Annotated in this window: 102 protein-coding genes (2 of these 102 only partly in view); 42 read left to right on the top strand and 60 right to left on the bottom strand. The window is 71.6% G+C overall.

The window, feature by feature from the left end; all coding sequences use genetic code 11:
- Positions 1-7, top strand: the final stretch of a protein-coding gene (locus ACZ4TR_RS24350) for an isocitrate lyase/PEP mutase family protein (RefSeq protein WP_465289155.1). Its footprint begins 785 nt before the window's first position; the window shows 7 of its 792 coding nt (coding positions 786-792); its start codon lies off the left edge, out of view; its stop codon occupies positions 5-7.
- A gap of 34 nt (positions 8-41) precedes the next feature.
- Here ACZ4TR_RS24350 and ACZ4TR_RS24345 read toward each other — a convergent pair whose 3' ends face one another.
- The 3 genes from ACZ4TR_RS24345 to ACZ4TR_RS24335 all read right to left on the bottom strand — a co-directional run bounded on the left by ACZ4TR_RS24345 (position 42) and on the right by ACZ4TR_RS24335 (position 4,318).
- Positions 42-2,858 carry a vitamin B12-dependent ribonucleotide reductase gene (locus ACZ4TR_RS24345; protein ID WP_465289154.1) on the bottom strand — a complete coding sequence of 939 codons (2,817 nt, stop codon included), beginning with the start codon at positions 2,856-2,858 and terminating at the stop codon, positions 42-44.
- Between the two features lie 31 nt (positions 2,859-2,889).
- A complete protein-coding gene (gene nrdR, locus ACZ4TR_RS24340) occupies positions 2,890-3,384 on the bottom strand; it encodes a transcriptional regulator NrdR (protein ID WP_465289153.1) in 495 nt (164 codons plus the stop codon).
- Between the two features lie 463 nt (positions 3,385-3,847).
- Positions 3,848-4,318 carry a LysM peptidoglycan-binding domain-containing protein gene (locus ACZ4TR_RS24335; protein WP_465289152.1) on the bottom strand — a complete coding sequence of 157 codons (471 nt, stop codon included), beginning with the start codon at positions 4,316-4,318 and terminating at the stop codon, positions 3,848-3,850.
- 352 nt (positions 4,319-4,670) lie between these two features.
- Here ACZ4TR_RS24335 and lexA point away from each other — a divergent pair, with 352 nt between their 5' ends.
- Entirely contained in the window at positions 4,671-5,330 is a 660-nt protein-coding gene (lexA, locus tag ACZ4TR_RS24330) for a transcriptional repressor LexA (protein ID WP_285483414.1), read from the top strand.
- 242 nt (positions 5,331-5,572) lie between these two features.
- On the opposite strand, the gene ACZ4TR_RS24325 is transcribed toward lexA, so the two are convergent.
- From ACZ4TR_RS24325 to ACZ4TR_RS24315, 3 genes are all read right to left on the bottom strand, one after another.
- Positions 5,573-6,592 carry a hypothetical protein gene (locus ACZ4TR_RS24325; protein ID WP_465289151.1) on the bottom strand — a complete coding sequence of 340 codons (1,020 nt, stop codon included), beginning with the start codon at positions 6,590-6,592 and terminating at the stop codon, positions 5,573-5,575.
- 64 nt (positions 6,593-6,656) lie between these two features.
- Positions 6,657-8,105: a GTPase HflX gene (gene hflX, locus ACZ4TR_RS24320; protein ID WP_364529197.1), complete on the bottom strand. Its 1,449-nt coding sequence runs from the start codon at positions 8,103-8,105 to the stop codon at positions 6,657-6,659.
- A 42-nt stretch (positions 8,106-8,147) separates the two neighbouring features.
- The gene (locus ACZ4TR_RS24315; protein WP_364529209.1) at positions 8,148-8,651 is read right to left on the bottom strand and encodes an ArsR/SmtB family transcription factor; all 504 of its coding nucleotides are present in this window, start codon (positions 8,649-8,651) and stop codon (positions 8,148-8,150) included.
- A gap of 62 nt (positions 8,652-8,713) precedes the next feature.
- On the opposite strand from ACZ4TR_RS24315, the gene ACZ4TR_RS24310 reads away from it, so the two are divergent.
- Positions 8,714-9,970 carry an MFS transporter gene (locus ACZ4TR_RS24310; protein WP_465289150.1) on the top strand — a complete coding sequence of 419 codons (1,257 nt, stop codon included), beginning with the start codon at positions 8,714-8,716 and terminating at the stop codon, positions 9,968-9,970.
- A gap of 9 nt (positions 9,971-9,979) precedes the next feature.
- Entirely contained in the window at positions 9,980-12,505 is a 2,526-nt protein-coding gene (gene valS / locus ACZ4TR_RS24305) for a valine--tRNA ligase (RefSeq protein ID WP_465289149.1), read from the top strand.
- Between the two features lie 97 nt (positions 12,506-12,602).
- On the opposite strand, the gene dapF is transcribed toward valS, so the two are convergent.
- Both dapF and miaA read right to left on the bottom strand, forming a co-directional pair.
- The gene (dapF, locus tag ACZ4TR_RS24300; protein WP_465289148.1) at positions 12,603-13,430 is read right to left on the bottom strand and encodes a diaminopimelate epimerase; all 828 of its coding nucleotides are present in this window, start codon (positions 13,428-13,430) and stop codon (positions 12,603-12,605) included.
- Between the two features lie 9 nt (positions 13,431-13,439).
- Entirely contained in the window at positions 13,440-14,357 is a 918-nt protein-coding gene (miaA, locus tag ACZ4TR_RS24295; RefSeq protein ID WP_465289147.1) for a tRNA (adenosine(37)-N6)-dimethylallyltransferase MiaA, read from the bottom strand.
- A 218-nt stretch (positions 14,358-14,575) separates the two neighbouring features.
- On the opposite strand from miaA, the gene ACZ4TR_RS24290 reads away from it, so the two are divergent.
- Positions 14,576-15,889 (top strand): DUF349 domain-containing protein, encoded by a 1,314-nt coding sequence (locus ACZ4TR_RS24290; RefSeq protein ID WP_364522618.1) that lies wholly within the window; start codon positions 14,576-14,578, stop codon positions 15,887-15,889.
- Between the two features lie 629 nt (positions 15,890-16,518).
- The gene (locus ACZ4TR_RS24285) at positions 16,519-16,947 is read left to right on the top strand and encodes a hypothetical protein (protein ID WP_465289146.1); all 429 of its coding nucleotides are present in this window, start codon (positions 16,519-16,521) and stop codon (positions 16,945-16,947) included.
- Here the strand turns inward: ACZ4TR_RS24285 and ACZ4TR_RS24280 are convergent.
- From ACZ4TR_RS24280 to ACZ4TR_RS24270, 3 genes are read right to left on the bottom strand one after another with little or no spacing between them, the layout of a single operon-like run.
- Positions 16,944-17,417: an Rv2732c family membrane protein gene (locus tag ACZ4TR_RS24280; RefSeq protein ID WP_364522622.1), complete on the bottom strand. Its 474-nt coding sequence runs from the start codon at positions 17,415-17,417 to the stop codon at positions 16,944-16,946. The genes ACZ4TR_RS24285 and ACZ4TR_RS24280 overlap by 4 nt on opposite strands.
- Positions 17,414-18,907 carry a tRNA (N6-isopentenyl adenosine(37)-C2)-methylthiotransferase MiaB gene (gene miaB, locus ACZ4TR_RS24275; RefSeq protein WP_465289145.1) on the bottom strand — a complete coding sequence of 498 codons (1,494 nt, stop codon included), beginning with the start codon at positions 18,905-18,907 and terminating at the stop codon, positions 17,414-17,416. The genes ACZ4TR_RS24280 and miaB overlap by 4 nt, the downstream gene beginning before the upstream one ends.
- A gap of 30 nt (positions 18,908-18,937) precedes the next feature.
- The gene (locus ACZ4TR_RS24270; protein WP_465289144.1) at positions 18,938-20,032 is read right to left on the bottom strand and encodes an FAD-dependent oxidoreductase; all 1,095 of its coding nucleotides are present in this window, start codon (positions 20,030-20,032) and stop codon (positions 18,938-18,940) included.
- Between the two features lie 82 nt (positions 20,033-20,114).
- Here ACZ4TR_RS24270 and ACZ4TR_RS24265 point away from each other — a divergent pair, with 82 nt between their 5' ends.
- Positions 20,115-20,771, top strand: a complete 657-nt coding sequence (locus ACZ4TR_RS24265) for a TetR/AcrR family transcriptional regulator (RefSeq protein WP_465289143.1) — start codon at positions 20,115-20,117, stop codon at positions 20,769-20,771.
- Between the two features lie 42 nt (positions 20,772-20,813).
- On the opposite strand, the gene ACZ4TR_RS24260 is transcribed toward ACZ4TR_RS24265, so the two are convergent.
- Together ACZ4TR_RS24260 and ACZ4TR_RS24255 are read right to left on the bottom strand one after the other, a co-directional pair.
- Positions 20,814-22,175, bottom strand: a complete 1,362-nt coding sequence (locus ACZ4TR_RS24260) for a beta-1,3-glucanase family protein (RefSeq protein ID WP_465289142.1) — start codon at positions 22,173-22,175, stop codon at positions 20,814-20,816.
- Positions 22,176-22,526: 351 nt separating this feature from the next.
- On the bottom strand, positions 22,527-23,732 hold the full coding sequence (locus tag ACZ4TR_RS24255; RefSeq protein WP_465289141.1) for an NAD(P)/FAD-dependent oxidoreductase: 1,206 nt from the start codon (positions 23,730-23,732) through the stop codon (positions 22,527-22,529).
- A 115-nt stretch (positions 23,733-23,847) separates the two neighbouring features.
- On the opposite strand from ACZ4TR_RS24255, the gene ACZ4TR_RS24250 reads away from it, so the two are divergent.
- Entirely contained in the window at positions 23,848-24,741 is an 894-nt protein-coding gene (locus ACZ4TR_RS24250; RefSeq protein WP_465289741.1) for a TAXI family TRAP transporter solute-binding subunit, read from the top strand.
- Here the strand turns inward: ACZ4TR_RS24250 and ACZ4TR_RS24245 are convergent.
- A complete protein-coding gene (locus ACZ4TR_RS24245) occupies positions 24,738-26,135 on the bottom strand; it encodes a sensor histidine kinase (RefSeq protein WP_364522636.1) in 1,398 nt (465 codons plus the stop codon). The genes ACZ4TR_RS24250 and ACZ4TR_RS24245 overlap by 4 nt on opposite strands.
- A gap of 4 nt (positions 26,136-26,139) precedes the next feature.
- Positions 26,140-26,814: a response regulator transcription factor gene (locus ACZ4TR_RS24240; RefSeq protein ID WP_465289739.1), complete on the bottom strand. Its 675-nt coding sequence runs from the start codon at positions 26,812-26,814 to the stop codon at positions 26,140-26,142.
- 286 nt (positions 26,815-27,100) lie between these two features.
- Between ACZ4TR_RS24240 and ACZ4TR_RS24235 the strand changes: the two genes are divergently transcribed.
- The 5 genes from ACZ4TR_RS24235 (at position 27,101) to ACZ4TR_RS24215 (ending at position 31,258) form a co-directional block, all read left to right on the top strand.
- On the top strand, positions 27,101-27,829 hold the full coding sequence (locus ACZ4TR_RS24235; protein ID WP_465289737.1) for an amino acid ABC transporter ATP-binding protein: 729 nt from the start codon (positions 27,101-27,103) through the stop codon (positions 27,827-27,829).
- Positions 27,830-27,884: 55 nt separating this feature from the next.
- Complete coding sequence (locus ACZ4TR_RS24230; RefSeq protein ID WP_465289140.1) at positions 27,885-28,742, top strand: glutamate ABC transporter substrate-binding protein; 858 nt, start codon at positions 27,885-27,887, stop codon at positions 28,740-28,742.
- Between the two features lie 76 nt (positions 28,743-28,818).
- Positions 28,819-29,505 carry an amino acid ABC transporter permease gene (locus ACZ4TR_RS24225; protein ID WP_465289139.1) on the top strand — a complete coding sequence of 229 codons (687 nt, stop codon included), beginning with the start codon at positions 28,819-28,821 and terminating at the stop codon, positions 29,503-29,505.
- Positions 29,502-30,407 carry an amino acid ABC transporter permease gene (locus tag ACZ4TR_RS24220; RefSeq protein WP_465289138.1) on the top strand — a complete coding sequence of 302 codons (906 nt, stop codon included), beginning with the start codon at positions 29,502-29,504 and terminating at the stop codon, positions 30,405-30,407. The genes ACZ4TR_RS24225 and ACZ4TR_RS24220 overlap by 4 nt, the downstream gene beginning before the upstream one ends.
- Positions 30,408-30,520: 113 nt before the next feature.
- A complete protein-coding gene (locus ACZ4TR_RS24215) occupies positions 30,521-31,258 on the top strand; it encodes an SDR family NAD(P)-dependent oxidoreductase (RefSeq protein WP_465289137.1) in 738 nt (245 codons plus the stop codon).
- On the opposite strand, the gene ACZ4TR_RS24210 is transcribed toward ACZ4TR_RS24215, so the two are convergent.
- Both ACZ4TR_RS24210 and ACZ4TR_RS24205 read right to left on the bottom strand, forming a co-directional pair.
- Positions 31,259-31,927 carry a YoaK family protein gene (locus ACZ4TR_RS24210; RefSeq protein WP_465289136.1) on the bottom strand — a complete coding sequence of 223 codons (669 nt, stop codon included), beginning with the start codon at positions 31,925-31,927 and terminating at the stop codon, positions 31,259-31,261.
- Positions 31,920-32,864, bottom strand: a complete 945-nt coding sequence (locus tag ACZ4TR_RS24205; protein ID WP_465289135.1) for a DUF4037 domain-containing protein — start codon at positions 32,862-32,864, stop codon at positions 31,920-31,922. The genes ACZ4TR_RS24210 and ACZ4TR_RS24205 overlap by 8 nt, the downstream gene beginning before the upstream one ends.
- Positions 32,865-33,036: 172 nt before the next feature.
- Between ACZ4TR_RS24205 and ACZ4TR_RS24200 the strand changes: the two genes are divergently transcribed.
- On the top strand, positions 33,037-33,888 hold the full coding sequence (locus tag ACZ4TR_RS24200) for a helix-turn-helix domain-containing protein (protein WP_364522654.1): 852 nt from the start codon (positions 33,037-33,039) through the stop codon (positions 33,886-33,888).
- On the opposite strand, the gene ACZ4TR_RS24195 is transcribed toward ACZ4TR_RS24200, so the two are convergent.
- The 6 genes from ACZ4TR_RS24195 to ACZ4TR_RS24170 form a co-directional block, all read right to left on the bottom strand.
- Positions 33,875-34,999: an amidohydrolase family protein gene (locus tag ACZ4TR_RS24195; RefSeq protein WP_465289134.1), complete on the bottom strand. Its 1,125-nt coding sequence runs from the start codon at positions 34,997-34,999 to the stop codon at positions 33,875-33,877. The two genes, ACZ4TR_RS24200 and ACZ4TR_RS24195, sit on opposite strands and share 14 nt — an antisense overlap.
- Positions 34,996-35,520 carry a GNAT family N-acetyltransferase gene (locus ACZ4TR_RS24190; protein WP_465289133.1) on the bottom strand — a complete coding sequence of 175 codons (525 nt, stop codon included), beginning with the start codon at positions 35,518-35,520 and terminating at the stop codon, positions 34,996-34,998. The genes ACZ4TR_RS24195 and ACZ4TR_RS24190 overlap by 4 nt, the downstream gene beginning before the upstream one ends.
- Positions 35,521-35,596: 76 nt before the next feature.
- Positions 35,597-36,349 carry a succinate dehydrogenase/fumarate reductase iron-sulfur subunit gene (locus tag ACZ4TR_RS24185; RefSeq protein WP_451973914.1) on the bottom strand — a complete coding sequence of 251 codons (753 nt, stop codon included), beginning with the start codon at positions 36,347-36,349 and terminating at the stop codon, positions 35,597-35,599.
- 73 nt (positions 36,350-36,422) lie between these two features.
- Entirely contained in the window at positions 36,423-38,339 is a 1,917-nt protein-coding gene (locus ACZ4TR_RS24180; RefSeq protein WP_465289132.1) for a fumarate reductase/succinate dehydrogenase flavoprotein subunit, read from the bottom strand.
- Positions 38,340-38,405: 66 nt separating this feature from the next.
- Complete coding sequence (locus tag ACZ4TR_RS24175) at positions 38,406-39,230, bottom strand: hypothetical protein (protein ID WP_364522664.1); 825 nt, start codon at positions 39,228-39,230, stop codon at positions 38,406-38,408.
- On the bottom strand, positions 39,227-39,514 hold the full coding sequence (locus ACZ4TR_RS24170) for a hypothetical protein (RefSeq protein WP_465289131.1): 288 nt from the start codon (positions 39,512-39,514) through the stop codon (positions 39,227-39,229). The genes ACZ4TR_RS24175 and ACZ4TR_RS24170 overlap by 4 nt, the downstream gene beginning before the upstream one ends.
- Positions 39,515-39,766: 252 nt before the next feature.
- On the opposite strand from ACZ4TR_RS24170, the gene edd reads away from it, so the two are divergent.
- The 4 genes from edd (at position 39,767) to ACZ4TR_RS24150 (ending at position 45,720) form a co-directional block, all read left to right on the top strand.
- Positions 39,767-41,653 carry a phosphogluconate dehydratase gene (gene edd, locus ACZ4TR_RS24165; protein WP_465289130.1) on the top strand — a complete coding sequence of 629 codons (1,887 nt, stop codon included), beginning with the start codon at positions 39,767-39,769 and terminating at the stop codon, positions 41,651-41,653.
- Positions 41,650-42,255, top strand: a complete 606-nt coding sequence (gene eda / locus ACZ4TR_RS24160) for a bifunctional 4-hydroxy-2-oxoglutarate aldolase/2-dehydro-3-deoxy-phosphogluconate aldolase (protein WP_465289129.1) — start codon at positions 41,650-41,652, stop codon at positions 42,253-42,255. The genes edd and eda overlap by 4 nt, the downstream gene beginning before the upstream one ends.
- Positions 42,256-42,470: 215 nt before the next feature.
- Positions 42,471-44,438: a PEP/pyruvate-binding domain-containing protein gene (locus ACZ4TR_RS24155; RefSeq protein ID WP_465289128.1), complete on the top strand. Its 1,968-nt coding sequence runs from the start codon at positions 42,471-42,473 to the stop codon at positions 44,436-44,438.
- A gap of 19 nt (positions 44,439-44,457) precedes the next feature.
- Positions 44,458-45,720, top strand: a complete 1,263-nt coding sequence (locus tag ACZ4TR_RS24150) for an MFS transporter (protein ID WP_465289127.1) — start codon at positions 44,458-44,460, stop codon at positions 45,718-45,720.
- 78 nt (positions 45,721-45,798) lie between these two features.
- Here ACZ4TR_RS24150 and ACZ4TR_RS24145 read toward each other — a convergent pair whose 3' ends face one another.
- The 5 genes from ACZ4TR_RS24145 to ACZ4TR_RS24125 form a co-directional block, all read right to left on the bottom strand.
- Positions 45,799-46,326, bottom strand: a complete 528-nt coding sequence (locus ACZ4TR_RS24145; protein ID WP_284741286.1) for a regulatory protein RecX — start codon at positions 46,324-46,326, stop codon at positions 45,799-45,801.
- Positions 46,327-46,532: 206 nt separating this feature from the next.
- Complete coding sequence (gene recA / locus ACZ4TR_RS24140) at positions 46,533-47,579, bottom strand: recombinase RecA (protein ID WP_465289126.1); 1,047 nt, start codon at positions 47,577-47,579, stop codon at positions 46,533-46,535.
- A 236-nt stretch (positions 47,580-47,815) separates the two neighbouring features.
- Positions 47,816-48,010: a DUF3046 domain-containing protein gene (locus ACZ4TR_RS24135; RefSeq protein ID WP_364522678.1), complete on the bottom strand. Its 195-nt coding sequence runs from the start codon at positions 48,008-48,010 to the stop codon at positions 47,816-47,818.
- Between the two features lie 201 nt (positions 48,011-48,211).
- Positions 48,212-50,044 (bottom strand): Hsp70 family protein, encoded by a 1,833-nt coding sequence (locus tag ACZ4TR_RS24130; RefSeq protein WP_465289736.1) that lies wholly within the window; start codon positions 50,042-50,044, stop codon positions 48,212-48,214.
- Positions 50,045-50,055: 11 nt separating this feature from the next.
- Positions 50,056-50,310 (bottom strand): hypothetical protein, encoded by a 255-nt coding sequence (locus tag ACZ4TR_RS24125; protein WP_465289125.1) that lies wholly within the window; start codon positions 50,308-50,310, stop codon positions 50,056-50,058.
- A 108-nt stretch (positions 50,311-50,418) separates the two neighbouring features.
- On the opposite strand from ACZ4TR_RS24125, the gene pdxA reads away from it, so the two are divergent.
- From pdxA to def, 5 genes are read left to right on the top strand one after another with little or no spacing between them, the layout of a single operon-like run.
- Entirely contained in the window at positions 50,419-51,444 is a 1,026-nt protein-coding gene (pdxA, locus tag ACZ4TR_RS24120) for a 4-hydroxythreonine-4-phosphate dehydrogenase PdxA (protein WP_465289124.1), read from the top strand.
- Positions 51,441-52,736, top strand: coding sequence for an MFS transporter (locus tag ACZ4TR_RS24115; RefSeq protein ID WP_465289123.1), 1,296 nt, complete (start codon positions 51,441-51,443; stop codon positions 52,734-52,736). The genes pdxA and ACZ4TR_RS24115 overlap by 4 nt, the downstream gene beginning before the upstream one ends.
- The gene (locus ACZ4TR_RS24110; protein WP_465289122.1) at positions 52,708-53,508 is read left to right on the top strand and encodes a DeoR/GlpR family DNA-binding transcription regulator; all 801 of its coding nucleotides are present in this window, start codon (positions 52,708-52,710) and stop codon (positions 53,506-53,508) included. The genes ACZ4TR_RS24115 and ACZ4TR_RS24110 overlap by 29 nt, the downstream gene beginning before the upstream one ends.
- Positions 53,489-58,150 carry a DEAD/DEAH box helicase gene (locus tag ACZ4TR_RS24105; RefSeq protein WP_465289121.1) on the top strand — a complete coding sequence of 1,554 codons (4,662 nt, stop codon included), beginning with the start codon at positions 53,489-53,491 and terminating at the stop codon, positions 58,148-58,150. The genes ACZ4TR_RS24110 and ACZ4TR_RS24105 overlap by 20 nt, the downstream gene beginning before the upstream one ends.
- Positions 58,151-58,186: 36 nt before the next feature.
- Positions 58,187-58,687, top strand: a complete 501-nt coding sequence (def, locus tag ACZ4TR_RS24100; RefSeq protein WP_364522688.1) for a peptide deformylase — start codon at positions 58,187-58,189, stop codon at positions 58,685-58,687.
- 12 nt (positions 58,688-58,699) lie between these two features.
- Here the strand turns inward: def and ACZ4TR_RS24095 are convergent, their stop codons facing one another.
- The 5 genes from ACZ4TR_RS24095 to ACZ4TR_RS24075 are packed head-to-tail and all read right to left on the bottom strand — an operon-like array spanning position 58,700 to position 63,059.
- Complete coding sequence (locus ACZ4TR_RS24095) at positions 58,700-59,779, bottom strand: GNAT family N-acetyltransferase (protein WP_465289120.1); 1,080 nt, start codon at positions 59,777-59,779, stop codon at positions 58,700-58,702.
- A gap of 57 nt (positions 59,780-59,836) precedes the next feature.
- Positions 59,837-60,673 (bottom strand): alpha/beta fold hydrolase, encoded by an 837-nt coding sequence (locus tag ACZ4TR_RS24090; RefSeq protein WP_465289119.1) that lies wholly within the window; start codon positions 60,671-60,673, stop codon positions 59,837-59,839.
- A gap of 14 nt (positions 60,674-60,687) precedes the next feature.
- A complete protein-coding gene (locus ACZ4TR_RS24085; protein ID WP_465289118.1) occupies positions 60,688-61,419 on the bottom strand; it encodes a VOC family protein in 732 nt (243 codons plus the stop codon).
- A 58-nt stretch (positions 61,420-61,477) separates the two neighbouring features.
- The gene (locus ACZ4TR_RS24080; RefSeq protein ID WP_364522696.1) at positions 61,478-62,248 is read right to left on the bottom strand and encodes a maleylpyruvate isomerase N-terminal domain-containing protein; all 771 of its coding nucleotides are present in this window, start codon (positions 62,246-62,248) and stop codon (positions 61,478-61,480) included.
- Positions 62,238-63,059, bottom strand: coding sequence for an SAV_6107 family HEPN domain-containing protein (locus ACZ4TR_RS24075; RefSeq protein ID WP_465289117.1), 822 nt, complete (start codon positions 63,057-63,059; stop codon positions 62,238-62,240). The genes ACZ4TR_RS24080 and ACZ4TR_RS24075 overlap by 11 nt, the downstream gene beginning before the upstream one ends.
- 222 nt (positions 63,060-63,281) lie before the next feature.
- On the opposite strand from ACZ4TR_RS24075, the gene ACZ4TR_RS24070 reads away from it, so the two are divergent.
- Together ACZ4TR_RS24070 and ACZ4TR_RS24065 are read left to right on the top strand one after the other, a co-directional pair.
- Complete coding sequence (locus tag ACZ4TR_RS24070) at positions 63,282-63,794, top strand: YbaK/EbsC family protein (protein WP_364522698.1); 513 nt, start codon at positions 63,282-63,284, stop codon at positions 63,792-63,794.
- Positions 63,791-64,363, top strand: a complete 573-nt coding sequence (locus ACZ4TR_RS24065) for a GNAT family N-acetyltransferase (protein WP_284741052.1) — start codon at positions 63,791-63,793, stop codon at positions 64,361-64,363. The genes ACZ4TR_RS24070 and ACZ4TR_RS24065 overlap by 4 nt, the downstream gene beginning before the upstream one ends.
- An 18-nt stretch (positions 64,364-64,381) precedes the next feature.
- Here ACZ4TR_RS24065 and ACZ4TR_RS24060 read toward each other — a convergent pair whose 3' ends face one another.
- The 3 genes from ACZ4TR_RS24060 to metF form a co-directional block, all read right to left on the bottom strand.
- Positions 64,382-65,254, bottom strand: a complete 873-nt coding sequence (locus ACZ4TR_RS24060) for a DMT family transporter (RefSeq protein ID WP_465289116.1) — start codon at positions 65,252-65,254, stop codon at positions 64,382-64,384.
- Between the two features lie 336 nt (positions 65,255-65,590).
- A complete protein-coding gene (locus ACZ4TR_RS24055; RefSeq protein ID WP_465289115.1) occupies positions 65,591-67,279 on the bottom strand; it encodes a DUF885 domain-containing protein in 1,689 nt (562 codons plus the stop codon).
- Between the two features lie 42 nt (positions 67,280-67,321).
- Complete coding sequence (gene metF, locus ACZ4TR_RS24050) at positions 67,322-68,206, bottom strand: methylenetetrahydrofolate reductase [NAD(P)H] (protein WP_465289114.1); 885 nt, start codon at positions 68,204-68,206, stop codon at positions 67,322-67,324.
- 49 nt (positions 68,207-68,255) lie between these two features.
- Between metF and merB the strand changes: the two genes are divergently transcribed.
- From merB to ACZ4TR_RS24025, 5 genes are read left to right on the top strand one after another with little or no spacing between them, the layout of a single operon-like run.
- A complete protein-coding gene (gene merB, locus ACZ4TR_RS24045; RefSeq protein ID WP_465289113.1) occupies positions 68,256-68,945 on the top strand; it encodes an organomercurial lyase in 690 nt (229 codons plus the stop codon).
- Between the two features lie 60 nt (positions 68,946-69,005).
- Entirely contained in the window at positions 69,006-70,097 is a 1,092-nt protein-coding gene (locus tag ACZ4TR_RS24040; protein WP_465289112.1) for a polyprenyl synthetase family protein, read from the top strand.
- Position 70,098: 1 nt separating this feature from the next.
- On the top strand, positions 70,099-71,580 hold the full coding sequence (crtI, locus tag ACZ4TR_RS24035; RefSeq protein ID WP_465289111.1) for a phytoene desaturase family protein: 1,482 nt from the start codon (positions 70,099-70,101) through the stop codon (positions 71,578-71,580).
- Positions 71,577-72,503, top strand: a complete 927-nt coding sequence (locus ACZ4TR_RS24030) for a phytoene/squalene synthase family protein (RefSeq protein ID WP_465289110.1) — start codon at positions 71,577-71,579, stop codon at positions 72,501-72,503. Before crtI ends, ACZ4TR_RS24030 begins: the two co-directional genes overlap by 4 nt.
- On the top strand, positions 72,500-73,279 hold the full coding sequence (locus ACZ4TR_RS24025) for an LLM class F420-dependent oxidoreductase (protein WP_465289109.1): 780 nt from the start codon (positions 72,500-72,502) through the stop codon (positions 73,277-73,279). The genes ACZ4TR_RS24030 and ACZ4TR_RS24025 overlap by 4 nt, the downstream gene beginning before the upstream one ends.
- A 52-nt stretch (positions 73,280-73,331) precedes the next feature.
- On the opposite strand, the gene ACZ4TR_RS24020 is transcribed toward ACZ4TR_RS24025, so the two are convergent.
- From ACZ4TR_RS24020 to ACZ4TR_RS24010, 3 genes are all read right to left on the bottom strand, one after another.
- Positions 73,332-73,853 carry a CGNR zinc finger domain-containing protein gene (locus ACZ4TR_RS24020; RefSeq protein WP_364529191.1) on the bottom strand — a complete coding sequence of 174 codons (522 nt, stop codon included), beginning with the start codon at positions 73,851-73,853 and terminating at the stop codon, positions 73,332-73,334.
- A 360-nt stretch (positions 73,854-74,213) separates the two neighbouring features.
- Positions 74,214-74,513 (bottom strand): hypothetical protein, encoded by a 300-nt coding sequence (locus tag ACZ4TR_RS24015; RefSeq protein ID WP_465289108.1) that lies wholly within the window; start codon positions 74,511-74,513, stop codon positions 74,214-74,216.
- Positions 74,514-74,973: 460 nt separating this feature from the next.
- Positions 74,974-75,342 (bottom strand): Rv2175c family DNA-binding protein, encoded by a 369-nt coding sequence (locus ACZ4TR_RS24010; protein WP_465289107.1) that lies wholly within the window; start codon positions 75,340-75,342, stop codon positions 74,974-74,976.
- A gap of 103 nt (positions 75,343-75,445) precedes the next feature.
- Between ACZ4TR_RS24010 and pknB the strand changes: the two genes are divergently transcribed.
- The 5 genes from pknB (at position 75,446) to ACZ4TR_RS23985 (ending at position 81,669) form a co-directional block, all read left to right on the top strand.
- A complete protein-coding gene (pknB, locus tag ACZ4TR_RS24005; RefSeq protein ID WP_465289106.1) occupies positions 75,446-77,485 on the top strand; it encodes a Stk1 family PASTA domain-containing Ser/Thr kinase in 2,040 nt (679 codons plus the stop codon).
- Positions 77,482-77,691 (top strand): hypothetical protein, encoded by a 210-nt coding sequence (locus ACZ4TR_RS24000; protein WP_284741042.1) that lies wholly within the window; start codon positions 77,482-77,484, stop codon positions 77,689-77,691. Before pknB ends, ACZ4TR_RS24000 begins: the two co-directional genes overlap by 4 nt.
- A 56-nt stretch (positions 77,692-77,747) precedes the next feature.
- A complete protein-coding gene (locus tag ACZ4TR_RS23995) occupies positions 77,748-79,253 on the top strand; it encodes an SPFH domain-containing protein (protein ID WP_465289105.1) in 1,506 nt (501 codons plus the stop codon).
- A gap of 157 nt (positions 79,254-79,410) precedes the next feature.
- Positions 79,411-80,112 (top strand): hypothetical protein, encoded by a 702-nt coding sequence (locus ACZ4TR_RS23990; RefSeq protein WP_465289104.1) that lies wholly within the window; start codon positions 79,411-79,413, stop codon positions 80,110-80,112.
- A 243-nt stretch (positions 80,113-80,355) separates the two neighbouring features.
- Positions 80,356-81,669 (top strand): wax ester/triacylglycerol synthase family O-acyltransferase, encoded by a 1,314-nt coding sequence (locus ACZ4TR_RS23985; protein ID WP_465289103.1) that lies wholly within the window; start codon positions 80,356-80,358, stop codon positions 81,667-81,669.
- 97 nt (positions 81,670-81,766) lie between these two features.
- Here the strand turns inward: ACZ4TR_RS23985 and ACZ4TR_RS23980 are convergent, their stop codons facing one another.
- From ACZ4TR_RS23980 to gltB, 5 genes are all read right to left on the bottom strand, one after another.
- Positions 81,767-83,158: a class II 3-deoxy-7-phosphoheptulonate synthase gene (locus tag ACZ4TR_RS23980; RefSeq protein ID WP_465289102.1), complete on the bottom strand. Its 1,392-nt coding sequence runs from the start codon at positions 83,156-83,158 to the stop codon at positions 81,767-81,769.
- 180 nt (positions 83,159-83,338) lie between these two features.
- Positions 83,339-84,730, bottom strand: coding sequence for an alpha/beta hydrolase (locus ACZ4TR_RS23975; RefSeq protein ID WP_465289101.1), 1,392 nt, complete (start codon positions 84,728-84,730; stop codon positions 83,339-83,341).
- A gap of 81 nt (positions 84,731-84,811) precedes the next feature.
- Positions 84,812-85,699, bottom strand: a complete 888-nt coding sequence (locus ACZ4TR_RS23970) for a trypsin-like serine peptidase (protein ID WP_465289100.1) — start codon at positions 85,697-85,699, stop codon at positions 84,812-84,814.
- Positions 85,700-86,049: 350 nt separating this feature from the next.
- The gene (locus tag ACZ4TR_RS23965) at positions 86,050-87,558 is read right to left on the bottom strand and encodes a glutamate synthase subunit beta (RefSeq protein ID WP_465289099.1); all 1,509 of its coding nucleotides are present in this window, start codon (positions 87,556-87,558) and stop codon (positions 86,050-86,052) included.
- Entirely contained in the window at positions 87,551-92,104 is a 4,554-nt protein-coding gene (gene gltB, locus ACZ4TR_RS23960; protein ID WP_465289098.1) for a glutamate synthase large subunit, read from the bottom strand. The genes ACZ4TR_RS23965 and gltB overlap by 8 nt, the downstream gene beginning before the upstream one ends.
- A gap of 312 nt (positions 92,105-92,416) precedes the next feature.
- Here gltB and ACZ4TR_RS23955 point away from each other — a divergent pair, with 312 nt between their 5' ends.
- Positions 92,417-93,205, top strand: a complete 789-nt coding sequence (locus ACZ4TR_RS23955; protein WP_465289097.1) for an SDR family oxidoreductase — start codon at positions 92,417-92,419, stop codon at positions 93,203-93,205.
- Positions 93,206-93,656: 451 nt separating this feature from the next.
- On the opposite strand, the gene lgt is transcribed toward ACZ4TR_RS23955, so the two are convergent.
- Genes lgt through ACZ4TR_RS23940 form a run of 3 tightly spaced genes read right to left on the bottom strand, consistent with a single transcriptional unit; the run spans position 93,657 to position 97,039 of the window.
- Positions 93,657-94,730 (bottom strand): prolipoprotein diacylglyceryl transferase, encoded by a 1,074-nt coding sequence (gene lgt / locus ACZ4TR_RS23950; protein ID WP_465289096.1) that lies wholly within the window; start codon positions 94,728-94,730, stop codon positions 93,657-93,659.
- Positions 94,731-94,748: 18 nt separating this feature from the next.
- Positions 94,749-95,918: a M20 metallopeptidase family protein gene (locus ACZ4TR_RS23945; protein WP_465289095.1), complete on the bottom strand. Its 1,170-nt coding sequence runs from the start codon at positions 95,916-95,918 to the stop codon at positions 94,749-94,751.
- Entirely contained in the window at positions 95,915-97,039 is a 1,125-nt protein-coding gene (locus ACZ4TR_RS23940; RefSeq protein ID WP_465289094.1) for an amidohydrolase family protein, read from the bottom strand. Before ACZ4TR_RS23940 ends, ACZ4TR_RS23945 begins: the two co-directional genes overlap by 4 nt.
- A 141-nt stretch (positions 97,040-97,180) precedes the next feature.
- On the opposite strand from ACZ4TR_RS23940, the gene ACZ4TR_RS23935 reads away from it, so the two are divergent.
- On the top strand, positions 97,181-98,539 hold the full coding sequence (locus ACZ4TR_RS23935; protein WP_465289093.1) for a type I glutamate--ammonia ligase: 1,359 nt from the start codon (positions 97,181-97,183) through the stop codon (positions 98,537-98,539).
- On the opposite strand, the gene ACZ4TR_RS23930 is transcribed toward ACZ4TR_RS23935, so the two are convergent.
- The 8 genes from ACZ4TR_RS23930 to ACZ4TR_RS23895 form a co-directional block, all read right to left on the bottom strand.
- Positions 98,531-99,181, bottom strand: a complete 651-nt coding sequence (locus tag ACZ4TR_RS23930) for a peptidoglycan recognition protein family protein (protein WP_465289092.1) — start codon at positions 99,179-99,181, stop codon at positions 98,531-98,533. The two genes, ACZ4TR_RS23935 and ACZ4TR_RS23930, sit on opposite strands and share 9 nt — an antisense overlap.
- A gap of 47 nt (positions 99,182-99,228) precedes the next feature.
- Positions 99,229-99,798, bottom strand: a complete 570-nt coding sequence (locus ACZ4TR_RS23925; protein WP_465289091.1) for a Uma2 family endonuclease — start codon at positions 99,796-99,798, stop codon at positions 99,229-99,231.
- Between the two features lie 155 nt (positions 99,799-99,953).
- The gene (locus ACZ4TR_RS23920; RefSeq protein ID WP_465289090.1) at positions 99,954-100,331 is read right to left on the bottom strand and encodes a MerR family transcriptional regulator; all 378 of its coding nucleotides are present in this window, start codon (positions 100,329-100,331) and stop codon (positions 99,954-99,956) included.
- A 33-nt stretch (positions 100,332-100,364) separates the two neighbouring features.
- Positions 100,365-101,156 (bottom strand): tryptophan synthase subunit alpha, encoded by a 792-nt coding sequence (trpA, locus tag ACZ4TR_RS23915; protein ID WP_364521087.1) that lies wholly within the window; start codon positions 101,154-101,156, stop codon positions 100,365-100,367.
- On the bottom strand, positions 101,153-102,364 hold the full coding sequence (trpB, locus tag ACZ4TR_RS23910; protein WP_465289089.1) for a tryptophan synthase subunit beta: 1,212 nt from the start codon (positions 102,362-102,364) through the stop codon (positions 101,153-101,155). The genes trpA and trpB overlap by 4 nt, the downstream gene beginning before the upstream one ends.
- Positions 102,361-103,170 carry an indole-3-glycerol phosphate synthase TrpC gene (gene trpC, locus ACZ4TR_RS23905; RefSeq protein WP_465289088.1) on the bottom strand — a complete coding sequence of 270 codons (810 nt, stop codon included), beginning with the start codon at positions 103,168-103,170 and terminating at the stop codon, positions 102,361-102,363. The genes trpB and trpC overlap by 4 nt, the downstream gene beginning before the upstream one ends.
- A 124-nt stretch (positions 103,171-103,294) precedes the next feature.
- Complete coding sequence (locus tag ACZ4TR_RS23900; RefSeq protein WP_465289734.1) at positions 103,295-103,822, bottom strand: Trp biosynthesis-associated membrane protein; 528 nt, start codon at positions 103,820-103,822, stop codon at positions 103,295-103,297.
- A 49-nt stretch (positions 103,823-103,871) separates the two neighbouring features.
- The gene (locus ACZ4TR_RS23895) at positions 103,872-105,431 is read right to left on the bottom strand and encodes an anthranilate synthase component I (protein ID WP_364521084.1); all 1,560 of its coding nucleotides are present in this window, start codon (positions 105,429-105,431) and stop codon (positions 103,872-103,874) included.
- A 95-nt stretch (positions 105,432-105,526) separates the two neighbouring features.
- Between ACZ4TR_RS23895 and ACZ4TR_RS23890 the strand changes: the two genes are divergently transcribed.
- Entirely contained in the window at positions 105,527-106,132 is a 606-nt protein-coding gene (locus tag ACZ4TR_RS23890; RefSeq protein WP_364521083.1) for a TetR/AcrR family transcriptional regulator, read from the top strand.
- Here ACZ4TR_RS23890 and ACZ4TR_RS23885 read toward each other — a convergent pair.
- The gene (locus tag ACZ4TR_RS23885) at positions 106,113-107,072 is read right to left on the bottom strand and encodes a hypothetical protein (RefSeq protein WP_465289087.1); all 960 of its coding nucleotides are present in this window, start codon (positions 107,070-107,072) and stop codon (positions 106,113-106,115) included. The genes ACZ4TR_RS23890 and ACZ4TR_RS23885 overlap by 20 nt on opposite strands.
- Positions 107,073-107,099: 27 nt before the next feature.
- Here ACZ4TR_RS23885 and ACZ4TR_RS23880 point away from each other — a divergent pair, with 27 nt between their 5' ends.
- Together ACZ4TR_RS23880 and ACZ4TR_RS23875 are read left to right on the top strand one after the other, a co-directional pair.
- Positions 107,100-108,068: a helix-turn-helix domain-containing protein gene (locus tag ACZ4TR_RS23880; protein WP_465289732.1), complete on the top strand. Its 969-nt coding sequence runs from the start codon at positions 107,100-107,102 to the stop codon at positions 108,066-108,068.
- Positions 108,069-108,079: 11 nt separating this feature from the next.
- Entirely contained in the window at positions 108,080-108,265 is a 186-nt protein-coding gene (locus ACZ4TR_RS23875) for a DUF397 domain-containing protein (protein ID WP_465289086.1), read from the top strand.
- A gap of 177 nt (positions 108,266-108,442) precedes the next feature.
- Here ACZ4TR_RS23875 and ACZ4TR_RS23870 read toward each other — a convergent pair whose 3' ends face one another.
- From ACZ4TR_RS23870 to hisF, 4 genes are read right to left on the bottom strand one after another with little or no spacing between them, the layout of a single operon-like run.
- Positions 108,443-108,796, bottom strand: coding sequence for a DUF1304 domain-containing protein (locus tag ACZ4TR_RS23870; protein ID WP_465289085.1), 354 nt, complete (start codon positions 108,794-108,796; stop codon positions 108,443-108,445).
- The gene (gene hisI, locus ACZ4TR_RS23865; protein WP_364521078.1) at positions 108,793-109,155 is read right to left on the bottom strand and encodes a phosphoribosyl-AMP cyclohydrolase; all 363 of its coding nucleotides are present in this window, start codon (positions 109,153-109,155) and stop codon (positions 108,793-108,795) included. The genes ACZ4TR_RS23870 and hisI overlap by 4 nt, the downstream gene beginning before the upstream one ends.
- Positions 109,152-109,529: a hypothetical protein gene (locus tag ACZ4TR_RS23860; RefSeq protein ID WP_465289084.1), complete on the bottom strand. Its 378-nt coding sequence runs from the start codon at positions 109,527-109,529 to the stop codon at positions 109,152-109,154. Before ACZ4TR_RS23860 ends, hisI begins: the two co-directional genes overlap by 4 nt.
- On the bottom strand, positions 109,526-110,299 hold the full coding sequence (hisF, locus tag ACZ4TR_RS23855; protein ID WP_465289083.1) for an imidazole glycerol phosphate synthase subunit HisF: 774 nt from the start codon (positions 110,297-110,299) through the stop codon (positions 109,526-109,528). Before hisF ends, ACZ4TR_RS23860 begins: the two co-directional genes overlap by 4 nt.
- Positions 110,300-110,337: 38 nt before the next feature.
- On the opposite strand from hisF, the gene ACZ4TR_RS23850 reads away from it, so the two are divergent.
- On the top strand, positions 110,338-110,934 hold the full coding sequence (locus tag ACZ4TR_RS23850; RefSeq protein ID WP_364521075.1) for a TetR/AcrR family transcriptional regulator: 597 nt from the start codon (positions 110,338-110,340) through the stop codon (positions 110,932-110,934).
- Positions 110,935-111,404: 470 nt separating this feature from the next.
- Positions 111,405-112,622: the 5' portion of a right-handed parallel beta-helix repeat-containing protein gene (locus tag ACZ4TR_RS23845; RefSeq protein WP_465289082.1), read on the top strand. It continues 276 nt past the right edge of the window; the window shows 1,218 of its 1,494 coding nt (coding positions 1-1,218); it begins with the start codon at positions 111,405-111,407; the stop codon falls past the right edge of the window.

The raw sequence follows: 112,622 nt of genomic DNA, 5'->3' as shown, positions 1-112,622 counted from the left end.
CGGCTGACCCGGGTGGCACGCACCCGGGTCAGCCTCGGCCGTCAGCTACACCCGGACGTCGCGCCGCAGCCCTCGCACGCGTAGCACGAGCCTGCCGGGCGCATCTTCGTTCCGCACGTCATGCACAGCGGGGCGTCCGCCGCCTTGCCGAGGCGCAGCTCCATCAGCTCCGTCGTCGTCTGGGCTTCGCGGTGCGGGTGCTCCGGTTCGTCCGCGTGCGGCTCGGGCGAGGAGTCCACCGTGGAGCTCAGCGCTTCGAGGTCGACGCCCGCGCCGCCGCCGTAGGTGGCCTCCACCTCCGCCGAGCGCTCGTCCGCGGACAGGATGCCCAGCTGCGAACGCTTCTCGTACGGCAGGTAGTCCAGCGCCAGGCGGCGGAACAGGTAGTCCATCACGCTCGTCGCGATCCGGATGTCCGGGTCGTCGGTCATGCCCGCCGGCTCGAAGCGCAGGTTCGAGAACTTCGAGACGTAGAACTCGAGCGGGATGCCGTGCTGCAGGCCGACCGAGATCGACATCGAGAACGCGTCCATCACGCCGGCCAGGGTCGAGCCCTGCTTGCCCAGCTTGACGAAGATCTCGCCGAGGCCGTCGTCCGGGTACGAACCCGCCGTCAGGTAGCCCTCCGCGCCGCCGACGGTGAACGACACCGTCTGGCTCGGGCGCTTCTTCGGCAGGCGCTTGCGCACCGGCCGGTACTCGACGACCTTCTCCGGCTCCGCCACGGCCTTGTCCTTCTTGGCCGTCGACAGCGGCTGGCCGACCTTGCAGTTGTCGCGGTAGATCGCGAGGGCCTTGAGCCCGAGCTTCCAGCCCTGGAAGTAGATCTCCTCGACCTCTTCGACCGTCGCCGACTCCGGCATGTTGACCGTCTTCGAGATGGCACCGGAGAGGAACGGCTGCACCGCGGCCATCATCCGGACGTGGCCCATCGGCGCGATCGAGCGTTCGCCGACCGCACAGTCGAACACCTCGTAGTGCTCGGGACGCAGCCCCGGCGCGTCGACGACGTGGCCGTTCTGCGCCACGTACTCGACGATCGCCTCGACCTGCTCATCCTGGTAGCCGAGCGCGGTCAGCGCGCGCGGCACCGTCTGGTTGACGATCTGCATCGAGCCGCCGCCGACGAGCTTCTTGAACTTCACCAGCGAGAAGTCCGGCTCGATCCCGGTGGTGTCGCAGTCCATCATGAAGCCGATGGTGCCGGTGGGCGCGAGCACCGACGCCTGCGCGTTGCGCCAGCCGTGCTTCGCGCCGATGTCGATGCCCTTCTTCCACTCCTCCGTCGCCAGCGCGCGGACCGCGGCGTCGTTGGCGTGGTAGGTGCGGACGAGCTCGTTCGCCGCCGCGTGCTTGCGCATCACGCGCTGGTGCGATTCGGCGTTGCGCGCGTAGCCCTCGTACGCGCCGACCGCCTGGGCCATCTCGGCCGAACGCCGGTACGACACACCGGTCATCAGCGACGTGATCGCCGCCGCGAGCGCGCGGCCACCGTCGGAGTCGTACGCGTGGCCCAGCGCCATCAGCAGCGCGCCCAGGTTCGCGTAGCCGATGCCGAGCTGGCGGAACTTCCGCGTCGTGTCGGCGATCGGCTCGGTCGGGAAGTCCGCGAAGCAGATCGAGACGTCCATCGCCGTGATCACGAACTCGACGGCGCGCGCGAACAGCGGCGCGTCGAACGTGCCCTCGGGCGTGACGAACTTGAGCAGGTTCAGCGAGGCGAGGTTGCAGCTCGAGTTGTCGAGGTGCATGTACTCGCTGCACGGGTTCGACGCGGTGATCCGGCCGGACTCCGGGCAGGTGTGCCAGTCGTTGATCGTGCCGTCGTACTGGATGCCGGGGTCGGCGCACTCCCACGCGGCCTGGGCGACGCTGCGGAACAGCTTCTTCGCGTCGGTCCGCTCGATCACCTCGCCGGTGAGCCGGGCGCGCAGGCCGAACTCGGTGCCGTTCTCGACCGCCTGCATGAACTCGTCGGACACGCGGACCGAGTTGTTCGCGTTCTGGTACTGCACCGAGGAGATGTCCGCGCCGGAGAGGTCCATGTCGAACCCGGCGTCGCGCAGGACCTTGATCTTCTCCTCTTCGCGCGCCTTCGTCTGGACGAACTCCTCGATGTCCGGGTGGTCGATGTCGAGCACGACCATCTTCGCCGCGCGCCGGGTGGCGCCACCGGACTTGATGGTGCCCGCGGACGCGTCGGCGCCGCGCATGAACGAGACCGGGCCGGACGCGGTGCCACCGGAGGTCAGCAGCTCCTTCGAGGAGCGGATGCGGGAGAGGTTCAGGCCGGCGCCGGAGCCGCCCTTGAAGATCAGGCCCTCTTCGCGGTACCAGTTGAGGATCGACTCCATCGTGTCGTCGACGGCGAGGATGAAGCACGCCGAGACTTGCTGTTTGGACGACGTTCCGACGTTGAACCAGACCGGGGAGTTGAAGCTGAAGACCTGGTGCAGCAGCATCCAGGTGAGCTCGTGCTCGAAGATCTCGAGGTCCTGCGGTGTGGCGAAGTAGCCGTGGTCGCCCGCGGCCTTGACGTAGGTCTTCACCACTCGGTCGATCAGCTGCTTGAGGCTGCGCTCGCGCTGCGGGCTGCCGACGGCGCCGCGGAAGTACTTGCTGGTGACGATGTTGGTGGCGTTGACCGACCAGGACGACGGGAACTCCACGCCGCGCTGTTCGAAGTTGACCGAGCCGTCGCGCCAGTTCGTCATCACGACGTCGCGCTGTTCCCAGGTCACCTGGTCGTAAGGGTGCTTCCCCTCGGTGGTGAAGACGCGCTTCACGCTCAGCCCGCCGGCCGCCTTGCTCTTCTTGCCGGCGGCCGTGCCGGCCCCGGTTCCCACGGTTTCGGTCATCGGTCGAACCCTCACTCCCGCAGCGGGACGGTCAATCGCCGTCTTCGCGCTGATCGCTGTCCTCCGGGGCAGCAGAACCCGCCATGGCCTCACGAAGATCGGCTATCTCCTTCTCGAAGTCTTCGACCGAGGAGAAGGAGCGGTAGACACTGGCGAACCGGAGGTAGGCGACCCCGTCGAGCTCACGCAGCGGGCCCAGGATGGCCAGGCCGACCTCGTGACTCGGGATCTCCGCCAAGCCGGCGGAGCGGATCGACTCCTCCACGCGCTGCGCGAGCTGCTGCAGCGCGTCGTCGTCGACCGGCCTGCCCTGGCAGGCGCGGCGGACGCCGCTCACGACCTTGTCCCGGCTGAACTGTTCGGTGACCCCGGACCGCTTGACGACGGCGAGCACCATCGTCTCCGACGTCGTGAACCGCCGTCCGCAGGACGCGCACGAGCGCCGCCTGCGGATCGCCTGGCCTTCATCCACCTCTCGGGAGTCGACGACCCGGGAGTCCGCATGCCGGCAGAACGGGCACCTCATCCGCCGATCACCTTCCCCTCATCGCCGGCCGCCCCGGTCGACGTCCCCGCGGCCACCATGCACCCCTGCACCTGGTGATCGTTTTGTGGACATCCGGTGGGTAAACGCCGACCAGCTGTGGACAACTGCTGCCCAGTCTACCCCAACCTGTGGACCAACTACAGCGGTGTAACTACTACATATAGCGGGCGAGCGTAGAACTCGAAGGGGGCGGGCGCAAGCGGCACGGCCGGTGCGGGACCCGCCCGGGTGAGGTCCGGGCGGCCGGCACGCGAAGGCCGGGCCGCGCTCCGCCCGGGGCCGGACCGCCGCGGCGCGGCAGCCGGGGCGGCGTCACCCTGGTGGAGCAGTGCCGAGCACCGCGGGGACCGGCGCGCGAGCGCGGCGGGACACCGCTTCCCGGGCGATCGGCGGTTTCACCGGAGCGGGTGATTTTCGCCGGGACGTCATCGGCGAGGCGGCGTCACGGCGCGGGAACGGCGTCGGCGACCGGGACCGTGAGCGGCAGTCCGGCCACCAGGACGGCCTCGTCCAGGCGGTTGAGCTCCTTGATCCGGGCGACGACCGCGCTCGCGTCGCTGTCCGGCGCGAACCGCGCGGCCAGCGAAGAAAGGGTGTCGCCCTGGCCGACCGACACCGTCGCGGTCCGCTCCGGGACCGGGGCGTTCGCGGCGGCGCCGCCGCCGAAGAGTCCCAGCCCGGTGACCACGAGGCAGCTCGCGACGGCGAGCGCGGCCAGCCACGGCCACCGCACCGGCACCCGGCGGGGCGCCGCGCACGGGGCACCGGCCGGACGGCGGCCCGCGACGACCCGCGCACGGGTCGGCGGGCGCTGGACCTCGCCGCGGCGCCCGCGCAGGACGCGGACGGGCCGGGGTGGCGCCGGGACCGGGGTCGCCGGGCGGGCGTGCCCGCGTTCGGCCAGAATGGACATCCGAACCTCCTCGAAACCCTGGTGTCCGCCCGTTTTCCGGGGCCGGTGCCGGCCCGTGGATCAAGGTCGAACAGGCGTTCTATCGAACGCCCGTGCGAAGGTCTACCACCTACCACCGACAAAATCGAGCGGACACGGCGTGTCGATCGAACAGATGTTTGAAATCGTCGTGCCCGGGGGCTAACGTCGGTGACCAGGGCATCTGCCGGGCAGATGCCGCCGGCGAGGCTGCCCGCACCCGCGGGCGGCGGCCGGCGTGCGATACGTGCAGGAACGTCTGGGAGGCGACGCAGTGGCGAAGGAGAACAAGGCGGGCAGGACCAGTGGGTCCCCCGGAGGCGGTGTGCACTCCATGCCGGAGGTGTACGACGTCGACGAGACCCTCACCGTCCGCCAGCAGCAGGTGCTCGACGTGATCCGCTCGTGGGTGAGCCGGTTCGGCTACCCGCCGAGCGTCCGCGAAATCGGCGAGGCGGTCGGGCTGACGTCGACGTCGTCGGTCTCGCACCAGCTGCGAGCCCTGCAGCGCAAGGGTTACCTGCGCCGGGACGCGAACCGTCCCCGCGCGGTCGGTGTGCTCTCGGCGACCGACGACAACCCCATGGGCATCGAGATGGACCAGCAGCCGGTCATGCCGAAGGCGGCGTACGTGCCGCTGGTCGGCCGGATCGCCGCGGGTGGCCCGGTGCTGGCCGAGCAGGCCATCGAGGACGTGTTCCCGCTACCGCGGGAGATCGTCGGCGAGGGCGAGCTGTTCCTGCTGAAGGTCACCGGTGACTCGATGATCGACGCGGCCATCACCGACGGCGACTGGGTCGTGGTCCGGCAGCAGCCGGACGCGGACAACGGCGAGATCGTCGCGGCGATGATCGACGGCGAAGCGACGGTCAAGACGTTCAAGCGCAAGGGCGGCCACATCTGGCTGATGCCGCACAACGAGGCGTACGACCCGATCCCCGGCGACGACGCGACGGTGCTCGGCAAGGTCGTGGCGGTCCTGCGACGTCTTTGAGGGGTGTCTCGCGGGCTATCGCACGGCCTGAGAGGTTCACCGGATCGGATGATCTTCGGCCGTGGGGAGCCGAGATCGGGAGCCAACCCGGCCGCGGTGCGGTGGGTGGACAGGAAGCCCGGCCCTGTCCGCCGCCGCGCCGGTCGAGGTTTCCTTCGCGCGGTGCGCAGGACTGCGCGGCCTGAGCGGCCGCGCCCCGCACCGCGCGAAGGACGGCCACCCCCGCCGGAACCGGTGACTCGTCAGCCTCGGCGGCGGCGCAGCCTGCTGAACCCGAACCAGCCGAGCCCCACCACGGCGACCGCGATGCCCGCCGCCGGCAGGACCGGCACTCCCCCGTCGTCGGACGATCCCCCGCCGCCGTTCGCGGTCGAAGCGGACTTTCCGTCCGTCGAAGCCGCGGCCGACTGGGCCGCCGACGCCGCCGCTCCGGGCACCGCGCGGATCGGCTCGCCGACCCCTTCACTGCCCGACAACAAAGTCCCGTCGGGGTCGAACGCGATCGCTTCGCCCTGCTTCTCCCCCGGCAACGGGATCCGCATCGGCGTCCGCTGCAACGCCGCCGGCACATCGCCGTCCGGGGCCGCGTACAAGTAAGCGTCGGTGTAGGTCCGCAGGGCCACCACGGTTCCGTCCGCCGACGTCGCGCCGCCCGTCACGAGCACCGAGCCGAACGAGCCCACCGGGCCGCCCTGGGTGTCGGTCTGCGGGATCTTCACCGTGCCGACCTTCTCCAGGTTGGTCGGCCCGGGGCTGGCCAGCGGTCCCTGGGGCCGGTACACGCGGGCCTCGCCGAGGATGTCCTTGGTGATCAGGTACGGCGTCCCCGCTTTGTCCACGATCAGCGCTTCGGTGTCGTGCTGGCCGTCCGGGTACGTGAGCCGGTGCAGCGTGAGCTTGCCCTGGGGACTCATCTCCAGCAGGGCGACCGTCAGCCGGCCCTTCTTGTTGTCCCCGGTGTCGGACAGCCACAGCCGGCCGTCCGGGGTCCGGGCCAGGTCCTCGACGTCGAAGGGGTCGGTCTTGTCGGTGAAGACCTTCTGGACCTTGCAGTCCCGCCCCAGCACGAACACCTGGACCTTGGTGCCGCCGTCGTTGATCGCGTAGAGCTTCGATCCGTCGGAGGCCAGGCCGGACAGCTCGCCGATCCGCGAGTCCTTCATCGCGCACAGCGGCTCCGGAGCGGCCGGAGCCGCGGAAGCCGGAACCGGCCCACCGAGCACGCCCAAAGACACTGCCGCAAACGCGACCACCCAGCGCACCCAGCCACCTCCGAGAACATTCCAGTGTGCGATCCGCTTGATCGCACACTGGAATGTAGACGTCTCAGGCCCGGCTGGCGTTGGTCTCGTACTCGCGCAAAGCCGCCGCGAAGTCCGGGCGGACCCGCACCAGCAGGCGCGTGCCGTCCTCGACGTGCTCCTCTTCGAGTACTTCGCCGTCCGCGTGCGCTCGCGCGACCAGCTCGCCGCGCGTGTAGGGCACGAGGACCTCGACGGTGACCTCCGGCCGCGGCAGGCGGTCGGCGATCACCTCGACGAGCTCCGCGATGCCCGCTCCGGTCCGCGCCGAGACCGGCACCGAGCCGGCCAGCGCGTGCCGCAGCCGGGCGAGGCTGACCTCGTCGGACGCGTCGATCTTGTTGATCACCAGCAGCTCCGGCGGGAGCGGCTCCTTGCGCTTGCGCGTGATCTCGCCGAGCACCTCGCGCACCGCGCTGACCTGCTCCTCCGGCGCCGGGTCGGACCCGTCGACCACGTGCACCAGCAGATCCGCGTCCGCGGCCTCTTCGAGCGTCGAGCGGAACGCGTCCACCAGCTGGTGCGGCAGGTGCCGCACGAACCCGACGGTGTCGGTCAGCGTGTAGCCGCGCCCGTCCGCGGTCTGCGCGCGCCGCGTGGTCGGGTCGAGGGTGGCGAACAGCGCGTCCTCCACCAGCACCCCGGCCCCGGTCAGCGCGTTGAGCAGGCTCGACTTGCCGGCGTTGGTGTAGCCGACGATCGCCACGCTGGGCACCTCGTTGGCCAGCCGCCGCCCGCGCTTGGTCTCGCGGATGGTGTCCATGGCGGCGATCTCGCGACGCAGCTTCGCCACGCGCTTGTTGATCCGCCGCCGGTCGGTCTCGAGCTTGGTCTCACCGGGACCGCGCAGGCCCACGCCGCCGTTCGCGCCACCCGCGCGGCCACCGGCCTGCCGGGACAGCGACGCACCCCACCCGCGCAGGCGCGGGATCAGGTACTGCAGCTGGGCCAGCTCGACCTGCGCCTTGCCCTCCTTGGACCGGGCGTGCTGGGCGAAGATGTCGAGGATCAGGGCGGTCCGGTCGATGACCTTGACCTTGACCTTCTCCTCGAGCTGCCGCAGCTGGCCCGGCGAGAGCTCGCCGTCGCAGATCACGGTGTCGGCGCCGGTGGACCCGACGATGTCCCGCAGCTCCTTGACCTTGCCCGAGCCGATATAGGTGGCCGGGTCCGGCTTGGGCCGCCGCTGGATGAGGCCTTCGAGGACTTCGGAGCCCGCCGTCTCGGCCAGGCGCGCCAGCTCGGCCAGCGACGCCTCGGACTGCAGGGCCGTGCCCTCGGTCCACACGCCGACCAGCACGACGCGTTCCAGCCGCAGTTGCCGGTACTCGACCTCGGTGACGTCCTCGAGCTCCGTGGACAGTCCCCTGACCCGGCGCAGTGACGCCCGGTCCTCGAGCTCCATCTCGCCTGTCGACGGGTCTCCGTCGTACAGGTCGTCGTCGTGGTCTTCGGTGTGTGTCAGTTCTGTCATCGTGCCTCCATGTTCCCACGATTCGCCGCGGGAACCGAACTTTTACGTGCTGGGATAGGTGGCGAGGTAGATCGCGGTGCGCTCCGCGCCGGGACGGCGGGGGCGGGCGCGGAACTCCTCGAGCAGCGATTCGAGCCGGTCTTGCAGCTCTTCGCGCTCCTCAGGGGCCACCTGGACGACGAGGCGCGTCTGCTGCACGTCCTCGAACCCGGTTTCGGCGATCTCGGCCAGATAGGCCTCGAGCACCGCCTGTTTCACACCCTGATCACCGCATGAGTCGAGTGTCCAGGAAAGCCCCGTCGAAAGATACGGAATTTCCTTCGCGCCCCGGGCTCCGCGGCGCGGCGGCTGCGCGGCCAGGAAACCGGTTTCGACGAGCTTGCGCACGTGGTGCAGGGTCGTCGCCGGGTCCCGCCCGAGCCGCTCGGCGAGCTCCTTGTTCGTCAGCGCCTCCGAGAAGGTCAACCGGATGATGCGCAGCCGTATTCCGGAGGCCAGCGCGGCGGCCTCGGCTTCGGTCGCGGCGCGTCGTTTCTCAGAAGGCACGCGCACAGCCTAGAGCGAACAGTGATTGACACTTTCCAATCACTCGCGCCAGACTCGATCCCATGCCCAGGGGGTCATCACTCTTCTTCCACGCCGACTTCAGGCGGCTGTGGGCCGGCGACACGGCCAGCCAGTTCGGCACGTTCGTCGGCAACACCGCCGTCCCGCTGCTCGCCGCCGTGACACTGGCCGCGACGCCGTTCGAGATGGGCCTGCTGACCGCGGCCGAAACACTCGCGTTCCTGCTGCTGGGGCTGCCGGCCGGGGTGTGGGTCGACCGGCTGCGCCGCCGCCGGGTCATGCTCACCGCCGACTTCACGCGCTTCACGCTGCTGCTGAGCGTGCCGATCGCCTGGTGGGCCGGTGTGCTGACGCTCGCGCAGCTGCTGGTCGTCGTGCTGCTCGTGGGCATCGCGACGCTGTTCTTCGACATCGCCTACCAGTCGTACCTGCCCTCGCTCGTCGGCCGGGAGCACCTGCTGGAGGGCAACGCCAAGCTGCAGGCCGTCCAGTCGGTCGCGCAGATCGCCGGGCCGAGCGCCGCCGGTGTGCTGGTCCAGCTGGTCAACGCCGCCAGCACCGTGCTGATCACCGGCCTCGGCTACCTGACGTCGGCGTTGTTCCTGCTGCGCATCCGCGCGAGAGAACCCGAGCCGGACCGCCGCGCCCACGCCCGGCTGCTCCCGCAGATCGGGGAAGGACTCAGGTTCGTCTTCTCCGACAAGCCACTGCGGGCGATCGTGGGCACGACGGGCACGGCGAACTTCTTCGGTGGCGCCTTCAACGCCGTGTACGTGCTGTTCCTGACGCGAACCGTCGGGCTGGCGCCGGCCGCGGTCGGCATCCTGCTGGCGGTCGGCGGCGCCGGCGGCATCCTCGGCGCGCTCTGCTCCGGTGCGCTCACCCGCCGGATCGGCCAGGCGCGGGCCATCTGGCTGGTTCCGCTGTGCGCGTTGCCCGGCCACCTGCTGCTCCCGCTCGCCGCGCCGGGCTGGCGGCTCGGGCTCGCCGGGTTCGGCGCGGCCGTCGGCTGGTTCGGGATCATCATCTACAACGTCGCGGCGGTCTCCTACCGCCAGGCGATCTGCCCGGACCGGCTGCTCGGCCGGATGAACGCCAGCGTGCGGTTCGTCGTCTGGGGCGTGATCCCGCTCGGCGGGCTGCTGGGCGGCGCGCTCGGCGAAGGGCTCGGGCTGCGCGGCGCGCTGTGGGTCGCGGTCACCGGCGAAGCCGCCGCGGTGCTCTGGGTGGTCTGCTCGCCGTTGCGGCGCATGCGCGATCTGCCGACCGAGGCGAAAGCCGGTTCTCCGGCCGCCTAGAGTTGCTTCATGAGTACCCCATACGAGCGCCCGAGAGTCCCGGACAAGGTCGGTGTCGACGGTCTGGAGGCCAAGTGGGTACCCGTATGGGAATCCACCGGCGCCTACCGCTTCGACCGCACGAAAACCCGCGACGAGGTCTACTCGATCGACACCCCGCCGCCGACGGTCAGCGGGTCGCTGCACATCGGGCACGTCTTCTCCTACACCCACACCGACGTCCTCGCGCGGTTCAAGCGGATGCGCGGGCTCGAGGTGTTCTACCCGATGGGCTGGGACGACAACGGCCTGCCGACCGAACGCCGGGTGCAGAACCACTTCGGCGTCCGCTGCGAGCCTTCGCTGCCCTACGACCCGGACTTCCGGCCGCCGGAGAAGCCGGGCAAGGACGTCGTGGCGATTTCGCGCCGGAACTTCGTCGAGCTGTGCGAGACCCTGACCGAGACCGACGAGAAGGTCTTCGAGGAGCTGTGGCGGCGGCTCGGGCTGTCGGTCGACTGGACGATGACCTACCAGACGATCGGGCACGACTCGCGGCTGATCTCACAGCGCGCGTTCCTGCGCAACCTCGCCCGCGGCGAGGCCTACCAGGCCGAAGCGCCGACGCTCTGGGACGTCACCTTCCGGACGGCGGTGGCGCAGGCCGAGCTGGAAGACCGCGAACGCCCGGGCGCGTTCCACGACCTCGCGTTCACCGGTCCCGACGGCGCCGACGTCGTGATCGCGACGACGCGGCCGGAGCTGCTGCCCGCGTGCGTCGCGCTGGTCGCGCACCCGGACGACGAGCGGTTCAAGCCACTCTTCGGGAAAACGGTGCGGACGCCGGTGTTCGGCGTCGAGGTGCCTGTGGTGGCGCACCACCTGGCGGATCCGGAGAAGTGCCGCGGCATCGCGATGGTGTGCACCTTCGGCGACACCACCGACGTCACATGGTGGCGGGAGCTGCGCTTGGCGACGCGGGTGGTACTGGGCCGCGACGGCCGGTTCCTGCCCGACGCGCCGCACGGCGTGTCGGCCGAGGCGTATGCGCCGCTGGTGGGCAAGACTGTCCACACGGGACGCGAGATCATGGTCCGCCTGCTGCGCGAAGGCGGTGCCCTGCACGGAGACCCGCGGCCGATCACGCACTCGGTGAAGTTCTACGAAAAGGGCGACAAGCCCTTGGAGATCGTCGCGAGCCGGCAGTGGTACCTGCGCAACGGCGGGAACGACGAGGCGTTCCGGGCGCGCATGCTGGCCCGGGGCGAGGAACTGAACTGGGTGCCGAAGCACATGAAGGTGCGCTATTCGTCGTGGGTCGAGAACCTGGCCGGCGACTGGCTGGTCAGCCGTCAGCGGTTCTTCGGCGTGCCGATCCCGTTGTGGTACCGGCTCGACGCGCACGGCGAGCCGGACTACGACGCGCGGCTGCTGCCGGACGACTTGCCGGTCGACCCGAGCAGCGACGTCCCGCCCGGCTTCAGCGAAGAACAGCGAGGTGTCCCGGGTGGGTTCGTCGCCGAAGCCGACGTGATGGACACGTGGGCGACGTCGTCGCTCACGCCGCAGATCGTCGGCCGGTGGAGCCTCGACGACGACCTGTTCGAGCGGGTTTTCCCGATGGACCTGCGGCCGCAGGCGCACGAGATCATCCGCACCTGGCTGTTCTCGACGGCGGTGCGCGCGGAGCTGGAGCACGGCGTGCTGCCGTGGCGGGAGGCGTCGATCGCGGGCTGGGTGCTCGACCCGGACCGCAAGAAGATGTCGAAGTCCAAGGGCAACGTGACGACGCCGGTGGACCTGCTGGAGCGCTTCGGCTCGGACGCGGTCCGCTACTGGGCGGCGAGCGCGCGCCCCGGCGTCGACACGGCGGTGGACGAAGGCCAGATGAAGGTCGGCCGCCGGCTGGCGACGAAGCTGCTCAACGCGAGCCGGTTCGTGCTGGGCCTCGGTGTGCCGTCTCCGTCTGCCGTGGCGATCGAGCCACTGGATCAGGCGCTGCTGGCGTCGCTGGCCGTCGTCGTCGAGCAGGCGACGGCGGCGTTGGAGGCGCTGGACTACGCGCGGGCGCTGCAGGTGACGGAGACGTTCTTCTGGACGTTCTGCGACGACTACGTCGAGCTGGTGAAGGGCCGCGCGTACGGCGACAGCGGTCCCGAAGGAGCTTCGTCGGCCCAGGCGGCGCTGGTGACGGCGTTGTCGGCGGTGCTGCGGCTGTTCGCGCCGTTCCTGCCGTTCGCGACCGAGGAGGTCTGGTCGTGGTGGCAGCGGGGATCGGTGCACCGGGCTTCCTGGCCCACGGTGGCGGCGTCCGACGGTGATCCGGAGCTGCTGACGCTGGCGGGCGAGGTGATCGCGGCGGTGCGCCGGGCGAAGACGGACGCGAAGGTGTCGATGCGCTCGGCGGTGGAGACGCTGACGGTGACCGGCCCGCCCGAGGTGCTGGCGCGGTTCACGGCGATCGAGCCGGACATCCGCGTCGCCGGGACGATCGCTTCGGTGGAGACACGGGAAGGCGACTTCGCGCTCCAAGCGAAGGTCGGCGCCCCGGCCTAGCGCCCCAATGTGGCCTTGGGTGCGTCAGACGCACCCAATGTGGCCTTCGGTGCGTCTGACGCACCGAAGGCCACATTGGGGCGCTTGAGCCGGGGTGTCAGGAACCGGCGGCGGCCCACCAGGCTTCGTCGAGCTCGCCGCGCGCCACGATCTCCGCGGGGCCCGACAGCGTCGAATCGCCGCGGGACACCGTCACCTCGACGCGGCCGCCGGGAACGTCCACCGTGGACGCTCCCGTGTCCGTGCCCGCCAGGTGCAGCGCCGCCGCCACCGCGGCCACCGTGCCCGTTCCGCACGCCCGGGTCTCCCCCACCCCGCGCTCGTGCACGCGCATCCGCAGCGCCCCCTCGCCGAGGCGGTTGACGAACTCGAGGTTCACCCCGTGCGGGAAGACGTCGTGGTCGAAGTCGGGCTGGTCGCGCAGGTCGAGCTCCGCGACGTCGTCGTCGAGCAGCGACACCAGGTGCGGGTTGCCGACGTTCACCGCCACGCCGGAAAACGGCCGGCCGGCCACCACCGTCACCGAGGTGCCGGTGATCGCGGCCGGTCCCATCCGGACCGTCACCGAGCGATCCGGGTGCACCACCACCGGGCGGTCGCCGGCGCGGGTGCCGATGACGAACTCGCCCTCGGTCTCCAGGCCCGATTCGACGAGGTAGCGGGCGAACACGCGGGTGCCGTTGCCGCACATCTCGGCGATCGACCCGTCGGCGTTGCGGTAGTCCATGAACCACTCGCCCGCGGACGGGATGTCCAGCGCCGCGGCGCGGACGACGCGCAGCACGCCGTCGGCCCCGAGGCCGCGGTGGCGGTCGCACAGCGCGGCGACCCTCGCCTCGGTCAGGTCGAGGCGGCCCGCCGCGTCGGGGAGCAGCACGAAGTCGTTCTGCGTGCCGTGCCCCTTGAGGAACTCGATTCCGCCCATAGGGGCAGATTACCGCCCCAGGGTATCCAGGACGCGGTCGGCCAGCCCGGCCTCCGCGCCGTCGTACCAGTGGATCCGCTGGTCGCGCCGGAACCATGACCGTTGCTTCCGGACGAAGCGCCGCGTGGCCTGCGCCGTCGCCGCGGCGGCCGCGTCGAAGTCGCCTTCGCCGTCCAGCTCGGCGAGCACCTGCTGGTAGCCCAGCGCCCGCGACGCCGTCTTCCCTTCGCGCAGGCCCTCCTTCACGAGTCCGCGGACTTCGTCGACCAGTCCGGCCTCGAACATCCGCCGGACGCGCTCGTTCACGCGCTCGTCGAGCTCCTCCGGCAGCCGGTCGATGCCGATCACGACCGTGCCGTAGCGGGCCGGGCCGGGCTTCGGCAGGTTCGCCGAGAAGGGCTCGCCGGTGATCTCGATGACCTCGAGCGCGCGCACGATCCGGCGGGTGTTCGTCGGGAGGATCGCGGCCGCGGCGACCGGATCGCGTTCACCCAAGCGGGCGTACAACGCGGGGGTGCCGAGCGAGACCGCCTCCGCGTCCAGCCGGGCGCGCACGGCGGGGTCGGTGCCCGGGAACCGCAGGTCGTCGAGCACGGCTTGGACGTAGAGACCGGACCCGCCGGTCAGCACCGGCACCTTGCCGGCGGCCAGGAGCCGCTCGATCTCGGCGCGCGCGTCGCGCTGGTAGGCCGCGACGGACGCCGTCTCGGTCACGTCCAGGACGTCGAGGAGGTGGTGCGGGACGCCGCGGCGCTCGGCGCCGGTGGCCTTGGCGGTGCCGATGTCCATTCCCCGGTAGAGCTGCAGCGCGTCGGCGTTGACGACCTCGCCGCCCAGCTCCAGGGCCAGCTCCACGGCCAGCGCGGTCTTGCCGGTGGCCGTCGGCCCGACCACCGCCACGGGACGGGGTCCGGACGTGCTGCTCACGGCGGCTGACGATACCTGCGGGCCGATCGAGAGCGTCCACCGGAAGTAGGATCACGAGCTTCGAGTGGCCCATCCGGTACCACGGTGCGCGCTGAGCTGCTTGAATGCCGCGTGGGGCCGTAGCATCCGAGCACGGCCCGTGACGACCGCACTACCCGGCCCCGCTTCCGCGGCGGGGCGCCCGCACCAGCGGGCGTACAGGCGATAAGGAGCCTGCGATGGCCCAGGAGAACACTTCCACCGGTACCCCGGCCCCGCACCCGGTGCCGCACGCGCTGCACGCCGGGCACGCCGCCCCGCCCGTGCCGCTCGCCGAGACCACCCCGTCCACCTGGGGCCGCATCGACGAAGAGGGCACCGTCTACGTCATCACCGCCGAGGGTGAACGCGCGGTCGGCGTCTGGCAGGCGGGCAGCCCCGACGAGGGCCTGGTGCACTACGCCCGCCGCTTCGACGACCTGCGCACCGAGGTCGAGCTGCTGGAGACCCGGCTGGCTTCCGGGGCCGGCGACCCGAAGCACGCGCTGTCGAGCGCCACCCAGATCCGGGACGGCCTGGCCGAAGCCGCGGTGGTCGGCGACCTGGCCGCGCTCGCCGCGCGGCTGGAGTACGTCATCGGGCACGCCGAGAAAGCGCTGGCCAGCGCGAAGCAGGAGCGAGAGGTGGCCCGCGCGGCCGCCGTCGCCCGGAAGCAGGAGCTGGCCGAAGAAGCCGAGAAGATCGCCGCCGACTCCACCCAGTGGAAGGCGGCGGGCGACCGGCTGCGCGCGATCCTCGACGAGTGGAAGACGGTCAAGGGCGTCGACCGCAAGACCGACGACGAGCTGTGGAAGCGGTTCTCGAAGGCCCGGGAAGGGTTCAACCGCCGTCGCGGGTCGCACTTCGCGGAGCTGGACAAGCAGCGCGCCTCGGCCAAGACGCGCAAGGAAGAGCTCATCGCCGAGGCCGAGGCCATCAGCGAGTCCGAGGACTGGGGCGAGACCGCGGGCCGCTACAAGGACCTGATGACCGAGTGGAAGGCCGCCGGCCGCGCGCCCAAGGACAGCGACGAAGCGCTGTGGCAGCGGTTCCGCGCGGCGCAGGACAAGTTCTTCGCCCGCCGGTCGGCGGTGTTCTCCGAGCGTGACGCGGAGTTCACGCAGAACGCGACCCGCAAGGAAGAGCTGCTGGTCGAGGCCGAGAAGATCGACGCGGCCGCGAACCTGGAAGCCGCGAAGAACGCGCTGCGCAAGATCCAGGAGCAGTGGGACGAGATCGGCAAGGTCCCGCGCGAGCGGATCCGCGAGCTCGACGGCCGGCTGAAGGCGGTCCAGGACGCGGTGAAGTCGGCCGAGGACTCCCGGTGGCGCCGCACGGACCCGGAGGCGCAGGCCCGCGCCGCGCAGTTCCGCGAGCGCGTGGCCCAGTTCGAGAGCCAGGCGGAGAAGGCGCGTGCCGCCGGGGACGAGCGGCGGGCCAAGAAGGCCGACGAGCAGGCGGCGCAGTGGCGCGAGTGGCTGCAGGCGGCGGAGGCGGCGATCGCGGATCGCTGAGTCCGGCCCGGCTTGTCCACAGCGGCACCGTGATGTGGACAAGCCGGCCGCCCGGCGCTGGTTTTCGGTGGTTCCGTCGGTGGGTGCCGATACGCTGGTAGCGGGGTCGCCCCCCAGGGAGGGCGGGGGCCGCGTCGGCGAGGGCGAGTAGCACGACTGGATCGCCTCGGCGGCCGCGGCCCGAACGTCTTGAATGACTCATTCATGTCCTCCGACGAGGGGAATGAGTCATTCACGACACCGCAACCACGCCTCCGAAGACGCACCGCCCACCCGAAACCCGAGCCGGCGCCGACCCGACGCACCGGGAGGACGGGGCCGACCAAGTCGCCCGACCTGCCTGCCCCGGCGTAGGTCGACGGGCGTAGTGCCTTGGGCAACGTCTTGAATGAGTCATTCAAGACCTCGCAAGACCTGAAGGACTCTTCAGGACATTCGAATTCGGCTGCGGCGGTCGAGGCGGCGCTCTGTCGAGACGGAGGCGGAGACGGCTTTGCCCGCACCCTGCCAGGGAGGGCGGGGGCCGCTCGGCAAGCGGACGGTTAACGCGTCACCCGAAGCGGTGTGACGCGCTCCCCGGCCGGGGGTTTCCGGGCGCTTTCCCGCCCCGCCGGTGCTCCACTTCGATCATGAGCAAGACATCGAACCTCGTGTCCGCACTGGTCATCGCCTGCACCGTCGCGCTCGCCGCCCCGACCGTCGCGCTGGCGGCCACCGGCCCTGCCCACGCCGCCGTCCAAGGCAAGAAGCACAAGGCCAAGGTCGAGGCCAAAGCCGACAAGAGCCGCGTCAAGGTCGGTGAAGAGACGAAGATCAAGGGCACGTTCGCCGACCTCGGCGGGCAGGAGAGCGTCGCCGGCGGCGAACCGGTGATCGTGCAGCAGCTGCAGGCCGGCGTCTGGGTCAACCTCAGCACCGGCACCTGCCGGCCGAACGGGAACTTCGTGTTCAGCCTCAGCTTCAGCCTGCGCGCCACCCTGAGCCTGCGCGTCTACCACCCGGAGACCGACCTCTACGTCAGCGCGGTCTCCAGCGTGTTCAGCGTCGTGGTGGTCTAGTTCCGCGAGAACGCCGTCCGCATCCACGACACCGCGAGGCAGATCATCGCGATCCAGGCGATGATCAGGCCGTACCCGGGTCCGCCGCCCGCGGCTCCGCTGGCGTGCGACGACTGCTGCGACCAGATCGCCAGCAGCCCGTCCACCGAAGCGAACCAGCCGCCGGCGGCGCACACCCAGGCCAGCCACCAGCGGCGCGTCACCAGCGCCAGTGCCGACGCGAGGATGCCGACGGCGGTCGACGTCGCCGCGAACAGCTGCGGGATGCCGCCGCCCTCGCCGGCCAGCACCTGCCAGCCCGCGTGGTCGCCGACCCACGGCAGGAGCAGGCAGATCAGCAGCACGAACGCGAACACGGCGATGGTGAACCCGCGCCGGCCCAGCTCCACCGTGCGCGACGCGCGGTCGCCCACCTCGTCGATCTCGGCGGCCAGCTCGGCCAGCTCGCCGTTGCCCTTGGACTCGGTCACAGCGCACACCCGCTCACCGGCTCCGGCTGGGCGGCCGGCGCACCGAAGCCCGGCAAGCCCAGCGTGACGCCGCTCGTCTTCGGCCGGAGCCCCGCCTCCGCGTTGTCGCCGGCCCGCGTCCGCCGGTGGGACAGCAGGTCGCCGTCGGCGACCAGGTGGTGCGGGGCACCGTAGGTCACGACCGTCTCGACGACGTCGCCGGGGCGGACGCCTCGGTCCACCGCCGCACCGGACGGCGTGAAGTGCACCAGGCGGCCGTCACGGGCGCGGCCGCTCATCCGGTGCGTCTCGGCGTCCTTGCGGCCCTCGCCCGCGGCGACGAGCAGCTCGACCCGGCGGCCGACGATCTTCTTGTTCTCTTCCCAGGAGATCGCGTTCTGCAGTTCGACCAGGCGCTCGTAGCGCTCCTGCACGACGGCCTTGGGCAGCTGGTCCGGCATCGTCGCGGCCGGCGTGCCGGGGCGGATCGAGTACTGGAAGGTGAACGCGCTGGAGAAGCGGGCCTGCGCCACGACGTCCAGGGTCGCCTGGAAGTCCTCCTCCGTCTCGCCGGGGAAGCCGACGATGATGTCGGTGGTGATGGCCGCGTCCGGCATCGCCGCGCGGACCTCGTCGAGGATCTTCAGGAAGCGCGCCGAGCGGTAGGACCGCTTCATCTCGCGCAGCACCCGGTCGGACCCGGACTGCAGCGGCATGTGCAGTTGGTGGCAGACGTTCGGCGTCTCGGCCATGGCCTCGATGACGTCGGAGGTGAACGCGGCCGGGTGCGGCGAAGTGAACCGCACGCGCTCCAGGCCGTCGATGGCGCCGGTCGCGCGCAGCAGCTTCCCGAAGGCCAGCCGGTCGCCGAATTCGACGCCGTAGGAGTTCACGTTCTGGCCGAGCAGCGTGACTTCGAGCACGCCCTCGGCGACGAGCGCCTCGACCTCGGCGAGGATCTCGCCGGGCCGCCGGTCGCGTTCCTTGCCGCGCAGGGCGGGCACGATGCAGAAGGTGCAGGTGTTGTTGCACCCGACCGAAACCGACACCCAGCTCGCGTAGGACGATTCGCGGCGCGCGGGCAGCGTGGAGGGGAAGGTCTCGAGCGATTCGAGGATCTCCACCTCGGCCTCGGCGTTGTGCCGGGCGCGCTCCAGCAGCGTCGGCAGCGAGCCGATGTTGTGCGTCCCGAAGACGACGTCGACCCAGGGCGCCCGCTTGACGATCTCCCCGCGGTCCTTCTGCGCGAGGCACCCGCCGACGGCGATCTGCATGTTCGGGTTGGCGATCTTGTCCGGCCGCAGGTGGCCCAGGGTGCCGTAGAGCTTGTTGTCCGCGTTCTCCCGGACGGCACAGGTGTTGAACACGATGAGGTCGGGCTTGGCCCCGTCTTCGACAGGGGCGTACCCGGCTTCCTCGAGCTGCCCGGCGAGCCGCTCCGAGTCGTGCACGTTCATCTGGCAGCCGAAGGTGCGGATCTGGTACGCCCTGGGTGCCTGTGTCTCGGTCATCACCGATCAGGGTAGACCTGCTCCCACCTGCTACTCGTCCCCGGTCAGCAGCGCGGCCATGCTGTGAGGCGCGTCATCGCCGAACATGACCGCGTAGATGTCCTCCTCGTCCGATTCCGCGGCCGCGCGCTCGAACATCGTCTTTTCGTACTCCGCGAGCGCCGCCTCGACGTCGTCCGGGTGCGCGGCGAGGGACCGGCCGAGGTCGGCGCCGTCCAGCATGGCCAGGTTGGCTCCTTCGCCGTTCGGGGGCATGAGGTGCGCCGCGTCACCGAGCAACGTCACCCCCGGCACGCGGTCCCAGCGATGCCCCGGCGGCAGCGTGAACAGGCGACGCACGACCGGCGGCACGTCGCTGTCGGTGATCAGCGCGGTCAGCTCGGGAGCCCAGCCGGAGAACTCCTCGATGACCCGCGCGGGATCGACGCCGTCGAGCCAGTCCGGCGGCTTCCGCAGTTGCGTGTACGCGTGCAGGGTCCCGCCGCTTTCCCGGTGCGCCAGGATGCCCTTGCCCGGCGCGAGCGCGAACAGCGATCCGGCGCCGACCGCTTCCGCGGCGGCGGGATGGCGGGTGTCGCCGTCGAACAGGAACGTCTCGACGACCGTGAACCCGACGTACGAAGGACTCGCGTCGGAAAGCACCGGACGCACCCGCGACCACGCGCCGTCCGCGCCGACGAGCAGGCTCGTCACGACCGTCGTCCCGTCGGCCAGGCTCACCTCGTGCTGTCCTGAGCCGAGCGCCCGCACGCCGGTGGCCTTGTGCCCCCACCGGACGACGCCGTCCGGCAGGGAGTCCAGCAGCAGCTGCCGCAGCTCGCCGCGCTGGACCTCGGGGCGCTCGCCCGTGCCGTCGTCGGGCCGGTCGGCCAGCACGGTCCCGTGCCGGTCGAGGACCCGGTACGACTCGCGGCCCGGCAGGACCAGCGCGCGGAACCCTTCGGTCAGCCCGGCCGCCTCGAGCGCCGGCCGGCCGTTCCACGGGTGGATGTCGAGCATCCCGCCCTGCCGGCGCGCGGCCGGCGAAGGTTCCGCCTCGTAAACCCTGACCGGAATGCCGTGCCGGTGCAGGACGCGGGCCAGCACCAGGCCGCCGAGGCCGGCGCCGATGATCGTGACCGTCATGGTTCTCCTCGAAATTGGATCGTCGATCCACCAACGCTAGCACGAGTTTGGATCGGCGATCCAACCATGCGATGATGTGGTCATGACGAAGAGGCGCGCCGACGGGCTGTCCCCGGAGCTGATCGTCGAGGCCGCGAAAGAGCTCCTCGACGCCGGCGGTGAGACCGCGCTGACCTTCCGGGCGCTCACCACCCACCTGAGCACCGGCTACGGCGCGATCTACCACCACGTCGCGAACAAGAGCGACCTGCTCGCGGCGGCCACCGACGACGTCATCTCGAGCGTCCTGACCGGCGACGTCGTCGACGCGGAGCCGCGGGAAGCGCTGCGCATGGTCGCGCTGGGCCTGTTCGACGCGATCGACGCGCACCCCTGGGTCGGCGCGCAGCTCTCCCGGGAGCCGTGGCGCCCCGCTCTGCTGGCGATCTACGAACGCATCGGCGGGCTGCTCGACGCGCTCGGCGTGCCCGGGCAAGCACTCTTCGACGCTGCGGGCGCGCTCGTCAACTACGTCCTCGGCGTCGCCGGGCAGAACGCCGCGAACGCCCGGCTCCTGAAGTCCGGCGAGGCGGACCGACCGGTGTTCCTGAGCAAGGTCGCCCAGCAGTGGGCGGAGCTCGATCCGGAGCGGTATCCGTTCGTGCACAAGGCGTCGGCGCAGCTGCGCGAGCACGACGACCGCGACCAGTTCCTCGCCGGCGTCGACATCTTCCTGGCCGGGATCGCCACCCTGCGCTGAGCCTCGGTGCGGCGGCCCGGGAGCCGCCACACCGAGGATCGGTCACCAGCCGACGGCCACCAGCAGCCACTGCGGGTCTCCGTGGGAGACGAACGAGGACTGGCCGGCCACGTCGTCGTACGGGAAGCCGTACGCCAGGTGGTTGATGCCGTGGTCGTGCCAGTACTTCGCGTAGTAGTTCGCCGGAGCGGCCTGGTAGTAGTTCGCCGGGTCCTGCTGCTGCGACGCCGGCAGCTGCGCCGTGTGCCGGTTCAGCGCCGCGCACATGGTGGGGTTCCCCGCCAGCGAGCCGGCGCAGCCGGTGATGTTCGACGTCGGCTCGTTGACGCCCACCGACTGCGCGTAGGCGGTGAAGTAGTTCGCGTACCGGCCGCCCGCGCGGAAGTCCGGGGCGCTGCCCGGCGCCGGGATCCGGTACGGCGCGTTCACCGTGGCCAGGCCCTTGAACTCCGTCGGCACCTCGGCCTGGAACCTGGCGAAGGTGGCCGCCCGGTCCTCCTGGAAGGTCCCGTAGTCGTCGCCCACCTGGACGTCGTAGCCGTCGTGCGCGTGCAACCGCATGGCCAGCTTCAGCGCGAACGCGTCCACCCGGGTGGTGTTGCCGTTGAACACGTCCGGGCCGACGGTGAACTCGATGAAGTCGGCGTACTGGCCGTTCGGGGTGCCGAGGTAGAAGTACATCCGGCCGGCGGAGTTGGCCGGCATGTCGATGTAGGGCTGCTCGGCGATCGAGTGGGTCTGGCCGCCGAAGTTCCAGTACACCTGGCTGTCGGGGTACTTGCCGTTGGTCCGGTTGAGCACCTTCACGGTGAGCACGTTGCGCGCGGCCGGGATGCTCGCGGTGTCACCCCAGAACGAGTCCGGCGGGGTGCCCGCGCCGGGTTGCGTGGTCCCGCCGCCGCTGCCGAACACCTGGAACTCCCACAGCGAGACGCCGTACGGGGTGGCCCGCGCGGTCGTGGCGAGGCGCACGTACCGCCCGGCTCCGGTCACGGTCAGCGTCTGCGTGCCGCCGGTCCCGGTCGTCGTCTGGTACACAGTGGACCAGGTGGAACCGTTGTCGGACAGCTGGATCTGGTAGGCGGTGGCGTAGGCGGCCTCCCAGTTCAGCACCACCCGGCTGACGGTCGCCGCACCGCCGAGGTCGACCTGGATCCACTGTGGATCGCCGAACTGCGACGACCAGCGGGTGCCGGTGCTGCCGTCCACGGCCGCGGAAGCGGGTGTCCCGGCGTTCTCCACCGAGGACGCCGTGGCGGCCTTTCCTTGCGAGATCAGGCTGTCCGCCGCGTTCGCCGACGGTGCGGCGAAGCCGAGCACGGCGACCGCCAGCGCCGCCGCGAGCGTCGCCAAGCGGGTTCCGGGGCCGCGGCGGAGGCGCCGCGGCAAGGTGGTCGAGGGCATGGGTTCCTCCCTGGCCGGGAAAGGGACGGACCCGCCGCCGGTCAGGGGACGGCGTCGTCCGGCTCGCCCCCTGAGCGCCGGGCGGATGCCCTCGAGGGCCGGCGGGGGACGACGGTGAAAAGGTTCATACCACCGCCCCCGACCTGTCAACCCTTGACAGTTTCGGGCCGCGGGGCGATCCTCGGAACCGGTTCCACCTCGAAATCCTCTGCGTGGCGCCGCCACCCGCCCGGAGGCCGGCTCACCGGGAGTCAGCCATGTCCAGCGGTGCCCTTCGAACGACCGTCGCGACCATTCTCGGCAACGACGGCGTCGCCCGGCACCCCTGCGCCCATTCAGTCCACTGTGGACTCAAGCCACGAGGTCGGCCAGCACCGCCGCGGCCGCTCGCTGCCCGGACACCAGCGCGCCCTGCACCGAGGGCGTGTCCCGGTGGTCGCCGCAGACGTACCGCCCGGGAGCGACCCGCACCGGACGCCGCAGCGGAGCGCCGGGGCCGAACACCGGCAGCGCCTTCGGGATCGCGTACGTCCGCAGCAGCTCCCACTCCCGCGTGTCGGTGTCGTAGATCCGCGCCAGCCGCCGGCGCACCCGCGGCTCCAGGCCGGGCTCGGCCCGGTCGGGCACCGAAGCGGCGATCAGCGCCGACCCGGGCGGGGCGTACCCCGGCGCCACCTCGCTGAGCACCGCCGTGTTCACCAGCAGCTCGTCGAGGCCGTCGACCAGCAGCGTCGGCGACCGCAGTGGCGCTGCCCCGGCGCGGTAGTAGAAGGTCGTCACCGCGTGCCAGCCCGGCGCCTCGACCCCGGGCAGCAGCCGCGCGGCCGTGTCCCCGTCGGTCGCCACGACCACGGCCCGCGCGGGGACGTCTTCGCCGTCGCGCGTGCGCACGCCGTCCTCGGTGATCGCCTCGACCTCGACGCCCGTGCGGACCGGCACCCCGGCCGCCAGCTGACGCGGCAGGGCCTGCATCCCCTCGGCCGGCAGCACGCCCCCGCCGCGCAGGAAGCTGCGCCAGATCAGGTGGAACAGCCGGCTCGACGTCGCGAGATCCCGGTCGAGGAACACCCCGGCGAGGAACGGCCGCAGCACCTCCTCGACCGTCGACCGCGTCAGCCCCCAGCGTCGCAGCTCCTCGGCGGTGCTGCGCCCGTTGTCGGCGCGGTCGGCCTTCAGCACGTCACGCGCCGCGAGCGCCGCCATCCGCGCGCCGTCGGCGGGCCGGCCCGCGACGAACTCCGCGGCGCCGCGCACCGCGGGCAGGCCGTGCCACGGGCCGGCGAGCCAGCGGCGCCCGGAAGCGGTCATCGCGATCGTGCCGCGCGTGAACGGGCGCGGCCGCAATGCGCCGACGTCGGCCAGCCGCCGCAGCGCCGGGTAGGCGGGCAGCAGCACCTGGAACCCGCGGTCGAGGCGGAAGCCGCCGACGACGTCGGTGCGCACCCGGCCGCCGACCTCGTCGCCCGCCTCCAGCACCGTGACCTCCGCCCCGGCGCCGCACAGCCGCCGCGCCGCGCTCAGCCCCGCCAGCCCGCCACCCACGACGACGACGTCCATGCCGCACTCCCTCCGTCCTCCGCAGAATGCCCGGATCGCCCACCGCCAACCACCGGGGCGCCGGATCTGGCACGATCGGGCCGTGGCCAGGACGCGGCGGGGGCGAGCGCTCGCGATGGCGGCCGCCCTGCTGCTGGTGCTGGCTTCCTGCAGTGCCGGCTTCGGCGACCTCAAGCTGCGGATCGCCGCGGGCAACCCCGGCGGGGTCTACGACAAGCTCGCCCAGACCCTGGCCACGGCGTGGGCCTCGGGCCTGGACATCGAGCGGCCCGCCGTGCTGCAGACCCAGGGTTCGCCCGACAACCTCGACAAGGTGCTCGCCGGGAAGGCCGACGTCGCGTTCGTCGCCGCGGACGTCGCCGCCGACCGGTACAAGCAGGACCCGCGGCTGGCCACCCTCGCCCGGATCCACGACGACTACCTGCACATCGTCGTGCGCACCGACTCCGACATCCGGACCGTCGAGCAGCTGCGGGGCCGGAAGATCGCGATCGGCTCGCCGTCTTCGGGTGTCGAGTACATCGCCACCCGGCTGCTGGAGGTCACCGGGCTCACCGGGTCGGTCACCACCAGCGCCCGCGGCCTCGACGACTCGATCAAGGCACTGCTCGGCGGCGACATCGACGCGTTCTTCTGGTCCGGCGGCCTGCCGACGCCGAGCCTGGTGAAGTACAACGAAAAGCAGTCCCTGCGCCTGCTCGACATCGCCGACGTGATGCCGAAGATGCAAGAGGTCAACCAGGTCTACGGCACCGCGTCCATCCCGGCCACCACCTACAACCAGCCGGGCCCGGTGACGACGCTGCTGGTGCCGAACTTCCTCGTCGTCCCGAACTCGATGAGTGACGACGTCGCCGAGGCGCTGGTCAGCGGCCTGTTCGACGCCCGCCAGCAGCTCGCGATGGCCAATCCGGCAGCGCTGTCGATCGACGTTCACCCGGGCATCGAGACCCAGCCGATCCCCCTGCACCCCGGCGCGATGCGCTACTACCGGGCGAAGAAGACCTAAGCCGCCGGGAACGTCATCGCGATCCGCAGGCCGCCGCCTTCGGGCAGGTCCAGCGTCAGCTCGCCGTCGGAGTGCGCGGTCAGCTCGCTGACGATCGCCAGGCCCAGCCCCGACCCCGGCACGTTCTGGTGCGCCGGGCTGCGCCAGAACCGGTCCAGCGCGCGGTCGAGCTCCTCCGGCGGCAGTCCCGGCCCGTGGTCGCGCACCGACAACCGGACCCGGTCGCCGTCGCGCTCGACGGCGATCCGGATCTCGGTGCCGGACGCGGTGAACTTGAGCGCGTTGTCGAGCAGCGCGTCCAGGATCGTCTCGGCGCCGCGCGGCGGCATGCGGACCCGGGCGCCGTCGCCGGCGGCGTCGACGACCAGCCGCACGTCCCGGGCTTCGCCGACCACCGACCAGTCGGCGACCCGCTCGGCGACGACCTCGTCCAGCACCACCGGGTCCAGCTCGCCGCCGGACGCCTCGGCGCGGGCCATCGAGAGCAGGCCGTCCAGGATCTGGTGCAGCCGCCCGGCGTCGACGCGCGCGGCCTCGAGGTCGGCGGCGGCCGGCTCGTCGTCGACGTGGCCGTCGAGGTTCCCGAGCCGGATCTTCAACGCGGTCAGCGGGTTGCGCAGCTGGTGCGAGGCGTCCGCGACGAACGCGCGCTGCGCGGCCAGCGCGCCCGACACGCTCTCGGCCATCCGGTCGAAGGAGCGGCCGAGCTGCCGCAGCTCCGGCGGGCCGCCGCCCTCCCCCACCGGCTCGGCCTCCCGCCCGCTGACCACCGAGGCCACCAGCGCGCCGGTCGCGTCGTCGAGCCGCTTCACCGGCTTCAGGATCCACCGGACCACCGGGATCGCCACGGCCAGCGCGAGCACGAAGGCGAGGATCCCGCCCGCGGCGAGCAGCAGCCACCACCACAGCACGGCGGCGCGCTCGGAGTCGGTGGCCGACACGGTGAGCACCGCCCCGCGCACCTCGCCGTCGGCGAGCACCGGTTCGGCCAGCACCAGCGGCGTCGAGTCCCACGGCATCAGCACGCCGGCCGGCTGCGAACGGCGGCCGGCCAGCGCTTCGTGGACGGGGTCGCTGATCCGCTCGTCCTGGAGGTCGATCCGCGCCGCGGCCGGGCCGAGCGAGGTGACGACCGGTTTGCCGTCCTGGTCGACGACCACCACCCGGACGCCGTACACCTCGGTGTAGCGGCGCACGTCGGGCTCGATCAGGTACGGCTTGTTGTCCAGCAGCGGGCGCTGTGCCAGCGACGCGAACCGGGCGGTGTCGGTCAGCCGGTCGAGGAAGAGGTCCTGCTGCGCGCCGGCGGCGATCGAGATGGCCAGCGGGATGCCCAGGCCGAACACCAGCAGCGCGACCAGGGTCAGCACGATGCCCTGCAGCCGGACGCGCACGCCGTCAGCTCCGGGCGGTCTGGCCGCCGAGCCGGTAGCCGACCCCGCGCACCGTCTCGATCAGCGCCGGGCGGCCCAGCTTCGTCCGCAGGGTCGCGACGTGGACGTCGAGCGACCGGCTCTCCGCCGGACCCCGGTGCCCCCACACCTCGGTGAGTACCTGCTCGCGCGAGCACACCGCGCCGCGCGCGCCCGCGACGAGGGCGAGCACCTGGAACTCCTTGCGGGACAACGCGATCGCGTTCCCGTCGACCAGCACCTCGTGCCGGGCCAGGTCGACGCTGACGTCCCCGACCTCGATGACGACGGGCTCGCTGACCGCGTGTTCCGGGCGCCGCCGGCGCACCGCCTCGACGCGGGCGAGCAGCTCCTCGACGTCGTAGGGCTTGACCAGGTAGTCGTCGGCGCCCGCGCGCAGGCCCCGGATCCGGTCGTCGACCTCGCCGCGGGCCGACACCACGATGATCGCGACGTCGCTGACCGCGCGGATCTGGGTGCACAGCGTCACGCCGTCGATGTCCGGCAGGCCGAGGTCGAGGAGGATGACGTCGACCTCGTGGACGCGCTCGAGGACGCCGGCGCCGGTGGCGAGCCGGGCGATCGCCAGGCCGCGGCGGGCCAGCGCCGGGATGAGCGCACCCGCGACCCGGTCGTCGTCCTCCACCAGCAGCACCCGCACCCGTCCGCCTCCCATGGTGACCTGCTCCACCGGCCGGTAGCGCCGAACTCTAGTGACCACGCGGCCCTGCGCGCACGAGCCACCCGAGCAGTCACGCTCGGTGATCAGGGGGCTACAGTACCCCTGATCACCGCAAAATGGACATCGATACGCAGTTGAAACCCTAAGTATTGCTCAACTCGGCTTGCCAGCCGGTGCAGCAACGGTAGGTTCTCGCCATCGCGGGTGACCCACGCCGCATTCGAACGACCCTGGAGGCCAGATGACCGCGGAGGTGGCGGCGCCGATGATCAAGGCGTCCGCCGTGAACAAGTACTTCGGCGACCTGCACGTGCTCAGGGAGATCACGCTCGAGGTACCTCGCGGCCAGGTCCTGGTGGTGCTGGGCCCGTCGGGGTCGGGCAAGTCGACCCTGTGCCGGGCGATCAACCGCCTCGAGCCGATCAACTCGGGCGAGATCGCCGTCGACGGTGTCCCGCTGCCCGCGGAGGGCAAGGCCCTGGCGGCGTTGCGCGCCGACGTCGGCATGGTGTTCCAGTCGTTCAACCTCTTCGCGCACAAGACGATCGTCGAGAACGTCATGCTGGCGCCGATGAAGGTCCGCAAGGCCTCGAAGGACGAAGCGCGCAAGACGGCGATGGAACTGCTGGAGCGCGTCGGCATCGCCAACCAGGCCGACAAGTACCCGGCGCAGCTTTCGGGCGGCCAGCAGCAGCGCGTCGCGATCGCGCGGGCGCTGGCGATGCGGCCCAAGGTCATGCTGTTCGACGAGCCGACCTCGGCGCTGGACCCGGAGATGGTCCAGGAGGTCCTCGACGTCATGACCGGCCTGGCCAAGGACGGCATGACGATGCTGGTCGTCACCCACGAGATGGGCTTCGCCCGCCGGGCAGCCGATCGGGTGATCTTCATGGCCGACGGCGAGATCGTCGAGGACACGACACCCGAAGAGTTCTTCACCGCGCCCAAGAGCGAGCGCGCGAAGGACTTCCTCGGCAAGATCCTGACTCACTGAACACTTTTCCCCGGCCCGCGTGGCCGGGCGAGATTCGGAAGGAACCTGAGAGACGATGCGGTTGAACCGAGTTCTGCAGGTCGGCGCGGTCGTGCTGGCCGCCGGGCTGACCCTGACGGCCTGCGGCGGCGGCTCCGGCAGCGGCAGCGGCGCGAGCGGCGACAAGAACCTGGTCCAGCGGGCCAAGGACAACAAGAAGCTGACCATCGGCATCAAGTTCGACCAGCCGGGCCTCGGCCTGAAGAAGCCGGACGGCACCTACGCCGGCTTCGACGTCGACGTCGCGAAGTACATCGCGAAGCAGCTCGGCGTCGAAGAGTCGGGGATCACCTGGAAGGAAGCGCAGTCGGCGCAGCGCGAGGACCTGATCAAGAAGGGTGAGGTCGACTTCATCGTCGCCACCTACTCGATCACCGACAAGCGCAAGAACGACGTCTCCTTCGGCGGCCCGTACTTCATCGCGCACCAGGACCTGCTCGTGCGGTCGGACAACACCGACATCACCGGTCCCGAGTCGCTGACCGGCAACAAGAAGCTCTGCTCGGTCAAGGGCTCCACCCCGGCGCAGAACGTCAAGACGAAGTACGCCAAGGAGGTGCAGCTGCAGGAGGTGGGCAAGTACACCGACTGCGTGACCGCGCTCCTCAACGGCACCGTCGACGCCATGACCACCGACGACGTCATCCTGGCCGGCTACGCGGCTCAGCAGCCCGGCAAGCTGAAGCTGGTCGGCAAGGGCTTCACCGACGAGAACTACGGCGTCGGCCTGAAGAAGGACGACGCGGACGGCAAGGCCGCCGTCAACAAGGCCATCCAGGCCATGGAGCAGGACGGTTCCTGGCAGAAGTCGCTGGAGAGCAACGTCGGCCCGTCGGGCTACAAGATCCCGGCCGCGCCGGCGATCGCTCCCTGATATCCGGTTCTGAAGTCGAACGGTGCGCCGTGCAAGCGGCGCACCGTTCCCGTTACCGAGGCCAGGTTGGACAACCGTGTTCGATTTCCTCAACAACCCTGACTACGACCTCGTCGGCGCGTTCTGGACGACGATCCAGCTGACGTTCTTCTCCGCGATCGGCGCGCTCGTCTGGGGCACCATCCTCGTCGCGATGCGGGTGAGCCCGGTGCCGATCATGCGCGGCTTCGCGACGGTCTACGTCAACATCTTCCGGAACACCCCACTGACCGTGATCATCATCTTCACGTCGCTGGGTCTCTCGTCGACACTGGGCATCAACCTGGCCGCGTCGGACTCGCCCACCTCGCTGGCCGACAACGCGTTCCGGCTGGCCGTGCTGGGCTTCGTCGTCTACACGGCGACGTTCGTGTGCGAGTCGCTGCGTTCGGGCATCAACACCGTCCCGGTCGGCCAGGCGGAGGCGGCGCGTGCGCTGGGCCTCAACTTCGTGCAGGTGCTCAGCCTGATCATCCTGCCGCAGGCGTTCCGCGCGGTGATCGCGCCGCTGGCGAACGTCCTGATCGCGCTGCTGAAGAACACCACGGTGGCTTCGGTGATCGGCGTCGCCGAGGCCTCGCTACTGATGTCGTCGATGATCGAGAACGAGTCCGACTCGTTGTTCCTGGTGTTCATCCTGTTCGCCGCGGTGTTCGTCGCCCTGGTCCTGCCGCTCGGCCTGCTGCTCGGCTGGGTCGCCAAGAAAGCCGAGGTCAAGCGATGAGCACGCAGTCCGTCCTCTACGACGCGCCCGGCCCGAAGGCGCGCGCACGCAACTGGATCTACAGCGTGCTGTTCGTCCTGGTGCTGCTTCTGGTGGCGTGGTTCGTCTACAACGGCTTCGGAGAGAAGGGCCAGTGGGCGGGCGCCCTCTGGAAGCCCTTCATCGACGGGTCGACCTGGACCCAGTTCCTGCTGCCGGGCCTGGTGAACACGCTCAAGGCGGCGGCGCTGTCGATCGTGATCGCGCTGCCGATCGGCGCCCTGCTGGGCATCGGCCGGCTGTCCGAGCACAAATGGGTCCGGATCCCGGTCGGCGCGGTGGTCGAGTTCTTCCGGGCCATCCCGGTGCTGCTGCTGATGGTGTTCGCGGCGTCCTTCTACGCGTACTACACCGGCATCGAAGCCGACACCCGTCCGCTGTTCGCCGCCGTCACGGGCCTGGTGCTCTACAACGGCTCGGTGATGGCGGAGGTGTTCCGCGCGGGCATCCTGTCCCTGCCGAAGGGGCAGAGCGAAGCCGCGTCGGCTCTCGGCCTGCGCAAGACCCAGACGATGACCAACGTCCTGCTCCCCCAGGCCGTCACGCTGATGCTGCCGGCCTTGGTGAGCCAGCTGGTGGTCATCCTGAAGGACACGGCTCTGGCCGGTCAGCTGACCATCGGCTACGACGAGCTGATCCGGGGTTCCGGGCCGATCACCGGCAACTTCAACAACACGATCCCGACGCTGATCGTCATCGCGATCATCTTCATCGTGCTGAACCTGCTCCTGACGCGGCTCGCGTCGTACCTGGAGCGGAAGCTGGCCCGCCGGAAGAAGGCTCCCCGCGGCGCGAAGCCGCTCGAGGAGGCACCGTCGTCGATCGTGGACGAGACCGACTTCAACACCGGGCGTGCGCTCTGACCTTCGGTACCCGGAGCGGGTGAGTGCGCAGCAGCGCGCTCACCCGCTTCTTTTTGCCCGATCGAGGCTCGCCGGGGTTGTCGTACCCGGGGGTCTCCCCTAGCGTCGGGGCCATGGGCGTCGCACTGGTGACCGGAAGTTCCCGAGGACTGGGCCGGACGATCGCCCGGCGGCTGGCCCGCGACGGGTTCGCGGTGGCGGTGAACGCGCTGCACGACGACCCCGACCTCGAGACCGCCGCGGAGGGCGTCCTCGCCGAGGGCGGCAAGGCCGCCGCCTTCGCCGCCGACGTCACCGACCGGCACCAGGTCGGCGAACTGGTCGACGCGGTGACGGCGTTGCTGGGCTCGATCACCGTGCTGGTGCTCAACGCGACGGGCCCGCAGCCGGACGTCCTGCTGTCCGATGTGGACTGGTCGGATCACCTGGGGCACCTGGACTTCTTCGTGCGTTCGCCGGTGCTGCTGGGGCACGCGGTGCTCCCGGGCATGCGCGCCCGCGGCTACGGCCGGATCATCCACATCGATTCGGAGGTCGCCGAGCGCCCGCCACCCGGCCGTTCGGCGTACGCGACGGCCAAGGCGGCCCAGGTCGGCCTGGCCCGGTCATGGGCCCGCGAACTGGCCCCGGACGGCATCACGGTCAACTCGGTGGCCCCGGGTTTCGTGCCGGTGGAGCGCCACGCGGACGTCCCGCAAGCCGAGCGCGAGGCCTATCTGGCGGGCGTGCCGGCGGGCCGGCTGGGGACCCCGGAGGACGTCGCCGCGGCGGTGAGCTTCTTCGCCTCGAAGGACACGGGCTTCATCACCGGCCAGCGCCTCCTGGTCGACGGCGGCCGCGCGCTCGGCTGATCATCCGGCGGCCGGCCGCCGGGCGACCTGCAGCACCACCAGCACCCCGAGCACGAGCACCAGGGCCAGCGTGAGCGCCGTCCACATCGCGACGTGCAGCTGCAGCAGGCCACCCGCGAAGGCGCCCACCAGCATCGCGGCCACGGCGACCACCTTCCGCAGCGGGTGCGACCCCGGCCCGCCGGCCGCCTTCGAGTCCGCCGCGAAGCCCGTCAGCGTCATCGTCAGGACCGTCGTCGTCAGGTCGGGCGCGCCGATCCGGCGGACCGCCGCGTTCTGCAGGCCCATCGCCACGCCCAGCGCGACGATCAGCAGCTCGCTCCCGAGCCGCGTGCCGCTGCCGAGGGTCGCGGACAGCACGACCGCCACCGCGATCAGCGCCGCCTGGACCGCGGTCGCCTGGCGAAGGGTGTCGTAGTCGTCTTCGCGCCGGGCCAGCCGCCCGCCGGCGAGCGCGCCCGCCAGGAACGCCAGCACCGCGGTCAGCGACGCGAGCACCGACAGCGTCGACTCCCCCGCCGCCGCGAACCCGAGGAAGACGACGTTCCCGGTCATGTTGGCCACGAACACCCGGCCCAGCCCGAGGAAGCTGACCGCGTCGACGACGCCGGTCACGACGGTCAGCGCCAGCAGCAGGGCGGCCAGGTCCCGCCGTTTCGGTTCAGCCATGTACGCAGTCAACCACCGCGCGGGTCAGCTCGCGGTGCCCGAGCGCGTCGGTGCTGTCCACGAACTGGTCGATCGCCCCGATCGGGTACATCACGGAGGTCCCGGCCAGCAGCGGCGTGACGAACCGTCCCGCGTCGATGACCTGGAACGGCCGGTCGAAGAACGGCCTGGCCCGCGGGTCCACCCGGTCGGTCAGGCCGAGCGCGTTGTGCAACCCGGCGACGTACTCCCAGGCCGCGACGAGGTGCCGTTCGCGCTCCGGCCACGTCGTCGCCGCGAGGGCGCCGGTGAGGTGCGGCGACAGCGTGGCGGCCGCGGGCAGCCGCGCGAAGGCGCTGCCGAGCCACTTGCCGTACGGCGGGTACCGGCGGGCCATCAGCAGGCACAGCCGCATGAGGTCCCGCACGAGCCGCGCCGCGACGACGGCCGACCCCAGTTCGTCGCCGACCTCCCCGCAGCGTCCGACGAAGGCCTCTTCCTGGCCGATCCGCTGCCACTGGCAGGCGAGGACGTAGCGCCAGACGTCGTCCGGGTACCAGGCGACGCGCTGCCTGAGCCGCTCGAACCCGAGGTCGTCGTGGAAGACGGCGCCTCCGGTGAACTCGGCGAAGACCTGGGCCGGGGTGGCGAGCCAGTCGCGCGGCGCCGGGTGCCGCGGGTCGAAGCCGAGGAAGCCGCGCGTCCAGCCGTCGAGCGTCCCGACGACCAGCTTCACCGGATGCCCGAGGAAAGTGGCCGGCATCGGAAGTTGGCGCGGTTCCGGGAGGAAGAGGAAGACGCGGGCGGTCCAGTCGTGGTCGGTGGAACGGCCGGTGTCGAAGCCGAGGACTTCCGAACCGGGCCCGACCAGCGCGGCGCTGTGCGGCCCGCCGACGACGGGCGCGACGGCTTCGGTGTAGAAGCGGCGGCTCAGTTCGATTCCGGGAATGAACGTCATGAACGCCATTGTGACTCGCGAAAGGTGCGAAGCGCGCTTCATTATCTGAAGGTGCTTCGCAGCGCTTCGCGCGCGGAATCCGTTGTCGCACAGGCAGAACAGCAACATCCGTTCCGGTGAACCCCTGCGCGGCACGGGCCGTTTTGTCGGTGGTTGCCTTTAGCGTGCGGGCATGACCGAAAAGAGCACGGTGCGCACCCGGGAGATGGGCGTCGAACTGAAGTCCCAGCGCGAGGCCAAGCAGATGTCGCTGCGCGAGGTGGCCCGGCGCGCCCACTGGTCGGCGTCGAAGGTGTCCGGCTGGGAGAACGGCCGCCGGATCTCGCCGATTGACGCGGCGATCTACCTCGCGCACTGCGGAACCGAGGCCGCCGAACGCGAGCGGCTGCTGCACCTGACCGGGCCACCGAGCGAGCTGTACTGGGTGCGGCCGTACTTCGACCGGCTCGTCGACCCGATGAAGTCCCTCATCATCCAGGAAAACCTCGCGACGGCGGTGATCTCGAACAGCCCGATGGCCCTGCCCGGCATGCTCCAGACCGAAGACTACGTGCGGACCGTCTACGAGCTGTCCGGGCGGTACACCACGGACCGGCTGAAGCTGCTCGTCCAGGCGAGGATCGATCGGCAACGGCTGCTGCAGCGCCGGAACCCACCGCAGTGCCTCTACTTCGTCTACGAGCACACCCTGAGATCGATCCTGCGCGACCCGGCCCTGATGCACGAACAGCTGCAGTACCTGGTGCTGGCCACCAACCTCCCACACTGCACCATCCGGGTCGTCCCCGCGTCCGCGCCGCCGTACCACCTGGTCGGCAGCCGGTTCACGATCCTCGAGTTCGCCGAACATCCACCGGTGGCCTACGAAGAGACCTTCACCGCCGGGTTGTTCATCGACGAACGCGTGGCGGTCGAAGCCTTCTACGTCCTGCGCACCCGGCTGGAGCAGGCTGCCCTGTCCGAACGAGAATCCCGGGAGTTCCTGGTCCGGCTGGCCGAGGAGTTCGATCTCATGGCGAATTGAGTGCACCGACCCGGTCGCCGTGGTGCCAGACGGCGCGGATCCTGCCGGGCAGGTCCATCACGTCCAGGTGCGTGCCGTCGAGCAGGACGAGGTCCGCGCGCAGGCCCGGCTCGAGGCGGCCACGGTCGTCGTCGAGCCGGAGCAGGCGGGCCGCTTCCGAGGTGGCTGCCTTGAGGGCCGCCGCGTCGCCGAGGACCTCGGCCAGCAGGCGCAGCTCGGTCGTCAAGTCGATATGGGGACGCGGGGCGAGGTCGGATCCGGCGGCGATCCGGACGCCAGCCTCCACCGCGAGGCGCAGCGAACGCCGGTGCGTGCCGGCGAACTCGGTGTCGCTCATCGGCGACAGGGTCGGTACGTACCAGGCGTTCGCCAGGGCCGCGACGGCGTCGTCGTCGAGGAAGGTGCCGTGCTCGATGCTGCGCACCCCGGCGCGGGCCGCCGACATCACCGCCGAAGCGGTGTGCGCGTGGGCCAGGACATCGCGGCCGCAGCGGCCGGCCTCGTCGACCACGGCGGCGAGCTCGTCGTCGGTCGGGCGGACGTCCACGCCGGCGCGAACCGCGCGCATCGACCCGCTCGCGCCGACCTTGATCCAGTCGGCGCCCGCGCGCACCATCCGGCGGACGGCGGCACGGCCGGCGTCCGGCCCGTCGAACAGCGGGTCCGGCAGCGACGGGTCGCCGTAGTTGTCGACGGCGCCCGTGGCCGGGTCCCAGACGTCGCCGAGCCCGCCGGTCGGCCCCAGCTGACGCAGGCTGACCAGCAGATCCGGTCCCGTGATCCAGCCTTCCCGCAGGGCGTGCTTGAAGCCGGCGTCGGCGCCCCAGGCGTCACGCACGGTGGTGATTCCGCGCGTCAGCAACCGGCGCAGCACCGGCACGGCTTCGAGGATGCGCGCGCTTCGCGGCAAGGACTCGGGCCGCCGGAACGCGACGTGCACGTGGCAGTCGATGAGCCCCGGGATCAGCAGCCCGCCGGAACAGTCGACGCGCTTGTCACCGTCGAGGCCCGGCCCGACCTCGGCGATCCGCGAGCCGTCCAGCCGGACGTCGGCGCGGGTCGTCTCGCCGGTCTCCGGGTCGAACACGCGCGCCCCGGCGAGCAGCGTCACGCGAGTTCCTTGCGGTAGCTGAGGAAATCGCACGGCGTGGCCAGCGACGGCACGAGGTGCGGGTAGTCCTCGGCGAGGTCGGCGCGGCGCGTCACGCGGTAGCCGAGCCGGTCGTACCACTCGGCGAGGAACTGCTTCGCCGGATGCGTCCACTCGCGCGGCACGAGCAGTTCCAGCTGCATTTCGCGGCAGCCCGCGTCCCGGCTCGCCCGCTCGGCGAAGGCGACCAGTTCGCGTCCGATGCCGAGCCCGCGCCGCGCGGGGTCGGCCGCGAGCATGCCGAACTCGCCGGTCGCAGCGTCGAGCCGCCGAAGCCGGACCGAGCCGGCGAGGTCACCGTCCACGAGAGCGACGGCGATTTCTCCCGCCCGGACAAACCCCGTGACCTCGTCGACCGACGTCCGATCGATGCTCCCCCGCCACAGCCCCTTGTCGGACTCGGCGTAGACCTGGTTGACCAGCGCGGTGATCCGCGCGATCACCGCGGCACCGGCGGACGGCGGCAGCAGCTCGATCTCCATGCCCCCACTCTGGCACGGGCGAAAAAGACGCTCGCGAACCGGCTTGGGCGCGGTTCGCGAGCGTCGGGGAAAAGTCCTACTTGTCCCGGCGGAAGAGCTTGTTGCCCAGCCACACGATCGGGTCGTACTTGCGGTCGGCGACGCGCTCCTTCATCGGGATGAGCGCGTTGTCGGTGATGTGGATGCCTTCCGGGCAGACCTCGCTACAGCACTTGGTGATGTTGCAGTAGCCGAGGCCGTGCTCCTCCTGCGCCGCGTCACGGCGGTCCGCGACGTCGAGCGGGTGCATCTCCAGCTCGGCGATGCGCATCAGGTACCGCGGCCCGGCGAAGGACTCCTTGTTCTCCTCGTGGTCGCGCACGACGTGGCAGGTGTTCTGGCACAGGAAGCACTCGATGCACTTCCGGAACTCCTGCGACCGCTCGACGTCCACCTGCTGCATCCGGTACTCACCGGGCTTCAGGTCCGCGGGCGGGGTGAACGACGGGATCTCCCGCGCCTTCGTGTAGTTGAACGACACGTCGGTGACGAGGTCGCGGATCACCGGGAACGTCCGCATCGGCGTCACCGTGATCACCTCTTCCTCGGTGAACGTCGACATCCGCGTCATGCACAGCAGCCGCGGCTTGCCGTTGATCTCCGCCGAGCACGAACCGCACTTGCCCGCCTTGCAGTTCCAGCGCACGGCGAGGTCCGACGCCTGGGTGGCCTGCAGCCGGTGGATGATGTCGAGGACGACCTCGCCCTCGTTGACCTCCACCGTGAAGTCCTGCAGCCCGCCGCCGGTGTCGTCGCCGCGCCAGACGCGGAAGCTCGCCTTGTAGCTCATGCGCACACCTCGCTGGCGCTCGGTGCCGCCTGAGCCGGAAGCGCTGTGGTGAATGATTCATTCGCAAGCTCGCTCATGCCTTGCTCCCGGGGTGCGCTTCGAGCTCGTCGTCGGTGTAGTACTTCCCGAGCTCGCCGAACTCGAACAGCTCCAGCAGGTCCTGCCGCAGCGGGACCTGCTCCTTCACCACGACGTCGATGTCCGGGACAACGGGGTTGTCACCCGGCGACGACGAGCACACCAGCAGCTTGTGCCGCCACTCGGCGTCCATGCCCGGGAAGTCGTCCCGCGTGTGCCCGCCGCGGCTCTCGGTCCGCGTCAACGCGGCCTTCGCGACGCACTCGCTGACCATCAGCATGTTGCGCAGGTCGATCGCGAGGTGCCAGCCGGGGTTGAACTGCCGGTGCCCTTCGACCGTGACGCGCAGGATCCGCTGCCGCAGCTCGCCCAGCTTCTCCAGCGCCTGCTCGATCTCCCCGGCCTTGCGGATGATGCCGACCAGGTCGTTCATCGACTGCTGCAGCTCGGTGTGCAGGGTGTACGGGTTCTCGGCTGTCGCGCCCTCGGGCGGGTCGAACGGCGCGAGCGCCATCTTCGCCGCCGCGTCCACATCGGACTGCGCGACCGCGGGCCGGCCGTCGAGGCCGAGCACGTACTCGGCGGCGCCGAGTCCCGCGCGGCGGCCGAACACCAGCAGGTCCGACAGCGAGTTGCCGCCGAGCCGGTTGGACCCGTGCATGCCACCCGAGCATTCGCCGGCCGCGAACAGGCCGGGCACGCTCGCCGCGGCCGTGTCCGGGTCGACCTCGATGCCGCCCATGACGTAGTGGCAGGTCGGGCCGACCTCCATCGGCTCCGCCGTGATGTCGACGTCCGCCAGCTCCTTGAACTGGTGGTACATCGACGGCAGCCGCTTCTTGATCTCCTCGGTCGGCAGCCGGCTGGCGATGTCGAGGAAGACGCCGCCGTGCGGGGAGCCGCGCCCCTCCTTGACCTCGGAGTTGATCGCGCGGGCGACCTCGTCGCGGGGCAGCAGGTCCGGCGTGCGCCGGTTGTTGTCCGCGTCGGCGTACCAGCGGTCGGCTTCCTCTTCGCTTTCGGCGTACTGGCCCTTGAAGACCTCGGGCACGTACTCGAACATGAACCGCTTGCCGTCGGAGTTCTTGAGCACGCCGCCGTCGCCGCGCACGCCCTCGGTGACGAGGATGCCCTTGACGCTCGGCGGCCAGACCATCCCGGTCGGGTGGAACTGGACGAACTCCATGTTGATCAGCTTCGCGCCCGCGCGCAGGGCCAGCGCGTGGCCGTCCCCGGTGTACTCCCACGAGTTCGACGTCACCTTGAACGACTTGCCGATGCCGCCGGTGGCGAGCACGACCGCCGGCGCCTCGAACAGGATGAACCGGCCGCTCTCGCGCCAGTAGCCGAACGCGCCGGCGATCTTCCCGTCCGTGGTGAGCAGCTCGGTGACCGTGCACTCGGCGAAGACCTTGATCTTCGCCTCGTAGTCCCCGGTTTCGGCGAAGTCCTCCTGCTGCAGCGAAACGATCTTCTGCTGCATCGTGCGGATCAGCTCGAGCCCGGTCCGGTCACCGACGTGCGCCAGCCGCGGGTAGGTGTGCCCGCCGAAGTTGCGCTGGCTGATCCGGCCGTCGGCGGTGCGGTCGAACAGCGCGCCGTAGGTCTCCAGCTCCCAGACGCGGTCGGGGGCCTCCTTGGCGTGCAGCTCGGCCATCCGCCAGTTGTTGAGGAACTTCCCGCCGCGCATGGTGTCGCGGAAGTGGACCTGCCAGTTGTCGTTCGAGTTCGCGTTGCCCATCGACGCCGCGCACCCGCCCTCGGCCATCACCGTGTGCGCCTTGCCGAACAGGGACTTGCACACGACGGCCACGCGGAAACCGCGCTCGCGGGCTTCGATCACGGCGCGCAGACCGGCGCCGCCGGCCCCGATCACCACCACGTCGTAGCTGTGGCGTTCGACCTCGGTCATAGAAGAATTCCACCTCGGAACTGGGGACGTCTTTGTCGGGAGAGCACTGTCGGGAGAGGGGACGCGCTAGTTGACGAATCTCAGGTCCGCGATGGCTCCACTGGCCACGAGCATGACGTAGAAGTCGGTCAGCACCAGCGTGCCGAGCGTCGTCCAGGCCAGCGCCATGTGGCGGGTGTTGAGCTTCGTGACCTGCGTCCAGATCCAGTACCGCACCGGGTGCTTGGAGAAGTGCTTCAGCCTGCCCCCGGTCACGTGCCGGCACGAGTGGCAGGAAAGCGTGTACGCCCACAGCAGGATCACGTTGCCGAGCAGGACGATGTTGCCCAGCCCGAAGCCGAAGCCGCCGGTCTTCCCGTGGAACGCCGTGATCGCGTCGTAGGTGTTGACCAGCGAGACGATCAGCGCGACGTAGAAGAAGTAGCGGTGGACGTTCTGGATGATGAGCGGCAGCCGGGTCTCGCCGGTGTACTTCGCGTGCGGTTCCGCGACCGCGCAGGCGGGCGGGGAGAACCAGACGGCCCGGTAGTAGGCCTTGCGGTAGTAGTAGCACGTCAGGCGGAACCCGAGCAGGAACGGCAGCACGACGAACCCGAGCGGGATGAACCCGGGCAGGTCGCCGAACCAGTGGCCGAAGTGGCTCGAGCCCTCGACGCAGGACGTCGACAGGCAGGGTGAGTAGAACGGCGTCAGGTAGTGGTAGTCGGGTACCCAGTACGCGGTGCGCACGAACGACCGGACCGTCGCGTAGATGATGAACGCCGACAGTCCGAGCACGGTCAGCAGCGGCTGGAGCCACCACCGGTCCGTGCGGAGGGTGCGCTCGGCGATCCGGGCCCGCTTGGGGGCCCGGACGCCGGTGCCGACGCCGTTGTCAGCGGGAGCGCTCACCGCTGGTCGCGCTGGTAGCCGCCGACGCCTTCGTCATCAGCGCCGTGCCAGAGCGCCGGGTCGTAGGGCGTGTCGGGAACTTGGACACGCTCCGCGGCCTTCGCCTGGGCCGGCACCGCGAGCGGCATGCCGTCGAGGTCCGCGGTGTCGATGTCGAGGCGCTCCACGTCGTTGGCGAGCCGGCGGACCGCCGAAGCGTCGCCGTAACGCGAGCGCAGTGCGCCGACGCACTGCCTGAGCTGGCCGATGGTTCGCCGCAGCTCGGCGATCTCGGAGGTGGACATCATTCCTCCCGGGTGTGGTGGGGCCGGCGGAAGCCGGAGGGACGATCACTCGCCCTACGGCTTTACCGTGCGTCGTGCAGTGTGACAACTAGCACACTAACGGTTCTGGGGGTGATCGGGGTCACGCGGGTCGATCTTCTGAATCGATTTTGATTCGGCGTTTTCACGAGGTACTGTGGCCAGTGTCACGACCCAGAGGCGCCAGCGCTGCCGTCCCGCGGACCACCACACACCAGTGATCCGGAGCCGGACATGAGCCCCACTCCCACCACGCTGCACCCAGTCGTCGCCGAAGTCACCGCCCGCATCGCCGCGCGCAGTGCCGCGACGCGCACTGCTCACCTCGACCGCACGGCCGCCGCGCACGCGGAAGGCCCGGTCCGCCGCGGTCTCGCCTGCAGCAACCTCGCCCACGGCTTCGCCGCCATGGACGGCGTCGACAAGGAGGCGCTGCGGGCCGCGCGCGCCCCCGGCGTCGCGATCGTGTCTTCCTACAACGACATGCTCTCGGCGCACCAGCCGATGCAGGAGTACCCGGCCTGGCTGAAGAAGTCGGTGCGCTCCGCCGGAGGTGTCGCCCAGTTCGCCGGCGGCGTGCCGGCCATGTGCGACGGCATCACCCAGGGCCGCGCGGGCATGGAGCTGTCCCTGTTCAGCCGCGAGGTCATCGCGATGTCGACGGCGATCGCGCTGTCCCACGACATGTTCGACGCATCGCTGCTGCTGGGCGTCTGCGACAAGATCGTGCCGGGTCTGCTGATCGGCGCGCTGTCCTTCGGCCACCTGCCGGCGATCCTCGTGCCCGCCGGGCCGATGAACTCCGGGCTGCCGAACAAGGAGAAGGCCCGCGTCCGCCAGCTGTACGCCGAGGGTCTCGCGACCCGCGAAGACCTCCTCGACGCCGAAGCGGCGTCGTACCACTCGGCCGGCACCTGCACCTTCTACGGCACGGCCAACTCCAACCAGATGGTCGTCGAGGTGATGGGCCTGCACCTGCCCGGCGCCAGCTTCGTCCAGCCGGGTTCGGCCCTGCGTCAGGCCCTGACCGAAGAGGCCGGCCGGCGCGTCGTCGCGATCTCGCGGGGCGAGGAGTACACGCCGGTCTCGCGGATCCTCGACGAGAAGGCGTTCGTCAACGGCGTGATCGCGCTGCTCGCCACGGGCGGCTCGACCAACCACACGATGCACCTGGTCGCGATCGCCGCGGCCGCGGGTATCCAGCTGACCTGGGACGACTTCTCCGACCTCTCGGCTGTCGTGCCGCTGCTGGCGCGGGTCTACCCGAACGGCAGCGCCGACATCAACCACTTCCACGCCGCCGGCGGCATCCAGTTCCTGGTCGGCACGCTGCTCGACGCCGGGCTGCTGCACGAGGACGTGCACACCGTGGCCGGGTTCGGCCTGCACCGCTACCGGGCCGAGCCGATCCTGTCCGACGGCGAGCTGGTCTGGCGCGACGTGCCCACCCGCAGCCTCGACGAAGAGGTGCTGCGCCCGGCGTGGCGGCCCTTCGCCGCGGACGGCGGGCTGCGGATGGTCGAGGGCAACCTGGGCCGCGCGGTGGTCAAGGTGTCCGCGGTGGCGCCCGAGCACCGGGTCGTGCAGGCGCCGGCGCGGGTCTTCACGACGCAGGAGGCGTTCACGGCCGCGTTCGAAGCGGGCGAGCTGGACCGCGACGTCGTCGTGGTGGTCCGGCAGCAGGGCCCGCGGGCGAACGGCATGCCGGAGCTGCACGGCCTCACCCCCGCGCTGGGTGTGCTGATGGACCGCGGGCACGCCGTGGCGTTGCTCACCGACGGCCGGATGTCGGGCGCGTCGGGCAAGATCCCGGCGGCCATCCAGGTGACGCCGGAAGCCGCGGCGGGCGGCCCGATCGCGCGCATCGCCGACGGCGACGTCATCCGGCTCGACGCCTCCTCGGGCTCGCTCGACGTGCTGGTCGGTGACGAAGAACTCGCCCTCCGTGAGCTTGTGGACTCCCCACCGTCCGAAGCATCCTGGACCGGCACCGGCCGAGAGCTGTTCGCCCCGTTGCGCCGTGCCGTCGGCCCCGCCGACCAGGGCGCTTCGGTGTTCGGAGGCTTGACGCCGGAGCACTTCGGAATGCCCGCTCTGGAAACCCAGGAGGTCGGTCAGTGACCACCGGTCAGGACCTGCTCGAACTGTCCCCCGTGATGCCCGTCGTGGTGATCGACGACGCCGCCGACGCCGTGCCCACGGCCCGGGCCCTGCTCGCCGGCGGGATCGGGGTCATCGAGCTGACCCTGCGCACCCCGGCGGCGCTGTCCGCGATCGAGCGCGTCGCGGCCGAGGTGCCGGACATCGTCGTCGGCGCCGGCACCGTCACCGCGCCCGAGCACGCGAAGCAGGCCGCCGACGCGGGCGCGAAGTTCCTCGTGACGCCGGGCTGCACCGACGCCGTCGTCGACGCGTGCTTCGAAACCGGGCTGCCGTTCCTGCCCGGCGCGAGCACGGTGTCGGAGGCGATGCGGCTGGGCGAACGCGGGCTGTCGGCGATGAAGTTCTTCCCGGCGGAGGCGTCCGGTGGCGTCGCGTTCCTGAAGGCGATCGCGGGCCCGTTGCCTTCGCTCAGGTTCTGCCCGACGGGCGGGATCACGGTGGCCTCGGCGCCTTCGTACCTGGCGCTGCCGAACGTCGGCTGCATCGGCGGCTCGTGGCTGACGGCCTCGCTCGACGTCGCGACGATCGAGAAGCTGGCCGCGGAAGCCGCGCGGCTGTAGCGGAGATCACCCCGCGTCATCGCCGCGCCCGAACGGCGGAATGCGCGTCCGCATACCGGGAGCACCGTTCCAGCTTTCTGGAACGGTGCTCCGAGCGGGTGTGGCGGCGGTCATGAATGGCCCGGCCGTGCCACTGAATGGAGCATTCGCGGCGCCAGTGGGTGATTTACCGGCCTGTTATCGTTCCCCCTCGCTGTTTCGAGCGAGGAGATCCGGTGTCCCTGACCGATGTGGTCGCCCCCAGTCCTGCCCCCGAGAACGTCGCCGCACTCGTCGGCGAACGCCTTTCGCTGTCCGCCCTCCACCAGCTGGGCGGCACCCTCGGCGGCTATTCCTTCGTCAAGGTCGTGGTGGACCGCGAAAACGCGGTGATCCACTTCCTGAACGACGCGCGCCATTCCTTTCACGCGATCTATATCGGGGAAGAGATCCTCGGCGTCCCCGGGGAACGGGTGCGCGCCGAGATCGACGTCTACAACCAGGACTTCTACCACGCGCCGGACCGCCGGTTCCTGCTCGGCATCCTGGCCCGGCACCCGCAGATGCTCTCGCTGGAGACGGTCGAGGTCGACACCATGCCGGCCGCGCTGATCCGCGAGTTCCACGCCTTCGTCGCGCGGTACGTCGACCCGGCGCTGCCGCTGGTGTTCAAGCCGGCCAACCAGCTGCAGGAGCGGATCGTCCGGGAGATCCCGCCGGGCGAGCTGCCCTGCGTGTTCGCGCACGAGCTGTTCTCGACGGCGCCGTTCGTCGCGCTGAACCCCGGCACGGCCACGGGCCGGCTGCGCGCGTTCCGCAGCGAGGCCGACTACCGGGCCGCCACGCTGGACTGGTCGGACATCATCGTGATGGACCGCGTGCCCGACGACATCCCGCGACTGTCGGGCATCGTCAACGCCCGGCACACGACGCCGTTGTCGCACACCAACGTCCTCGCCACCGGCTGGCAGATCCCGAACGCCGTCCAGCTCGGCGCGCTGGCCGACATCGACCGCCGTGGGCTGGACGGCAAGTGGGTCGAGTACACAGTGGACGCTCAGGGGCTCTCGCTGCGGGAGATCGCCGAGCCGGCCTCGACCGAGCCGCCGAAGTGGTACGCCCAGCGCGTCACGCTGGAGGAACCGGAGTCCGAACGCAGCCCGATCGTGAACCTGGCGCGGCTGCGCGCGGCCGACCGGTACCGCTACGGCACCAAGGCGGCCAACCTCGGCGAGCTGCACCACGTGCTGGCGCACGGGTCGCAGCGGTTGCTCGGCTTCTACCAGGTGCCGCGGCCGCCGCGGGAGAACCTGCTGCCGTACCTGGCCCGGCTGCTGGACGTCCCTCTTGACGCTGATCTGGGCGCCGCCGCCCGCCGGCTGCTCGACGACCACGTCCGCGTGCCCCGCGGCATCGCGCTGCCGTTCTCGCTGCAGCGGCGGTTCCTGGAGTCGTCGCCGCGGATCCAGCAGGCGATCGGCAAGCTGAAGATGGCGCTGGAACTGGACGCGCGGGAGATCGAGCCGCTGTGCGTCGAGCTGCAGAGCCTGATCCGGTCGGCGCGGCTGCCGGGCGCGCTGGCCGGGGAGATCGACTCCGCGCTGGTGTCACAGCTGGCCGGCGTGCGGACGTTCGTGGTGCGTAGTTCGTCGAACGCCGAAGATCTGGCCGGCTTCTCGGCGGCCGGGATCTACGAGTCGCTCAACCACGTCACCACAGCCGAACGGATCTTCGCCAGTGTCAAGGAAGTCTGGGCTTCGCTGGTGTCGGTGCGCAGCGTCCGGCTGCGCCGGCAGGCCGGCATCTCCCTCGACGAGTGCTACATGGGCGTGGTGATCCAGGAGCAGGTCGCGGCGGACTTCGGCGGCGTGCTGGTGACGACGAACCCGATGAACCGCGCGGACTTCCGCACGGTGTACGTCAACGTGTCGCCTCGCGTGACCGACGTCGTCGACGGTTCGGCGTTGCCCATGCAGTACCTGTATTCGACGGTCGAGGGCGGCGGCCGCACGGTGTCGCTCGGCGACGCCACGTCGGACCTCGACTCGCGGGCGCACGACCAGCTGCAGCGGCTCGCCATCGCCGGCCGCCTGCTGCAGGGACACTTCTCGCCCGACTACACGTTCGGCTCGCCGGTGGACGTCGAGTGGCTCGCCGACGGCGAGCACCTCCACCTCGTGCAGCTGCGTCCGTATTCTGTTTGATCTTCCGGGAGACACGACCATGCTGGGCCTTCGCCTGCCCGCGAACCCCGCCGTCCGCCGCACCGTGCGGCTGACCTACGGGTTCCAGTTCTTCTTCGGCCTGCTGCTGTGGGTGCCGATCTTCTACCAGTACCAGAAGCTCGCCGGCCTGTCCGACGGCGAGATCTTCGGCATCCAGAGCATCTACTACATCGTGTTCTGCCTGCTGGAGATCCCGACCGGGATGATCGCCGACCGGTTCGACTACCGCACTTCGCTGGCGGCCGGCGCCGGCGTGCTGATGGCGGCGAACCTGGTGCCGGTGTTCCTCGGCTCCTACACCGGGTTCCTGGTGCACTTCATCCTGATCGCGCTGGCGCGGTCGCTGGTGTCCGGCGCGCAGAGCGCGTACCTGTACGAGTACCTGCACGCCTCCGGCTCAGGGGAACACTATCTGCGGGTCGAAGGCGTCGGCCGCGCGTACAGCCTGGTCGGCAAGATCGTGTACTGGCCGGTGATCGGCCTGCTGATGGCGTGGAACCTGCCGTCACCGTACTGGCTGACGGCGATCAACGCGGCGGTGGCGCTGGCGTTCGCGGTGAAGCTCCCCGCGATCCCCGGCGGCCGCCAGGTGGCCGGTAAAACGGCCTCACTGGTCGCGGGCGTCGGCGGCGCGCTGTCTGCGCTGCGCTCGTCCCGGTGGCTGATGCTGCTGATGGTGCAGGGCATCGCGATGTTCACACTGGTCAGGATCTGTCAGGTGAACCTGTTCCAGCCGATCCTGGAGTCGAAGTCGCTGTCGGTGAACTGGTACGGCGCGGCGCTGGCCGCGATGACGGTCTTCGAGGCCCTGGGCGCGGCCCGCCCACACCGGCTCCGCCGGGCGATCGGCCCGGTGGGGACGGTGTTCACGCTGACGATCGTGATGGCGCTCTGCCTCGGCGTGATCGTGTTCGTGGGCTCCTTCCCGACGGTGCTGGTGTTGTGCGTCTTCGCGGTGGCCACGGGAATTTCGTTCCCGGTGCAGAAGCAGCTGCTGAACGACTCGATCCCGGACTCCCGCTACCGCGCGACGCTGCTGTCGATGGAGTCCATCGTGGACCGCGCGGTGTGCGCCCTGGTGGCGGTGGCCTTGGGCGCGTACCTGGCGGCCGGGCAGCTGAACGAGTTCCTGGTGCTGTCGGCGGTGGTCACGTGCGTGGTGATGGGGTTGCTCGCGGTGCTGTTACTGACGGTCCGCAAGCACCGCTCGGACCGCCGGCGGCCGGTGGCACGGGAGGCGGTGTCCGCGAACTCCGCCTGACGAACGCGGCCGGCACCGGCACACTCGGCATTTTCGCAGCCTTCGCCGCGGTGACCCGGGCCAGATTGTCGCTCGGGGTCAGTCGATGTAGGCGTCGTCGAGGAGGGTGGACTCCGCGCCGTACTCGCGGAGTTCCTCCTTGATCACCGTGTACGCCAGCCCCTGGGGGTAGCCCTTGCGGGCCAGGAAGCCGAGCAGCCGGCGCAGCGCCGTCTGCTCGTCGACGTTGCCCAGCGACCCGAGGCGCTTGCGGACCAGTTCCCTGGCCATCTGCTCCTCGGACTCGCGATCGACCTCACCGGCCGCCTGCGCCGCGACTTCGTCGTCGACGCCCTTGCGCCGCAGTTCGGCCAGGAGCGCGGTGCGGGACAGCCCCTGGGTCTCGTGCCGGGACTTCACCCACAGCTCGGCGAACTCCGCGTCGTTCACCAGCCCTGCCCGGTCGAGCTTGCCGAGCAGGGTTTCGCTGGTCTCCTCGTCGAACCCTTTGCGGTGCAAGGCCTGCCGGAGCTCCTCCTGAGTACGCGCACGCACGGCCAGGAGGTCGTAACAGATCTCCTTGGCCTTCTTGTACCGCTCCTCGGGAGGCAGCTCGGCCGGCGGAATCTTCGGCGCCCTCGCCACCCTCGATCACTCCTCGTTCACGCAGAGCCCTCAAAGCTCAAGCATCACAGCGCAACCCAGCCACGGCGGGGGTCCAGGGGGCTTGCCCCCTGGCGGGGTCCGGGGGTTCGACCCCCGGAGGACACGGCGAAGGGATCACGGCGAGCGCACTCCGCGAGCACACCTCACCCGATCCCGTCGTCTCCCCCTCAGAAGTCGACCGGCGCCGGTACGGCTTCGACGGCTTCGGCGTCGACCTGCGCGCCGATGCCGAGCTTCTCCTTGATCCGCTTCTCGATCTCGTTGGCGATGTCCGGGTTTTCGCGCAGGAACTTCCGCGCGTTCTCCTTGCCCTGGCCGAGCTGGTCGCCCTCGTAGGTGTACCAGGCACCGGACTTGCGCACGATCGCCTGGTCGACACCCATGTCGATGAGCGAACCCTCGCGGGAGATGCCCTGGCCGTACAGGATGTCGAACTCGGCCTGCTTGAAGGGCGGGGCCATCTTGTTCTTCACGACCTTGACGCGGGTGCGGTTGCCGACCGGCTCGCCGCCGTCCTTGAGCGTCTCGATGCGGCGCACGTCGAGCCGGATCGAGGCGTAGAACTTCAGCGCCTTGCCACCGGTCGTGGTCTCCGGGGAGCCGAACATGACGCCGATCTTCTCGCGCAGCTGGTTGATGAAGATCGCGGTGGTGCCGGAGTTGTTCATGGCACCGGTGATCTTGCGCAGCGCCTGGCTCATCAGGCGGGCCTGGAGGCCGACGTGCGAGTCGCCCATCTCGCCCTCGATCTCGGCGCGCGGCACGAGCGCGGCCACGGAGTCGATGACCAGGATGTCGAGCGCGCCGGAGCGGATCAGCATGTCCGCGATCTCCAGCGCCTGCTCACCGGTGTCCGGCTGGGACACGAGCAGCGCGTCGGTGTCCACGCCGAGCTTCTTGGCGTAGTCGGGGTCCAGCGCGTGCTCCGCGTCGATGAACGCCGCGATGCCGCCGTTGCGCTGCGCGTTCGCCACCGCGTGCAGGGCGACCGTGGTCTTACCGGAGGACTCCGGGCCGTAGACCTCGATGACCCGGCCGCGGGGCAGGCCACCGATGCCGAGCGCGACGTCGAGGGCGATCGCCCCGGTGGGGATCACGGCGATGGGCGCGCGGCCCTCTTCGCCGAGGCGCATGACCGAGCCCTTGCCGTACTGCTTGTCGATCTGCGCGAGCGCGAGCTCGAGCGCCTTGTCCTTGTCGGGTGCTGCAGGCATGGAAGTCCACCTCGCTGGTCCGAGCCCCGTCGAGGGCTCTCTGTGTCTGTTCTTCAGCTGTCCGGTCCGACGCTAGCGGCGGGGTCCGACAATTCCAGGCGCGGCGCCCAATCTGTGGATCGCTGGACCCGATGTGGACAACACCTTAGACGAACACCTGTTCGAGGTCGGCAGCGACACACCCTTGCGCTATGATTTTCGCCCGCCCGGGTCAGGATCGCGCACATCCGCCCAGGTCAGCGCCGTTCGGGCGGGACGTCGAAGGCGTCGCAGACCTCGCGCCAGACCTCTTTGGCCGGAATTCCCGCGGTCAGCGCCTGGTCGACCGTGCGGCCGCCGAGCGCGCTGAGCACGTGGTCCCTGGCCAGCACCTGGGCTCGCCCGGGGCCGAACTCCTCGGCCATCAGCCGCCGGAAAACCGTGATCCGCATCGAACCCACTCTATCCGGACGGCGCGAACGGTCCGTTCGCTACCCGCCAGGCCGCCCGAAGCGGGGCTCGTGCCGCCGGAGGCCGTGAACGACTCGTTCACCTCGTCCGAAGCCGAGGTCCCGGCAAGTCGAGGCTCCCCGGCGGATCTCTTCGGCGACGCAGGCCGGAACCCTCCCTGGCGGCGTCTTGCCGGCCACTGCCTACCCGCCCGGCTGGACGCTCGCCTCGAAGTAGTTGGCCAGGGTGTCCGGCGTCGTCGCCTCGGCCTGGTCGCTCGAGTTCAGCTGGTAGATGAACCCGGCGAGCGGCCGGTCCGACACCGTGAATACGAGAACCGCCGCCGTCTTGCCCGCGGCCGACGAGTAGTGGCCCTTGAGCCCGTTGCCGCCCCAGTCGGCCTCGGTGCGGTCGCCGCCCGCCGAGGTGAGCAGGCCGTCCGTGTACTGCTTGAGCGTGTCGGCGCTCGCGCCCTGGACGTAGGTGACCTGCGTGCCCGCCCGGCCCGGCGCGGAGCAGGTCGAGGCCACCCCGAGGTTCTCCGCCGGCGCCGCCGGGCCGTTGCCCATGCCCGGTTTGCAGTCGCCGGTGTCGGCGATCTTCCCGGCGAGCTGGCGCAGGCAGCCGGTGAGGCCCTTGTCGTCCGCCTGGCCCGGCGTCCTGCACTGGTCGGCGGTGTAGGTGGTCGTCGAGGAGGACGACGTCAGGAAGAAGGTCAGCCCGGCCGCGAGCACCACGACGACCGCGACCGCGATGCCGATGAGCAGCTTCTTCTTCCCGCGAGGCGCCGCCTTATCCGCGGCGGCGGGCGAGTACGCGGGGAAGTTGGACGGCACCGGCTGCGGGCCGCTGGGCGGGAAGTTCGCCGGCGCGTAGGCCGGGTACTGGGGCGGCGGCGCGTACTGCGGGCGGTGCGGCGCACCGGCGGCCACCGCCCCTTCGACGTTCTGCGTGCGCATCCCCAGGCCGTCGCGGGCGACGTGCTGCGCCCCGAGCGCGACCGCGGTCTCCGGCTGGTCGAGACTGCCCGGCACGACACCGAGCTTCTCCGCGATCATCGTGCCGACCAGCGGCAGCCGGCTCGACCCGCCGACGAGGTAGATGCCCGCGAGCCGGTCCGGAGTCAGCCCGGACGAGCGCAGCGTCCGCGAGAGCAGTTCGACGCTGCGCAGCATGGCCGGCCGGACCAGGCCTTCCAGCTCGCCGCGCGTGACGAGGACGTCCTTGAACGGCTCGGGCATCGGCACCTCGGTCTGCGGGTGCCGCGACAGCGCCTCCTTGGCCGCCTTGACGTCCTCCTGCAGCGCACGCCGGGTGCGCCGGTCGCCGGTGGACTCGGGACGCAGCAGCCGCTGCCAGCGCTGCGGGTCGGAGTGCGAGACCTCGCGCCCGACGTGCACCATCAGCGCCTGGTCGACGTCGAGGCCGCCGAGGTCGGGCAGGCCGTCCTCGGCGAGCACGGTGAACCCGTTCTGCGTGGCGCCGACGACGGCGACGTCGAAGGTGCCCGCCCCGAGGTCGTAGACCGCGAGCGCCTGGCCGGGAGCCAGCGACTTGCCGGGGAACGACGCGAAGTGCGCCGCCGCGGCGACGGGTTCGGGCACCAGCAGGATGTTCTGGCCCATCCCGGCGAGCCGGGCGGCGGACATCAGGACGTTGCGGCGGGTCTGGCCCCACTGCGCGGGGTGGGTCAGCCGGACCTCGTCGGGCTGCTCGCCGCCGAGCTGACGAGAGGTTTCTTCGAGCACGCGGCGCAGGATGGCGGCCAGCGCGTCGGTCACCGGGACGACGTCGGTGCCGAGCAGCAGGGTCTGTTCGTCGATGCGGCGCTTGGGGTTCGGCTCGAAGCGCGTCGGGTCGAGGCGGGCGCGGCGCTCGGCGTCACGGCCGACCATGATCGTGCCCTCTTCGGTCGCGAACACCGCCGACGGCATGTTGGCCGAGCCGTCCACCTCGACGACCCGGGGCGGCATGCCGTGCGCCGAAAGGACGGCGACGGTGTTGGACGTCCCGAGGTCCACCGACAGGATCCGCACTGCACTCCCCTTCACGAAAAGCCCGCCTTGACGGCGTTCGCCGTGATGCTGCCATGCGCGCGGTCACCGTGCGTGCGGACCCGCGAAAGTCGCCGCTCCTTGACTTCGACGGTGATCACAGTGCACGATAGTTGCGCAGTTCGGTCATCCGAGTTGCTCAGATCGCGCAAGGGAGCGTCGGATGCCAGAGCTACTCGTCCGGCGCGCCCTGCTTCCGCGCGGAAAGCGGGATCGACGCGCTGCTGATCAACCTGGGTACCCGCCACGCTTCGCCACCACACGCCGCACAGGCGGTGCGGGCAAGCCCCGGCCCGAGGCACAGTCGCCTGCCTGGAACACCTGAACCACGTGCCGGCCACCGGAAGGAAGAATCCGTGAGCGACCTCCCCATCCTCGCCGTCACCCTCGGCGACCCCGTGGGCATCGGACCCGAGATCACCCTCAAGACGCTCGCCGAGCCCGAGTCCCTGCAGCTGGCGCGCGGGGTCGCGGTCGGCGACGCGATCGTGCTGGAACGCCTGGTCCGGCACCTCGGCCTGAACCTGGAGATCAACCCGATCGCCACGGTCGCCGACGCGCGCTTCACCACGGGCGTGATCGACATCCTCAACCTCGGCGTCGTCCGCGAAGACCTGCCGTGGGGCGAGGTCAACGCGACCGCGGGCGCCGCCGCGGTGGGCGCGATCGAAGTGGCCACCCGGCTCGCGCTGGCCGGCGAGGTCGACGCGGTCGTCACCGCGCCGATCAACAAGGAGGCGATCTGGGCGGCGGGCTCGCGGCACCTCGGGCACACCGAGATGCTCGGCGAGCTGACCGGGTCGACCCGCTTCAACACGATGTTCTGGGTCTCGGGCCTGAAGATCTTCTTCGCCACCCGGCACCTCTCGCTGCGCCAAGCGATCGACCAGATCACCCGGGAGAACATCGAGCACGCGATCCGCGAGGCGTACACCGCGCTGGAGGTGTTCGGCACGGAGAAACCGAGACTCGCCGTGGCGGCGCTGAACCCGCACGGCGGCGAAAACGGCAAGTTCGGCGACGAGGAGATCATCGCGATCGCGCCCGCGGTGGCCGCCGCGCGGGTCGCCGGGCTGGACGTGGTCGGCCCGGTCCCCGCGGATTCGGTGTTCCACCAAGGGATCCAGGGCCGGTTCGACGGCGTGCTCTCGCTCTACCACGACCAAGGGCACATCGCGTCGAAGACGTACGACTTCGACGGCACGGTCTCGGTGACGGTCGGCTTGCCGATCCTGCGCACGTCGGTCGACCACGGCACGGCGTTCGACATCGCCGGCACCGGCCGGGCGTCGCACGGCACGATGGTCGCGGCGTTCAAGGCGGCGGCGACGCTGGCGCCGTACGCGCGGAAACTGCCCGCCATCTACCCACCGAGCCGATGACGGCGGTGCCGGCGGGGGTGCCCCGCAAGCGGTGGGCGTACGTCATCCCGGTCGCGGTGGTCATGTACATGCTGGCCTACCTCGACCGCACGAACGTCGCGGTGATCCTGCCCTACATCGGCGACGACTTCCCGTTGTCCGCCAGCGCGAAGGGGCTGGCGAGCGGCATCTTCTTCCTCGGCTACCTGATCCTGCAGATCCCGGCGGCCGTGCTGGCGGTGAAGTGGAGTGCCCGCAAGACGGTGCTGGTGCTGATGATCGCGTGGGCGGTCGCAGCCGTCCTGTGCGGACTTGTGCAGAACGAGACCCAGCTGCACCTCGCGCGGCTGCTGCTCGGCCTGTTCGAAGGCGGCGTCTGGCCGGCCGTGCTGATCCTGCTGGCGTCGTGGTTCCCGCAGGCGGAACGCGCCCGGGCGAACGCGCTGTGGATGACCTGCCTGCCGATCTCGGCGATCATCATGTCGCCGCTGTCCGGGCTGATGCTCGACCACATGTCCTGGCGCTGGGTGTTCGTGCTCCAGGGCCTGCCGCCGCTGCTGTGGGCGGTCGTCTGGTGGTTCGCGGTGGCGGACCGGCCGGCGCAGGCCCGCTGGATCTCCGCGGAAGAACGCGAGTACCTCGAAAGCACCCTGAAAGCCGAAGAAGACGCGAAGCCGGCGTTCGCGAAGCAGGGTTACCGGCAGGCGCTGGCGAACCGGCAGGTCCTGCTGCTGGTAGGCGTCTACTTCTTCTGGACGACAGGCTTCTACGGCTTCTCGTTGTGGCTGCCGTCGGTGGTGAAGACGATGACGGGCGGCTCGGCGACGTCCGTGGGCCTCCTCTCGGCCATCCCGTACGTCCTGGCGCTGGCGGGGATGGTCACGTGCGCGCACTGGTCGGACCGGACCGGCAACCGGCGGCTCGCGATCACCGTCCCCCTGGTCGCCGCGATCGCCGGGCTGCTGCTCGGCAACCTCGTGCGCTGGCCGGCGGCGGTGCAGCTGGTGCTGCTCTGCGTCGTCGCGACCGGCGTCTACATGCCGTACGGGCCGTTCTGGGCCATCCCCAGCCGGATCCTCGGCATCGAGGTCGTGGCCGTGGCGATGGGCCTGATCAACGCGCTGGGCAACCTCGGCGGGTTCGCCGGGCCCTACCTGGTCGGCTGGCTCACCGACGTCACCGGCAGCGCGACCACCGGCTTCGTCGTCCTGGCCGCGTTCCTCGCCGTGGCCGCCGGGCTGGCGTTCTCCGGGCTGAAACCGTCCGTCGTGGAAGACTCGGCGCATGTCCCAGCCGCGACCAGGCACCCGTGACCGGCGCGCGATGCTCCTGGAGGCCGTCCGCGACGGCTCGGGCGGCATCGCGGAACTGGCCGAGGAGTTCGGTGTTTCGGAGTCGACGATCCGCCGTGACCTCGCCTCGCTCGCCGGAGCCGGGCACGTGGTCCGCACCTACGGCGGCGCGCTCGACACCGAACGCGGCCCGCTCGAGAAGGACCGCGAGCACGCGGCGGCGAAGGACGCCATCGCCCGGGAAGCCGCCGCGCTGGTGCGCGACGGCGAGGTCGTGCTGCTCGACGCCGGCACGACCACGGGCAGGCTCGCCCGCCACCTCGCCCACCGCGACGGGCTGACCGTCGTCACGAACGGCGTCAACGCCATCCGTGAGCTGGCGGGCTTCGCCGGGATCGACTTGATCGTCCTCGGCGGCCGGCTGCGGCACCCCGACGAAGCGATCCTCGGCGAGAGCGTGCTGGCCCAGCTGCGACACATCTCACCCGACCGGGTGTTCCTGGGCGCGGACGGCCTGGTGGCCGACCGGGGCCTGTGCTGCCCCTCACTCGAGCAGTCGGTCGTCAAGCACGCGATGCTGCACGCCGGCGGCGAAGCGTACGTGCTGGCCGACCACTCCAAGCTGGGCCAGGCGCCCTTTTCGTATTGGGCACCGCTCGACCGCGAGTACCGGTTGATCACCGACGAACCGAAGGTCGACGTCACGTATCCGCAGTTCGCCCAGAGCGTGATCCTGGCGAGCGATCCCGAAACTGTCGGTGGTGCCGCGCATCATGGACGACGTGGCAACTGACGTGCTCGACCTCTTCTCCCCCGCGACCCGCGACTGGTTCGCGGGGGCCTTCGCCGCGCCGACCGCGGCGCAGGAAGGAGCCTGGCGGGCGGCGCACGCGGGCGAGCACGCCCTTGTCGTCGCGCCGACCGGCTCCGGCAAGACGCTGTCGGCGTTCCTCTGGGCGCTGGACCGGCTGTCGGTGGAGCCACCGCCCGCGGAGGCCACGAAACGCTGCCGGATCCTCTACGTCTCCCCGCTGAAGGCGCTCGCCGTCGACGTCCAGCGGAACCTGCGCGCCCCGCTCGCCGGCATCTCGCAGGCCTCGCGGCGGCTCGGGCTCCCGGTGCCGGAGATCGAAGTCGGCATGCGCACCGGCGACACCACCGCGGCCGAGCGCCGCTCGTTCGGCAAGACCCCGCCGGACGTCCTGGTGACCACGCCGGAATCGCTGTTCCTGATCCTCACGTCATCGGCGCGGGAGTCGCTGCGCGGCGTCGAGACCGTGATCGTCGACGAGGTGCACGCGGTCGCCGGCGGCAAGCGCGGCGCGCACCTCGCGTTGTCGCTGGAGCGCCTGGACTCGCTGCTGCCGAAGCCGGCGCAGCGGATCGGCCTGTCGGCGACGGTCCGCCCGGTGGACGAAGTGAGCGCGTTCCTGGCCGGCGGCCGTCCGGTGCGGGTGGTCCAGCCGAAGCTGGCGAAGACCATCGAGGTGCGGGTCGAGGTCCCGGTCGAGGACATGGGCAACCTCGACGCTCCGCGCGGCGGCCCCGCGCCGAGCCCGCTCGATGCACTGGAGTCATTGACCGAGGCGTTCCCGCCCGGAGACATCGCGCCGGGTGGCCTCGGCACGCTGGAGGAGATCGCCGGCAACCCGGTGCAGCGGCCGTCGATCTGGCCGGCGGTCGAGGAACGGGTGCTGGCCCTCATCCGCGACCACCGCTCGACCATCGTGTTCGCCAACTCGCGCCGGCTCACCGAGCGGATGACAGCCCGGCTGAACGAGCTGGCCGCCGAGCAGACCGAGCTCACCCCCGAAGACGCGTTCCCGGCCGAGGCCGTCGGGCAGTCCGGGGTGAGCACCGGCGCGCCGCCGGTGATCGCCCGGGCGCACCACGGGTCGATGTCGCGGGAGCAGCGCACGCACGTCGAGGAAGACCTCAAGTCCGGGCGGCTGCCGTGCGTGGTGGCGACGTCGTCACTGGAGCTGGGCATCGACATGGGTGCGGTCGACCTGGTGATCCAGATCGAAGCGCCGCCGACCGTGGCGTCCGGGCTGCAGCGCGTCGGCCGGGCCGGTCACCAGGTCGGCGCGGTCTCCTCTGGGGTGATGTTCCCCAAGTTCCGCGGTGACCTCGTCTCCTGCGCGGTGGTCGCCGAACGGATGGCGAGCGGCGCGATCGAGGCGGTCCGCTACCCGCGCAACCCCCTGGACGTCCTGGCGCAGCACGTCGTCGCGATGGTGGCGCTCGAGCCGTGGACGGTGCCGGACCTGGCGTCGCTGGTGCGGCGGGCCGCACCGTTCGCGTCGCTGCCGGACGACGCGCTGCACGCGGTGCTCGACATGCTCGCCGGCCGGTACCCGAGCGAGGAGTTCGGCGAGCTGCGGGCCCGGATCACCTGGGACCGCATCGCCGGCGAGCTGCGCGGGCGCCCCGGCTCGCAGCGGCTGGCCGTCACCTCCGGCGGCACCATCCCCGACCGCGGCCTGTTCACCGTGATGACCCCGGGCGGGGACGACAAGCCCGGTTCGCGCGTCGGCGAGTTCGACGAGGAGATGGTCTACGAGTCGCGCGTCGGGGACACCATCCTGCTCGGCACGTCGTCGTGGCGGATCACCGACATCACGCACGACCGGGTCATCGTGGTGCCGGCTCCCGGCGAACCGGCGCGGATGCCGTTCTGGAAGGGCGACGCGCCGGGCCGTCCACTGGAACTCGGCCGGGCGCTGGGGAAATTCGTCCGCGAACTGTCCACAGCGGACGATCAGAAGGCCCGGGAGCGGGCCGCGGCGGCGGGGCTCGACGAGCGGGCGTGCGACAACCTCCTCGCGTACCTGAGCGAACAGAAGGCGGCCACCCGGCACGTGCCGAACGACCGGACGATCCTGCTGGAGCGCTACCGCGACGAGCTGGGCGACTGGCGGATCATCGTGCATTCGCCGTTCGGCGCGCAGGTGAACGCGCCGTGGGCGCTGGCCATCGCGGCGCGGCTGCGGGAGAACCGCGGGGTCGACGCGCAGGTCGCGCACTCCGACGACGGCATCGTGCTGCGACTGCCGGACGCGCTCGACGCCGAGGGCGGCGACGTCACGATCGGCGCGGACGACATCCTGCTCGACCCCGAGGAGGTCGAGCAGCTGATCGTCGCGGAGGTCGGCGGTTCGGCCGTGTTCGCGGCGCGGTTCCGCGAGTGCGCGGCGCGCTCGCTGCTGCTGCCGCGCCGGGATCCGCGGCGGCGCACTCCCCTGTGGCAGCAACGGCAACGCGCGTCACAGCTGCTGTCGGTCGCGTCGAAGTACGAGCGGTTCCCGGTCGTCCTCGAAGCGATGCGGGAGGTCCTGCAGGACGTCTACGACGTGAGCGGGCTGCGCGAGCTGATGGCCGACGTCCGGGCCCGCAAGGTCCGGCTGGTGGAGGTCGAGACGCCGGCGGCGTCGCCGTTCGCGCGCAGCCTGCTGTTCGGCTACGTCGGGATGTTCCTGTACGAGACCGACGCGCCGCTGGCCGAGCGGCGCGCGGCGGCGCTGTCGCTCGATTCGGCGCTGCTGGCCGAGCTCCTGGGCACCGAGGCGATCCGCGAGCTGCTCGACCCGGAAGCCGTGCGCGAGGTGGAGCGGTCGCTGCAGCGGCTCGACCCCGACCGGCACGCGCGCTCGGCGGAGGACGCCGCCGACCTGTTGCGCTTCCTCGGCGACCTGACCGTCGAAGAGGCCGCCGAACGCGGGATCCAGGCGGAGTGGCTCACCGAACTGGAGGCGGCGCGGCGGGCGATCCGGGTGCGGATCGGCGGCACGGAACGGTTCCTGGCGATCGAGGACTCCGGCCGGGTCCGTGACGCGCTGGGCACCGCGCTGCCGGTGGGGGTGCCCGAGGCGTTCACCGAACCGGTCGCGGACCCGCTCGGCGACCTGCTCTCGCGCTACGCCCGCAGCCGCGGGCCGTTCGCCGCGGCGATGGTGGCGGCGCGGTTCGGACTGGGCATGGCGGTCGTCACCGGCGTCCTCGACCGGATGACCGGGGAAGGCCGCCTGGTGCGCGGCGAGCTGAGTCCCGTCGGGCATCCGGACACCCACGGTGTGGGGGTCGAGTACTGCGACTCCGCGGTGCTGCGCCGGCTGCGGCGGGCGTCGCTGGCGAAGCTGCGGGCCGAGGTGGAGCCGGTCGAGCCGGCGGCGCTGGGCCGGTTCCTGCCGGCGTGGCACGGGTTCGGCGGCCGCGTCCGGGCCGCGCCGACGGCGGACGACGTGCTGTCGGTGGTCGAGCAGCTCGCCGGGGCGCCGTTGCCGGCGAGCGCGGTGGAGTCGCTGATCCTGCCCGGCCGGCTGCCGGGCTACTCCCCCGCGTTGCTGGACGAACTGACGACCGCGGGCGAGGTCACGTGGGCGGGCTGCGGCGCGCTGTCCGGCGGGGACGGCTGGATCGCGCTCGCCCCCACCGACGTCGCCGACCTGCTGCTGCCGGAAGTCGTCGAGGACATCCCGACCGGCCCCCTGCACGACGCGCTCCTGTCCACTTTGGAGGGTGGCGCGCTGTTCTTCCGCCAGCTGGTGGACCGCGCGACCGTGCTGGTGGAGAAGGCGCCGGGGGACGCCGAAGTCGTGGCCGCGCTGTGGGACCTGGTGTGGGCCGGGCTGGTCACCGGCGACACGCTGGGACCGCTGCGGGCCCAGGTGGCCGGGCACGGCGCGCACAAGCCGCGGCGGCAGGCGCCCCGCGGCCGGTACGCGCGGTTGCGGGCGGGGCGGCCGCAGATGCCGTCGCGGTCGGGACCACCGACGGTCGCCGGCCGCTGGGCGCTGACGCCGTCCCGCGAAACCGACGCGACCCGGCGCGCCCACGCGCGGACGGAGGCGTTCCTGGAGCGCCACGGCGTCCTGACCCGCGGCGCGCTCGACACCGAACGCGTCACCGGCGGGTTCTCGGGGATCTACAAGGTGCTGCGCGGCATGGAGGACACCGGCCAGGTGATCCGCGGTTACGTCGTGGAGGGGCTGGGCGCGGCCCAGTTCGCGGCGAAGGGAGCGGTGGACCGGCTGCGCGCGCTGTCGGGTCCGGGCCGTCCGGCGCCCGGCCGCGCGGTGGTGCTGGCGGCGGCGGACCCGGCCCAGCCGTACGGCGCGGCCCTGCCCTGGCCGGCCGCGACGGGCGACACCAAGCACCGTCCGGCCCGCAAGGCCGGGGCCCTGGCGGTGCTGGTGGACGGAGTTCCGGCGCTGTACGTCGAGCGAGGAGGAAGGTCACTGCTGAGCTTCACCGAGGAACGGCAACCCCTGGCGGACGCCGCGCAGGCGCTGTCGGCCGCGGTCCGGGAGGGCTGGCTGGGCCAGCTGGCGGTCCAGCGCGCGGACGGCGAGCAGGCGCTGACGTCCGAGCTGGCGGAGGTCCTGCGGGAGGCCGGTTTCCGGGCCACGCCCTCGGGTCTGCGCCTCCGGGCCTAAGCTGCCAGTCCGACACGCACGAAGGATGTTCTGCTCATGGCCATGCGCGAGCTGCGCTATTTCGGGGACCCGATCCTCAAGTCCGTCTGCGACCCGGTCACCGTGTTCGACGAGAAGCTCGAGGCGCTCGTGCGGGACCTGGTCGACTCGGTGAAGCCGGCCGGGCGCGCCGGGCTGGCCGCGCCGCAGATCGGGGTCGGGCTGCGCATCTTCAGCTACGACGTCGCCGGGCTCGCCGGGTACGTCGTCAACCCGGAGATCGTGGAGCTGTCCGAGGAGACGCACGAGATCGACGAGGGCTGCCTGTCGGTGCCGGAGCTGTGGTTCCCGACGAAGCGGGCCAAGCACGCGAAGGTGCGAGGCGTCGACATCCACAACGAGCCGATCGAGGTCGAAGGCGAGGACGTGCTGGCCCAGTGCCTCCAGCACGAAACCGACCACCTCGACGGCGTGCTCTACCTCGACCGCCTCACGGCCGAGCGCAAGAAGACGGCCCTGCGCGAAGCACGCGACAAGGACTGGTTCTGGAAGCGCTGATCAGGCCCGGCCTCAAGCCGGCAGGAACATCCGCAGCTGGGTGCCCTCCTCGAGGGAGCGTTCCGTGCGCAGCCCCGCCCGGGCCGCCGTACGGGGCAACACGTCGTCGCCCGAAAGGCAGTCCGCCCTCAGCTCCGTGATGCCCTGAGTTCCCGCGAGCGCCGCCACCCTGGACAGCAGGGCCGTGCCGATGCCCTGGCGCTGCCAGTCGTCCTCCACCAGCAGGGAGATCTCGGCGCCGCCCGTCGCGGACGGGATCAGCTGGGCCAGGCCGATCACCTCGCGGCCGAAGACCGCGAGCACGCTCGTGCCGCGCGGTGGCACCAGCAGCCGGTGCAGCCAGCGGCGCGGAACCGTCCGGACTCCCGTGTGGTAGCGCCGGAAGAGCGTCGCCGTCGAGCAGCGGCGGTGCAGGTCGGCCACCGCTTCGGCGTCGGCGGGAACGCCCTTGCGCAGGACGATCGCCGCGCCGTCCGGGCGGTTCAGCACCACCGGGCCCGCGGCGTTCCGGGCCGCCGCGGTCAGCAACGTGACCAGCGCTTCGGCGCGGGTGAGCTCCAGCTGCACGAACGGCGCCCACTGGCGCCGCGCCACCAGCGCGTCTCCATCGCCCAGCGCGAACACCGCCCGGTGCCCGCTCTCGGTGCGGGCCGGGTTCGCCTCGGCCGTGGGGACGCGGGTGACCACGTCCGCGGCCAGCACGTCCTTCAGCACCTCGGCGAGGCGGGCCGGGTCGTCGACCGCGCGACGGGCCGCGAGCAGCGTCGACGACGCCGGGTCGACCAGTTCGTGGACGTCGGCGTCGATGATCGCCGTGCACTCGCAGCCCTCGGCGCGGATGGCGTCGGCCAGGTGCCGCCGGGGCAGGCCGGTCGCCGGGCGCAGGACGATCTCGTCGAGCACGCCGCCGGGCACGGGCAGCACGGCCAGGCCGAGGATGTTGCACTCGAGGTCGGCGAGCCGGATCGCGATGCGGGCGAGGGTGCCGGGGTGGTCGTGCATCCGGATCCGGACCCGCCACGCGGACGGCGTGTCCGCCACCTCGACGGCGGCCGCCGGGCCGGCCTGGGGCAACGCTCTGGAGGTCTCCATGTCCTCCACGGTCCCGCGCGGTTGTTGCCGGGCCAGGACGCCGGTGTTTCGCTCAGGTCAGCGTTGGCCGGGGCCCGGCAACCCGGCCGAAACACTCGTCAGCCAGGACCGCAGCTCGGTCGCCAGGGCGACCGGGGCGTCCAGCTGGATGAGGTGACCGGCGCCGGCGACCGGGGTGAACGTCGCGCCGCGGATGCCCGCGGCCAGCCGCTCGCCGATCGGGACCGGGATCCACGTGTCCTCGGCACCCCAGAGCACGCGCACCGGGAAATCCACCCGGTCCAGTTCTGCCTCGTTCTCGGCCAGGTAGCGCTCGTCGTACGCGGCGATCTGGCGGTAGAACGCCGGCTGGCCTTCCTCGCCGAGCCACGGCGCGGCGAGCTCCGCGAGGTCGGCCTCCCGCAGTTCGCGGAAGCTCGCGTTGCCGATGTAGGCCCGGACCAGCGCCTCGTGGATGTACGGCGGCACCCGGGCGAGCACGTCCGGGTGCTCCTTGACGAGCTGGAAGAACGGCGAGCCCGACGGCGGGATGACCACGGCGTCGGCCATCAGCAGCGACGCGTACGGCACGCCGTGGACCAGGTGGGCGCGCAGCGACACGGCACCGCCGTAGTCGTGGGCGACGATGTGCGGCCGTTCGAGACCCCAGTGCGCGAGCAGCGCCTGGAAGGCCTCGGCCTGGACGCCGAAGCCGACCGGGTGGTCCGCGTCCTTCGAGGACCGGCCGTAGCCCGGCATGTCCCAGAGGTACACGGTGAAGTCTTCGCTCAGCGCTTTGGCGAAGGGCCGCCACAACGCCGACGACCACGGTGTGCCGTGGCAGAACACCACCGCGGGGCCGGATCCGGCCCGGTCCCAGGCGATCCGGCGCCCCTGCCACTCGAAGGTCTCCATGCTTCCAAGCTAGGTCAGCGCGGGGTCAGTACGCAGAACTCGTTGCCCTCCGGGTCCATCAGCACGCGCCACGGCAGCGCCGGGCCGACGAGGTCGGCGGGCGCCGCACCCGCCGCCACGACATCCGACACGACCTCCGCGTGCTCGGTACCCGACCGTGGCGCGACATCGAGGTGCACCCGGTTCTTGACCCGCTTCACGTCGTCGTTGCGAAGGAACTCGAGCCACGGCCCGCGGCCCGAAGGCGCGCGCAGCCCCACCAGGACGTCGCCCTCGCGGGCGCTGACCGGCAGACCCGTGATCCGCGCCCAGAAGTCCGCCAGGCGCTCCGGATCGTGGGCGTCGACCACGATCGAGGCCACCGCGCCCGACCCCGCGTACCGGCCACGGGGTTCGAGGACGCAGAACTCGTTGCCCTCCGGGTCGGCCAGCACGACCCACGGCACCGCGCCCTGTCCGAGGTCGACCCGGCGGCCGCCGAGCGCCAAGGCGCGCGACACCAGCTCTGCCTGGTGCGGGAGCGACGTGCTCGCCAGGTCCAGGTGGATCCGGTTCTTCACCTCCTTGGGCTCGGGCACGGGTACGAAAACGAGGTCGAGCTCCCAGCCGTCGGTGTCCGGGGCGCGCACGTCGACCTCGTCCGGCTCGTCGACCGCGACGCGCCAGCCGAGCAGCGCGGCCCAGAAGTCCGCCAGGACCCTCGGCCGCGCCGCGTCGATCACCAGGTTCACCAGGCGCGTGTTCATGCGCCGCAGGCTAACCGCCACCTCCGACAGTTCCGGTTCGGCTTCCCCACCGGCCGGATCATCGGGTCGCGAGCCGCAGCAGCGCCCAGAGCTGGGCCGCCTGGTCGTGCACGCCCCGGACGGTCACCGAGGTCAGGGACGACCGGCCCCACAACCACAGGTAGAGCCGCCCGGGTTCGGCGGCCGTGACGACGTCGTCCGCGGCCTCGGCCTCCTCGGCCGAACAGCGCCAGGCCTCGGTGGCCTCGGGTCCGGCCCGCGCGATCCAGCTGTGCGCGCCGGCGCGCACGCCGACCGAGCCCGCCTTCGTGCCGGTCAGCCCCAGCATCGGCAGCTTCTGCCCGAACCAGAGGGTCAGCGCCTCGTCGATGCCGTCGATCGCCAGGTCCTCGGCGACGCCGCGCTGCTCCGCGCCCGCCGCCTGCTCGACGTCGACGCGGTGGACCAGCGTCTCGTGCAGCATCCGCCGCCGCCAGAACCCGTACGTCGGATCGGCCGGCCACCACGTGTCGGCGCGCTCTTCCGGGTCGTGCGCGGCCAGCTCGTCGAGCAGTTCGGCCAGGCCGGTCTCCAGATACGCCGCCAGGCTCTGGCCCGGCTCGGGGTCGCGCTGCCAGTCTTCGGGGTTGCGGCCGTCGGCCAGCCGGCGCCGGACCATCCGGTAGAGACTCCCGACGTGCCGGGCCACCTCGGCGGCCGACCAGCCCGGGCAGGCGGGCACCGGCGCTTCGGCGGGCGCCGCGTGGACGGCTTCGGCCAGCACGCGGCCTTCGATCCCCAGCGCCGTGAGCAGCCGCCCGCGGTCGACCGGGCCGTGCTCACGCGACATGGGCTTCCCCGGTGATCGGGAGGCCGTGCACCAGGCGGCGGACCAGTTCGAGGAACGGCGTGGCGGCGCGCACCAGTTCGGCGGCCGACTCCGCGGTGACCTTGCCGGTGATCCCGGCCTGCGCGGCGGCGCGCGTGGCCGAGTTGCCCGCGAAGAAAGCCGACCACTCCCGCAGTTCGGGGGCGACGGAGTCGAGCAGCACCCAGGTGCTGGCCGGCCGCGCGCGGCCCCGGTGCGGCCGTCCCCGGGCGGCGAGCACGGCGGCGGCGCCACGCAGCGCGGCGAGGTAGGCACCGATGAAGCGCTCGGCGGGAGCGGTCTCCCGCTCGGCCTCGGCGAGCCCGCGCCGGGCTTGGGCGAGCAGGCCGGCGGCAACGGGCGCCGCGGGCGGCCGCAGGGACATGGGCAGCTCGGACTGGCTGCGCTCAGGGTCGGCGGGCGGCTCGGTCTGCACACCGGCGGCGGGCGGAGTGGGCGGGCGCAGGGATTCGGGGAGCTGGGCTTGCGGGGAGTCCGCGATGGGTGGGCGCAGCGAGGCCGGCAGCTCAGGCTGCTCCGAGTCAGCCGGCACCGACGAAGCCTGCTCAAGCTCCCCATCAGCGGCCGGCGGGCGCAGGGACATCGGCAGCTCAGGCTGCCCCGGGTCGACCGCCGCGGGCGGGCGCGGGCGGCCCTCGCCGTCGGGTGCCGGGCGGGTTCGGCGGGGGCGGCCGTGGTGGGTGCCGGCCGCGGCCGGGGTGACCGGCGGGCGCAGCGGCATGGGCAGCTGCGGCTGCCCGGACTCCGTGGGGGACACGACCTTGACGGACATGACGACCCTCCTCCTGCGCGGGGTGAGCCCGATCGAGCACCCGGCGGCAGGACGCTTCCCCCGCCCCGCCGCCGGGCACCTGACCGGTGCGCGCTCACCGATGTCGAACGCTTGTTCGAACAATTTCCAGAGTAACCCCGACCCGGTGTCCGCTCAACCCCACGGGTGGAATCCCCGGACGTGGTGCGGGACACCAGGTCGGTGGCGTGATCTCATAGGTTCATGAGTTCGCTGGACCACCCCGCCGTCGCCAAGGTGGCGGCCGCGCTGGCCGAAGCCGGGCAGCACGCCGCCGCCGAGGGCATCCGCGTGCTGCCCGCCGAGGTCCGGACCGCCGCGCAGGCGGCCGAAGCGCTCGGCGTGCCCGTGGGGGCCATCGCCAACAGCCTCATCTTCCGCCTGGGGTCCGACAAAAAAGCGCTCCTCGCGCTCACCTCGGGCGCCCACCGCGCGGATCCGGCCACTCTCGAGCGGCTGGCCGGGGCCGGAATCGGCAAGGCCGACGCCGATTTCGTGCGGGCGCACACCGGGCAGCCGATCGGCGGCGTCGCCCCGGTCGGGCACCCCGAGCCGCTGCCGACGCTCGTCGACACCGCGCTGCGCGCCCACGACGTCGTGTGGGCCGCGGCCGGGCACCCGAAGACGGTGTTTCCCACGACCTTCGCCGAGCTGGTGGCGTTGACCGGGGGCACCCCGGGCGCGCTCGCCGGCGCGGAGGAGAATGGCCAGCCGTGACCGCGATGCCCGCCGGCTGCTCCCGCTACGTCCAGCTCTCCTCGGACGAGTTCCGCGCCCGCCTGCCCGAGGCGCTGGACATCTACGTCCGGGCGATGCGGTACCCGGCAGGCACCGCCGAGCAACGCGCGCCGATGTGGCTCACCCACGCGCTGCGTGAGGGCTGGCGCTGCATGGCCGCGCTCGACGCCGACGACGTCCTGCTCGGGCTCGCCTACGGCTACCGCGGCCGGGCCGGGCAGTGGTGGCACGAGCAGGTGCGCCACGGCCTGAGCCGCCGCTTCGGGCCCGAAGCGGCGGAGCGCTGGCTGTCGGACTACTTCGAGCTGACCGAGATCCACGTCAAGCCGGAGAACCAGGGTCACCAGATCGGCGAGGACCTGCTACGCGCGCTGCTGGACGGCGTGCCGAGCGCGAACGTCCTGCTGTCGACGCCCGAGGGCACCAGCCGGGCGTGGAAGCTCTACCGGCGCACCGGGTTCGTCGACGTCCTGCGCGACTACCACTTCGCCGGTGACCCGCGGCCGTTCGCGATCCTCGGGCGGGCGCTGCCCCTCGACTCGCGCTGAGCCGAGGAGCAGCACCGGTCAGCGCGGTTCGGGGCGCCAGTACCCGATCCCCAGCGCCGCGACCAGGACGGCGGCGCCGCACCAGGCCGTGACGCCGAGCCGTTCCCCGAAGAGCGCGGCGGACAGCACCGCGGCCGTCAACGGCTCGAGCACCGCGGACAGCGCCCCGAGGACGGGGTGCGCCGTCGCCAGGCCACGCAGGTAGGCGGCGTAGGCGAGGGCGGTCGGCACCGCGCCGAGGTAGCAGGCGGCCGCGAGGACGTCCGCGTGCAGCGGCAGCGCCATGCCCGTCCAGCTCGCCACGGGGGTGAGCAGGAGACCACCGGTCAGGCAGCCGAACGCCGTCGTGGCCAGCGGGTCGAGGCCTTCGACCGGCTTCGCGGTGAGCAGCGTCAGGGTCGCGAAGCCCGCCGCGGCGAGGAGCGCGAAGCCGAGGCCTCCGACGAGGTGGGCGGGTTCGTCCGGTGACCAGCGGAGCAGCACCAGGCCGGCGAGCGTGCCGGCGAGGGAGAGCACCGTCCAGCGGTGGGGCCTGCGCACCACCGCGAGCGTGACGACGACGGGTGCGGCGCCGATGGTGGTCATCGTGGCGATGCTGACCGAGCTGAGCGACACCGCGGCGAAGTAGCTCGCCTGGAAGAGGGCGAACAGCGCGCCGACGGTGAGAAGCCGCTTCGCCGCTTCGGCGGTGCGGGGGAAGGCGCCGCCTTTCAGCAGGACGAAGAGGGTCGCGACACCGCCGCCGACGAGCAGCCGGTACGCGGCGACGGCGAGCGGGTGCAGGCCGGCGAGCTGCCCGAGCAGCGAGCCGGCGAGGCCGCCGGTGCCCCAGAGGACACCGGCGAGAACGAGCGCGGCCGAGGACCGGGCGCGCGTGGACAGGGTTGCCAAAGGAACGCTCCTGCGTCGAAGGAAAAGGGAGTTCGACGACGCGGGGCGGTGCACAAGACGAATCAGCCGCGGGCCCTGGAGGCCACGCGGCTGGGGACCACCCCGCTCAGGCGCGGGGCGGTGGGGTGACGAAGAGAATTCGGCGCACGGGGCGAACTTAACGGCGAGGCTGTATGGGCGCGACGGGTTTTCCACAGGGTGGCGGCATTGTGGACAGCCGGGCCCGGGCCCGGCTCTCCGGCAGGTTTTGTCGGGAGGGGCCGATAAACTGGACGTGGGACGCCCCCCCCAGGGAGGGCGGGGCCCCGCCGCGGATCGGGCGGGGCCGCGCACACCTCAGTCCAGCTGGGCCAGCTGCTCCCGCAGGGTGTCCAGCCCCATCCCGCCCAGCCGCAGCGCCTCCATGTGGAACCGCTTGATGTCGAACGCTCCACCCGCGCGGGCCTGGGCCTCCGAACGGGCCGCCAGCCACAGCCGCTCGCCGATCTTGTACGCCGGGGCCTGGCCCGGCCAGCCCAGGTACCGGTCGATCTCGTCGCGGACGTGTGCTTCGTCGGTGATCGTGCGGGTCAGCATGAACTCCAGGCCCAGCTCCGGGGTCCACCGCGCGCCCTCGTGGAAGCCCGTTCCGGCCGGGATCGGGAGCTCCAGGTGCATGCCCAGGTCGACCACCACCCGCGCCGCGCGGAAGAGCTGCTCCGACAGCATTCCCAGCAGGTCGCCGTCGTCGGAGAGGTAGCCCAGCTCCTCCATCAGGCGCTCCGAGTACAGCGCCCAGCCCTCCGCGTGCCCCGACGTGAACGCCATCAGGCGCCGGTACTTGTTCAGCCCCTCGGACTGGTCCACCGCCGTCGCGATCTGGAGGTGGTGGCCCGGCGCTCCCTCGTGGTACACCGTGCTCGTCTCGCGCCACGTGACGAACTCGTCGCGGCCGGCCGGCAGGGACCACCACATCCGGCCCGGGCGGGTGAAGTCCTCGCTCGGGCCCGTGTAGTACGCGCCCACTCCACCACCCGGCGGCGCGATCTTGCACTCCAGCGCCATCACGCGATCCGAAATCTCGAAGTGCTTGCCGCGCAACGACTTCAGCGCCTCGTCGGAGAGGTGCTGCATCCACGCCTCGAACTCCGTGCGGCCGCGGACGCGGTAGCGGGGGTCCGCGTCCAGCACCGCCGCGGCCTCCGTCAGGGAAGCACCGGCCTTGACGCGGTTCGCGACCGCGCGCATCTCGGACTCGATCCGGGCGAACTCCGCCCAGCCCCACTCGTAGGCTTCGCGCAGGTCCAGCGCCGCGCCGACGAAGTACCGCGACCACAGGCGGTAGACGTCCTCGCCGACGGCGTCCTTGACCGGGGCCTTGGGCGCCAGCTCGGCCCGCAGGAACCCGGCGAACTCCGCGAACGCCTCCTCGGCGGCCCGCGCGCCGTGCGCAAGGTCTCCCCTGAGCGCTTCACCCTGTGAAGACGCGCCGCCGACGAGCCGGCTGAAGTACCCCGTCTCGTCCTTCAGCCCCGCCCACGTCTCGCACTGCTCCGCCACCTTGCCGACCTGCCGCAGCGCCGCGACGCGCCCCGCGTCGGCCGCCGTGAGCAGGCCGTTGCGGACGTTCGCGAGCGCCTGCGGGACCTCGCCGAGCCGGGCCGAGACGACCGACCAGTCCTCCTCGGTGTCGAGCGGCATCAGGTCGAACGCCATCCGCAGCTCCTGCACCGGGCTGGAGATGACGTTGAGGCTCGCCACGTCGAGGCCGGCCTCGTGGATCTCCAGCTCCAGGCCGACGCGCTCGGTGAACACGGCCTTCGCGGCGCGCTCGGCGGCGTCCCGGGGCTCGGCGGCCGTGACGGCGGCGTGCGCCCGCGAAGCCAGGCCGGCGCGCTCGGCGAACCCGTCCGCCGAGTAGTCGGTCAGGCGGTGGTCGTGACCCTTGATGCCGTAGGCGGTCGCCGCGACCGGGTCGGCGGCCGCGTATTCGTCGACGTAGCGGTCACAGATCCCGTGCACGCCATCGGAAGCAGTAGAAGCCATGCGCCGCACGCTACCGAACCAGTCATGGCCCGCGGTACGGACTTAAGCACGGGCCGGGACGAGCCCCAGCCGCGCGATGACCTCGCGGGTCGCCTTCGACCGGTTGAACGTGTAGAAGTGCAGGTTCGGCACGCCCTCGGCGATCAGCTTCTCGCACAGCTCGGTGGTGACGTCGATGCCCGCCGCGCGGAACGCCTTGGGGTCGTCGGCCAGCGGTTCGAGCCGGTCCAGGAGCTTGCGGGGCGCCGGGGCGCCGGACAGCTTGATCGTCGTCTGCAGGGTCCGCATCGTCGTCAGCGGCATGACACCGGGCAGCACCGGGACCTCGCAGCCGGTCGCGGCGACCCGGTCGCGCAGGCGCAGGAAGTCCTCGGGGTCGTGGAACAGCTGCGCGATCGCGAAGTCCGCGCCCGCCCGCAGCTTGCGGACCAGGTACTTCGTGTCCGACTCCAGGTCGGCCGAGCGCGGGTGGCCGTAGGTGTACGCCGAGACGCCGACGCAGAAGTCGCCCAGTTCACGGACCAGCTGCACCAGCTCTTCGGCGTAGGTGAGGCCCTCGGGGTGCGGGATCCAGTCGCCGTAGACGTCGCCCGGCGGGTCGCCGCGCAGCGCGAGGATGTTGCGGACGCCGACCGAGGCGTACCAGCCGATCACGTTCCGCAGCTCGGCGACGGTGTGGTTGACGGCGGTCAGGTGCGCCATCGGCACCAGCGTGGTCTCGGTGGCGACGCGCGCGATGCTGCGGACCGTGCCGTCCCGGCTGGAGCCGCCGGCGCCGTAGGTGATCGACATGTAGGCCGGGTCGTACGGCTCGAGCTCCCGGATCGCCTTCCAGAGGACGGCCTCGTCCGCCGCGTCCCGGGGCGGGAAGAACTCGATGGAGAACTTCGGCCCTTCTCCTCGCAACCGCTCGATCACCGACGTCATACCCGAATGTTAAAGGTCTCCGGGACTAAACTGGTCACGGGAGTGAGCCATGCGGGATGACGACGCGAGCTGGGACGAGGACGTGCGCCTCGCCGTCTACCGCGCCTTCGCCGCCCGTGGCCGCGCGCCGTCGGCGCCGGAGCTGGCCGACGCGGCGGGCGGCTCCCTGGCCGTCGCCAAGCAGGCGCTGCACCGCCTCGCCGCGGCCCACCACCTGGTGCTCGACGAGTGCGAGCACGTCGTGCTGGCCCACCCGTTCGCGGCGAAGTCGCTCGGGTTCTCGGTGATGGGCACGCACACGCTGTGGTGGGGCGGCTGCGCGTGGGACTCCTTCGCCATCCCGCACCTGGTGGCCGGGGAGCCGGACGTGCTCGTCGCGACCCGCTGCCCCGGCTGCGGTCAGCCGCACGCCCTGGTCGTGGCGCGCACCGCGCCGCCCGAGGGCGCGCAGGTGGCGCACTTCCTCGTGCCCGCCGCGCGGATGTGGGACGACGTGCTGCACACCTGCGGCCACCAGCGGCTGTTCTGCGACGAGTCCTGTGTGGACGCCTGGCTGGCGGCGACCGGGCGGGCCAAGGGGTACGTGATGGACCTGGTCACGCTCTGGCGGCTCGCCCGCGGCTGGTACGAGGGCCGGCTCGAACGCGGCTACCGGCGGCGGGAACCGGACAGCGCCGTCGCGTACTTCGCCGAAACGGGCCTGACCGGGCCGTTCTGGGCGGCCCCGGCCCGAGTCTGATTCGCCACATCCGGGTGCCCCGGCACCCCGCGCCCCCGCCGGTTCCGCGAGGATGACGGTATGAACGCGCCCGTTTCCGACGCCGCCCTGCCCGCCCACGTAGAGCGCGCGCTGGCCGGGTTCCTCGGCCGGGCGAGCGCGGAAATCGTGGCGACCGAGCCGACCGTGAAGGCCGGGATCGACGCGCTGAGCGGGTTCGTGCTGACCGGCGGCAAACGCTTGCGTCCCACGTTCGCCTGGTGGGGCTGGCGCGGCGCGGGCGGCGACCCGGCGGGGCCGGACGCCGAGGGCGTGCTGCAGGCCGTGTCCAGCCTCGAGCTGATCCAGGCGTGCGCGCTGATCCACGACGACCTGATCGACTCCTCCGACTCCCGCCGCGGTTTCCCGACCGTGCACATCGCGGGCGCGAAGCTGCACGCCGACCAGGGCTGGCTCGGCTCCCCCGCGGCGTTCGGCCTGGCCACCGCGGTGCTCGTCGGCGACCTGGCCCTGGCCTGGGCGGACGACATGTTCGCCGAAGCGCCGCTGCCCGCGGCGACCCTGGCCGCGGCCCGGCCCGCGTGGCGCGCGATGCGCACCGAGGTGCTCGCCGGGCAGTACCTCGACGTCCGCACGCAGGCCACCGGCGACGCCTCCGTCGAGGCCGCGCTGAAGATCGACCGGCTCAAGACGGCCGCCTACACCGTGCAGCGGCCGCTGCACCTCGGCGCCGCGCTCGGCGGGGCCTCCCCCGAGCTGATCACCACGCTGCTGGAGTTCGGCGGCGAGGTCGGCATCGCGTTCCAGCTGCGCGACGACCTGCTGGGCGTGTTCGGCGACCCGTCGGTCACCGGCAAGCCCGCCGGCGACGACCTGCGCGAAGGCAAGCGCACGCTGCTCGTCGCGCTCGGCCTGCAGCTCGCCGCCGAGAAGGGCGAGACGGCCGCGGCCACCGTGATCGCGGACGCGATCGGCGACGCGGACCTCTCCGACGAGGGCGTGGAAACCGTCCGGATGGCGTTGCAGCAGGTCGGCGCGGTCGACGCGGTCGAGCGGCGGATCGACGAGCTGACCACCGCGGCGATGGCCGCCCTCGAGCGCGCGCACCTGGCCGAGCCCGCGCCGGAGGCGCTGACCCGGCTGGTCGTCAAGGCCACCCAGCGGACGTACTGACGTGCGCACGAACAATAGATCCATCGGGGCGGCCGACCACGTCGTCGTGATCGGCGCCGGGCTGGCCGGGCTTTCGGCGACCCTGCACCTGCTCGGCGCCGGACGGCGCGTCACGCTGCTGGAACAGGCGGGCGCCCCGGGCGGGCGCGCCGGGCAGGAGACCTTCGACGGCAACGCCGTGGACACCGGCGCGAGCGTGCTGACCATGCCCGAGCTGCTCGAAGAGGCGTTCGCCGCGGTCGGCGAGCCCCTGGCCAAGAACCTGCGCCTGACCCGGCTCGACCCGGCGTACCGGGCACGGTTCGCCGACGGCCGCGAGCTGGCCCTGCACACCGACGGCGACGCCATGGAGGCCGAGATCCGCGCCTTCGCGGGCGGCCGCGAGGCGGCGGGTTACCGGGCGCTGCGACGCTGGCTGACCGAGCTGTACGCCGCGCAGAAGGACCGGTTCCTGGCGACGAACTTCGACTCGCCGTTCGACCTGGCCCGCCCCGAGCTGGCGAAGCTCGCGGCGCTGGGCGGGTTCGGCCGGCTCGGCCCGCGGGTCGGCCGCTACCTGCTCGACGAGCGGGTCCGGCGGCTGTTCACCTTCCAGGCGCTCTACGCCGGTCTCGACCCGGCGACCGCGATCGGCGCGTACGGCGTCATCGCGTACATGGACACCGTCGGCGGCGTCTACTACCCCGAAGGCGGGATGGGCGAGATCGGCCGGGCGATGACCGGCGCGGCGACCCGGGCGGGCGCGGACGTACGGTTCGGCACCGAAGCCGCGTGGCTCGAGCGGGTGAATTCGCGGGTGCGCGCAGTCCGCACGCGCTCGGGCGAGCGGATCGCCTGCGACGCCGTCGTGCTCGCCACCGAGCTGAGCGCGGCCTACCGGCTCATCGGCGCTCGGCCCCGCCGGCCGGTGCCGCTGCGGTACTCGCCGTCGGCCGTCGTCCTGCACGGCCGGGCGACGCGGGCGTGGGACCTCGGGCACCACACGATCTACTTCGGCGACGCCTGGGAGCGCACGTTCGCGGAGATCATCCGCGAGGGGAAGCTCATGAGCGACCCGTCGCTGCTGGTCACGCGCCCGACGGCGACCGACCCGGGGCTGGCCGGGCGCGGCGGCGAGATCGTCTCGGTGCTCGCGCCGGCCCCGAACCTGCGTCGCGGGCCGATCGATTGGGAGCGCGTACGCGAGCCGTACCGCGAAGAGCTCCTTCGCACGCTCGAAGCGCGGGGGCTGACCGGGTTCGGCGACGAGTTCACCGTCGACGAGACCATCACCCCGGCGGACTGGGCGGCGCGCGGGCTCGCCGCCGGGACGCCGTTCTCGCTGGCGCACACGTTCGCGCAGACCGGCCCGTTCCGGCCGGCGAACCTGGTGCGCGCGGCCGGCAACGTGGTGCTCGCCGGCTGCGGCACGACCCCCGGCGTCGGCATCCCGCCCGTGCTCATCTCCGGACGACTGGCTGCGGAAAGGATCACCGGCCGGTGAACGAACTCGACGCCGCGGGCATCACCGAGCCCGCGCTGCGCGCCGCCTACACCGAGTGCCGCCGCATCAACGCCCACCACGGGCGCACGTTCTTCCTGGCCACCCGGCTGCTGCCGGCGCGGGCCCGGCCTGCCGCGCACACGCTCTACGGGTTCGCGCGGATGGCCGACGAACTGGTCGACAACCCTTCCCCGGGCAGTGACCCGGCGACCGAGCTGGACCGGGTGGGCGCGCTGGTCGACGTCGTCTTCGACGGCGGAACCCCGGCCGACCCGGTGCTCGCGGCGCTGGCCGACACGGTGCGCCGGTACGGCATCGAACGCGGCCTGTTCGACGCGTTCCTGAAGTCCATGCGGATGGACCTTTCGCCGGTCGAGTACACGACGTTCGCCGAGCTGGGCGAGTACATGTACGGCTCGGCCGCGGTGATCGGGCTGCAGATGCTGCCGGTGTTCGGCACGGTCGGCGCCTTGGCGGACGCCGAGCCGGGTGCGATCGCGCTGGGCGAGGCGTTCCAGCTGACGAACTTCCTGCGCGACGTCGGCGAGGACCTCGACCGCGGCCGGCTGTACCTGCCTCGGGCGGAGCTGGCGGCCTTCGGCGTCTCGCGAGCGTTGCTGGAGGAGCGGCGGCCGGACCCGCGGATCCGCGCGGCCCTGGCGTACTTCGTCGCGCGGACGCGGGCGGTGTACCGGCGGGCCGAGGCCGGGGTTTCGCTGCTGCGCCCGGAATCGCGGCCGTGCGTGCGGACGGCGTTGACGCTGTACGAGGGGATCCTGGACGAGATCGTGGCCCTGGACTACGACATCCTCACCAGGCGGGCGGTGGTGCCGAAGTCCCGCAGGCTGGTGGTCGCGCTACCCCCCTTGGCCACGGTTTGGGCGCGCGAGACGTTCCGGGGCGGTCGTAGGCTGCGGTCATGACCGAACGACGCATCCGGATCGGCCTGCAGCTCCAGCCGCAGCACGCCGACTACGACACCATCCGGCGCACCGCCTCGGCCGCCGAGGACCTCGGCGCCGACATCGTCTTCAACTGGGACCACTTCTACCCGCTGTACGGCGATCCCGACGGCGCGCACTTCGAGTGCTGGACGATGCTCGGCGCGTGGGCGGAGTCGACGTCCCGCGTGGAGATCGGCGCGCTGGTGACCTGCAACAGCTACCGCAACCCCGAGCTGCTGGCCGACATGGCCCGCACGGTCGACCACATCTCCGGCGGGCGGCTCATCCTCGGCATCGGCTCGGGCTGGTTCGAGAAGGACTACGACGAGTACGGCTACGAGTTCGGCACCGCGGGCGGCCGCCTCGACGACCTGGCCGAGTCGCTGCCGCGCATCGAGTCGCGCCTCGGCAAGCTGAACCCGGCGCCGACCCGCAAGATCCCGGTCCTCATCGGCGGCGGCGGCGAGAAGAAGACCCTCAAGCTGGTCGCCAAGCACGGCGACATCTGGCACGGCTTCGGCGACCCGGAGGTCGTCGAGCGCAAGGTGAAGATCCTCGACCAGCACTGCGGGGACGTCGGCCGCGACCCGGCCGAGATCGAGCGGTCGTGCGGCGTCCAGGGCGAGCCGGACGAGCTGGGCCCGAAGCTGCTGAGCCTGGGCGTCACGACGTTCACGGTCGGCGTGGGCGGCCCGGACTACGACCTGGGCGCCCTCAAGTCGTGGATCGCCTGGCGCGACAAGACCGGCGCCTGACCTCGGTCCGTGAATGTCGCATTGAGGGACTCAGAGTCCCTCAATGCGACATTCACGGCTTTTGGGCCCGGTGGGCGGCGACCCGCTCCCGCGTAGCGCAGCGGGGCGAGCAGTAGCGGCGCGGACTGCCGCCGCCGGTGTGGGCGAACGGCTTCCCGCACGACGCCGAAGCGCACAGCCCTCCCGGCACGTCCTGGCGCTCGGCCAGCAGCGCCGCCAGCCCCAGCGCCGACGACGTCACCAGCCACGCTCCCCACGGGCCGTCGTCCGCCGCGTCCGCGTGCAGGTGCCAGCCGTAGCCCTCTTCGTGGTCCGTCAGGCGCGGGGGACTCGCGTAAGCGGCGAAGAGCCGATTGAGCACCGCCGCCGCCGAAGCCGCGTCGGGTGCCGCGAACACCGCCCGCAGCTCCACCGCCGCCGCGCGCAGCTCCGCCACGTCTTCTGAAGACAGCCGGACGTCCGGTTCTCCGTGGGACCGCAAGACGCGGGTGATCGCGGAAGGCTCCGCGTCGAAGAGCAGAACACCCAGCAGGTCGACCGCGCGCTGCACGGAATCCCGGTGCGGAAAGGCCATGCCCCACTGTAACGTCTTGTGAATGATAAGGCGTTACCTGGTCGGGGCGACGCTGGCGAGGACCGGCGACGAGCTGTCCGGCCCCGCCCTCCTGCTGCTCGGCCTCCGAGAAGGCCCGCACGCCGGTTCCGCGCTGCTCGCCGGCCTGACCGTGGCCGCCGCGGTGGGCGGGCCCGTCTTCGGGGCCTTCCTCGACCGCAGCCCGGCGCCGGGGCGGCTGCTCGCCACCGCCCTGCTGGGCTACGCGGGCGGGATCGCCCTCGTCAGCGCCGCCTTCGGGCACCTGCCGCTCGAAGCCGTGGTCGGGGTGGCGATGGTGACCGGCCTGCTCAACCCGGCCATCGCCGGCGGCTGGACCGCTCAACTGCCCGCCGTCGCCGGGCCGAGGCTCCAGAAGGCCAGCCGCCTCGACGCGCCGACGTTCACCGCCGCCGCCCTGGCCGGTCCCGGGCTCGCGGGACTCCTCGGCGGTCCGGCCGGGCTCGCCACCGCCGTCGTCCTGGTCGCCGCCGCCGTCCCGGTGGCGTGGGCCCTCCCCCGCAAACGCCGCACGACCAGGACCCGCCTCAAGGACGGCTTCACGGTTCTCGTGCGCAACGCCCCGCTGAGGCGGGCGACGTGCGCGTCGACGATCTCCTGCGCGGGCATCGGGATGGTCACCGTCTGTTATCCCCTGCTGGGCGCGGAGCACCTGCGCGGCCCGGCCGACGGCGCCCTGCTGCTGACGGTGCTGGCGACCGCGTCCCTGCTGGCCAACGCGGTCTTCGCGCGGCACCCGCTGCCGTGGTCCCCCGACCGGACGGTCTGGCTGAGCACGCTGGTCCTGGCCCTGAGCTGCACCGTGGCCGCGCTCGCGCCCGGCGTCCCCGGACTGGTCGCGGCGGCCGCGATCGCCGGGGTCGGCGAAGGACCGCAGCTCACGGCGTTGTTCGCGATCCGCCACCGCGAAGCGCCGGAGCACGTCCGGGCGCAGGTGTTCACAACGGCGGCGAGCGTGAAGATCACCGGTCTCGCGGCCGGGGCGGCCGCCGCCGGGCCCCTCGCGACCTGGTCGCTCCCGGCGTGCTTGATCGCCGCCGCGGCTGTCCAGCTCAGTGCCGCGGCGGTCTGTCTGCGCAGGTCAGAAGGCCATCGCCTGGGCGCGCCGCTTCACCTCGGTGCCGTGGCTCGTGCGCAGGGCGTTGATCGGGGTGCTGCCCGGCAGGCTCTCGTCGGTCTCGAAGAGCCACCGCAGCATCTCGGTCCGGGAGAACCCGGAGTCCGCGAGCACCGTGATCGTCCCGGCGAGACCCTTCACGATCCCGTCCTTGACGAAGAAGGCGCCGGGAACGCACAGGTCACCGCCGCGCTTGAAGGCGATCAGCTGCCCGTCACGCAGCATCTGGCGGACCTTGTTGGCGGAGGTCCCGAGGACGTTCGCGACCTCTCCCAACGGGAGGACCGCGATGGCGGTGTCGAGGACGTCGTCGGCGACAGGAATCCCACTCACACGTGACACTCTGCCACATTCCGCACTCACGCCCGTTAGTGCGCACGGGTGACCCGCCAGGTCTCCTCCACCAACCGTGTGCGGTTCCGTACGATCCATACTCGTGACTCGCACCCAACCCGGCCTGGTCGGCACGCTCCTCGAGCAGCGCTACCGGGTGGACCGGCTGCTCGCCCACGGGGGGATGTCTTCCGTCTACCGGGGGACCGACACCCGGCTGGACCGTCCGGTCGCGATCAAGATCATGGACCCGCGGTTCGCCGACGACCGGTCGTTCGTGGACCGGTTCGTCCGGGAGGCGCAGTCGGCGGCGCAGTTGCACCACCCGCACGTGGTGGCGGTGCACGACCAGGGCTTCGACCTGCCCCAGGGCGCCGAGTCCGGGCTCGCGTTCCTGGTCATGGAACTGGTCGACGGCGGGACGCTGCGCGACCTCCTGGAGGACAAGGGCCCGCTGGACGTCGCGCTGGCGCTGAGCGTCGCGGAGCCGGTGCTCTCGGCGCTGGCCTCCGCGCACCGGGCGGGCCTGGTGCACCGGGACGTCAAGCCGGAGAACGTGCTGATCGGCCGGTCCGGGCCGCACACCGGCGGCGTCGTGAAGGTCGCCGACTTCGGCCTGGTGCGGGCCGTGGCGAGCGCGGGCACGACGAGCTCGAGCGTCATCCTGGGCACGGTCGCCTACCTGTCGCCGGAGCAGGTCGCGACCGGCTCGGCGTCCGCACGGGGTGACGTCTACTCGGCCGGCATCCTGCTCTACGAAATGCTCACCGGGCAGGTGCCCTACACCGGCGACACCGCGATTTCGGTGGCGTACCGGCACGTGAACGACGACGTCCCGCGGCCGAGCGAGCTGCGCCCCGACCTGCCGCCCGCGCTGGACGAGCTGATCACCCGCGCGACCCGGCGGGACCCGGCGCTGCGCCCCGCCGACGCCGGGGACTTCCTCACCGAGCTGACGGCGGTGCGCGCGCAGCTGGGCCTGCTGCCGGTGACCGTGCCGGTCCCCGTGTCCCACGGCCAGGGCGACCTCGCCGACACCGAGCGCACGCTGCCGCGGATCCCGCAGGTGCTGCCGGACACCGAGAAGACGATGCCGGTGCACCGCCCGAACGCGACGCGGGCGCTGAGCCACCCGGGCACCCCGCCCCCGGGCATCACCCAGCAGATCCCGCCCGTGCGGCCGCCGGTGCCGCGGCGCCGGAGCGAGCCCGAGCCGGACAAGCCGGCGGACAACCGGAAGCGGATCGCCATCATCGCCGGCGCGGTGCTGCTGTTCGGCGGGCTGCTCACGGCGTTCATCTTCATGGTCACCGACACCGGCGGCGACAAGACCGCGTCCGTGCCGAAGCTGGTCGGGCTGAACCAGGCCGCGGCGGGTGACGCGCTGCGGGCGGTGAAGCTGACCCCGCAGTTCAGCCAGGAGTACGACAACTCGGTGCCGTCGAACACCGTGCTGCGGGCCGAGCCCGCGGAGGGCACGCCGCTGGCGCCGAACTCGACGGTGTCGGTCGTGCTGTCGAAGGGCCGCCCGGCGGTGCCGGACATCCGGCCGGGCACCGCGCTGCCCGACGCCGAGCAGGCGATCAAGACCGCGCAGCTGACGCCGGTCCGCGGCACCGACGACTACGACGCCGAGGTCCCGCAGGGCGCGGTCATCCGCACCACGCCGGGCGCCGGCAGCCAGCTGAACATCGGCGGCCAGGTCACGCTCATCGTGTCGAAGGGCCCGATCCCGCTGCCGCCGGTCCCGGACGTCAGCGGCCGGAACAAGGACGAGGCGTTCCAGCTGCTGCAGCAGGCCGGCTTCGAGCCGTTCCAGGCGGGCGAGGAGTTCAAGCAGGAGGTCCCGGGCGGGGCCGTCACCCGCACCGACCCCCCGGCCAACTCGCAGGCCAAGGAGAAGCGGATCGGCGTCTTCGTCAACAACGCGGTCCAGGTGCCGGACGTCCGGTTCCGCTCGTTCGACGACGCCCAGAAGATCCTCGAGCAGGCCGGGCTGAAGGCCGACCGCGACGGCGGCCGGGGCCGCGGCGGGCCCGGTGGTGGGGGCGGCGGGTTCGACTTCGTCTTCCAGCAGGACCCGCAGCCGGGCACGTTCGTGCAGAAGGGCAGCAAGGTCAAGCTGAAGGGCTTCGGGGGATGATCGGCAGCCGAGGCCGCGTGACCGGCACGATCGGCCCCGGCCTCATCGGCGAGGTGCTCCTCAACGTCCGGGGCGGCACGGAGGCGTTCTACGCCTACCCGGCCGACCCGGACGCGACCTTCTCCTCCGGCACCCAGGTGCTCGTGGTCGACTTCGAACCCCCGCGCACGGTTTATGTCGAGCGGTGGCAACCGCTGGGCCGCTGACGGCGTCGAAGAGGCACCAACACAACCTGACAACAGAAAACGAGGGGGTCGGTGCCATGAGTCTCGTCGAAGTCCTGCTGTACGCGGCGGGTGGGCTCATCGTCGTGCTGATCGTGGTCTTCGGGGTCCTGCGGCTGCTGTACAAGGTCGCCGAGCCGAACGAAGCGCTGATCATCTCCGGGCTGGGCGTGCGGGTCGACCGCGCGGACACCGCGGACAGCCTGGGATTCAAGATCATCACCGGCCGCGGGGTGAACGTGATCCCCGGGTTCCAGACCGCGCGGCGCCTGTCGCTGGACACGCGCGGGGTCAACCTGCAGGTTTCGTGCGTGACCAAGCAGGGCCTGCCCGTCACCGTGCGGGCCGTCGTCATCTACAAGGTCGGGGACGACTTCGCGTCGATCGCCAACGCCGCCCGCCGGTTCCTGGACCAGCAAAAGGGCATGAACGACACGATCCACGAGCTGTTCTCCGGGCACCTGCGCTCGATCGTGGGCGGGCTGACCATCGAGGAGATGATCCACAACCGGGACGCGCTCACCGGTGAGGTGCGCCAGTCCTCGGCCACGGAGATGATCAAGCTGGGGCTGATCGTCGACTCGCTGCAGATCCAGGAGATCGACGACGAGTCGGGCTACATCAACAACCTCGGCAAGCCGCACGCCGCCGCGATCGCCGCGTCGGCTCGTATCGCGGAGGCGCAGCGCGACCAGGAAGCCGCCGAGGTCGAGCAGATGTCCGCGGCGAAGAAGGCGGCCGCGGTCCGCGAAAGCCAGATCCAGCAGGCCGGCTACCAGGCCGAGGTCGACCAGGCGCGGGCGAAGATGTCCCAGTCGGGTCCGCTGGCCGAGGCGACCGCGCGCCAGGAGGTCGTCGTCCAGGAGACCCGGGCGGCCGAGCTGGAAGCGGCGCTGGCCGAGCAGCGGCTGCAGTCGCAGGTGCGCAAGCCGGCCGACGCGAAGGCGTACGACACGCGGACCGCGGCGGACGCCGCCCGTGACGCTTCGATCGCCAAGGCCCAGGCCGAGGCGAAGGAGACCGAGCTGCGGGCCGCGGCGGACGCGACCCGCGTGAAGACGGCCGCCGAGGCCGAGGCGCAGGCCACGAAGGCGCGTGCCGAGGCGATGGCGGGCGCGACCCGGGCGACCGGTGAAGCCGAGGCGGCCGCGGCCAAGGCCCGCGGTCTCGCGGAGGCGGAAGCCGCGAAGGCGAAGGGTCTCGCCGAAGCGGAGTCGGCCCGGGCGAAGGGCCTGGCCGAGGCGGACGCCATCAAGGCGCGCGCCGCGGCGCTGGCCGAGAACCAGGAAGCCGTCGTCGCGCAGCAGCTGGCCGAGCGCTGGCCGGAGATCGTCGAGGCGGGCGCGAGCGCGTTCGGCAACGTCGACCACATGGTCGTGCTCAACGGCGCCGAGGGCATGTCCGACATGTTCGCGAAGGCGCTGTCGCTCGGCGGGACCGGTCTCGGCCTGGCCCGGCAGCTGATGGACGCGATGGCCAAGCCGACCGAGAAGGAACTCGAGAAGAAGGCCGTCTCCAACGGCGAACTGAAGCTGACCGACTAGGAACTCGAATCGAGCGACCGGTGAGTGACGCTGCGTACGGCCCTTGTGTCCCGGATCACGGGAGGCAGGGGCCGTACGCCCGTTCGGGGGCGGCAATTCCCGGGCGGTTGTCCTACCGTGGGCGCATGGTGCCGGACAGCGGGTCGCGGGCCGCCCGATGAGCTTCTTCACCGGCGGTCCCCGCGAGCGTCCCCTGTTCCCCGTGCCTGAGCAGGAGCTCTACGCCTTCAACGGCCGGCACTGGACCGATCCCCCGCGCGAGCACATCGTCCCGGCGGTGCTGCCGCTGGCGCAGCCGCTGGGCCGGTCCGAACGCACGATCGTCGCGCTGCGGGCCGTCGAGGTCTGGCCGCAGTCGCTCACGCTGCGCATCACGGTGTACTCCCGGGACAGCCTGGTCGACGACCCCGCCGAGGGCCTGATCGACCACCGGCGCAAGCCCGACTACAACGGGCTGCTCATCGGCGTGCTCTACGCCGACGGCAGCCGGGCGAGCTCCGAGACGATCTCGGTGCCGTCGGCGTCCGAACCGGAAGAACCGGTGCTGCGGGCGCAGCCCGTCGGCGGCACGCGCTTCGCCGTCGAGCACGAAGTGTTCCTGTGGCCGCTCCCGCCGGCCGGCCCGCTGAAGCTGGTCGTGCAGTGGACGGACCGCGAGATCGCCGAGACGCGCACGACGCTCGACGGCGGCGCGATCCGGGCCGCCGCGAAGGACGCCGCGGAGATCTGGCCGGGGCTGGGCAAGCGGCAGGCGAACGGCCTGCCGGTGCGCCGCGTCGGCAAGCAGGTGGCGCTCACCCCCGAATGGGGGACGCCGGTGGTGCGGGCGGAAGAACCCGGGTCCACCCCCGCGGAGTAGCGCGTTCCGTGCTCTGTGACCCCGCGCACCGGCACCCGGGGTATCTCGAATGGATGAACGGGGTGGGTAGTTAGCGTCGTGGAAACACTTCGACCACCCGGCCGTCATGTCGGGCTGGTGCAGTGCTGTCACCGGGGCGCCGCCCCGGGCCGGGGGCTCCGCCACCCGGACCCCCGAAAGACGCCGGTTCTCCCCTTCCGACGCACGTGGCCGTGCACACTCGCGAACCCGGAAAGGTCGCCCATGGCAGGCTCTCCGCTCAGCGCGCTCGACGTCGCTTTCCTGTGCCTGGAAAGCGAGACCTCCCCGATGCACATGGGGGCGGTGGTCACTTTCGCCGGCCGCCGTCCGGTCGACCCCGCCGCGGTGACCGCCCTGCTGGCCGAACGTGCCGCCCGGATGCCGAAACTGCGCCAGCGGGCCCGCGCCGAGCTGTTCCCGCCGGGGTCGGCGAGCTGGGCCGACGACCCGGGATTCGTTGCGGCGGACCACATCCACCACGCGACCCTCAGTTCGCTGTACGAACCGGACCCCCTGACCGCGTACGCGTCGCGGTGGATCGCCGAGCCGCTCGACACGTCCCGGCCGCTGTGGCACCTCACCCTGGTCACCGGCCTGCCGGACGGGAAGTTCGCGCTGCTGCTGAAGCTACACCACGCGCTCACCGACGGTGCCGGCGCCTACGCGGTCGCGGCCGGCCTGCTCGACGGCGTCGAACTGCCGGAGCGGATCCCGGCGCCGCGGCCGATCCCGGCGCCGCGGTCCACTTTGGACACGGTGAAGGACGCGCTGGGCACCGTCTGGGGCCAGGCGAACGAGACGGCCGGGATCGCGTCCTCCCTGGTGCGTGCCGCGCGGCCACCGCTGTCGCCGGTGTCGGCGCCGACGTCGGCCGAACGACGGCTCGGGTTCGTCCGGCTCCCGCTCGCGGACCTGCGCCAGGTGCGCAAGGCCCACGGCGGCACGACCAACGACGTCGTGCTGGCGGTGCTTTCCGGCGCACTGCGCGAATGGCTGGTCAACCGCGGCCACCGCGCCGACGGCCGCACGCTGCGCGCGCTGATCCCGGTGAGCGTGCGCGGGCGGGCGGGCGGCCAGGTCGGCGGCAACAAGCTGTCGGGGTACCTGTGCGACCTCCCGGTCGGCGAGGACGACCCGGCCGAGCGGCTGCGGGTGGTCCGCCGGGCGATGACCCGCAACAAGGCGGCGGGCCCGAGCCGCGGCGCGGGCGCGCTCCCGCTGCTGGCCGACCGTGTCCCGCCGCTGCTGCACCGGCTGGGCACGCGCACGGCGGGGCTGGCCGCGCCGATGCTGTTCGACCTGGTGATCACGACGGTCCCGGTGCCCCCGGCCCGCCTGTCCCTCGGCGGCGCCCACCTGGCGGAGCTCTACCCGTTCGTCCCGCTGGCCCCGCGGCACGCGGTCGGCATCGCGGTGGCGACGTACCGCGATTCGGTCCACATCGGACTGCAGGTCAACGGCGAAGCGGTCCCGGACGTCGGCTCCCTGCGCGACGCGGTGCTGAAGGCCGCGGACCGCCTGCTCGACGCCTCCTGACCCCAGCGCCCCAATGTGGCCTTGGGTGCGTCCAACGCACCGAAGGCCACATTGGGTGCGTTCAACGCACCGAAGGCCACATTGGGGCGCTTGAGACTCAGCCGCGGAGCATCTCCGCGACCAGGAACGCCAGCTCCAGTGACTGCTGGGTGTTCAGGCGCGGGTCGCAGGCCGTCTCATAGCGGCCCGACAGGTCGATGTCCGAGATCTCCTGGGCGCCGCCCAGGCACTCCGTGACGTCCTCGCCCGTCAGCTCCACGTGGATGCCGCCCGGGTAGGTGCCCAGCTGGTTGTGGACCTCGAAGAAGCCCTGGACCTCGTCGACGATCCGGTCGAAGTGGCGGGTCTTGTAGCCGGTGGACGACTCGTGCGTGTTGCCGTGCATCGGGTCGCACTGCCAGATGACCTTGTGCCCGGACGCCTCGACCCGCTCGACGATGCCCGGCAGCACCTCGCGGACGTTGCCGTTGCCCATCCGCGCGATCAGCGTCAGCCGGCCCGGCTCGTTGCGCGGGTCGAGCCGCTCGACGTACTCCGCGGCCTGCTCCGGCGTGGTCGTCGGGCCGATCTTCAACCCGATCGGGTTGGCCAGCAGCTCGGCGAACGCGATGTGCGCGCCGTCCAGCTGCCGGGTCCGCTCGCCGATCCAGAGGAAGTGCGACGACAGGTTGTACAGCTTCGGGTTCGCCGCGTCGGCGTTGTCCAGGCGCAGCATCGAACGCTCGTAGTCGAGCAGCAGCGCTTCGTGGCTGGCGAAGATCTCGGTGGACTGCAGCGACGTGTCCGTCACCCCGCAGGCCGACATGAACCGCAGGCCGCGGTCGATCTCGTTGGCCAGCGCCTCGAAGCGCTGCGCCGCCGGCGACGCCGAGACGAAGTCCTTGTTCCAGTCGTGCACCTGGTGCAGGTCGGCCATGCCGGCGCCGGTGAGGGCGCGGACCAGGTTCATCGCCGCGCCCGCGTTCGCGTAGGCGCGGATCATCCGGCCGGGGTCCGGCACGCGCAGCTCGGGCTTCGCGACCAGCGAGTTGATGATGTCGCCGCGGTAGACCGGCAGGCCCAGGGCGTCCGTCGCGGCCGAGCGCGGCTTCGCGTACTGGCCGGCGATGCGCCCGACCTTGACCACCGGCAGGCTCGCACCGTAGGTCAGCACGACCGCCATCTGCAGCAGCGTGCGCAGGTTGGCGCGGATGTGCGGCTCGGTGTTGGACTCGAACGTCTCCGCGCAGTCACCGCCCTGCAGGAGGAAGGCCTCGCCGCGGGCGACCATCGCGAGCCGGCCCTTGAGGCGGTCGATCTCGGCCGGGACCGTGATCGGCGGCACGCTCTCCAGCACGCCGCGGACCCGCCGGGTCGCGTCCGGGTCGGGCCACTCCGGCTGTTGCGCCGCGGGCAGGGCCAGCGCCTTGTCGAGCCGCGCCCGCAGCTCGGGCGGCAGCGGCGGCAGTTCGGGCAGGGTGTCGACGGGGACGTCCACAGTCCAGTTCACGAACACCAGGATAGGGTTCGCGCCCCGCTCCTCTTCGCCCGGTTCGCCACGGGACTGGCGGATCCCTCGAAGTGTGGCCCGGGACGCACCCGGTTCTCGCCGCCGAGCTGGGAACTCGTGCCCAGCTCGGCGGCCGGGATCCGCACGGCGCGAGAACCCCGGAGAGGGAAACCGACTCCCTCACCGAGCAGATCGGCAGGAGCCGTCCGCCGCGGGGAAGACCCCGTCGCGTAGATAGCCCAGCACCACGGCGTTCCCGCACGCGTTCTCCCGCGTGAAGACGCCGTGGCCGCCCGCGTCGACGGTCACCATCCGCGCCCGGTTCCCGAACGCCGCCCGCGTTTCGCGCGCTCCCGAAAGCGGGGTCGCCGGGTCGCGCAGGTTCTGCACCAGCAGGACGTTCGCCGGCCCGGGGCCGCCGACGCGCACCGGCGGTTCGGTGCGCTCGACGGGCCAGAACGCGCACGGGTTCACGTTCGCCGCGGCCGGGCCGAACATCGGGTGCCACGCTCGCTCACGCTCGACCGCGCGCTGGTAGAAACCGATCCGCTCGGGCCAGTCGGAGTCGTTGCAGATCACCTGGAGCTGCAGCGACGCCCGCGTGTCGCCGTCGAGCGGTCCGGCCGCGACGCGCGCGGTGCCCGCCCACTCGGCGGCCAGCGCTGGGAAGGACGCGTCGTCGTAGAGCCCGTTCCACGTGTTCGACCGGAACTCCGGTCCGCGGACGGCGGCCAGCTCGAAGAACTTCGCCGTCACCGCCGCCGGGGTCCGCCCCAGGTGGTAGGTGTCGTCGCGGGCGGCGGCCCATGCGGCGAAGTCGGGGAACCGGTCGTCGAACCCTTCGGCGAAGCCCTGGTTGGCGCGTACGTCGAGGCCGCGCGGGCCGAGGACGCTGTCGAGCACGATCCGGTCGCCGCGGGCGGGGAACATCGACGCGTAGGCGGCGCCGAGGTAGCTGCCGTACGAGAGCCCGTAGTAGGAGATCTTCTTCTCCCCCAGCGCTTCCCGGACGCGGTCGAGGTCACGCGCGGTGTTCGCGGTCGTCATGTGCGGCAGCAGGTCCGCCGTCGCCGCCTCGCCGCACTGCTTCGCGACGACACGCGCTTTCGCCGCAGTGGTCACGACGTCACGCGGGCCGTCCGCGTAGGGGCCGAGCACGGCGCCACGCTGCTCGGCCGTCATGGCGCACGTCACCGGGGTGCTGTAGCCGGTGCCGCGCGGGTCGAAGCCGATGACGTCGTAGGCGTCCGGCAGGCCGGATCCGCCCATCCGCTGCAGCAGCTGGGCGGGCATGGCGAGCCCGGGGCTGCCCGGGCCGCCGGGGTTCATCAGCAGCACGCCGCGGCGCTTGCCCGGAGTGCCGGCGTGCCGGGACAGGGTCAGCTCGATGGTGCGCCCGGGATGGGCGTAGTCGAGGGGCACGCGCAGTCTCGCGCACTCGAGCCCGGCCGTGGGCGACGGCGACATGCCGTAGTCCGGGCAGGGCGTCGTCCACGCGAGACGCGGTGACGCGTTCGCCGGCGGCGCGGCGAGCAGGGGCAAGAAAGCCAGGAGTACCAGGAGTTTTCGCATACCCCGACCCTGGCCCGGCGGGAGCGCGCGGACGTCAGCCCGGAGGCCGGACCCTCGGGTCCTCCCCCGGGCTGACGGCGGTCACGCGGCTTGCGCGCGGTTGTACAGGTTCTGCGCGTCGGTGCCGAAGTACGGCCCGAACATGTACCCGGGCAGGAAGGTGTAGCCGAAGCTGTTCACCGAAGCCTGGACGCCGGATCCGGTGCCCTCGTCGAACGACAGGAACCACGGCCCGCCGCTGGAGCCGCCGGTCATGTCGCACCGCATGCCGTGGTCCTGGGTCAGCAGGAAGTCCGTGAACGTGCTGCCGCTGCAGTAGATCAGCTTCGTGCCGTCGTACGGCGCCGCGGCCGGGTAACCGAAGGTGTACATGCTCTGGTTCTTCGGCTGGTTGAAGGCGATGCCCTGCGCGCCGACGACGTCGGTGAGCCGCTGGCCGTTCAGCGGGTTCACCACGGCCATGCCGACGTCGTAGTTCATGTCCTCACTGGCTTCCCACTGCGGCGTGGTGAGCGTGGTCTTGGCCGCCCACTGGCCGTAGGGCGCGTTGCCGTTGTCGTAGCCGGGGACGAACGTCCACTGCGTGTGCCAGGTGCCCTGGTACTTGACGCAGTGCCCGGCGGTGACGACGACGCTGCCGTTGGTGCTCGTGACGGCGTCCCCGGAGCAGGAGGCGTTCTGGCCGTTGAAGACGAAGAACACGCGCCCGGCGGTGTGCGTGACCTGGCCGCCGCCGGTCCAGGCACCGCCGCCGTTCGGAATGCTCCGGATGATCGCGCTCTGCCCTCTGGCCACGTCTCTGGGCGTGAAGGCCGGCGCTTTGACGAGGTTGTCCATCGGGACGGCCGCCCGCATGGCGTCGGGCGTCCAGAAGGGTTTCGGCGCGGCCTGGGCGGGCGCGCCGACCAGGGCGAACGCGAGGGAGAGGACCGCGGTGACGACCGCTGTCCGGAGAGCCGTGTGCTTCAAGACGCCCACCTTCCGCCGAGGTGAATTGCCGCGAAACCGGCACAGTTACTCGAAAGTAGTTGCCCGTGTGCACAGGGCACAGCCACCGTTCGGCCCAAAAGCGAAACCGTCGAAGGCCGCCTCACCAGCGGCACGGCTTCCGACGCGCAGGGCTCCCGAGCCCCGGCTGACCCCGAAGCGCGGGAGCCGGCGGTGACCTCGCGAGGGGGACCTCCGGTGCAGTGAATGACTCATTCCTGGCGTCCAGCGCCAGGAATGAGTCATTCACTGCGTTCGACCGAGCCGCCGCCGCGGCGATGAACGGCGAAGGCCCCTCACCAGGGGGCGAGGGGCCTTCGGACGAACGAACGTCAGACGACCGCCAGCGGCAGTGCCGTCGGGTGGACCGGGGCCGGGAGGTCCGACGCGCCCGTCAGGAACGCGTCGACCGCGTTCGCCACCGAGCGGCCCTCCGCGATCGCCCACACCACCAGGGACGCGCCGCGGTGGGCGTCGCCGCAGACGAACACCCCCGGGGACTCCGTCTGCCAGTCCGCGCCGCACGACAGCGTGCCGCGGCGGGTCAGGGACAGGCCGAGACCGTCCAGCAGCGGCATCTCCTCGACGCCCTCGAAGCCGATGGCCAGCAGGACCAGGTCGGCCGGCAGGGTCTCGATCTCGTCGGTGACGGGGATGACCTCGCGGCGGCCCGTCGACGGGTCCTTCCGGACCTTCACCTGCTGCAGCTCTACCGCCGTCACGCGGCCCTCGGAGTCACCCACGAACCTCTTGACCGCGACCGCGAACTTCCGCTCGCCCGCCTCCTCGTGCGCCGGGTAGGTGCGGAGGATGTACGGCCAGGTCGGCCACGGCGAACGCTCGTCGTCCCGGGCGGACGGTGGCGTCGGGTACTGGTCCAGCTGCGTCACCGAAAGCGCGCCCTGGCGGGTCGCGGTGCCGTACGAGTCGGCGCCGGTGTCGCCGCCGCCGATGATCACCACGTGCTTGCCGCGCGCGTCGACCGACGGCGGGCCGTCGCCCTCGACGAACTTGTTGGCCGGCACCAGGTGTTCCATCGCCAGGTGGACGCCGGCCAGCTCGCGGCCCGGCGTCGTCGTGTCGTCGCGGCCGCGCAGCGCGCCGACCGCGAGCACCACCGCGTCGTACTGCGCGCGCAGGTCCTCCACCGAAAGGTCGACGCCGACCTCGCAGCCGGTGACGAACCGGGTGCCCTCCTTGCGCAGCTGCGCGAGGCGCCGGTCGAGGACCTTCTTCTCCATCTTGAATTCGGGGATGCCGTAGCGCAGCAGGCCGCCGAGGCGGTCGTCGCGCTCGAACACCGTGACTTCGTGGCCGGCGCGCGTCAGCTGCTGGGCGGCGGCGAGCCCGGCCGGGCCCGAGCCGACCACGGCGACCCGCTGCCCACTGGCCACTTCGGACACCTGCGGCTGGACGTAGCCCGCTTCCCAGGACTGGTCGGCGATCGTCTGCTCGACGCGCTTGATCGCCACCGGCCCGCCCGAGGCCGGCGAGATCGACAGGACGCAGCCCGCCTCGCACGGTGCCGGGCACAGCTTCCCGGTGAACTCGGGGAAGTTGTTGGTGGCGTGCAGGCGGTCGCTCGCCGCGGCCCAGTCGCCGCGGCGGACCAGGTCGTTCCACTCCGGGATCAGGTTGCCGAGCGGGCAGCCGGAGCCGCCGGAGTGGCAGAACGGGATGCCGCAGTCCATGCAGCGCGACGCCTGCTTGCGCACTTTTTCGTTGCGCTCGGCCGGGTCGACGTCCGCGTAGACCTCGCCCCACGAGTGCAGGCGCTCCTCTTTGGGCTTCTTCTTCGGCTCTTCGCGCTCATACTTGAGAAAACCGGTCGGGTCAGCCACGAGCGGCCTCCATGATCGCCTCGTCGACGTCGCGGCCGGCAGCTTTCGCCGCCTTCGCCGCGTCCAGGACCCGCTGGTAGTCACGCGGCATCACCTTGGTGAACGCCACGGAGCGGCGCGGCCAGTCGCCGAGCAGCGAGGCCGCCACCGCGGAGCGGGTGAGATCGTGGTGCTGCTGCACCGTTTTCTTGAGCCAGGCCAGGTCGTCCGCGGTCGGCTTGAGCAGGTCCACCATGTCCTGGTTGACCTTCTTGCGGTCGACGTCGAGCACGAACGCCATGCCACCGGACATGCCGGCCGCCAGGTTGCGCCCGGTCGGGCCGAGCACTACCGCGCGGCCGCCGGTCATGTACTCGAAGGCGTGGTCGCCGACGCCTTCGGCGACGACGGTGGCGCCGGAGTTGCGGACGCAGAAGCGTTCGCCGACCTGGCCGCGCAGGAAGATCTCGCCGGCCGTCGCGCCGTAGGCGATCGTGTTGCCCGCGATCGTCTGCGCCTCGGCGGCGAAGGACGCCTCCGGGTCCGGACGGACGATGATCCGCCCGCCGGACAAGCCCTTGCCGACGTAGTCGTTCGCGTCGCCGACCATGTCGAGGGTGATGCCGCGCGGCAGGAACGCGCCGAGCGACTGGCCCGCCGAGCCGGTGAGCAGCACGTGGATCGTGCCCTCGGGCAGGCCGTCACCGCCGTAGCGGCGGGTGATCTCCGACCCGAGCAGCGTGCCGACGGTCCGGTTCACGTTGCGCACCGGCAGTTCGAGCCGCACCGGGTGCGCGTCTTCCAGCGCCGCCTCGGCGAGCTGGATGAGCGTGCGGTCCAGGGCGTGCTCGAGGCCGTGGTCCTGGCCGCGGGTGCGCCGCTTCGCGCCGCCGTACGGCGTCTCGGTCGGCATCTCGAAGATCGGTGCGAGGTTCAGCCCGGACGCCTTCCAGTGGTCGACGGCCTCGTCGGTGTTCAGCAGCTCGGCGTGCCCGATCGCTTCGTCGAGCGTCCGGAAACCCAGGGAGGCCAGGGTTTCCCGGACCTCCTCGGCGACGAACTTGAAGAAGTTGACGACGTGCTCGACCTGGCCGGTGTAGCGCTTGCGCAGCTCCGGGCTCTGCGTGGCGACGCCGACCGGGCAGGTGTCGAGGTGGCAGACGCGCATCATGATGCAGCCCGCGACGACGAGGGGGGCCGTCGCGAAGCCGTACTCCTCGGCGCCGAGCAGCGCCGCGATGACGACGTCGCGCCCGGTCTTCATGGCGCCGTCCACCTGCACGGTGATCCGGTCGCGCAAGCCGTTGAGCAGCAACGTCTGCTGGGTCTCGGCGAGGCCGATCTCCCACGGCGTGCCCGCGTGCTTGAGCGAGTTCATCGGGGACGCGCCGGTGCCGCCGTCGTGGCCCGAGATGAGCACGACGTCCGCGTGCGCCTTGGACACGCCCGCCGCGACCGTGCCGACGCCCAGCGAGGACACCAGCTTCACGTGGATGCGGGCGTGCTCGTTGGCGTTCTTGAGGTCGTGGATCAGCTGGGCGAGGTCCTCGATGGAGTAGATGTCGTGGTGCGGCGGCGGGGAAATGAGACCGACGCCCGGCGTGGAGTGCCGGGTCCGCGCGATCCACGGGTACACCTTGTTCGGCGGCAGCTGGCCGCCCTCGCCGGGCTTCGCGCCCTGCGCCATCTTGATCTGGATGTCGTCGGCGTTGACGAGGTATTCGCTGGTGACGCCGAACCGTCCACTCGCGACCTGCTTGATCGCGCTGCGGCGTTCGGGGTCGTAGAGCCGTTCCGGGTCCTCGCCGCCCTCGCCGGTGTTGGACCGGCCGCCGAGCCGGTTCATCGCGATGGCCAGGGTTTCGTGGGCCTCGGCCGAAATCGAGCCGTAGGACATCGCGCCCGTGTTGAAGCGCTTGAAGATCGCCTCGGCGGGTTCGACCTCGTCGAGCGGGATCGGTTCGCGGACGCCGTCGCGGAAGGAGAACAGCCCGCGCAGCGTGCCGCCCTCGCGGTAGAGGCGGTGCACCTCGTCGGTGTACTTGCGGTACACCTCTTCGCGGCCGGTCTTGGACGCGTGCTGCAGCAGGAACACCGTCTCCGGCGTGAACAGGTGCAGCTCGCCCTCGCGGCGGTAGGCGTACTCGCCGCCGGTGTCGAGTCCACGGTGGACGCGCTCGGTCGGGTTGTCCGGGTACGCGCGGCGGTGCCGGACGGCGACCTCTTCGGCGAGCACCTCGAGGCCGACGCCGCCGAGCTTCGACGACGTCCCGGTGAAGTACTCGTCGAGCAGGTCCTGGGCCAGGCCGAGGGATTCGAAGACCTGGGCAGCGGTGTACGCGCCGACCGTCGAGATGCCCATCTTGGACATGATCTTCAGGACGCCCTTGACCAGCGCCTGCACGTAGTTGCGGATCGCCTTGCGGGGCTCGATGCCGGTGACGGCGCCCTGCCCGATCATGTCTTCGATGGTCTCGAAGGCCAGGTACGGGTTGACCGCTGCGGCGCCGTAGCCCAGCAGCAGCGCGATGTGGTGCACCTCGCGCGCGTCGCCGGATTCGACGACGAGCGCGACGCGCAGGCGTTCCTTGGTGCGGACGAGGTGGTGGTGCACCGCGGAAACCAGCAGCAGCGACGGGATCGGCGCCATCCGGTGGTCGGAGTCGCGGTCGGACAGCACGAGCGTGCGCGCGCCGGCCGCGATCGCCTCGGACGCCTCACGCCGGACGCGCTCGATCGCCGACGCCAGCGCCTCGGCACCGCCGTCCACTTCGTACAGTCCGGAAAGGACGCTGCAGGCGAACCCGGGGAGGTCGCCGTCGTCGTTGATGTGGATGAGCTTGGCGAGCTCGTCGTTGTCGATCACCGGGTACGGCAGCTTGAGGTGCCGGCAGGACGCCGGGCCGGGGGCCAGGAGGTTGCGCTCCGGGCCCATGATCCGCGCCATGCAGGTGACGAGCTCCTCGCGGATCGCGTCCAGCGGCGGGTTCGTGACCTGGGCGAAGTTCTGCTTGAAGTAGTCGTAGAGCAGCCGGGATCGCTTCGACAGCACCGCGGGCGGGGTGTCCGAGCCCATCGAGCCGATCGGCTCGGCGCCCTTCTCCGCCATCGGCGCGAGCAGGATCTTGAGCTCTTCTTCGGTGTAGCCGAAGGAAAGCTGGCGGCGCAGCACCGAGTCGTGGCTCTGCACGACGTGGTCGCGGTCGGGCAGCTCGGCGATCTTCAGCAGGCCGGCGTGCAGCCAGCCCTCGTACGGGAGCTTCCCGGCCAGCTCGGACTTGACCTCTTCGTCGTCCACGATCCGGCCGGCTTCGGTGTCCACGAGGAACATCCGGCCGGGCTTGAGCCGCCCCTTGGCCACGACGTCCTTCGGCGCAACGTCCAGGACGCCGGCCTCGCTGGCGAGCACGACGCGGTCGTCGGCCGTGCGCCACCAGCGCGCGGGGCGCAGGCCGTTGCGGTCCAGCACCGCGCCGACCAGGGTGCCGTCGGTGAAGGTGACGCACGCCGGGCCGTCCCACGGCTCCATGAGACTCGCGTGGAACTGGTAGAAAGCGCGGCGCTCGGGCTTCATGGTGGCGTGGTTTTCCCACGCCTCCGGGATCATCATCAGCACGGCGTGCGGCAGCGACCGGCCGCCGAGGTGCAGCAGCTCGAGGACCTCGTCGAAGGACGCGGAGTCGGACGCGTCCGGCGAGCAGATCGGGAACAGCCGCGACAGGTCGCCCTCGAGGACGTCGGACTCCAGCAGCGCCTCGCGGGCCCGCATGCGGTTGCGGTTGCCGCGGATGGTGTTGATCTCGCCGTTGTGGGCCACGAACCGAAAGGGGTGGGCGAGCGGCCACGACGGGAACGTGTTGGTGGAGAAGCGGGAGTGCACCAGCGCGATGGCGCTTTCCAGCCGCTCGTCACGCAGGTCGGCGAAGAACGCGGGCAGCTGCTCCGGCGTCACCATGCCCTTGTAGACGATCGTCCGCGAGGACAGCGACGGGAAGTAGGTGCCACAGCCGGAGTTCGCGCTTTCGTGCTCGACGCGCTTGCGCAGGCAGAAGGCCAGGCGGTCGAGCTCGAGGCCCGCTTTTCCGTCCGCGGCCACGAAAAGCATGGCGAAGTGCGGCATGACCGAGCGGGCGGTCGGGCCGATGTCCGCGCGGTCGGCGTCGACGGGTACCTCGCGCCAGCCGAGGACCTCCAGGCCTTCTTCGACGGCGATGCGGCCGGCCAGCTCGACGGCCTTGCGGCGCTGCTCGGCGTCTTGGGGCAGGAAGGCGATGCCGGCGGCGTAGGCGTGGTGACCGCGCTCGTCGGGTTCGGGAAGCGCGAAGCCGGCTTCGGCACGCAGCAGCTTGTCGGGCAGCTGCAGCAGGATGCCGGCGCCGTCGCCGCTGGTGGGTTCGGCGCCGGCGGCGCCGCGGTGGTCGAGGTTGGTCAGCGCGGCCAGGCCGTCGGTGACGATTCCGTGGGAGCGGCGCCCGCGGATGTCGGCCACCATGGCCACACCGCAGGAGTCCTGTTCGGTCTCCGGGTCGTAGAGACCCTGCTTGCCGGGAATGGCGGAGAAGATCATGAAGGGACCTCCTTCGTCGTCTTGTCGTGCGGGGCCGGGCTACCGGCCGGGGAGCGCACGGGACGACGATGGCCCGCTTGTTAGCGCGACTTTAACACCTGGGAAACATGCCAGCACCTGTTCAGAGCGCCCCGAGCGACGTCGGACGGTAACGATCTGGCTGCGCGGAACGACGTAGTTCCTGATGGGTTCCCGGTAGTTCGTTCTGCTAAGTATACGGCCCGGAAACTCCCGTCAAGCCTAACGTGACCGGCCCGACGCGGCGCAGCGAAAATGTGTCCCCGCTCACTAGAACGTGTTACATTTTGCCGCATGATCCTCGATCGGTTCAAGCTCACCGACCAGGTCGCGGTGATCACCGGCGCCGGCCGCGGCATCGGCGCGGCCACCGCCGTGGCCCTCGCCGAAGCGGGCGCCGACGTGGTCATCGCCTCGCGCACGGCTTCCCAGCTTTCCGAGGTCGCTTCGCGCGTTTCGGCTGTTGGCCGCCGCGCTCACGAGGTGCCGATGGACCTGTCTTCGCCCGACGCCGCGGCGGCACTGGCCGCGACGGCGGTGGCGGAGTTCGGCCGCCTCGACCTGGTGGTGAACAACGTCGGCGGCACGTACCCGCGGCCCCTGCTGGAGTCTTCGGTGGACTTCATGGAGGAAGCGTTCCGCTTCAACGTGGCGACGGCCCACGCGCTGACGGTGGCGGCGGCGCCGTCCCTGGTGGAGTCGGGCGGCTCGATCGTCAACATCTCCTCGGTGATGGGCCGGCTGTCCGGCCGCGGCTTCGCGGCGTACGGAACGGCGAAGGCGGCCCTGGCTCACTACACGCGGCTGGCGGCGGCGGACCTGGCGCCGAGGGTGCGGGTGAACGCGATCTCGGTGGGTTCGGTGGCGACGTCGGCGCTGGAGATCGTGGTGGGCAACCCGGAGCTGAAGGAGAAGATGGAGTCGGCGACGCCCTTGGGCCGCATCGGCGAGGCAGAGGACATCGCGGCGACAGTGGTCTTCTTGGCGTCGCGGGCGGGCGGGTACATCACCGGGAAGATCCTCGAGGTCGACGGCGGGTTGCAGGCACCGAGCCTGGAGCTGGGCCTGCCCGACCTTTCGTGACGCCGGATTTCTCGCGGCCGGCCTTTCGCCGGCCCGGGACTGTCGGTCCCTCCCGGTAGCGTGGAAAACGGGGCTGCTCGGCGCGGCTCCGATGTTGTTGGCCGGTCGCCAGCGCCCCAATGTGGCGTTCGGTGCGTCCCACGCACCCAATGTGGCGTTCGGTGCGTCCCACGCACCCAATGCCACATTGGGGCGCTCTCTACCGGACTTCGAAACCTAGCCGGCGCCCCGAAAGCTCGCGACGCTCGTTGGCAACCTGCCAGCGCCCCAAGGTGGCCTTCGGTGCGTCCCACGCACCGAAGGCCACCTTGGGTGCGTCAGACGCAACCAAGGCCACATTGGGGCGCTCGGGACCGAGCCAGACGCGAGCCGGGAACCCGGGCCCGGATGCTCTGAAGGCCACCATCAGGGCATCCAGTGCCCTGATGGTGGCCTTCAGAGGCTTACGCCGTCAGCTCTCGTCGGACTTCTTCGGCTCTTCGGCAGCCGGGCTGTCCACCGCGGGCTGCTCCGCCGAAGCCGAAGCCGAAGCCGGCGCCTCGGCGGCGACCTTCGCGTGCTCAGGCTCCGCCACCGAAGCCGAATCCGCAGCCGAGTCCGCAGCCGGGTCCGAGTCCGGGGAATCCACCGGCGCCTCATCGGGACCCGGCGCGTCCTTGCTCCGCAGAGTCTCCGGAGCCTCCCGCGGCCCCCGCTTCCCGGCCAGCACGAAGTACACCACCGCCGCGATGAACAGCAGGATCGACGTCCACACGTTGACCCGCAGGCCGAGGATGTGGTTCGCCGTGTCGGTCCGCATCATCTCGATCCAGCCGCGACCGACCGTGTAGCCCGCGACGTACAGCGCGAACACGCGCCCGTGGCCGAGCTTGAAGCGGCGGTCCGCCCACACCACCAGCAGCGCGACCAGCAGGTTCCAGATCAGCTCGTACAGGAACGTCGGGTGGACCGGGCTCTCCGGCAGCGGGATGTGCCCCGTCGCGACGCCGTTCAGGAGGTTGTCCGGGTCCTCCGGGTTGAAGCGCTGGTATACCTCGAGACCCCACGGCAGGTCCGTGTGCGCGCCGTAGAGCTCCTGGTTGAAGTAGTTGCCGATGCGGCCGATGGCCTGCGCGACGACGATGCCCGGGGCGATCGCGTCCGCCATCGCCGGCAGCGGGACACCCTTGCGGCGGCACGCGATGAGCGCGCCCACCGCGCCGAGGGCGATGGCGCCCCAGATGCCGAGGCCGCCGTCCCAGATCGCGAACGCGTTCCAGGGGTTCTTGCCCTCGGTGAAGTACAGCTCGGGGTCGGTGATCACGTGGTACAGCCGGCCGCCGACCAGGCCGAACGGCACGGCGAACACGGCCATGTCGACCACCGTGCCCTTGGTGCCGCCGCGGGCGGCCCAGCGCCGCTCCCCCCACCAGATCGCCACGATGATGCCGGCGATGATGCACAGGGCGTACGCACGGACCGGGATCGGCCCCAGGTGCCAGACCCCCTGGTCCGGGCTCGGGATCGTCGCGAGGTAGGCGCTCATCACGCGGCCACCGTAGCGCTACCGCGCTGAAGTCTCCACGGCGGCCAGGTACCCCGCCACCAGCGCGTGCGCCACCTGGCTGATGGCTCCATCGCGCGGGAGGAACCGTTCGTCGTGGAGGCTGGGGACGCCCGCGGTGTCGCCGAGGCCGACGAACAGCATCAGGCCCCGCGTCGCCCCGCCGCAGTAGTGGGCGAAGTCGTCGGCGCCGAACGAGCGGAACTGGTCGTCGACGTCGAAGCCCGCGTGGCTCAGCCAGCGCCGCGCGCCCGCCGCCAGCGCCGGGTCGTTGGCCAGCACCGGCTCGCACGGGCTGATCTCCAGCTCGGCGGTGCAGCCGTGCGCCTTCGCCGTGCCGTGCACGATGTCCGCGAGCGCCTCCAGCGCGCGCTCGCGATCCTTCTCCCGCATCACGCGCAGCGAGCCGAACGCGCTCGCGCTGGCCGGGACGACGTTGGCCGCCGCGCCGCCCTGGATCCGGCCGATCGAGCAGACCGCGCCGAACACCGGGTCGATCCGCCGCGACGCGAGCTGCTGCAGGCTCACGACCAGCTGCGAGATCGCCAGGATCGGGTCGCGCAGCAGCTGCGGGTAGCCGGCGTGGCCGCCCTGCCCGTGCATGGTCACCTCGAACTCGTCGGTGGAGGCGTTCACCGGGCCCGGCACCGCCGCGACGACGCCGTGGGGGATCCGCGGCTGGACGTGCGCGCCGATCACCGCGTCGACCCCGGCCTCGGCCAGCACCCCGGACTCGACGACGTCGAACGCGCCGGGCGGCGACGTCTCCTCGCGCGGCTGCAGCAGCGCGAGGATCGGCCGCGGGACGCCGACGCGCACCGCCGCACGGCCGACCGCGACCAGCGCGGCGAGGTGGACGTCGTGGCCGCACGCGTGCATCAGGCCGTTCTCCGACGCCCACGGCACGCGGGTGCCCTCCAGCACCGGGAGGGCGTCGAGCTCCGCGCGCAGCGCAACGACCGGGCCGTCTCCGCCGGGCAGCGTGATCGCGCGGCCGGTCTTGGCGACGCGGGTGCCCTCGCCCGCGCCGAGCGCGCCGGCCACCAGCCGGGCGGTGTCCTCCTCGTCGCCGGAGCCGCGCGGGTCGGCGTGCACCGCGTGCCGCAGCTCGATCGCGGCGGGCAGCTCGTCCTCGATCGCCCGTGTCCACCGGTCCCAAAGGTCGTTCACCCGTGCTCCAAGCGGTAGATCCTCTTCGCGTTCTCGTGTCCCACCAAAGCACACAGCCGGACGGCGTCCACTTCGGACAGCGCACCGGCGTCGAGCCCGGCGCGCAGGAAGTCCGAAAGCCCCTGGCGGAACAGCGCCGTGCCCAGGTGGTACAGCTCGGCCAGGCCGAAGGCGTCGGTGGAGAAGAGGACCTTCCCGAAGGGCGCGATCTCCAGCAGCTCGGCCAGGATCGCCGGCGCGCGGAACCCCGCGTTGTGGGTGGCGAGCCCGACGTCCACGAACACGTGCTCGAAGACCTGCGCCAGGTAGGCGGCGTTGCGGTGGAACGGGTAGTTGTGCAGCAGCAGGATCGGCACGCCGAGATCGCGCGTGGCCCGCAGCAGCCCGGTGAGCCGCAGCGGGTCGCAGCGGTGCAGGTCGACGTCGGAGTCGCCGTAGCCGACGTGGAACTGCACCGGCAGGCCGAGGTCGAGGCCGGTGAACACGAGGAACCGGTGCAGGACCTCGTCGGCCAGCCGGGTGCCGCCCGCGGCGAGCCAGCGTCCCGCGGCGGCTTCGACCTCGGCCGGGGAGGGCCGCTCCCCCGCCAGTTCGAGGCCGACGCGGTAGGCCGCGATCGACTTGAACCCGGCCGCGGTCTCGGCGCGTTTCCCCAGCTCGGCGGCGAAGTCCGCGGCGAACCCGGCGGCCGTCGATCCGCGGATCACGGCTTCGGCGACCTGCTCCAGCCGGACGACGTCGTGTGCGCGGCCGGCAGCGAGGGCCGCGAACTCCCCGGTCGTGGTCAGCGCGTCCGGCCGGAACCCGCCGTCCAGCAGGAAGTCGGTGGTGCCGGTGGCGCGCAGGAACCGCCGCGCCACCTCGGCCGGGCCAAGCTCGGCGCGGCGTTCGAGGTAGACGTCGGCCGGGGCGTGCCGGGGCAGGTCGAGCACGGGCGCGCAGCGTTCGCGCACGGCCAGCCCGATGAGCGAGTCGAACAGGCTCGTGCCGAGCGGCGACGTCGTGTCCGCCTCGGTCAGCATCGCCTCGAAGTCCGCGCGGGCCACGTCCCCGGTGCCGAGGCCGTGGCAGTGGTGGTCCACCAGCGGCAGGTCCGCGACGAACGGCAGCAGGTCGGTCATGCGCCTCCGTCCGGGTCGGTCAGCCTCTTCCCCACCCTACGAGCGACGGGGAGGAACGGCGCCCTGGACGGGTTTCGGCGGTCTCTGACACGATCTCCCCCTCTTTTCCGGACGTATCCAGTGCACATCGACGGGAGCAGGATGAGCCAGCTCGATCGGGCCGAACTCGCACAGCAGGGCGCACTCCGGGCCGACGGCCTGCGCGCGGCCGGCGTCGAGCTCGTCGCGCTGACCTTCGTGGACAACAGCGGCATCGCGCGGGTCAAGGCCGTCCCCGTCGACCGGCTGTGGTCGGCGGCGGCGTGGGGCGTCGGCGCGTCGAACTCGTTCGACTTCTTCCTGGCCACCGACGACATCACCGACGGCAAGTACTCCCGCGGCCCGGTCGGTGACCTGCGGCTGCACCCCGACCTCGACGCGCTCGTGCCGCTGGCCGCGCAGCCGGGCTGGGCGTGGGCGCCGGTCCGGAAGTACGACCAGGAAGGCGAGCCGCACCCGCAGGACGCGCGGGCGCTGGCGGCGACCGCGACGGCCCGGCTCGCGGAGCTGGGCTACAACGTGCGGACGGCCTTCGAGATCGAGTGGGTGATCACGGCGGAGGACGCCCCGGACGACCCGCGTTCGGCCACGGCGGGCCCCGCCTACGGCTTCGCGCGGCTTTCCGCGCAGGCGGGCTACCTGCGCACGCTGGTGTCCGCTTTGTCCGCCCAGGGCGTGGTGGTGGAGCAGATCCACCCGGAGTACGCGGCCGGGCAGTTCGAGCTGTCGGTGGCACCGGAAGACCCGGTGCGCGCGGCGGACATCGCGGTGCTGACGCGCGAGACGATCCGGATGGTGAGTGCTCAGCACGGGTTGCGCGCGTCGTTCACCCCGAAGTTCTCGCCGGACGGCGTGGGCAACGGCGGCCACGTCCACCTGAGCCTCTGGGACGGCGACCACAACCTGTGCTCCGGCGGCGACGGCCACTTCGGCCTGACCTCGACGGCGGAGGCGTTCGGCGCCGGGATCTTCTCGAGGCTGCCGGCGTTGCTGGCGATCGGCGCGCCGTCGGTGGTCAGCTACCTGCGCCTCGAGCCGCACCACTGGGCCGGGGTGTTTTCGGTGTGGGGCCTGGAGAACCGCGAGGCGCCGCTGCGGCTGGTGCAGGGCCCGGCGGGGCAGCGCGACCGGGCGGCCAACTTCGAGGTCAAGTGCTTCGACCTGACCGCGAACCCGTACCTGGTGGTGGCGGCGCTGCTGTTCGCGGGCCTGGCCGGCCTTTCCGGGGAGGAGTCGCTGCCCGAGCCGGTGGACGTCGACCCGGGGACACTGCCGGCGGCTACGCGCCTGCCGACGTCGCTCGCGGACGCGGTGACGGCGTTCGAAGCGGACTCGGCGTTGACCTCGGCGTTCGGCACGGAGTTCGCGACGACGCTGATGGACGTGCGACGCGGGGAGATCGCGCGGCTCGGTTCCCTGCCGCCTGCCGAGCTCTGCTCGCTCATGCGGTACCTACATTGAGGCTGCCACTTCGTCGCGCAGCTGTGGGAGTTTGACGTAGAGGGCGTCGCCCGGGCATTCGGTGTTGTAAAAGTCGCGATGGCCCACGATCTCCTCGACGGGAATGCCGTACTGGCGGCAGATGTAGGCGCAGAAGATCACGAGCGACGCCCACTGGGCTTCGGGCGGCTCGACGCTGGTGTAGGTGCCTTCGTTCTCGATGCCGATGGCGTTGGTGTTCTGGCCGGGGCAGTGCGCGCCCTGGACCATGGTGGTGCGGCCGCGCAGGGCGTCGAGGCTCCCGTGCCGCCCTTCGAGCCGGTACCCGCCGCGGCTGACGGTGAAGTGCTGCCCGGTGTCGGACCAGCCGTTGTTGTCCATGTGGTCGTGCTGGTCGTCGCGCGCGACCTGGAAGGCGTGCGCGAGGGAGTAGTCGGTGCTGTTGGGGCAGGCGATGTGGTGGATGAGAACGCGGTTCGCGGGGTGGTCGAGGGTGGTGAGCGCATCGGCGGGCGGCCGGGCACCCCACTCGGCGCAGCTGTAGATCCGCGGTTCGGTTGCCGCTCGGGCGGCTTCGGGGAGCAGGAGCCCGGTAGCGCCCGCGACGGCCAGGCCGGCGGCGCCGCGGAGGAAGGTGCGCCGCGGGAGGGGTGCGAGGTCCATAGCCTGGACTCTCCCGCGGCGCTGTACAGCTTTCGTACAAACGTTCCTCAGAGGCGCAGGGTGGCCTCGAAGGGACGGGTCAGGTGAAGCTTGCCGTTCTCACTCCTCGCGACGGGCTCGTACTCGCCACCTTGGAGTTCGAACAGGGTCGCGGTGTTCTGTTCGCCGGGCTCCACCAGGAGGTAGAAGGGGATCAGCGCCTCGGCGTAGATGGCTCGCTTGAGAATCCGGTCCTGCGCCTTGGTCGACGGTGAGACGATCTCGGCCAAGAGCACCACCTGTTTCTCGGTCAGGCTCACGCCCTCCAGCCCAGGCTCATCGGTCACTACCAGATCGGGTATCACCAGGCGGTCACCGCGGTTGCCCAGCACCAGATTCGCGCCGGGGAACACCTCGAACGCAGGCTCCGCTCCCTCGCTGAGCTGCCCGGTGAGCACACGGACCAGTCGCTGGTGTTCCAGTCTCGGCCACGGACTCACGAGGAGAGCTCCGTCCACGAGTTCGATCCGCTGCAGTGAGGTCTGAGCCTCGGGCAGAGCGAGAACTTCATCGACGGTCCAGCCGTCCGGCCGTGGCGGGATGTGGAACTCGGCCCCGGGTTCAACCGGTGCTGCCATTGCGCTTCACCTCCGCTCCAGCCGATCGCCGCAGGTCTGTTCCAGTGTGGCATGTCCGGTCGGCCCCCTCGTTGTGGATCATCACACGAGGAGTATGCGGCCCGCCACCGACAGTTCTGGATCAGGTGAGGGCGTCACACGGCTGCGACACACCTTCAGCCCGCGGACGCCAGCTGGCCCGCGCCGCTGTACAGCCGGATCTTGAACTGGATGTGTTCCTGGTGCTCCCGCAGCCGCTCGATCTGCGACGCCACCCTGGCCTCGTGCTCGCGCAGGACGTCCACCCGCTCTTCGCGCGTCGCCTCGCCGGAGCGCAGCAGCTCCACGAACCGCAGCATCTCCGCCACCGGCATGCCCGTGTAGCGCAGGCAGCGCAGCAGCTGCAGGAACTCCACGTCCTGGTCGGTGAACGTGCGCCGGCCGCCGGCTGTGCGGTTGACGTGGTGCAGCAGGCCGATGCGCTCGTAGTACCGCAGGGTGTCGATCGTGAAACCGGTCTTTTCGGTCACCTGGGCCGGGGTGTAGGAGGTCACGAACCCAGAGTGACACCTGGAGTGCACTCCAGGTCAAGCGGTGGCGACCGCCCGGCGCACGCCCTCGGCCAGCTCGGCGGACAGCGCGCGAACGCCGGTAGGGCCCTCGGCCGCCGCCGTGACCAGGGCTGACCCCACGATCACCGCGTCCGCGAACGACGCCACCTGGGCCGCCTGCTCGCCCGAGCGCACGCCCAGGCCCACGCCGATCGGGAGGTCCGTGTGCGCCCGGGTGCGGCGGACCAGCGTCTCCGCGCCCGCGCCCACCTGGTCGCGCGCGCCCGTCACGCCCATCACCGCCGTCGCGTAGATGAACCCCGAAGACGCCGCCGCCGTGAGGGCGAGCCGCTCCTCCGACGACGAAGGCGCCACCAGGAACGTCCGGTCCAAGCCGTGTTCCTTCGAGGCGGAAAGCCAAGCACCGGCTTCGTCGGGGATCAGGTCCGGCGTGATCAGGCCGAGGCCGCCGGCCGAAGCGAGGTCGCGCGCGAAGCGGTCCACGCCGTAGCGGTTCACCGGGTTCCAGTACGTCATGACGACCGCGCGGCCGCCGCGTGCCGACACCGACTCGACCACCTCGAACAGGTTCTTGAGGCGGAAGCCGTTGTCCAGCGCGGTCACCGACGCGGCCTGGATGGTCGGGCCGTCCATCACCGGGTCCGAATACGGGACGCCGACCTCGATCAGGTCGGCGCCGCCGTCGACGCACGCCGCGATGAGGTCCTTGGACCCCGCGACCGTGGGAAATCCCGCCGGGAGGTAGCCGATCAGCGCGCCGCGGCCCTCCGCGCGCGTCGTCGCGAAGAGGTCGTCCAGCCCGCTCATCCGTTCACCAGCCCGAACCACTTCGCCGCCGTGTCCATGTCCTTGTCGCCGCGACCCGACAGGTTCACGACGATCAGGCCGTCGGGCCCCAGCTCGCGGCCGATCACCAGCGCACCGGCCAGCGCGTGCGCCGACTCGATCGCCGGGATGATGCCTTCGGTGCGCGAGAGCAGCTGGAACGCGTCCATCGCCTCCGCGTCGGTGACCGGGCGGTACTCGGCGCGGCCGGTGTCCTTCAGCCACGCGTGCTCCGGGCCGACGCCCGGGTAGTCGAGCCCGGCCGAGATCGAGTGCGACTCGACCGTCTGGCCGTCTTCGTCCTGCAGCAGGTACGTCATCGCGCCGTGCAGGTTGCCCGGCGTGCCCTTCGTGAGCGTCGCGCCGTGGCGGTTGCCCTCGATGCCCTCGCCGCCCGGCTCCAGGCCGACCAGCCGCACGGACGGGTCGTCGTAGAAGCCCGAGAAGATGCCGATCGCGTTCGACCCGCCGCCGACGCAGGCCGCGACGACGTCGGGCAGGCGGCCGGCCTGCTCGAGGATCTGCTCGCGGGCCTCGGTGCCGATGACGTGGTGGAAGTTGCGGACCATCGTCGGGAACGGCGCCGGACCGGCCGCCGTGCCGAACAGGTAGTGCGTGGTGTCGGCGTTGGTGACCCAGTCGCGCAGCGCCTCGTTGATCGCGTCCTTCAGCGTCCGCGAGCCGGTCTTGACCGGGATGACCTCGGCGCCGAGCAGCCGCATGCGGGCCACGTTCAGCGCCTGGCGCTCGGTGTCGACCTCGCCCATGTAGACGACGCAGTCGAGGTCGAGCAGCGCGCACGCGGTGGCCGTCGCGACGCCGTGCTGGCCCGCGCCGGTCTCGGCGATCACGCGCTTCTTGCCCATCCGCTTGGTGAGCAGCGCCTGGCCCAGCACGTTGTTGATCTTGTGCGAGCCGGTGTGGTTCAGGTCTTCGCGCTTGAGGAACACCCGCGCGCCGCCGGCGTGCTCGCCGAAGCGCTTGGCCTCGGTGAGCAGCGACGGGCGACCCGCGTAATCGCGGAGCAGGCGGTTGAACTCGTTCAGGAACTCCGGGTCGTGCCGGGCCTTCTCGTACTCGGTGGCGACCTCGTCGACGACGCCGATCAGCGCCTCCGGCATGAACCGGCCGCCGTACGGGCCGTAGTAGCCCCGCTCGTCCGGGTCGTGCTCGTCGTGCTTTTCCGTCACCGCGACGGCCTCGGGCAGGCGGGGTGCGATCCGGCGGTGACCAGCTTGACCAGGGCGCCCTTCGGGTCACCGGAGGCGACGAGCCCCTCGCCGACCAGCACCGCGTCGGCGCCGTGGCCGGCGTACGACATCAGGTCGCCCGGCCCGCGGACGCCCGACTCGGCGACCTTGTAGACGTCCATCGGCAGGCCGGGGGCCAGCCGCGAGAAGACGTCGCGGTCCACCTCGAGGGTGTGCAGGTTCCGCGCGTTGACGCCGATGACCTTGGCGCCCGCCTCGAGGGCCTTGTCGGCCTCCTCGGCGTTGTGGATCTCCACCAGCGCGGTCATCCCGAGCGACTCGACGCGGTCGAGCAGCGCGGCGAGCGCGTTCTGCTCCAGCGCGGCGACGATCAGCAGCACCATGTCGGCGCCGTGCAGGCGGGCCTCGTGCACCTGGTAGGGGCTGACGATGAAGTCCTTGCGCAGGATCGGGATGTCGACCGCCGCGCGCACCGCGTCCAGGTCGGCCAGCGAACCGCCGAAGCGGCGCTGCTCGGTGAGCACGCTGATCACGCGCGCGCCGCCGTCTTCGTAGTCCTTCGCCAGCGCCGCGGGGTCGGGAATGTCGGCCAGGTCGCCCTTGGAGGGGCTGCGCCGCTTCACCTCGGCGATCACGCCGATGCCGGACTCGCGCAGCGCGGACATCACGTCGCGGGGCGCCGGGGCGGCCGCCGCGCGGATCTTCAGCTCGTCGAACGGCAGCACGGACTCGCGTGCCGCGAGGTCCTCGCGCACGCCGGCGACGATGTCTTCGAGCACGGTCACCGGGCGCCCCCGCCCGGGTACGCGCTCACGGATTCATTCGCAAGGTCGCTCACAAAAACCTTCCCCTTCCCGCCGAAACGATGCTAACCCCCGCATCTGGAGCGCCCGGTTCCGGGTGCGCGCGTTACTCCGAATGCCTCGCCCGGACGTCGGTCGGATCCTCTCCCTCCGACAGCGCTTCCCACAGCTCCGCGTCCGGATCACGCGCCTTCTTGCGCGTGGCCGGAGCCGCGTACCGGGCCCCGAGCCGGGCGGCCCGCCCGGCGCCCTTGACGGCTGCCAACCCACCGGCCGCGACGAGAATTCCCCCCAGCACGGCCAGGCCGCGGCCGAGCAGCATCTCGGTGACGGGCAGCCCGTCCGCGTAGCCGGAGAACCGGACGCCGGCCACGCCGGACCACACCGCGGCGACGCCGGCCAGCGCGAGCACGACACCCAGCACGCGCCGCGCCCAGCCGCCGGTCGCGATCAGCCCGGCCACGCCGGCCAGGGCGAGCAGGGCCAGCGGCACGAGCGCCGTCGCGCGCTGCTCGCCGGTCTCGCGGTGGAGCACGGTGCCGCGCACGCCGCCGTCGCGGAACTCGGCGAACCACGTCAGCCGTGACGCACCCCACAGCGCGAGCGCGCCGAGCAGGAGCGCGACCACGATCATCCACAGTGGACGCCGGGACGGCTTGGCGGCCGCAGCGGTCTCGGCGGCCTCAGACATGAGCGGAGTCCGCGGCCGGGTCGAGGACGCCCGCCGCCACCATCGTCTGCGCGGCGGCCACCGCCGACAGCACCGTGCGGGCCTTGTTCAGCGACTCGGTGTCCTCGTAGTCCGGCACCGAGTCGGCGACGACGCCGCCGCCGGCCTGGACGTGCGCGATCCCGTCCTTGACCAGCGCCGTGCGGATCGCGATCGCCGTGTCCGCGTCGCCCGCGAAGTCGAGGTAGCCGACGACGCCGCCGTACAGCGCGCGGCGGACCGGCTCGAGCTCTTCGATCAGCTGCATCGCGCGGACCTTGGGCGCGCCCGAGAGCGTCCCGGCCGGGAAGCACGCCGTGACCGCGTCGAACGCCGTCTTGCCCTCGGCCAGCTCGCCGGTGACGGTCGACACGATGTGCATGACGTGGCTGTAGCGCTCGATCTGGAAGAAGTCGACGACGCGCACGGTGCCCGGCTTGCAGACCTTGCCGAGGTCGTTGCGGCCGAGGTCGACGAGCATCAGGTGCTCGGCGCGCTCCTTTTCGTCGGCGAGGAGGTCCTTGGCCAGCTGCGCGTCCTCTTCCGGGTCGGCGCCGCGCCAGCGCGTGCCCGCGATCGGGTGGGTGGTCGCCTTGCCGTCCCGCACGGTGACGAGCGATTCGGGGCTGGAGCCGACGATGTCGAAGCCTTCGAGCCGCAGCAGGTACATGTACGGGCTCGGGTTGGACGTCCGCAGCACGCGGTAGATGTCGAGCGCGTCGGCGGCGGTCGGGATCTCGAACCGTTGCGACGGCACGATCTGGAACGCTTCGCCGGCCTTGATCGCCTCGACGGCCTTCTCGACTGCCGCGTGGAAGTCCGCCTTGGACCGCTTGCGCGTGAACTCCGGCTCGGGCCGCTCGAACGCGGCGACCGTCGCCGGCGCGGGGACCTGCAGCTGCTCGGTCATCGCGCTCAGCCGGGCGACGGCGTCGTCGTAGGCTGCGTCGACGCGCTCGGGCGAGTCGTCCCAGTTGACGGCGTTCGCGATGAGCGTGACCGTGCCCTCGTGGTGGTCGAACGCCGCGAGGTCGGTGGCCAGGAGCATCGTCAGCTCGGGGATGTCGAGGTCGCGCTCGGCCAGCTCCGGCAACCGTTCCAGCCAGCGCACGGAGTCGTAGCCGATGTAGCCGACCATGCCGCCGGTCAGCGGCGGCAATCCGGGCAACGGCTCGGTGTGCAACGCTTCGATCGTTTCGCGTAGCACGGTGAGCGGGTTGCCTTCGGACGGCAGGCCGACCGGCGGGGTCCCGGTCCAGACCGCCTTCCCGTCGCGGACGGTGAGCGCGGCCGGGCTGCGGACGCCGATGAACGACCAGCGCGTCCAGGAGGCACCGTTCTCCGCGGACTCGAACAGGAACGTGCCCGGCCGGTCGGCGGCGAGCTTGCGGTAGACCCCGATCGGCGTCTCGCCGTCGGCGAGGACCCGGCGCACGACCGGGATGACGCGGCGGCTCTCGGCGAGGGCGCGGAAGTCCGCACGGGACGGGCTGACCGAGCCGGGGCCGGACTTGCTGCTCGAGGTGCTGACCATGACCCTCATTGTGCTGCACCCCCGGGAAGGGGTTTTCCCAGACCCTTAATTCAATGAATGTTGAATTCGAGGGGGCCGTGCGTCATGATGGGGACGTGAGCACCACCGAGCCTACTTCGCGACGCCGCGGACGGCGCCCCGCCGGCCAGGACACCCGCACGGCACTGATCGAAGCCGCGCGGGCCGTGTTCGCCGAAAACGGCTACGACGGGGCCACCGTGCGCGCGATCGCCACCCGCGCGGGCGTCGACGCGGCCATGGTCAACCACTGGTTCGGCGGCAAGGAGGGCCTGTTCGCCCAGGCGGTGCTCAAGCTGCCGTTCGACCCGCTCGAGCTCCTGCAGGTCCTCCGCGACGGCCCCGACGACGAACTCGGCGAGCGGATCGTCCGCACCTTCATCACCCGCTGGGACGGCGCGGGCGGCGGGGTGTTCGTGGCGCTCATCCGCAGCATCACCGGCCACGAGCAGGCCGGGCACGTGCTGCGCGACTTCTTCCAGAAGTTCTTCACCGCGCTGATCTCCTCGATCGGCTCGGACGACATCCCGCTGCGCATGACGCTCTGCGCGTCCCAGATGGTCGGCATGGGCATGATCCGGTACGTGGCGAAGTTCGAGCCGTTCGCCACCGAGGAGGTCGAGGTGCTGGTGCGGGCGGTGGCGCCGAACCTGCAGCGCTACCTCACCGGGGAGATCGGCTGACCCGCTCCCGGATCGCGTGGACGGCCAGGACGTACGGGCTGTCCACGGTTCCCACGACCATCGCCTTGCCCCAGCCGCCGACCCAGGCCTGCTTGTTCTTCCAGCCGGCCGACGGCGACAGCCGGAGGAGCGCCCAGGAGCGGCGGAGGGCGACCGCCGTCCCGTCGCGGAACTCCGCGTCCAGGTACCGCCCTTGGCTCCCTCCCGGCTGGTCGTCGGTCACGCCGGCCCGCCGCCACCCGGTGCGCTCGACGGCCCGGATCCGGCGCCGCCAGCCGGCCGCCAGCCCGATCGAGAACGGCAGGCCGAACAGGGCGGCCAGCACGGGGACCACGCCGGAGCCGAGCAGGACCTGGTTCTCGTTCTGTTCGTCGGCGGTGCGCACGCGCGCCGGGTCGGCCGGGTCGTAGATGACGACCACCTGCTCGCCGATGTGGTAGTCGTGGTCCGATTCCCAGATGATCCCGTCGGTCCGGTCCCCGTGGCGCACCCAGATGTACGACGTGCCCCTGGCGCGGGCGACCACGTCGACGACCACACCGGGCTCGTGGAAGCCGGTGGCGAGCAGGTCGTCGGCGGCCGCACCGGCCAGGGCGACGCAGGTGAACCCGGCCGCGAACACCACCGCCCAGCCCACGACGAAGCCCGTCGCGCGGCGGGAAGCCCGGCGCAGGCGGGCGTTCAGGTGCGGGCGGTCACCGTCGGCGGGATCCGCCGCGGGCAGCCACCGGCCGAAGTCCACGGCGGCGGCCAGCGCGCTGCGGTCCAGAAGCCGCAGCGCGTACCAGCCGAGGGCGGCGAAAGCGAGGGAACCGGTCAGGAGGATCGCGTTGCCCGGCAGGTCGTCGTCGCCGGAGAAGAGCGAGTACACCGTGGCCCCGGCGAAGAGCGTGGAGAGGAGCGAAAAGACGACGAAGACGCCCACCCAGAATGCCCGCATGGAGTGATCGTAGGGCTGTTGACCTGCGTGGATGCTGCGAGAAACGGCACAGGACGCCGAGGCAACCCGGCGGCCTTCCCGTGCGTGCAAGTGAGCAGGCGTCACATTTCGCTGACACCGTTCGCGCATTCGGGGAATCGACGGGATTCGTATGCTTCGTCCGTGAAGCCAACGTCTTCAAGCCCGGCGGCGAGAACGCTCGCCGCTTCGCTGCGCGAAGAACGCGAAGCGCGCAATGTCGGCCTTCGCCGGCTCGCGGAGAAATTGGGAGTCCTGCCGCAGGTGCTGTCGTTGTGGGAAAAGGGGCAGCGGTTGCCGAGCGTCGAGGACGTGTCGGCGATCCTCGCGCTGCTCGGCGTGACCGGGGAAAAGCGCGACCGGATCCGGACGTTGGCCCGGCACGCGCGCGAGCCGAACTGGCTCGCGTCGAGCAACTCGGACCTTCCTTTCGCGCTCACCACGCGACTGAATCTCGAAAGCACCGCGACCGCCATCACCACGTGGTCGCCCCTGCTCGTGCCCGGATTGCTGCAGACCCCGGACTACATCCGCTCGATCATGGAGAATTCCCCGGTGACCGTCGAGCAGGCCGACAAACGGCTGCGAGTGAGGCTGGACCGGCAGCGAATCCTCACGCGCCGGGATCCGGTCCGGTTCAGTGCCCTGATCGGCGAACGAGCACTCCACGAGAACTTCGGCGGTGACGGAATCATGTCCGACCAGGTCGATCACCTGGTCGAAATGTCACAGCGCCAGAACATCACCTTGCGCGTCGTGCCCGCCGGGATCGGTTACCACCCCGGTCTGATCGGCCCGTTCGACATCTACGACTTCGCCGACGCACCACCGATCACCTCGGTCGAGCACGTCCACTCGACCGCCTTCCTCCACGAGCACGAGCAGACCGCGGGCCACCGGCAAGTTGCTAAGCTGCTCAAGGAATTGGCTCTGAGCGAAGAAGCTTCACGGAGCCTGCTCTGGGAGGCGGCCCGGTAACGGAGGCGATGGTGGGCTCGATCGTTTGGCGCAAGTCAACGTATAGCGGCCACGAGGACAACTGTGTCGAGGTGGCGCTGGGGCCGGTCGTGGGCGTGCGGGACACCAAGGCCCGGAGTGCCGGTCAGCTCACCGTGTCGTCCGCCGCCTGGCGGTCCGTCCTCGCGGTGCTGACCGGTCAGGGCCGCCGGCGGTAGGTCGCGGCGAGCCTTCACGGCCGGGCCCTCGGCCACGGCGTCGGGCGCGCACACACGAACGACAGAGCCGCCGACGGCAAGGCCGGCTGCCCCGCACCCGGCCGGGCCACCAGCACGGCCGGCACCCGGACTCCCCGGCGCAGCCGCATGACGGCCCCCTCCCCGGCGGGAGCGAGATTACCGGGCCAGCAGGAGCGCGACGAGGGCGAGCACCCCTGGCAGCACCTGCACGAACAGGATCCGCTTGCTGGCCGTCGCCGCGCCGTAGAGGCCGGCGACGATCACGCACACCAGGCCGTACAGCTGGAGCTGGAACTGGCCGGCGACCAGGCCCCAGACGAGGGCCAGCGCGAGGAAGCCGTTGTACAGCCCCTGGTTCGCGGCCAGCGTCTTGGACTCCTCGGCGAACTCCTCGGTGGTGCCGAAGGCCGCGCGGGCCCGGGGCGTCGTCCAGAGGAACATCTCCAGGACGACGATGTAGACGTGGATCAGGGCGACCAGCCCGACCAGGACGTCGGCGACGATTGTCACGCCAGCTCTTTCTCATCGGCCAGGAGCAGGCGCTCCTCGGTGTCGAAACAGGTGTGCGTGCCGGTGTGACAGGCGGGGCCGGTCTGGTCGACACGCAGCAGGACGGTATCGCCGTCGCAGTCGATGCGCACTTCGCGGACGTGCTGGTAGTGGCCGGACGTCTCGCCCTTGACCCACAGCTTCTCCCGGCTGCGCGACCAGTACGTGCCGCGGCGGGTGGTGAGGGTGGCGGCGAGCGCGTCGTCGTTCATCCAGGCCATCATCAGCACGTCCGAAGTGGCGTGCTCGACGACGACCGCGGCGATCAGGCCGTCGGCGTTGCGCTTGAGGCGCGCCGAGACGGCCGCGTCCAGGGTCATGCCCGTACTCCCAGGATGTGCCGCTTCAGCGGCATCGAGTTGAACAGGACGAACGCGTAGCCGTACCCGGCGAAGGACAGGCCGGAGAACAGCTTGTTCCACCACAGCGCGGCGCCGAGCAGCAGGAACGCGTGCAGCAGCGCGAACACCACGGTGATGACGAGCCCGCCGATCCGGGCGCTGCCCAGCTTGAGCACGAGCCCGGTCGTCACGACCCCGCCGAGGATGAGCGCGAGCGCGGGGATCCGGAAGATCGCCAGGCTCGAGCCGGCCCCGAGCACCGGGATCAGGTCGAGCAGCGCCCAGGCGACCGGCAGCCCGACCAGCAGGGCGGCGCAGACCTTGACCTCGACGGGTGCCTGCCAGGACTTCACCGGACCTCGACCCCGCCTTCGCGCAGCGCGTCCTTGACGTCGCCGATCTTGAGCTGTCCGAAGTGGAACACGCTGGCCGCGAGGACCGCGTCGGCGCCGGTGCGGACCGCGGGCAGGAAGTGCTCGACCGCGCCCGCTCCCCCGCTGGCGATCACCGGCACCCGGACGGCCTTGCGGACCAGCCCGATGAGCTCGAGGTCGAAGCCGTTCTTGGTGCCGTCGGCGTCCATGGAGTTGAGCAGGATCTCGCCGACGCCGAGCTCCTCGCCGCGCGCGGCCCACTCGACGGCGTCGATGCCGGTGCCTCGGCGGCCGCCGTGGGTGGTCACCTCGAAGCCGGACGCGGTGGGCTCGCCGCCCTCGGGCACGCGGCGCGCGTCGACCGACAGGACGATGCACTGGGCGCCGAACCGGCGGGAAGCCTCGTGGAGGAACTCCGGCCGGGCGATCGCGGCGGTGTTGATGCTCACCTTGTCCGCGCCGGTGCGCAGGAGCCGGTTGACGTCGTCGTTGCTGCGGACACCGCCCCCGACGGTGAGCGGGATGAACACCTGCTCGGCGGTGCGGCGGACCACGTCGTAGGTGGTCTCGCGGTCGCCGGAGGACGCCGTGACGTCGAGGAACGTCAGTTCGTCGGCTCCCTCGGCGTCGTAGCGCCGGGCCAGCTCGACGGGGTCGCCGGCGTCGCGGAGGCCGGCGAAGTTGACGCCCTTGACGACCCGGCCCGCGTCGACGTCGAGACAGGGGATCACCCGCACCGCGACAGACATGCCCACCAGCGTAGTCAAGGCCGTTCTAAGCTCGGCCAATGGCACGGGCGGGGCGGCGACCAGGGCAGACGGAGACGCGCGAGAAGATCCTCGACGCGGCCCGGCACCGGTTCGCCGAGCTGGGGTACGACGGCGCGACGGTCCGCGGGATCGCCGCCGACGCGGGCGTGAACGCGGCCTTGCTGCACCACTTCTTCGGCAGCAAGCAGGCCCTGTTCGCGGCGGCGATGAACCTGCCGGTGAACCCGGCGTCGCTGGTCCCCGCGATCTTGGCCGGGCCCCGCGCGGGCCTGGGCGAACGGCTGGTGCGCGCGTTCCTCGCGGTCTGGGCCACGCCCGAGGGGCGGACGCCGTTCGTCGCGATGCTGCGCGCCGCGGCGACGAACGAGCAGGTCGCGCTGATGATGCGCCAGTTCATCGAACGCACGGTGCTGGCCGAGGTGGCGCGCGCCCTGGACGTGCCGAGGATCCGGGTCGCGGGGATCGCGGCGCAGATGATGGGGACCGCGCTGCTGCGCTACGTGATCAAGCTCCCCCCGCTGGCCGAGGCGGACGACGAGGAGATCGTGGCCCTGCTGGCCCCGGTGGCGCAGTACTACCTCGAAGGCCGCGAAACCGTCGGCGGCCCGCCGTAAGCTGGAATTCGGGGGCTGCTCGACGCGGCGTGGTCACTTCGCGGCCACCCGATTCGCCTGGTTCGCGGCGCGTGCGCGTGGCCGGCTCAAGGCCCTGGCGGTACTCGGGCGTGCCGGCCGGAGGGCGCGACCGCGCGGTTCTGGCGTCGTGAATGACCCATTCACCTCATCCGACGCCAGGAATGAGTCATTCAAGACGTCCGCCGCCGCGCCCTGCCGCGCCACCCCGGCTTCGCCGGCCCCGGCGGGGCCGGGCGGGCGGTTCGACGACCGTCATCCCGCGGTAGATCGGTCGCAGAAAGCGCGATCTTCGTGGGGATTCTCATTGTCGCGCAGTTGTCCTTTACCCGAACCGGTGATTCTTTACCCAGGACGGGCGACCGGATAACCAGCCATTCGAATCACCCACCAGGGGTCAAGTCTGCACCGATGGCGGTATCCCCAGGATCGGCGCCACGTACGTTTACCGCATGCCGCGCCCCCATTCCGCGCTTGTCGTCCTGCTCGCCGCCGCCCTGGTCACCCCCGTTTTCCCGGCCGCCGCGAGCGTCACCGACGTCGGCGGGACGGGGGCCGTGTGCGACCGCCAGCCCGCCTTGAACACCGAAGCCCCACCCGGTGCCGTCGTCATCGATCCGGCCGTCGAGGGCGACCTCAGCGTCCGGACGCAGGCCGCGCCGCCCGGGACCACCTTCTGGCTGCCGCCCGGCACGCACCGGCTGGCCGCGGACGGCTTCGGGCAGGTCATCCCCAAGGACGGCGACGTCTACCTCGGCGCTCCCGGCGCCGTGCTCGACGGCCGCGGGCTCAACCGGGCCGCCTTCACCCAGCAGGCCAAGGACGTCGTCATCCGCGGCCTCACCATCGAGCACTTCGTCGCCCCGCAGGACCAGGGCGTGGTCAACCACGACTCCGGCGAGCACTGGGTGCTCGAACACAACACCATCCAGGGCAACGGGGGCGCCGCGCTGATGGCCGGCGACCGGCAGGAAGTGCGGGCGAACTGCCTGCGCGACAACGGGCAGTACGGGATGAACGCCTACCGTCCCGACAACGCGATCACCGGGCTGCTCGTCGAAGGCAACGAAATCACGGGCAACAACGTCGACGACTGGGAAACGCGCAATCCCGGCTGCGGGTGCAGCGGGGGAATCAAGTTCTGGGCCGTGAACGGCGCCGACATCCGGGGAAACTGGGTACACCACAACCGCGGCGCCGGCCTGTGGGCCGACACGAACGACAACGATTTCCTGATCGAAGACAACGTCATCGAGGACAACGACGCCGAAGCGATCTTCTACGAAATCAGCTACAACCTCGTCATCCGCCACAACGCCATCCGCCGCAACAACGTGGTGGCCGGCAGCAGGCGCGCGGCCCGCGGCGACAACTTCCCGACGGCGGCGGTGTACCTCTCCGAGTCCGGCGGCGACCCCCGGGTGCCGGCCCGCACCGACATCATCGACATCTACGGCAACGACTTCGACGACAACTGGTCCGCCATCACGCTGTGGGAGAACGCGGACCGCTTCTGCAACAGCCCGGCGAACACGTCCACCTCGAGCTGCACCAAGCTCGTCACCGACCGGACGAGGTGCGCGGCGCCGGCCATCGAGTCCCGGCCGCTCTACGACGACTGCCGCTGGCGGACCCAGCGGGTCGAGATCCACTCGAACACCTTCCGCTTC

It is taken from the genome of Amycolatopsis sp. NPDC028719 (assembly GCF_055565395.1).
Note: the sequence above shows the minus strand (reverse complement) of the source record. Positions and strands in the feature narration are given on the sequence as shown.

Coding starts and splice junctions, on each gene's coding strand:
- ACZ4TR_RS24200 (WP_364522654.1), top strand. CDS start 33,037: ATGACCGAAAAGAGCACGGTGCGCACCCGGGAGATGGGCGTCGAACTG.
- trpA (WP_364521087.1), bottom strand. CDS start 101,156: ATGAGCGGGCTGGACGACCTCTTCGCGACGACGCGCGCGGAGGGCCGC.
- ACZ4TR_RS23930 (WP_465289092.1), bottom strand. CDS start 99,181: ATGGACCTCGCACCCCTCCCGCGGCGCACCTTCCTCCGCGGCGCCGCC.
- ACZ4TR_RS24020 (WP_364529191.1), bottom strand. CDS start 73,853: ATGGCCTTTCCGCACCGGGATTCCGTGCAGCGCGCGGTCGACCTGCTG.
- ACZ4TR_RS24220 (WP_465289138.1), top strand. CDS start 29,502: ATGAGCACGCAGTCCGTCCTCTACGACGCGCCCGGCCCGAAGGCGCGC.
- ACZ4TR_RS23885 (WP_465289087.1), bottom strand. CDS start 107,072: ATGCGGGCATTCTGGGTGGGCGTCTTCGTCGTCTTTTCGCTCCTCTCC.
- metF (WP_465289114.1), bottom strand. CDS start 68,206: ATGACGTCGGTGATCGAGCGGTTGCGAGGAGAAGGGCCGAAGTTCTCC.
- hflX (WP_364529197.1), bottom strand. CDS start 8,105: ATGACAGAACTGACACACACCGAAGACCACGACGACGACCTGTACGAC.
- ACZ4TR_RS24170 (WP_465289131.1), bottom strand. CDS start 39,514: ATGTCCACCTCCGAGATCGCCGAGCTGCGGCGAACCATCGGCCAGCTC.
- miaB (WP_465289145.1), bottom strand. CDS start 18,907: ATGACCGAGACACAGGCACCCAGGGCGTACCAGATCCGCACCTTCGGC.
- ACZ4TR_RS24260 (WP_465289142.1), bottom strand. CDS start 22,175: ATGCCCTCGACCACCTTGCCGCGGCGCCTCCGCCGCGGCCCCGGAACC.
- lexA (WP_285483414.1), top strand. CDS start 4,671: ATGCCGGAGGTGTACGACGTCGACGAGACCCTCACCGTCCGCCAGCAG.
- ACZ4TR_RS24000 (WP_284741042.1), top strand. CDS start 77,482: ATGATCGGCAGCCGAGGCCGCGTGACCGGCACGATCGGCCCCGGCCTC.
- ACZ4TR_RS24230 (WP_465289140.1), top strand. CDS start 27,885: ATGCGGTTGAACCGAGTTCTGCAGGTCGGCGCGGTCGTGCTGGCCGCC.
- ACZ4TR_RS24025 (WP_465289109.1), top strand. CDS start 72,500: ATGACCGAACGACGCATCCGGATCGGCCTGCAGCTCCAGCCGCAGCAC.
- edd (WP_465289130.1), top strand. CDS start 39,767: ATGAGCCCCACTCCCACCACGCTGCACCCAGTCGTCGCCGAAGTCACC.
- gltB (WP_465289098.1), bottom strand. CDS start 92,104: ATGATCTTCTCCGCCATTCCCGGCAAGCAGGGTCTCTACGACCCGGAG.
- ACZ4TR_RS24290 (WP_364522618.1), top strand. CDS start 14,576: ATGGCCCAGGAGAACACTTCCACCGGTACCCCGGCCCCGCACCCGGTG.
- ACZ4TR_RS23935 (WP_465289093.1), top strand. CDS start 97,181: ATGAGCCAGCTCGATCGGGCCGAACTCGCACAGCAGGGCGCACTCCGG.
- ACZ4TR_RS24250 (WP_465289741.1), top strand. CDS start 23,848: ATGGCGGCCGCCCTGCTGCTGGTGCTGGCTTCCTGCAGTGCCGGCTTC.
- hisI (WP_364521078.1), bottom strand. CDS start 109,155: ATGACCCTGGACGCGGCCGTCTCGGCGCGCCTCAAGCGCAACGCCGAC.
- ACZ4TR_RS24255 (WP_465289141.1), bottom strand. CDS start 23,732: ATGGACGTCGTCGTCGTGGGTGGCGGGCTGGCGGGGCTGAGCGCGGCG.
- ACZ4TR_RS24070 (WP_364522698.1), top strand. CDS start 63,282: ATGAGTTCGCTGGACCACCCCGCCGTCGCCAAGGTGGCGGCCGCGCTG.
- ACZ4TR_RS23850 (WP_364521075.1), top strand. CDS start 110,338: ATGGCACGGGCGGGGCGGCGACCAGGGCAGACGGAGACGCGCGAGAAG.
- ACZ4TR_RS24265 (WP_465289143.1), top strand. CDS start 20,115: ATGACGAAGAGGCGCGCCGACGGGCTGTCCCCGGAGCTGATCGTCGAG.
- ACZ4TR_RS24310 (WP_465289150.1), top strand. CDS start 8,714: ATGCCCAGGGGGTCATCACTCTTCTTCCACGCCGACTTCAGGCGGCTG.
- ACZ4TR_RS24180 (WP_465289132.1), bottom strand. CDS start 38,339: ATGACCGAGGTCGAACGCCACAGCTACGACGTGGTGGTGATCGGGGCC.
- ACZ4TR_RS24335 (WP_465289152.1), bottom strand. CDS start 4,318: ATGTCCATTCTGGCCGAACGCGGGCACGCCCGCCCGGCGACCCCGGTC.
- ACZ4TR_RS24210 (WP_465289136.1), bottom strand. CDS start 31,927: ATGGCTGAACCGAAACGGCGGGACCTGGCCGCCCTGCTGCTGGCGCTG.
- dapF (WP_465289148.1), bottom strand. CDS start 13,430: ATGGGCGGAATCGAGTTCCTCAAGGGGCACGGCACGCAGAACGACTTC.
- hisF (WP_465289083.1), bottom strand. CDS start 110,299: ATGTCTGTCGCGGTGCGGGTGATCCCCTGTCTCGACGTCGACGCGGGC.
- ACZ4TR_RS24085 (WP_465289118.1), bottom strand. CDS start 61,419: ATGAACACGCGCCTGGTGAACCTGGTGATCGACGCGGCGCGGCCGAGG.
- ACZ4TR_RS23925 (WP_465289091.1), bottom strand. CDS start 99,798: ATGGCAGCACCGGTTGAACCCGGGGCCGAGTTCCACATCCCGCCACGG.
- merB (WP_465289113.1), top strand. CDS start 68,256: ATGCGGGATGACGACGCGAGCTGGGACGAGGACGTGCGCCTCGCCGTC.
- ACZ4TR_RS23985 (WP_465289103.1), top strand. CDS start 80,356: ATGGCAGGCTCTCCGCTCAGCGCGCTCGACGTCGCTTTCCTGTGCCTG.
- recA (WP_465289126.1), bottom strand. CDS start 47,579: ATGCCTGCAGCACCCGACAAGGACAAGGCGCTCGAGCTCGCGCTCGCG.
- ACZ4TR_RS24105 (WP_465289121.1), top strand. CDS start 53,489: ATGGACGACGTGGCAACTGACGTGCTCGACCTCTTCTCCCCCGCGACC.
- ACZ4TR_RS24080 (WP_364522696.1), bottom strand. CDS start 62,248: ATGTCGCGTGAGCACGGCCCGGTCGACCGCGGGCGGCTGCTCACGGCG.
- ACZ4TR_RS23940 (WP_465289094.1), bottom strand. CDS start 97,039: ATGACCGACCTGCTGCCGTTCGTCGCGGACCTGCCGCTGGTGGACCAC.
- lgt (WP_465289096.1), bottom strand. CDS start 94,730: ATGAGCGCCTACCTCGCGACGATCCCGAGCCCGGACCAGGGGGTCTGG.
- ACZ4TR_RS24185 (WP_451973914.1), bottom strand. CDS start 36,349: ATGAGCTACAAGGCGAGCTTCCGCGTCTGGCGCGGCGACGACACCGGC.
- ACZ4TR_RS23895 (WP_364521084.1), bottom strand. CDS start 105,431: ATGGTCAGCACCTCGAGCAGCAAGTCCGGCCCCGGCTCGGTCAGCCCG.
- valS (WP_465289149.1), top strand. CDS start 9,980: ATGAGTACCCCATACGAGCGCCCGAGAGTCCCGGACAAGGTCGGTGTC.
- ACZ4TR_RS23955 (WP_465289097.1), top strand. CDS start 92,417: ATGATCCTCGATCGGTTCAAGCTCACCGACCAGGTCGCGGTGATCACC.
- ACZ4TR_RS24135 (WP_364522678.1), bottom strand. CDS start 48,010: ATGCGGATCACGGTTTTCCGGCGGCTGATGGCCGAGGAGTTCGGCCCC.
- ACZ4TR_RS24205 (WP_465289135.1), bottom strand. CDS start 32,864: ATGACGTTCATTCCCGGAATCGAACTGAGCCGCCGCTTCTACACCGAA.
- def (WP_364522688.1), top strand. CDS start 58,187: ATGGCCATGCGCGAGCTGCGCTATTTCGGGGACCCGATCCTCAAGTCC.
- ACZ4TR_RS23900 (WP_465289734.1), bottom strand. CDS start 103,822: ATGATCGTGGTCGCGCTCCTGCTCGGCGCGCTCGCGCTGTGGGGTGCG.
- nrdR (WP_465289153.1), bottom strand. CDS start 3,384: ATGAGGTGCCCGTTCTGCCGGCATGCGGACTCCCGGGTCGTCGACTCC.
- ACZ4TR_RS23995 (WP_465289105.1), top strand. CDS start 77,748: ATGAGTCTCGTCGAAGTCCTGCTGTACGCGGCGGGTGGGCTCATCGTC.
- ACZ4TR_RS24075 (WP_465289117.1), bottom strand. CDS start 63,059: ATGTCCGTCAAGGTCGTGTCCCCCACGGAGTCCGGGCAGCCGCAGCTG.
- ACZ4TR_RS24215 (WP_465289137.1), top strand. CDS start 30,521: ATGGGCGTCGCACTGGTGACCGGAAGTTCCCGAGGACTGGGCCGGACG.
- ACZ4TR_RS23990 (WP_465289104.1), top strand. CDS start 79,411: ATGAGCTTCTTCACCGGCGGTCCCCGCGAGCGTCCCCTGTTCCCCGTG.
- ACZ4TR_RS23975 (WP_465289101.1), bottom strand. CDS start 84,730: ATGCGAAAACTCCTGGTACTCCTGGCTTTCTTGCCCCTGCTCGCCGCG.
- ACZ4TR_RS24110 (WP_465289122.1), top strand. CDS start 52,708: ATGTCCCAGCCGCGACCAGGCACCCGTGACCGGCGCGCGATGCTCCTG.
- ACZ4TR_RS24090 (WP_465289119.1), bottom strand. CDS start 60,673: ATGGAGACCTTCGAGTGGCAGGGGCGCCGGATCGCCTGGGACCGGGCC.
- ACZ4TR_RS24190 (WP_465289133.1), bottom strand. CDS start 35,520: ATGGAGATCGAGCTGCTGCCGCCGTCCGCCGGTGCCGCGGTGATCGCG.
- ACZ4TR_RS24055 (WP_465289115.1), bottom strand. CDS start 67,279: ATGGCTTCTACTGCTTCCGATGGCGTGCACGGGATCTGTGACCGCTAC.
- ACZ4TR_RS24095 (WP_465289120.1), bottom strand. CDS start 59,779: ATGGAGACCTCCAGAGCGTTGCCCCAGGCCGGCCCGGCGGCCGCCGTC.
- ACZ4TR_RS24150 (WP_465289127.1), top strand. CDS start 44,458: ATGCTGGGCCTTCGCCTGCCCGCGAACCCCGCCGTCCGCCGCACCGTG.
- ACZ4TR_RS24115 (WP_465289123.1), top strand. CDS start 51,441: ATGACGGCGGTGCCGGCGGGGGTGCCCCGCAAGCGGTGGGCGTACGTC.
- ACZ4TR_RS24040 (WP_465289112.1), top strand. CDS start 69,006: ATGAACGCGCCCGTTTCCGACGCCGCCCTGCCCGCCCACGTAGAGCGC.
- ACZ4TR_RS24285 (WP_465289146.1), top strand. CDS start 16,519: ATGAGCAAGACATCGAACCTCGTGTCCGCACTGGTCATCGCCTGCACC.
- ACZ4TR_RS24270 (WP_465289144.1), bottom strand. CDS start 20,032: ATGACGGTCACGATCATCGGCGCCGGCCTCGGCGGCCTGGTGCTGGCC.
- ACZ4TR_RS24345 (WP_465289154.1), bottom strand. CDS start 2,858: ATGACCGAAACCGTGGGAACCGGGGCCGGCACGGCCGCCGGCAAGAAG.
- ACZ4TR_RS24235 (WP_465289737.1), top strand. CDS start 27,101: ATGATCAAGGCGTCCGCCGTGAACAAGTACTTCGGCGACCTGCACGTG.